Annotated in this window: 67 protein-coding genes; 22 read left to right on the forward strand and 45 right to left on the reverse strand. The window is 59.9% G+C overall.

Annotated elements, in window-relative coordinates; genetic code table 11:
• Positions 1-334: 334 nt before the first annotated feature.
• Both AAAX31_RS04675 and AAAX31_RS04680 read right to left on the reverse strand, forming a co-directional pair.
• Positions 335-1135, reverse strand: coding sequence for an SDR family oxidoreductase (locus tag AAAX31_RS04675; protein ID WP_006235414.1), 801 nt, complete (start codon positions 1133-1135; stop codon positions 335-337).
• Between the two features lie 11 nt (positions 1136-1146).
• On the reverse strand, positions 1147-1338 hold the full coding sequence (locus AAAX31_RS04680) for a hypothetical protein (RefSeq protein WP_349076329.1): 192 nt from the start codon (positions 1336-1338) through the stop codon (positions 1147-1149).
• A gap of 91 nt (positions 1339-1429) precedes the next feature.
• Between AAAX31_RS04680 and AAAX31_RS04685 the strand changes: the two genes are divergently transcribed.
• Entirely contained in the window at positions 1430-3193 is a 1764-nt protein-coding gene (locus AAAX31_RS04685) for a hypothetical protein (RefSeq protein ID WP_343000699.1), read from the forward strand.
• A 388-nt stretch (positions 3194-3581) separates the two neighbouring features.
• Here AAAX31_RS04685 and queA read toward each other — a convergent pair whose 3' ends face one another.
• The 4 genes from queA to AAAX31_RS04705 all read right to left on the reverse strand — a co-directional run bounded on the left by queA (position 3582) and on the right by AAAX31_RS04705 (position 8685).
• The gene (gene queA / locus AAAX31_RS04690; RefSeq protein WP_349076331.1) at positions 3582-4793 is read right to left on the reverse strand and encodes a tRNA preQ1(34) S-adenosylmethionine ribosyltransferase-isomerase QueA; all 1212 of its coding nucleotides are present in this window, start codon (positions 4791-4793) and stop codon (positions 3582-3584) included.
• Positions 4794-4926: 133 nt separating this feature from the next.
• Entirely contained in the window at positions 4927-5937 is a 1011-nt protein-coding gene (gene argF / locus AAAX31_RS04695) for an ornithine carbamoyltransferase (RefSeq protein ID WP_349076332.1), read from the reverse strand.
• A 32-nt stretch (positions 5938-5969) separates the two neighbouring features.
• Positions 5970-7214, reverse strand: a complete 1245-nt coding sequence (locus AAAX31_RS04700; protein ID WP_148332090.1) for an arginine deiminase — start codon at positions 7212-7214, stop codon at positions 5970-5972.
• A gap of 28 nt (positions 7215-7242) precedes the next feature.
• On the reverse strand, positions 7243-8685 hold the full coding sequence (locus tag AAAX31_RS04705) for a YfcC family protein (protein WP_035137320.1): 1443 nt from the start codon (positions 8683-8685) through the stop codon (positions 7243-7245).
• A 253-nt stretch (positions 8686-8938) separates the two neighbouring features.
• Here AAAX31_RS04705 and AAAX31_RS04710 point away from each other — a divergent pair, with 253 nt between their 5' ends.
• Positions 8939-10189, forward strand: coding sequence for an arginine deiminase family protein (locus tag AAAX31_RS04710; RefSeq protein ID WP_349076334.1), 1251 nt, complete (start codon positions 8939-8941; stop codon positions 10187-10189).
• A gap of 2 nt (positions 10190-10191) precedes the next feature.
• Positions 10192-10848, forward strand: coding sequence for an XRE family transcriptional regulator (locus AAAX31_RS04715; RefSeq protein WP_349076335.1), 657 nt, complete (start codon positions 10192-10194; stop codon positions 10846-10848).
• Between the two features lie 61 nt (positions 10849-10909).
• Here AAAX31_RS04715 and AAAX31_RS04720 read toward each other — a convergent pair whose 3' ends face one another.
• Both AAAX31_RS04720 and AAAX31_RS04725 read right to left on the reverse strand, forming a co-directional pair.
• Positions 10910-11485 carry an epoxyqueuosine reductase QueH gene (locus tag AAAX31_RS04720; RefSeq protein WP_349076336.1) on the reverse strand — a complete coding sequence of 192 codons (576 nt, stop codon included), beginning with the start codon at positions 11483-11485 and terminating at the stop codon, positions 10910-10912.
• A 10-nt stretch (positions 11486-11495) separates the two neighbouring features.
• Entirely contained in the window at positions 11496-12062 is a 567-nt protein-coding gene (locus AAAX31_RS04725) for a DUF3267 domain-containing protein (RefSeq protein WP_349076337.1), read from the reverse strand.
• A 132-nt stretch (positions 12063-12194) separates the two neighbouring features.
• Between AAAX31_RS04725 and AAAX31_RS04730 the strand changes: the two genes are divergently transcribed.
• Positions 12195-14345, forward strand: a complete 2151-nt coding sequence (locus AAAX31_RS04730) for a class I tRNA ligase family protein (protein WP_349076339.1) — start codon at positions 12195-12197, stop codon at positions 14343-14345.
• Positions 14346-14493: 148 nt separating this feature from the next.
• Complete coding sequence (locus tag AAAX31_RS04735) at positions 14494-15597, forward strand: RsmB/NOP family class I SAM-dependent RNA methyltransferase (RefSeq protein WP_349076340.1); 1104 nt, start codon at positions 14494-14496, stop codon at positions 15595-15597.
• Between the two features lie 24 nt (positions 15598-15621).
• Here AAAX31_RS04735 and AAAX31_RS04740 read toward each other — a convergent pair whose 3' ends face one another.
• Positions 15622-15792: a hypothetical protein gene (locus AAAX31_RS04740; RefSeq protein ID WP_349076341.1), complete on the reverse strand. Its 171-nt coding sequence runs from the start codon at positions 15790-15792 to the stop codon at positions 15622-15624.
• 191 nt (positions 15793-15983) lie between these two features.
• On the opposite strand from AAAX31_RS04740, the gene AAAX31_RS04745 reads away from it, so the two are divergent.
• Positions 15984-17075: a hypothetical protein gene (locus AAAX31_RS04745; RefSeq protein WP_089572116.1), complete on the forward strand. Its 1092-nt coding sequence runs from the start codon at positions 15984-15986 to the stop codon at positions 17073-17075.
• Between the two features lie 106 nt (positions 17076-17181).
• Here the strand turns inward: AAAX31_RS04745 and AAAX31_RS04750 are convergent, their stop codons facing one another.
• Entirely contained in the window at positions 17182-18072 is an 891-nt protein-coding gene (locus AAAX31_RS04750) for a DegV family protein (RefSeq protein ID WP_349076342.1), read from the reverse strand.
• A 320-nt stretch (positions 18073-18392) separates the two neighbouring features.
• On the opposite strand from AAAX31_RS04750, the gene AAAX31_RS04755 reads away from it, so the two are divergent.
• The 3 genes from AAAX31_RS04755 to AAAX31_RS04765 all read left to right on the forward strand — a co-directional run bounded on the left by AAAX31_RS04755 (position 18393) and on the right by AAAX31_RS04765 (position 21409).
• Entirely contained in the window at positions 18393-20309 is a 1917-nt protein-coding gene (locus tag AAAX31_RS04755; protein WP_349076343.1) for a fructose-1,6-bisphosphatase, read from the forward strand.
• 78 nt (positions 20310-20387) lie between these two features.
• Positions 20388-20783 (forward strand): GtrA family protein, encoded by a 396-nt coding sequence (locus AAAX31_RS04760; protein WP_006235398.1) that lies wholly within the window; start codon positions 20388-20390, stop codon positions 20781-20783.
• 218 nt (positions 20784-21001) lie between these two features.
• Positions 21002-21409 carry a GtrA family protein gene (locus tag AAAX31_RS04765; RefSeq protein WP_055250894.1) on the forward strand — a complete coding sequence of 136 codons (408 nt, stop codon included), beginning with the start codon at positions 21002-21004 and terminating at the stop codon, positions 21407-21409.
• Positions 21410-21567: 158 nt separating this feature from the next.
• On the opposite strand, the gene AAAX31_RS04770 is transcribed toward AAAX31_RS04765, so the two are convergent.
• From AAAX31_RS04770 to AAAX31_RS04800, 7 genes are all read right to left on the reverse strand, one after another.
• Positions 21568-22458: a DUF4430 domain-containing protein gene (locus AAAX31_RS04770; protein ID WP_349076344.1), complete on the reverse strand. Its 891-nt coding sequence runs from the start codon at positions 22456-22458 to the stop codon at positions 21568-21570.
• Positions 22459-22467: 9 nt separating this feature from the next.
• Positions 22468-26235 carry a DUF4430 domain-containing protein gene (locus tag AAAX31_RS04775; protein ID WP_349076345.1) on the reverse strand — a complete coding sequence of 1256 codons (3768 nt, stop codon included), beginning with the start codon at positions 26233-26235 and terminating at the stop codon, positions 22468-22470.
• 431 nt (positions 26236-26666) lie between these two features.
• Positions 26667-28430 carry a lipopolysaccharide core heptose(II) kinase RfaY gene (locus tag AAAX31_RS04780; RefSeq protein WP_349076346.1) on the reverse strand — a complete coding sequence of 588 codons (1764 nt, stop codon included), beginning with the start codon at positions 28428-28430 and terminating at the stop codon, positions 26667-26669.
• An 8-nt stretch (positions 28431-28438) separates the two neighbouring features.
• Complete coding sequence (locus AAAX31_RS04785; RefSeq protein WP_117639744.1) at positions 28439-28855, reverse strand: hypothetical protein; 417 nt, start codon at positions 28853-28855, stop codon at positions 28439-28441.
• A gap of 99 nt (positions 28856-28954) precedes the next feature.
• On the reverse strand, positions 28955-30478 hold the full coding sequence (locus AAAX31_RS04790; protein WP_349076347.1) for a C69 family dipeptidase: 1524 nt from the start codon (positions 30476-30478) through the stop codon (positions 28955-28957).
• A 354-nt stretch (positions 30479-30832) separates the two neighbouring features.
• The gene (locus tag AAAX31_RS04795; protein WP_117776776.1) at positions 30833-31687 is read right to left on the reverse strand and encodes a bifunctional 5,10-methylenetetrahydrofolate dehydrogenase/5,10-methenyltetrahydrofolate cyclohydrolase; all 855 of its coding nucleotides are present in this window, start codon (positions 31685-31687) and stop codon (positions 30833-30835) included.
• 2 nt (positions 31688-31689) lie between these two features.
• Positions 31690-32322, reverse strand: a complete 633-nt coding sequence (locus AAAX31_RS04800) for a cyclodeaminase/cyclohydrolase family protein (protein WP_158551631.1) — start codon at positions 32320-32322, stop codon at positions 31690-31692.
• 377 nt (positions 32323-32699) lie between these two features.
• Between AAAX31_RS04800 and AAAX31_RS04805 the strand changes: the two genes are divergently transcribed.
• The 4 genes from AAAX31_RS04805 (at position 32700) to AAAX31_RS04820 (ending at position 36943) form a co-directional block, all read left to right on the forward strand.
• A complete protein-coding gene (locus AAAX31_RS04805) occupies positions 32700-33302 on the forward strand; it encodes a hypothetical protein (protein WP_118335111.1) in 603 nt (200 codons plus the stop codon).
• A gap of 242 nt (positions 33303-33544) precedes the next feature.
• Positions 33545-34138 carry a hypothetical protein gene (locus AAAX31_RS04810; protein WP_117797829.1) on the forward strand — a complete coding sequence of 198 codons (594 nt, stop codon included), beginning with the start codon at positions 33545-33547 and terminating at the stop codon, positions 34136-34138.
• 305 nt (positions 34139-34443) lie between these two features.
• Positions 34444-35631 (forward strand): phosphatidylinositol-specific phospholipase C domain-containing protein, encoded by a 1188-nt coding sequence (locus tag AAAX31_RS04815; protein ID WP_349076348.1) that lies wholly within the window; start codon positions 34444-34446, stop codon positions 35629-35631.
• Entirely contained in the window at positions 35597-36943 is a 1347-nt protein-coding gene (locus tag AAAX31_RS04820; RefSeq protein WP_349076349.1) for a hypothetical protein, read from the forward strand. Before AAAX31_RS04815 ends, AAAX31_RS04820 begins: the two co-directional genes overlap by 35 nt.
• 92 nt (positions 36944-37035) lie before the next feature.
• Here AAAX31_RS04820 and AAAX31_RS04825 read toward each other — a convergent pair whose 3' ends face one another.
• Positions 37036-37305 carry a hypothetical protein gene (locus AAAX31_RS04825; RefSeq protein WP_349076350.1) on the reverse strand — a complete coding sequence of 90 codons (270 nt, stop codon included), beginning with the start codon at positions 37303-37305 and terminating at the stop codon, positions 37036-37038.
• 134 nt (positions 37306-37439) lie between these two features.
• Between AAAX31_RS04825 and AAAX31_RS04830 the strand changes: the two genes are divergently transcribed.
• The 3 genes from AAAX31_RS04830 (at position 37440) to AAAX31_RS04840 (ending at position 39628) form a co-directional block, all read left to right on the forward strand.
• Positions 37440-38522, forward strand: coding sequence for a PDDEXK nuclease domain-containing protein (locus AAAX31_RS04830; RefSeq protein WP_349076351.1), 1083 nt, complete (start codon positions 37440-37442; stop codon positions 38520-38522).
• Between the two features lie 63 nt (positions 38523-38585).
• On the forward strand, positions 38586-39374 hold the full coding sequence (locus AAAX31_RS04835; RefSeq protein ID WP_349076353.1) for an ADP-ribosylglycohydrolase family protein: 789 nt from the start codon (positions 38586-38588) through the stop codon (positions 39372-39374).
• Positions 39375-39406: 32 nt separating this feature from the next.
• Positions 39407-39628 carry a hypothetical protein gene (locus AAAX31_RS04840; RefSeq protein WP_055250924.1) on the forward strand — a complete coding sequence of 74 codons (222 nt, stop codon included), beginning with the start codon at positions 39407-39409 and terminating at the stop codon, positions 39626-39628.
• A 610-nt stretch (positions 39629-40238) separates the two neighbouring features.
• On the opposite strand, the gene AAAX31_RS04845 is transcribed toward AAAX31_RS04840, so the two are convergent.
• The 3 genes from AAAX31_RS04845 to AAAX31_RS04855 form a co-directional block, all read right to left on the reverse strand.
• Complete coding sequence (locus AAAX31_RS04845) at positions 40239-40532, reverse strand: hypothetical protein (RefSeq protein ID WP_349076355.1); 294 nt, start codon at positions 40530-40532, stop codon at positions 40239-40241.
• Between the two features lie 194 nt (positions 40533-40726).
• Positions 40727-41074: a hypothetical protein gene (locus AAAX31_RS04850; RefSeq protein ID WP_349076357.1), complete on the reverse strand. Its 348-nt coding sequence runs from the start codon at positions 41072-41074 to the stop codon at positions 40727-40729.
• On the reverse strand, positions 41074-42063 hold the full coding sequence (locus AAAX31_RS04855) for a hypothetical protein (RefSeq protein ID WP_349076359.1): 990 nt from the start codon (positions 42061-42063) through the stop codon (positions 41074-41076). Before AAAX31_RS04855 ends, AAAX31_RS04850 begins: the two co-directional genes overlap by 1 nt.
• A 217-nt stretch (positions 42064-42280) precedes the next feature.
• On the opposite strand from AAAX31_RS04855, the gene AAAX31_RS04860 reads away from it, so the two are divergent.
• Entirely contained in the window at positions 42281-43462 is a 1182-nt protein-coding gene (locus AAAX31_RS04860) for a cation diffusion facilitator family transporter (protein WP_349076360.1), read from the forward strand.
• A gap of 12 nt (positions 43463-43474) precedes the next feature.
• On the opposite strand, the gene AAAX31_RS04865 is transcribed toward AAAX31_RS04860, so the two are convergent.
• The 12 genes from AAAX31_RS04865 to AAAX31_RS04920 form a co-directional block, all read right to left on the reverse strand.
• Entirely contained in the window at positions 43475-44464 is a 990-nt protein-coding gene (locus AAAX31_RS04865; RefSeq protein ID WP_089572154.1) for a hypothetical protein, read from the reverse strand.
• 177 nt (positions 44465-44641) lie between these two features.
• Positions 44642-46309, reverse strand: a complete 1668-nt coding sequence (locus tag AAAX31_RS04870) for a formate--tetrahydrofolate ligase (protein ID WP_117778469.1) — start codon at positions 46307-46309, stop codon at positions 44642-44644.
• Between the two features lie 144 nt (positions 46310-46453).
• Positions 46454-47521, reverse strand: a complete 1068-nt coding sequence (ruvB, locus tag AAAX31_RS04875; protein WP_022095140.1) for a Holliday junction branch migration DNA helicase RuvB — start codon at positions 47519-47521, stop codon at positions 46454-46456.
• On the reverse strand, positions 47521-48141 hold the full coding sequence (gene ruvA, locus AAAX31_RS04880) for a Holliday junction branch migration protein RuvA (protein WP_349076361.1): 621 nt from the start codon (positions 48139-48141) through the stop codon (positions 47521-47523). Before ruvA ends, ruvB begins: the two co-directional genes overlap by 1 nt.
• Positions 48141-48662, reverse strand: a complete 522-nt coding sequence (gene ruvC, locus AAAX31_RS04885) for a crossover junction endodeoxyribonuclease RuvC (protein WP_022095142.1) — start codon at positions 48660-48662, stop codon at positions 48141-48143. The genes ruvA and ruvC overlap by 1 nt, the downstream gene beginning before the upstream one ends.
• A 164-nt stretch (positions 48663-48826) precedes the next feature.
• Positions 48827-50812 carry a hypothetical protein gene (locus AAAX31_RS04890; RefSeq protein WP_349076362.1) on the reverse strand — a complete coding sequence of 662 codons (1986 nt, stop codon included), beginning with the start codon at positions 50810-50812 and terminating at the stop codon, positions 48827-48829.
• A 117-nt stretch (positions 50813-50929) separates the two neighbouring features.
• Positions 50930-51292 (reverse strand): desulfoferrodoxin family protein, encoded by a 363-nt coding sequence (locus tag AAAX31_RS04895; protein WP_089572163.1) that lies wholly within the window; start codon positions 51290-51292, stop codon positions 50930-50932.
• A 150-nt stretch (positions 51293-51442) separates the two neighbouring features.
• Positions 51443-54907, reverse strand: a complete 3465-nt coding sequence (locus tag AAAX31_RS04900; protein WP_349076364.1) for an SNF2-related protein — start codon at positions 54905-54907, stop codon at positions 51443-51445.
• 161 nt (positions 54908-55068) lie between these two features.
• Positions 55069-58872, reverse strand: coding sequence for a DNA polymerase III subunit alpha (gene dnaE, locus AAAX31_RS04905; RefSeq protein ID WP_349076365.1), 3804 nt, complete (start codon positions 58870-58872; stop codon positions 55069-55071).
• 176 nt (positions 58873-59048) lie between these two features.
• Positions 59049-62681: a UvrD-helicase domain-containing protein gene (locus tag AAAX31_RS04910; RefSeq protein WP_349076367.1), complete on the reverse strand. Its 3633-nt coding sequence runs from the start codon at positions 62679-62681 to the stop codon at positions 59049-59051.
• 3 nt (positions 62682-62684) lie between these two features.
• On the reverse strand, positions 62685-65783 hold the full coding sequence (locus AAAX31_RS04915) for a PD-(D/E)XK nuclease family protein (protein ID WP_349076369.1): 3099 nt from the start codon (positions 65781-65783) through the stop codon (positions 62685-62687).
• Between the two features lie 186 nt (positions 65784-65969).
• Positions 65970-66269 (reverse strand): YerC/YecD family TrpR-related protein, encoded by a 300-nt coding sequence (locus AAAX31_RS04920; RefSeq protein WP_022094855.1) that lies wholly within the window; start codon positions 66267-66269, stop codon positions 65970-65972.
• A gap of 324 nt (positions 66270-66593) precedes the next feature.
• Between AAAX31_RS04920 and AAAX31_RS04925 the strand changes: the two genes are divergently transcribed.
• Complete coding sequence (locus AAAX31_RS04925) at positions 66594-66959, forward strand: phage holin family protein (RefSeq protein WP_055250947.1); 366 nt, start codon at positions 66594-66596, stop codon at positions 66957-66959.
• 140 nt (positions 66960-67099) lie between these two features.
• On the opposite strand, the gene AAAX31_RS04930 is transcribed toward AAAX31_RS04925, so the two are convergent.
• Positions 67100-67528, reverse strand: a complete 429-nt coding sequence (locus AAAX31_RS04930) for an Rrf2 family transcriptional regulator (protein ID WP_117564502.1) — start codon at positions 67526-67528, stop codon at positions 67100-67102.
• A 253-nt stretch (positions 67529-67781) separates the two neighbouring features.
• Between AAAX31_RS04930 and cysK the strand changes: the two genes are divergently transcribed.
• Together cysK and mnmA are read left to right on the forward strand one after the other, a co-directional pair.
• Entirely contained in the window at positions 67782-68720 is a 939-nt protein-coding gene (gene cysK, locus AAAX31_RS04935; protein ID WP_089572177.1) for a cysteine synthase A, read from the forward strand.
• An 18-nt stretch (positions 68721-68738) separates the two neighbouring features.
• On the forward strand, positions 68739-70001 hold the full coding sequence (gene mnmA / locus AAAX31_RS04940) for a tRNA 2-thiouridine(34) synthase MnmA (protein WP_349076371.1): 1263 nt from the start codon (positions 68739-68741) through the stop codon (positions 69999-70001).
• An 8-nt stretch (positions 70002-70009) separates the two neighbouring features.
• Here the strand turns inward: mnmA and AAAX31_RS04945 are convergent, their stop codons facing one another.
• The 3 genes from AAAX31_RS04945 to fucO form a co-directional block, all read right to left on the reverse strand.
• Positions 70010-71383: a hypothetical protein gene (locus AAAX31_RS04945; RefSeq protein WP_349076373.1), complete on the reverse strand. Its 1374-nt coding sequence runs from the start codon at positions 71381-71383 to the stop codon at positions 70010-70012.
• A gap of 138 nt (positions 71384-71521) precedes the next feature.
• The gene (locus AAAX31_RS04950; protein ID WP_117757905.1) at positions 71522-72541 is read right to left on the reverse strand and encodes a M42 family metallopeptidase; all 1020 of its coding nucleotides are present in this window, start codon (positions 72539-72541) and stop codon (positions 71522-71524) included.
• Positions 72542-72815: 274 nt separating this feature from the next.
• Complete coding sequence (gene fucO, locus AAAX31_RS04955; protein ID WP_118270909.1) at positions 72816-73982, reverse strand: lactaldehyde reductase; 1167 nt, start codon at positions 73980-73982, stop codon at positions 72816-72818.
• A gap of 415 nt (positions 73983-74397) precedes the next feature.
• Here fucO and AAAX31_RS04960 point away from each other — a divergent pair, with 415 nt between their 5' ends.
• Entirely contained in the window at positions 74398-74934 is a 537-nt protein-coding gene (locus tag AAAX31_RS04960; protein ID WP_117818406.1) for a hypothetical protein, read from the forward strand.
• 79 nt (positions 74935-75013) lie between these two features.
• Here the strand turns inward: AAAX31_RS04960 and AAAX31_RS04965 are convergent, their stop codons facing one another.
• Complete coding sequence (locus tag AAAX31_RS04965; RefSeq protein WP_117757907.1) at positions 75014-75733, reverse strand: YoaK family protein; 720 nt, start codon at positions 75731-75733, stop codon at positions 75014-75016.
• Between the two features lie 256 nt (positions 75734-75989).
• Here AAAX31_RS04965 and AAAX31_RS04970 point away from each other — a divergent pair, with 256 nt between their 5' ends.
• Positions 75990-78137, forward strand: coding sequence for a YgiQ family radical SAM protein (locus AAAX31_RS04970; protein WP_349076375.1), 2148 nt, complete (start codon positions 75990-75992; stop codon positions 78135-78137).
• A 138-nt stretch (positions 78138-78275) separates the two neighbouring features.
• Here AAAX31_RS04970 and AAAX31_RS04975 read toward each other — a convergent pair whose 3' ends face one another.
• The 7 genes from AAAX31_RS04975 to AAAX31_RS05005 form a co-directional block, all read right to left on the reverse strand.
• A complete protein-coding gene (locus AAAX31_RS04975) occupies positions 78276-79184 on the reverse strand; it encodes a type II CAAX endopeptidase family protein (protein WP_349076377.1) in 909 nt (302 codons plus the stop codon).
• 83 nt (positions 79185-79267) lie between these two features.
• On the reverse strand, positions 79268-79468 hold the full coding sequence (locus tag AAAX31_RS04980) for a hypothetical protein (RefSeq protein WP_117583961.1): 201 nt from the start codon (positions 79466-79468) through the stop codon (positions 79268-79270).
• Positions 79469-80548: 1080 nt separating this feature from the next.
• Complete coding sequence (locus tag AAAX31_RS04985; RefSeq protein WP_349076379.1) at positions 80549-81931, reverse strand: 6-phospho-alpha-glucosidase; 1383 nt, start codon at positions 81929-81931, stop codon at positions 80549-80551.
• A 3-nt stretch (positions 81932-81934) separates the two neighbouring features.
• Positions 81935-83551: a PTS transporter subunit EIIC gene (locus AAAX31_RS04990; RefSeq protein ID WP_349076381.1), complete on the reverse strand. Its 1617-nt coding sequence runs from the start codon at positions 83549-83551 to the stop codon at positions 81935-81937.
• Positions 83552-83650: 99 nt separating this feature from the next.
• Positions 83651-84505 (reverse strand): PRD domain-containing protein, encoded by an 855-nt coding sequence (locus AAAX31_RS04995; RefSeq protein WP_349076382.1) that lies wholly within the window; start codon positions 84503-84505, stop codon positions 83651-83653.
• Positions 84506-84523: 18 nt separating this feature from the next.
• The gene (locus AAAX31_RS05000) at positions 84524-85036 is read right to left on the reverse strand and encodes a PTS glucose transporter subunit IIA (protein WP_349076383.1); all 513 of its coding nucleotides are present in this window, start codon (positions 85034-85036) and stop codon (positions 84524-84526) included.
• Between the two features lie 349 nt (positions 85037-85385).
• On the reverse strand, positions 85386-87629 hold the full coding sequence (locus AAAX31_RS05005; RefSeq protein ID WP_349076384.1) for a DEAD/DEAH box helicase: 2244 nt from the start codon (positions 87627-87629) through the stop codon (positions 85386-85388).
• Positions 87630-88015: the final 386 nt, after the last annotated feature.

Genomic DNA, 88015 nt, shown 5'->3' on the forward strand with positions numbered 1-88015 from the left:
CCGAAGGCGTCGACGACATGCCGGGGGCGGACCGGGACGGGTTCAACGGCAGGCCCCGCCGACCGATTGCAAGCGGTCGGCGGGGCCATTGTGGCTCTTGACAGCGGATTGGGTCATATGAGCGAAAGCCCGCCAGAGCGAGCAAGGTGCCTTCAGGCAAAATGGCGCCACAGGTTGAGCATAAGTCAGCGAGCGGGCCGCATTTGAGACAAGGTGACGTGAAACGAAAGGGCGCTGACCTTCTGGTCGCGCCCTTGAAGTTGAACGTCAGATTGTCCAAATGCGGCCCGCGCAGCGTCGAGCCGTTACGCGGTTTGGTAAAACCGCGTAACCCCTAAGGCCGCTGGCCCATGCCACCCTCGAGGGTGACGGTCTCGCCGTTCATGTACTTAAAGTCGGGACCGCAGAGCTGAACGACAACGCGGCCGATCTCCTTCTCGACGTCGCCGTAGTGACCCGCCGGCGGCATGTGGACGTTGGCCTTGAACGCCTCGGGATAGGCATCCTGGAAGTTCTCGAGCGCAGCGGTCCAAGCAAGCGGGCACACGATGTTGACGTTGATGCCGTCCTTGCCCCACTCGTTGGCGGCAACGCGGGTCAGGCCGCGGATGCCCTCCTTGGCGGCGGCATAGCTGCACTGGCCATAATTGCCAAACAGGCCGGCGCCCGAAGCGAAGTTGACCACGGAGCCCTTGGTCTCCTTCAGGTGCGGATAGGCCTTCTGCATGTACAGGTAGGTGGCATACAGGCCAGAGTAAATGGCCAGGTTGAACTGATCCATGGTGTGATCGGCGATGGTCACGCCCGAGGCGCTGGCCTGAGCATTGTTGACGACGGCGTCGATGCGGCCGAACTCCTCAATGGCCTTGTCGATGACGTTCTGGACGACGGCCTCGTTGTCCTGACCAGCCGAGACATCGGCCTGAACAGGCAGAACCTTGACGCCGTACTCGGCCTCGAGAGACTCCTTGGCGGCCTCGAGCTTGGCGACGTTGCGGCCGGTGATGACGAGGTTCGCGCCCTCCTTGGCAAATGCGATATCGATGCCGTAGCCGATGGAGCCAGCGGAACCGTCCTTAAGCGTGGCCTTGCCGCCGCCGGTGACGATCACGGTCTTACCAGTGAAAAGTCCCATACAAAGTCCTTTCAAATCGCGACGGGCACGCCCGCCGACTGCGCGCATCCAACTTCACGCGCCAAAAGCTGAAATGCAACTTTAGCTTCTTCAAGTGAAAAATAAAACCCATGGCAGGCGAACGGCACCACGTCGTTCGGCGAAGGGATTGTCAAGTACAAACTGAATAAAGCGATCGAGTTATTGCTATCAGATCGAGCCATCGAACACGTTTTGAAACTTTGCTGCGGCGCGCGGGATGTCGGCGCGAGACTTTATCATAGGGTGACAAACAACGATGAGGAGCACATGCCTATGACAGACGAGCTGGACCCCCAGACTCAACAGCATATTGATGATTCCGCAGACGTCACCGCAGATACTGACGCTGTGACCTGCGATGGTATCGACATCGACGACCCCATCTTGAACGAAAGCGCTACGGCGGAAACCCCCGAAACAGAAAACGCCGATGAGCAAAACGACGATGCGCCCGCTCAGGACGACGCCCCTGTACAGGACGACGCCCCGCAAGCAGCGGGCCCCATCGAGGTGTCTTCGGAAGAAGAGCTCGATGCCGTCATGGACTCCATGATGGATGCTGTCAAAGCGATGAAAAACGCCGTCGCCGATGCCGATATTGATGCCGAGGAAGAGGAGGCCGCCGTGGCGGCCTCGACCTTTGTGCCCGGCGAGACTCCGGTTGCCGACCAGGGCAGCACCATGCCCTCGTTTCTGCAGCTCGAGCACCCCACGATTGGCGCCGATGCGGTCGATCCGCACGCAGCAGGCTTTTCTGTGGTCGAGGGCGGTACCGGCAATATCGCCGCGCCGCAGGTTGCCGATGCGGACGCTGCCGACACCGCTCGCCCGACCGCCCCGCACTCCCCCGCCGCGAGCCGCGATCTGGGGACCGCTGTCTCGAACACTGCGAACGCCGTGGGCACCTTTATCGCCCAGGGCGCCTCGGCCATGCGCGAGATGAACGCCGCGAAAAAGGCACTTGCCGATGCCCGCGCCCACCTGGCCGAACTTGAGCAGCGCATTGCCGATCAGGCCGAGGAACTCGAGACGCGCCAGGATATCGCAGGCCGCTACGACCAGATCGTCGCCGACCAGCGCCAGGCGATCGCCACGGCGCAAAAGACCGCTGCGGCAGCCGAAATCGATCGCGATGTCCATGCTTCCAAAGTAGCAGAGCTCAAGGGTCAGCTCGAACAAATGAAGACAGAGGATGACGCGACTGAGCTCCGCCTGAAGGCCGCGCTCGACGCCGTGGAGGCCCGCGAGGCGAGCTCTCGCGAGACCGGCAACCGCCTCGTTCGACGTCTTGAGGATTCCAAGCGCATCCGCGACAAGGTGAAGGCCGAGCGAGACGCCGGCATTGCGGCCGCACAACAAACCGTCGACGCCACGCGCGCCCAGCTCGAGACGCTGCGCCATGAGTATGCCGAGCTGCAACGCAATCCCTCGGCAAATCCCGCCAACTATACGGTGCGCACCAGCGAGCTCTCGATGCAGATCTCCGACACGGCAGATGCCCTGCGAAAAGCCGAAGAAGATGTCCCGCGCATCACCGCCGACCTTGAGCACTCGCTTGCCGCAGCCGAGCAGGCCGTCGAACAGGCGCAGGCCCCCATCGCCGACGCCAAGCGAGCCCATCAGGCCGTGACGGCAGAGGCCGATGCCGCGCGCGACGAGCTGCAGACCGCAAAAACCGCCGCCGCGACTCGTCAGCGCGAACTGCGCGAGAAGATCACTGCCGAGGACAAGGCACGCCGGGACCAGGAGCAGACCATCGCCAACGCCCAAGCAGATGCCGCACATGCACAGTCGATCATCGAGCAGGCGACCGAGGTACACGACCACCCAGAGATCACTGAGTCGCTTGCAGGATCCTTGGCCCGAGACAAAGCCGAACACGCCGAGACCGAGCGAGAGGTTACCCAGCTCGAAGCCACCGAGGACGCGGTGCGCGAGCGTACCCGCGACTCACGCATCAAATTCACCGGCGCCATCGTCTGCATCGTCGCCGCAATCCTGGTGATCATCCTGGTCTGGCTCTTCGCGAGCAAGTAAACCAGCTGCCAAAAAACGCTCAACGCAGTTGCGGTGAGATAGTTCCTGTTTAGCCCTCAAAAAGCCAATTCAAGAACTATCTCACCGCAACTTATTAGATTGATGCAAGGTAATCTATCCCTCTTGCACCAATCTCTTGACATAAGGAGTGTCCCCAGGTGCCGGCACAAAAGGAACGTCCCCAAGTGCCAAGTGCCCAATGACTACTCAACAACCACGGCAACACCGATGTAATGGCAGAGTCAGCGAGCGGGTCGCATTTGAGACAAGGTGACGTGAAACGAAAGGGCGCTGACCTTCTGGTCGCGCCCTTGAAGTTGAACGTCAGATTGTCCAAATGCGGCCCGCGCAGCGTCGACCGGTTACGGCGTTTGTAAAACGCCGTAACCTACAAGATGAGCATGGCGTCGCCAAAGCTGAAGAAGCGGTAGCGCTCCTCGATGGCGGCAGCGTAGGCATCCATGATCTGGTCGCGGGTGGCAAGCGCGCTCACAAGCATCATGAGTGTAGAGCGAGGCACGTGGAAGTTCGTGATCAACGCGTCGACCACGTGATAGGTCGAGCCGGGCATAAGGTAGAGCTGCGTTGTCGCGTTCTCGCGCACCACGATGTCGCCGCGGCCGAGCGTGTCGGCCCCGTCCTCGCGGCCCTCAAAATAGCGCGCCGTCACAGCCGGATCGGACACCGGCGCGTCCGCGTCAAACGCGCTCTCGAGCGAGCGCACTGCGGTAGTGCCGACGGCGATCACACGATGGCCCTCGGCCTTCGCCTTATGCACAGCGTCGACAACCTCCTGCGACACGTGGTAGCGCTCGGTGTGCATCACGTGCTGTGTAGGGTCGTCCTCCTCCACCAGACGGAAGGTATCGATACCCACCTCGAGCTCGACGGCGGCAAACTTCGCGCCCTTGGCCTCGATAGCGGCCATGAGCTCGGGAGTAAAGTGCAGACCCGCCGTAGGAGCGGCAGCCGAGTGCTCCTCCTTCATGGCGTAGACGGTCTGGTACTTCTCGGGATCGCCCTCGTAATCGGTAATGTAGGGCGGCAGCGGCACGTGGCCGGCAGCGTGGATGGCCTCGTCGAGCGTGCGCGGGTCGCCGGCGGCATTGCAACCGGCCGGCTCAAAGCGCACCAGACGGCCACCGCGGCTATCGGTAACAAAGTCGACGACCTCGGCCGTCAGCACCACGGGCGCGCCCTCGGGCGCATGGGCGCCGCCCGCACGATACTCAATCTGAGCACCGGGCTTCAGGCGCTTACCCGGCTTGACCAGGCACTCCCAGACATGGCCCAGCGGATCCACATCCTCGCGGCGCTTGAGCAGCAGCGTCTCGACCACGCCGCCCGAGCCGGCCTTGCGACCGATCAGGCGGGCCGGCATCACGCGCGTCTTGTTGATGACGAGCACGTCGCCCGGCTCGATATAGTCGATGATGTCGCGGAAGATGCGGTGCTCAACGGTACCGCCGTGCTCCAGCGGCGTTCCCGCCTGGGAGCCCTCGCGATCAACCACCAGCAGGCGGCAGGAGTCGCGCGGCTCGGCAGGAGCTTGGGCAATCAGTTCCTCGGGAAGGTTGTAGTCAAAATCATCGGTACGCATCTTTGCCTCTTTCACAAAGCGCGTCAGTCGAAAAAATCGACTGACGCGCGCATCATTCTCCCCTGTATCCTATCAGCTTGTTGAGAGAAATATAGTATGGAAACAGATTTGCGACTGTTTTCTCAACGCCCCGCTACTTAAGCGTTGCGTACATCACCGCCTTAATCGTATGCATGCGATTCTCCGCTTCTTGGAAAACACGAGACTTATCGGACTCAAAAACCTCGTCCGTGACTTCCATTTCGGTAACTCCAAACTTCTCAGCAATTTCGGCACCAACAGTAGTATTAGTATCGTGGAAGCTCGGAAGGCAGTGGAGGAAAATCGCCTCGGGCTTTGCCATAGACATCACCTCAGCGGTCACACGATACGGCGACATGAGCTTAATGCGGCTTTCCCACAGCTCTGCGGGCTGACCCATGCCAACCCAAACATCCGTGTAAATTACATCGGCATCACGAGCGCCTTCCTCAATATCCTCTGCAATGGTAATCGTCGATCCATGCTCGGCCGCAATACGACTACATTCTGCAAGGAGTTCAGGATCATAGGATGTAGCCCCCTCCGAATTTCCCCCGATTGGGCCGCAAGAACAGTAGTTAATGCCGAGCTTAGCGCAAATGACCATGAGCGAATCAGCGACGTTTCCGGCCGCCTTACCAAAAAATGTAAGTTTCCTGCCCTTAATCTCTCCAAACTCTTCACGCATGGTCAGAATATCGGCAAGCACTTGAGTCGGGTGAAATTCAGTAGTCAGCCCATTCCAAACGGGAACCCCAGCTTTTGCAGCAAGCTCCTCAACCTTCGCCTGTTCAAAGCCGCGGTATTCAATTCCGTCATACATGCGGCCAAGGACGCGAGCCGTGTCCTCAATCGACTCCTTTTTGCCCATCTGAGACGAGCCCGGATCCAAATAAGTTACACCCATGCCAAGGTCAAGTGCACCAACTTCGAAGGCGCAGCGAGTACGCGTGGAAGTCTTCTCAAATAGCAAAACAATATTCTTGCCTTCAAGGTATTTATGCGGAACACCGGCACGCTTCATGCTTTTGAAGTTAGCAGAAAGCTCAAGCAGATACTCAATCTCTTCCGTCGTGTAATCAAGCAGCTTCAGAAAACTGCGCCCAGCGATATTAACACCCATATTCGCCATCTCCCATCACAGTGGATTTGCAACTAAATATCTTCGCGCCAGAAGGGCATGCTCATGCAGCGCGGGCCACCACGACCGCGGGACAGTTCCTCGGAGGGAACGACCAAAAGTTCCAAACCGTTCTTGTAGAGCTCATCATTTGTGACAACATTGCGCTCGTAAACACAGACTTTACCAGGAGCAACGGCAAGAGTGTTCGACCCGTCGTTCCACTGCTCGCGAGATGCCTCAACCATATCGCCGGCACCGCACTCAATAAGCTGCACCTTCTCCACGCCAGTAGCCATTTCAAGAATATGTTCAAGCGTGTCATCAATCTCTTGAACAGCGACCATTCCCTCAGAGTCACCACGAGTCAGACGATAAACACGAAGGGTCTCAAAAATACCGGGATAAACTGTGAACTTATCGAAATCCACCATGGTGCAAACGGTGTCAAGATGCATGTAAGCATAGCCGTTGGGGATTTTAATAGCGTAAACGGTATCGATCTCAGAATTCCCAGATCCCCAGAACAAATTCTTTGCAAGCTCCTCAATCGCAGCCGCCTCAGTTCGCTGGCTAATTCCAATAGCCAAGGTATGAGCGTTAATGTTAAGCACATCACCGCCCTCGATATGCCAGGGATTCTTATGGTCGTACCAAATCGGAGTCCCTGCATAATCGGGATGGTATTTGAAAATCGCTTCGTAGAAGGGCACTTCACGATCTCGCTGTTTCCAATACATATGGTGAAGCAGAACGCCTTTGCCCACGGAAGCAAGAGGATCGCGAGAGAAATATGAACTCGGAAGAGGCTTCAACACCAAATCATCGGGCTTCGCATCCTCATTATCCATCATACTAAGCGTAGTCGAAACGCGAGGCAGCTCAAGGTCACGATAACGATACCCCCCCATAGCCTCAAGTACAAACTGATACGAATCTGAAATAGCGTCGAGCTTTTCACGAACAGCCTGCTCAAGCATAGGATTGACAATCCCGCTCTCAGCCATAAATGTATCGGTAAACTCAGCGCGAGCCGAGGGGCATGCATCCAGCGCTTCAGCAACGAGTTTCTCCATATAGAGAACCTCAACACCTTCGCTCCTCAGAAGATCCGCAAAGGCATCATGCTCCTTTTGAGCCACATCAAGATAGAAACAGTCGTGAATCCAGACATCATCGAACTCTTCTGCCTTTACGTTCACAAGGTCACGACCGGGGCGGTGAAGCACAACTTTCTTGAGCTTACCAATCTCGCTGTGTACATTCAGTCCTTTAGACATTCCTGTTACTCCATTTCAGCCATGAAACCTACAGGGCAATAAGTCCCGAGATTGCTACGAATACGATATTGATGAGCGACACGACCAAGAAGAATTTCCAAACGGTCTTCCACCACTGGCCAAGCTTGATCTTGCACACGCCCAAACCCGCTACAAGAATGGCGCTAGTAGGACAGATCAAAGACATCGTCGCGCTACCCATGGAGAGAGCCCACACGGCGGCCTCGGGATTAAGGCCCATGAGTTCGGTCAAAGGTCCAAAAATGGGAGCGGTCAGTGCTGCAAGGCCAGATGAGCTGGGAACCAGAATCGCCAGGAGGTTCTCAACCGCATAAAGAAGCGTAGTAAAGAGAACCGCCGGGATGCCGCCCAGACCAGTGGCGAGCGCATTGAGGATGGTATCGATGATCATGCCGTCAGAGGCAATGACAAGGATGCCACGCGCAAGTCCAACGACAATTGCCGAGAAAGCAAAGTCAGCGATACCCGCAACAAATTCCTGAGCGATGACGTCCTGACTAAAGCCCGCAATAACACCAGCCAACAGGCCCATGGCCAAAAAGACCGCAGAAATCTCGTTCATATACCAGCCCTGGGTCACAAGTCCCCAGATGATAAGGCACATACCAGCGATAAATACCGCAAGCACGCCTTTTTGACGACCCGTAAATTCCGCGTCAAGGGCAGATTCATCGGCAGCGAACTCGACTTTCTTGGCGATATCATCCTCAAATGTGATCGATGACTCAGGGTTCTTCTTTACCCTTCGTGCATAGAGGACAACCCAAGTAATTGCAACGGCAGTCAAAACAACCCAGGCAATCATACGCAGCCACAGCTGGGGGTTGCCCTGAATACCAAGAATACCTTGCGCAATGAGAACATTAAACGGATTAATCGTTGAGGCGATGTAACCCGTGCGCGCTCCAACGAACACGACCATGAACGCCGTCATCGAGTCGAAGCCCATAGCCATCATAATTGGCATGAAGATCGCAAAGAACGGGAGAGTTTCTTCCGCCATGCCAAAGCTCGTTCCGCCCAATGCAAAGAGAACCATCGCAATAGGAATAATTAGAATGTCTTTGTTCTTAAAGCGGCGAACGACACGACCCATTCCGCTCGTGATAGCGCCCGTTTTAGTAATAACCTGAAACGAACCGCCCACAATCAAGATGAATGCAACGACCTCAATTGCCTCTTGTATACCGCGCGTTGGAGCCTGAAGAACATCGAAGACGCCTTGTCTGAGATCTACTTCATCCCCGGTTTCCTCGTCAATATATGTCTTTTCACTCTGCTCATACGTACCTGCGACAGTGACTTCACGACCGTTCACCTCCTGACGCTGATAGGACCCAGAGGGAACAATCCACGTGAGAACAGCGAAGATGACCATAAGTGCAAAGATGATCGCATATACGTGCGGGACCTTGAACTGCTTGATGCCTTTCGAACTTTCCGCTGCCATATCTCCTCCTTCATTCCTTTTCCCATCTATCCAGCTGGCACCATAAATGTATGAGGTTGCTCAGCGGTGGTCGGCCAACCATCGCCATCGTGTCGCTTTTCACCTATGAACGGCAGCTAAAGTGACGTTATTAATCAATCTGATATTTAAAATTGATGTTATTTATCAATTACATACGTCTTTTAACTTTTCCGCAACACAACAAGGAACCTGCCTTAGCCTTATATAAAAACCAGCAGGACAGGAGACAGACATGCAAGGCGTACACATAACAAATGAAATCGGTCATTTAAAAGCCGTACTTGTCCATCGACCAGGAACTGAAACACAAAACTACCCTGATGCCGACTTCAGCCAAGTTTTCTCCCTGCGAAAATGGAGCGGTCGTTTTGACCTCGACAAAGCAATATATGAGCACGATTCCATGGTTCAATTGCTTGAGAAGCATGGCGTAGAAACCATTGAAATTAGGGACCTTCTCGAAGACTCACTTGAAACTGAGCCCCAATCACTTAAATGTTTTATTGATGACTACCTCCGTTGCAGTGGGGCAACAGGCAGAGAGTTCCTCGAGACAATAACCCAGCTGTTTGAGAACGCTAAGAACACCCAGGAATTGGTGAATATAGTACTTAACGGCATTCGCTTTGGAGACACTGAGCTATGTTCAAACCAGTCGGAAACACTACGGACGCTCGTGCACGAGCAATTTGACCCCGCCTCGCTCTTGGTCAATCCCCTCAACACGCTTTTTTTCACTCGTGATCCTGCTGTGGTAGTCGGAGACGGCATCATCCTAAATCATATGTATTGGCCTGAGCGTGATCGTGAGGTCGCCTTATACCGGCAGATATTCACCCACCACAAGATCATGGGAGAAACCCCGGTATGTGATTTGAACAGGAGTAGTTACCATATCGAAGGCGGAGACATTCTTGTTATCAGTGCTAAGACATTATTAGTTGGAATCTCTGACCGAACTGAACCCGCCGCCGTCGAGTCACTTGCCAAAGAGCTCCTGACCTCAAATAAATTCCAGACTACCGAGCTAATTGCGATTCGAGTCCCCTCTGACGGGCTGCGTATCCACCTCGATACGTTCATAAGTAGAATTGATCACGACGCGTTCCTCATCGATCGTGAGATATGCAATGCCGTTGATGCATACAGCATTCAACTAAAACGATCCGGAAAGGGCCTTACGATCACTCCTATCGATCGCACGATTCCGGAAATACTCTCTGCAGCCTGTTGCGAACCAATAAAAGTAATTGACTGCGGAGGCGGGAATCAAACCGCCTACGAAAGAGAGCGCCGGAACAACGCAACGTCTATCCTTGCGCTCTCGCCAGGAAAACTATGCGTATATGAAGAAAACGTTTGGACCAACGAAGCGCTTGAGAAAGCAGGAATGGAATTATTCCCGTTATCCATTGACGAGCTCACCAAAGGCTATGGTGGCACAAACTGTCTATGCCTCCCTCTGTGGCGAGAGGATCTATAGCCATGGGCTTCGGGGCAAATATTCGTAAACTCCGCACCATGGAGCATCTTGGTCAGGCGCAACTTGCAGAGATGTTGGGGGTATCTAAAGAGACCGTTTGTCGTTGGGAAAAAAGTCGGTATGCCCCCCGTGAGCGCCATATTGAAAAGTTACAAGCGCTCTTCGGTTGCACCCGCGATGAACTTGTTGGCGAGGAAAACGGTTTGGCCGTAAAGCTCGCAAATAAAAGAATCGTCACCGACGAAGACCCTGCTATCCACGAAATGGAGGGCGCATTTCCCGTCATCGATATCGAATCGCAAAAGCGCCGCATCACGCACAGCCAACAAAATGCTTGCGCGCCTGTAGACGTAGCCAAGCGTCACCCACATAGCGCTTTCGTTAAAATCAAAGGTGACGAAATGTCCCGCATTTACCCTCCCGGCAGCTTACTACTTGTCGATACCACCGCAAAGCCTTGGAACGGCTGTGCTGTATTGGCGCTCGCAGACGGTAAAACACCGGTAATTAGGCGATTTGCAGAAGGAAACGACATGATTGTGCTGTCGTCCCATTCATATGCAACAGCAAGTCCGGATCTGATGTTTAACAAACGGAGGATTAGAATCATAGGAGTCGTCGTTTGGTATCAAGCGAGCCACGATCACACGCTTAATTAAATCGACTTTCCCAAAAACGACCGTACCGCACAGACAGCTCAAAGCCCCAGCCCAAAATGAACTACTTTTTGGACGCTTTGCGCTCGTCGCGGATGCGGGCGCGGTCCATGGCCGCCTCGGCAGCCGAGAAGCGGCAACCACAGTAGTTCTGCCGATACATGCCCAGCTCGCGCGAACGGCGTGTCGCCTCGGGGTAATACGGACGAAAATCGCGAATCACCGGAGTGAGACCGCGGGCGGCAGCCAGACGCTCCAACACATCATTGCAGGTTTCGAACAACTGATACGGCGAGACGGCGAGCGTCGTGCCCACAAACTCAAACCCGCGCTCCTGGGCCACGCGGCACGCCTCGGCCAAGCGCAGGGCATAGCACGCGCGACAGCGACGAGGCCGATCGGCACCCAGCGGCGCCACGCCGGTCTCCCAGCGATCGCGGTTCTCCCCTGCCTCGATGAGCTCGATGTCGCCATCGGCACACCACCGGCGCAGCTCGTCCAAGCGGCGCTGCCATTCATCGCGCGGTTGAATATTAGGGTTGGTCCAGCAAATCGTGGGCTCAAACCCCTCCTCGCGCAGCAGACGAACCGGCTCAAGCGAGCATGGTGCACAGCACGCATGCAGCAACAACGACTTCATCGACATCTCCTCACCCAAAAAAGCGCACGCCAAAGGACGTATCCTCGCAGGCGACAATGCGGCGGTCGCGCAAAATGGTCCGCACGTAATACCAATCGCCCACACAACCCGACAAATGCAAGCCGGCCGCCAGGTAGCACAGCAGCGGATAGCCCGAGAACGCAAATCCCAGGGCAAACGCCGCCGTCGCAACAACCGTCGGCGCCAGGCAAACCGCCATGTACCGCCGGCGCGAATACACAACGCTTTCGGCGCAGGCATAGATCATCGCCGTCTCGCGATTCGCCCCAAAGGTCACCTTCGCGCCCGCAGGCGCCAGCAGCTTAAAAAACACACCGTGCACCAGCTCGTGCACGGCAAATGAAGCCGCCGAAACCGCAGTCAAGCCGACCATCCAGCCCAAGACGGCCATCCAGCCGCCCGCGTCAGCCACATCCAGGTCCGCGGGTCCGCCCAGCAGCATAAACACCGGCACCAGGCACACGGCAAACACCACAAGCACGGCCATCCCCCACACAAAGCAAGCGTGCAGAAAATCCTCGTCTTCAAACGCATGTATGTTGGAAATCTCATTCATAGCATCTTAGGATAGCGCCCCTGCCACGTACCCGTCCGCATGTGCGATAATGTCGAACGATATGCACGAATTGACCACCGCACCGCCGAGCCCCACGCCCGGCTGCGCTCTCACCATATGCGAAGGAGTCCCATGGCATCCAAATACTCCATGAACGACCGTCCCAGCTGGCCTCGCCGCGCCATCGTTACCGCCGGCGAGCCCTACGGCAACAAGGGCCTTCACTTTGGCCACGTCGGCGGCGTCTTTGTCCCGGCCGACTTCTTCGCCCGCTTCCTGCGCGACCGTCTGGGCCGCGAGAACGTCATCTTCACCTCGGGCACTGACTGCTACGGCTCGCCCATCATGGAGAGCTACCGCAAGCTCAAGGAGAACGAGGGCTACGACAAGTCCATTAGCGAGTATGTCGAGTCCAATCACTCCCGCCAGGCCGCGACCCTCAACAACTACAACATCAGCTGCGACATCTACGGCGGCTCGGGCCTTGAGCCGGCGACCCAGATTCACAACGAGGTGACCGCCGAGATTATCGAGCGCCTGCACGAGCAGGGCACCATCTCCAAGCGCTCCACGCTGCAGTTCTACGACGCCAAGGCCGGCACGTTCCTCAACGGCCGCCAGGTGATCGGCCGCTGCCCCATCCAGGGCTGCAAGTCCGAGAAAGCCTACGCCGACGAGTGCGACCTGGGTCACCAGTTTGAGCCCGAGGAGCTCATCGCGCCCAAGAGCCAGCTCACCGGCGAGGTGCCCGAGCTGCGCCCGGTCGACAACCTCTACTTTGACCTGCCGGCCTACCTCGACTTTATGAAAACCTATACCGCCAAGCTCGCCCAGAACCCGCAGGTTCGCTCCGTGGTCTCCAAGACCATGGAGGAGTGGCTGCTGCCGGCTCAGCTCTACATCCAGAACAAGTTCCGCGAGGCCTTCGATGCCGTCGAGGATCAGCTTCCCGAGCACACCGTCCTGGAGCCCGAGGGCAACAAGAGCAGCTTTACCGTCACCTTCCCCAGCTGGAAGGAGCGCGACGATGCCCACGCGGTGCTCGCCAACGGCGGCGTGCGCTTCCGCAGCGGCAAGGCGCTCGTACCCTTCCGCATCACCGGCAACATCGACTGGGGCGTTCCGGTGCCCGAGGTCGATGGCGTCTCCGACGTCACCTGCTGGTGCTGGCCCGAGAGCCTGTGGGCTCCCATCAGCTATACGCGCACCGTGCTCGCACGCGATGCCAAGGCCGCCGGCGTGACCGAGGGCGTCGCCGCCCAGGATGCCGCCCTCATGGGCGAGCCCGCCGCCGATTCCACGCAGGTCCCCGCGCCCACCTACCAGCACAGCTCGCTCGACTGGCGCGACTGGTGGTGCTCGGATGACGCACAGATCTACCAGTTCATTGGCCAGGACAACATCTACTTCTATTGCATCGCGCAGACCGCCATGTGGGAGGCCCTGGGTTGGAACCTCACGCAGAGCACCGTCAGCGCCTGCTACCACCTGCTCTACATGGGCAAAAAGGCAAGCTCGTCCTCGCAGACGCCTCCCCCGCCGGCAGACGACCTGCTCAACCACTACACCTGCGAGCAGATGCGCGCGCACTGGCTGTCGCTCGGCCTGTCCGAGAAGCCGGTGAGCTTTAGCCCCAAGGCATACGACACCCGCGTGACCAGCAAGGACAAGGACGGCAACGAGGTGCACGCCTGCGACGACAAGCGCGTCATCGATCCGGCCCTTAAGGAAAGCGCCCTTTTGACCGGCGTCTTCAACCGCCTGGCCCGCAGCTGCTTCTACGGCGTCGCCGTCAAGGAGGGCGACGAGAGCCCCTATCGCAACGGTTGCATCCCCGCCGGCGCCGCCTCGGCCACCGTGGTGGAGGCCGCCGAGCAGGCCGCCCTCGCGTTTGAGCAGGCCATGTACAAGTTCGAGACGCACCGCGCGCTCGCTGTGTGCGACGACTACCTGCGCGCCGCCAACAAGCGCTGGAGCGACGCCTCCAAGGCTGCCAACAAGCTTGAGGGCGAGCAAGCCAATACCGCGATGACGCAGGCCCTCGTCGACGCCTTCACCGAGCTGCGCGTGGCGACCGTGCTCATGCACGGCATCGTGCCGGCCGGCTGCGAGCTCATCTGCGAGTACTTCGACGTTGACCCGGTCGCCTTCTTTAGCTGGGACAACATCTTTGCCTCCACGGACGAGTTCGTGGAGAGCCTGGGCGAGAAGCCCGGCGAGCACCGCGTGAAGCCGCTGCCCCCGCGCTTCGACTTCTTCAGCAAGCACGAGAGCCAGTACTAGGCAACCGCAACGCGCCCGGGAATGATTATTCTGGGACGGGGATTAAAAAATCATTCCCGGGCGCCGCAAAGTAGTCTTTCTGGGACGGGGATTAAATGATTTTTTAATCCCCGTCCCAGAATAATCAATTAGGTGGAAGGAAAGACGGATGTCCAAGCCGCGTCGTCGTAAGCAGAAAAAGCAGGTTAAGCCCGAGCTCAAGCTTAGGCAGTTTGCTGCCACCGAGCTTTCCGACCAGCTTGCCGCCCAACACTCCGCCGCCGACCTGCCGCGCTTTATGGTAGACACGGTCGCCGGCACCTATGCGCCCGCCGATGCCGAGCTCATGATCGAGGGCTTCGGCGCCGCGGCCACACGCCCGGTCACGCTGCGCGCCAACACGCTCAAGGCGACCGCCGAGGACATCGCTGCGGCGCTCGGTGCCGCCGGCATCGCCCACAACCCCGTCGCCTGGTACCCAGACGCCTTTATCCTGCCCGAGGCCCAGGTTTCCGATCTGTGGGATCTCGACATCTACCGCGACGGCAAGATCTACTTGCAAAGTCTGTCGTCCATGATGCCGCCTTTGGTATTAGGCGCTCAGGCCGGCGAGGACATCTTGGACATGTGCGCAGCCCCCGGCGGCAAGACGACGCAGATCGCCGCCCTCACCCAGGGCCAGGCACACCTCACGGCCTGCGAGATGAGCATTCCCCGCGCCGAAAAGCTTGAGTCCAACCTCCACCGCCAAGGTGCCAAAAACGTGCCCGTCATGCGCATCGACGCACGCGAGCTCGACGAGTTCTTCCGCTTTGACCGCATCCTGCTCGACGCTCCCTGCACCGGCACGGGCACCGTCATCAGTGGCAACGAGAAAAGCCTGCGCGGCCTCACCGAGCAGTTGCTGAGCAAGTGTGCCCGCTCGCAGCGAGCACTTCTGGACCGCGCCATGGGTGCCCTCAAACCGGGCGGCACGCTCGTCTATTCGACCTGTTCGATTTTGCCGCAGGAAAACGAGGACGCCCTGCAAGAGGCCCTCGACAAGCATATGGACTGCGAGCTCATCCCCCTCGACGGCACGCCAAGCGAAAGTGAAGCACGACGCACCCAGGAAGCTGGTGAGGAGCCGCGCATCGAGTCCAACGCTCTGACCGAAGCCATTGCCGCCGGTCAGGTATCGGCCATCGCCAACGGCCTGCCCGGCACGCTCACCATTCCGCCTAGCCGCGACTTTGAGGGCTTCTACATTGCCCTGATCCGAAAACGCAGCTAGCGCACGGATCCAAAACTCAACAAGTTATCTCCGTGCGCGTTTGCCCTGCTGGTCGCGATGCTGTTTAAGCATCGTGCGCTCCTTGCGTTCGGCCCTTTTGCCCTTAATGGCCGTGACCACAAAGTAGATGACCGCGGCGACAACGATTGCGCCCACACACAGGCCAATCGAGCCAAACATTGCTGTCAATTCCATACCGCGTCACCTCTCTTTTAAACGGGACTTTCAAGATAGCACCTCGATCCCCGCCACCACAGCTCCTTCACGTTCGCCGGCCCTTCGGTCTAACGGATGGCGCAGCGGGGAAAAATCAACTCGTCAAACGATTTAGCATTCGCTATTCCGGCTGCATCGCGCCGGCCGTCATCACATAGAATCGAGCCTCCATGGATACCCTCAACGATCTAAATGAGCGCGTCGACGCCTTCGTCGGCACCAGCTCCTTCGACACGCCTGCCGCGGCAAACGACCAAGCTCCCATTGATGTGCCCGCCGAGGTACACGAGGACATCGTCGCCTCGGTCGATTTCTCCGAGGTCGAGCTCGCAGACGAGTTCACCGAGCCCCAGGTAGCCGTGACCCCCAACGGACTGCTCCCCATGGAGCCCCTGCCCATCGACGGACGTCTGCGCAAGGCTGCCCTTCGCATGCCCGACGAGATCGAGGAGGCCAGCGGCTTCACGCTCTTCGGCCGCCGCATCAAGTCGCTCATCTACACCACCGACGTGGCTGTCATCCGCAACTCCAATGCCGATGCTGTCTTTGCCGTTTACCCCTTCACGCCGCAGCCGGCCATTACGCAGGCACTGTTGACCGTCGCCGAGTGCCCGGTCTTTGTAGGTGTGGGCGGTGGCACCACCACCGGCAAGCGCTCCGTGCAGATGGCAGCCGTCTCCGAGATGCAGGGCGCGGCGGGCTGCGTGGTCAACTCCCCCGCCACTGCCGAGATGGTCGAGCACATCACCAACATCGCCGACATCCCCGTCATCGCCACGGTCGTACGTTGCGACGATGATGCGCATGCCAAAGTGCGCGCCGGAGCCAAGATTCTCAACATCGCCGCCGGCAAAAACACACCCCAGGTCCTGCGTGAACTGCGCGAGCACTATCCCAACCTGCCGCTCATCGCGCCGGGCGGCAAGACGCCCGAGAGCATCCGTGAGACCATCGCCGCCGGCGCCAACGCCATCATCTGGACGCCGCCTTCGGCCCAGCAGCTACAGACCGACATGATGCAGCGTTATCGCAAGATGAAGGAAGACGCCACACCTGTCATCTCGCGCGACGATGTGCCCATTATCGACCAGGTCGCCGCCGCCGAGGTCAGCCAGGTCGAGAACATGAATCCCGACGTGCCGATTCCCGACGAAGTCATCGAGCGCGTCGCTTCGATCCACGAGCGCGTCGAGGAGCATCGCGCCAACCGCGGCCTCAAGCCGTCACTGCACGGCTTCTTCTTCCGCGGAAAGAAACGCTAGCCGCAACAGCAAGGCCCGCCCCACAAACAACGGGACGGGCCTTGCTGTTATCGAATGTCAGGAGGGACAGGCGCAGCGGTTAAAACTGTCAGCCAGCCCACGAACGTTAATCCACGCGCTTGTCGCCCATAAAGAAGAGCGCCACCGTACCAGGTCCGGTATGCGAGCCAATCAGAGTACCGATGTCATTGATCTCAATCTTGCCTTTAAGCTGCGGAACCTGTTCCTCAATCAGTGCCGCGACCGCCTCAGCATCCTCGCGGCACGCCGACTGCGACATGATGCACTTACCCGAATAATCTGCACCGTCCTGTACGTGTGCCATCATGGTCTTAGCCATCTCGGAAATCGCGCGCTTCTTAGTGCGAATCTTCTCACGTGGCGACAGCTTACCTTCGCAATCGACCGTCATAAGCGGGCAAATCTTAAGCGCCGTGCCGATGATCGCGCTCGCGGCCGAAATGCGACCGCCGCGCAGGTAGCTCGACAGATCGGTCGAGAAGAACCAGTGGTGCAGGTTGAGCTTGTGCTCCTCGATCCAGGCAGCCGTCTCGTCGAGTGAAGCCCCGCTATCGCGCACATCGGCGGCATATTCCAACAACAGGCCAAAGCCCGAAGACGCCGCCAGCGAATCGATGACACGCACCTTGCCGCCCTGGGGATAGCGATCCGCGAGCATCTGCGCCGCAACGCAGGCCGATCCATACGTGCCCGAAATACCCGACGACAACGCCAGGTGCAGCACGTCTTTACCCTCGGCAATAAACGGCTCCCAAAACTCCTCGTACTCACCCACGCTCACCTGAGACGTCTTGGGCATGGCGCCTGCGGCAATCTGGGCAAAAAACTCGTCCGGCGTAATCGACTGATACAGATCGTCCGTATAGACAACATCGTCGATCTCGTAATGAAAACACACGACAGGGATATTGCGCGATTCAAAGAACTCCCGAGTTCGATCGGCGGCGGATTCACAGGTCAGGACAAAATCACTCATATGAGGCTCCTTACTCATTGCTGCGCAAATTATCGCACAGTGAGCCTACATACGGTACATATGTCCACTATTTACCAAATCGAACCAAAAATAGCGAACATCTTTACCACCATCGTTTCCACCGACCCCACGCATAAATATCTGAGAAAACACCCTCTATCGTCTCCACTTAACCGCCATATCTACCTCCACTAAATCGATTTACCAAACCGTTCGGCTAACAATTCGGCCGCCCATCCCCAATCGAAACAAAAGCGGCGCATACTGATAAACGTTTGACGCTGTTTATCAGTTTTACCAGCCCTATCGGAAGGTGTTTCATGGTCGCATTCGATCGCAATCCGCAAGACTTCAAGTATCTGCGCCTGCTGTCGAGACAGTTTCCCGCCGAGCAATCCGCGTTTACCGAGATCATCAACCTCTCGGCCATCCTCAACCTGCCCAAAGGCACTGAGCATTTTATGAGCGACGTGCATGGCGAGTACGAAGCCTTTATGCACATCCTCAACAACTGCTCGGGCGTCGTGCGCGAGCATGTCGACGAAATCTTTGGCGAAACGCTCTCCTTTGACGAGAAGGGCGAGCTGTGCACGCTCATCTACTACCCGCGCGAGAAGATCGAGCTGGTCCGCAGCCAGCGCGAGGACTCGCCCACCTGGTACAAGACGATGCTTGACCAGCTCATCATGGTCGCCCGCTCGCTTTCGAGCCGCTATACGCGCTCCAAGGTGCGTAAGGCCATCCCACGCGATTACGCCTACATCATCGACGAGCTGCTACACACGCATCCGGACGAGAACAACTATCGCGTGCGCTATCACGAGCGCATCGTGGAGTCCATTCTGGAGACCGCCAGCGCCGACGACTTTATCGAGTCGCTTGCCTCGCTCATCAAGCGCCTGGCCGTCGACCACCTGCACCTGGTGGGCGACATCTTCGACCGCGGCGGCGGCGCGGCCAAGATTATGGACCGCCTGCTCACCTACCATTCACTCGATATCCAGTGGGGCAACCACGACCTGCTGTGGATGGGCGCTGCGGCCGGTGAGCCCGCCTGCATCGCCACGGTGCTGCGCAACAACCTACGCTACGACAACTACGAGATCCTGGAGAACGACTACGGCATCTCGCTGCGTGAGCTTGTCGCCTTTGCCGATGCCACCTACACCGCCGGTGAGTCCATCACCCCGCTGATCAAGGCCATCAACGTGCTGCTCTTTAAGCTCGAGGGTCAGATTATCCAGCGCCACCCCGAGTTCGATATGACCGACCGCCTGTTACTCGACAAGATCGAACACGACACCGGCACGGTCACGCTCGCCGACGGCAGCGTGTGGCCGCTCACGACCAACGATTTCCCCACCGTCGACCCGGCGAACCCCTATACGCTCACGTCTCAGGAGCAGCACATCATCGACAAGCTCGTGTCCGAGTTTGTCACCGCCGATCACCTGCATCGCCATATCGATTTCCTCTATTCCCACGGCTCGATGTACAAGGTTGCCAACGGCAACCTGCTGTTCCATGGCTGCGTGCCACTCAACGAAGACGGCACCTTTAGCAGCATGAACTGCCTGGGCACCTGGCACACTGGCCGCGATTATCTCGATTTTTGCGACTACATCGCCCGCCGCGCCTGGCGTGTGGGCGACCGCGACGCTCTCGACTGGATGTGGTACCTGTGGATTGGCTTTAACTCACCCGCCAGCGGACGCCTGGTGCGTACCTTTGAGCGCGCCTATATCGCCGATAAGAGCACCTGGGTCGAGCCGATGGACCCGTACTTTACGCTTACCAAGTCGCCCTCGGTCTGCGACGACATCATGCGCGAGTTTGGCGTCGCGCCCATGGCATGTTCACCGACCGGCCACATCATCAACGGCCACACGCCCGTTAAAACCACCAAGGGTGAGCAGCCCATCCGCGCCGAGGGCAAGCTGCTGGTCATCGATGGCGGCTTCTGCCGCGCTTACCATCCCAAGACGGGTATCGCCGGCTATACGCTCATCTCGAGCTCGCGCGGCTGCCGCCTCAAGTCGCACCGGGCCTTTACGACGGTTGCCGAGGCACTCACACGCAACGTGGACATCGAGAGCGAGACCAACCGTTTTGACCAAGCAGACCGTCGCCGCATGGTGAGCGACACCGATTCCGGTGCCAAGATCCGCGGCCAGATCCAAGACCTGCGTCAGCTGCTCGATGCATATAGAAACGGTGCTATCGAGGAGCGCGCCTAGCACCACCCGTGGGGATTGGCTAAACTTGCTGAGTTTGTCATCCCCGCGGCGCCCCGGCGCCACCATAAGGCAGGTACCATGCAAAAGCTCCTTGCGCAGATCATGAAGTTTGGCGTCGTCGGCGTCATTGCCACGGTCATCGACTTTGGCATTATGAATCTGCTCCACTACGGTCTGGGCCTCAACATCCTAATCGCCAACACCAGCGGCTTCATCATCTCACTCATCTTTAACTACCTCGCCAGCATGAAGTACGTGTTTGCACACAAGGAGGGCATGAGCCGCCGCCGCGAGTTCATTATCTTTGTCGTGCTGTCCGTGATCGGCCTGGCACTCAACGACGGTATCGTGTTGACACTCAACGCCGGCCTGGGACTCGAGGCCAATATCGCCAAGATCTGCGCCACCGCGCTTGTCATGGTCTACAACTTTGTGACCCGAAAGATCTTCCTGGAAGGCGACGAGACCAAGTAACTCGCAACCTTACAGCCTTACGATGCCCACGGACAATGCGCGCTCAGCACAGTATCGCCCGTGGGCATCGTTCGTTTACGGGCAAATTTTCAACGTTTGCGGATTACCTCTTGAAAATTTGGCGAGTTCGTATAGTTCTTGGCAAAGACCTTACGTTTCCCTTGCAAAAGCTCTAAAGTATCCTCTGTTCGATTCATCAACGCATTGGATGTGATTACGTGCGTAAGGCACTGGCACAACCTCATACCAAGCAGTTCCTCAAGTTCGCTGTCGTAGGTCTTATCTCCTTTGGCATCGACTGGGGCATGCTTATTGCGCTCGTCGAGCTGTTCCACCTCGACTTTTTGATGAGCACGACGGTCTCGTTTACCACGTCCGTCGTGGTTAACTACTGGCTCAGCATGAAGTACGTGTTCGACCATCGCGAGGGCATGAGCCGCAAGCGCGAGTTCACGATCTTCACCATCCTGTCGGTGATTGGTCTGGGTCTCAACGACCTGTACATGTTTGTGGGCGTCACGTTTTTGAGCATCGGCTACCAGGCCATGAAGGCCATCGCAACGTTCCTCGTCACCTGGTACAACTACTTCAGCCGCCGCTTCTTCCTCGAGGGTGCACGGTCGTAGTCGATCACTATTTGCTTGAATGTATAACCGGTTGGAATTCCCATTCCAACCGGTTTTTTGTTTGCCGAGAGACCCGGCGGCCCAGTCCCATTCGCATGAAAAACGGGCGGCCCGGATGTTTGTCCGGACCGCCCGTCTGGCGCGCTATGTCGAGGCCTCTAGCCTGTCACGTAATACCAAACCACGTTGTCGCCGTTGGAGAGAACGTAGTTGCTGCACGCCGTCATGGGCGATGTGCCGTTGACGGAGTACATCCAGCCGCTCGTGCCGCCGTGCTGTTTCTCGGCCAAACCGCCAATCGCGGAAACGTACGTGCCGTACGACGAGCCATGCGCGTTGACAGAAAGGCCCAGCGCACACAGGGCATCGTAGACGGTAGCGCCTTCGTTAAAGGTAAAGGTGCCACCAGAGGACACAGGATTGCCCACAGCGCTCGATGTGACCGAAACCGTTACCGTTACGTAGTTGGACTCCTGCGAGCCGCCCTGTCCGCCCGAGGGAGCGCTTCCGCCATTAGAGGATGAGGCTCCATCGAACGACTGACCGCCGCCCGAAGAAGCACCGCCAGACACATTGGAAGTATCGCCGGCTCCCGTATTTTGGGCAGCGGATTTATCGCCAGACTTCTTGCCGTCCTGGTCCTCGGACTTCTTGCTATCCGAGCTTTTATCCGATTCCTTGTTTGAAGACCCGGAATCGTCCTTGGACTTGGACTCATCTTTTGCGTCATTCGATGACTTGGAATCCTTGGAACTGGCCTCGCCCGAAGTCGTAGTCGAGCCAGACGCCTTGGTGTCCTTGGTGACGATGCTCTCCCCCGTCACGGTCTGAATGATCCAGTCGATGGACCAGGCGCCGCTCTCGGAAGGATGGACGAAACCCAGCGAGACGACGATCAGAATGGTGCACGCGGCAGTCAGAACGCCAAGGAGCGCCTTCCGACGAGGGGCGGACGCCGCCGAAGCGGCGCCCTGTTGCTTTGCATCGTCGAACTGAATGAACGAGGAATCTGGTTGCTTGGGGTCAGCGTCCTTGGATTTATTGGACACAGCCCTCACCTACCGACGTTTGGTGAACACGAACACGCCGACGATGGCGAGACCGATAACGCCGGCGGCAACGCCAACAATGGCGAGCGGGTTGGTGCCAGTCTCCTGCTCGGAAGCACTAGAGGACTTCTTAGCAGTGGTCGTGGAAGCAGCACCCGTATCGGACTTGGAATCGGACTTCTTGTCGGACTTGCTGTCCTTCTTGTCAGACTTCTTCTCGTCCTTCTTATCGGACTTATCGGAGCCCTTCTTGTCGGACTTGTTGTCCTTGGTCTCGGTCTTGGTCGACACCGTCGTCTTGGTCGTCGGCTTATGACCCGGGGCGATAGCGCCGCCCTTCGAGCCGGAGCCAGAACCCGCGCCAGCGCCAGTGCCGGAACCAGTACCGGTACCAGAACCGCCGCCGCCATTCGAACCAGCGCCGCCATTACCGCCAGGGTTAACGGCATTCTTGGTCCACTTGGCATACAGCGTCAGATCGGCCGTCACCGGCGTGCTAAAGTCATACGCCTGCACGCAAGCCTCATCGGTATACCAACCGCCGAAAGTGTAGCCATCGCGCGTCGGATCGGCCGGCTTGACCAGCTTGCCATCGGCCGTAGCAACAAACTTAGTGTCGCAAGCAGACCCGCCGTTGGAGTTAAAGGCAACCGTCCAAGACTCGACAGCTCCAAGTTTAAACAGCGTGCCCGAATCATTAATGTAGTAGAGATTGCCAGAAGCATCGGCAATGACCGGAGAGTCACAGTACTGGTAATGGCCAGCCGCATCATAAATCTGCGTCGCCTCTGCATCGCCGAGCGTATAGCGATACACGCCACCACCAGCAGAGTAGTTGACGTAATCCTTGCTATCCGCGCTGTTAACGGTGAAGTACACATAGGTCTTGCCGCCCTGAACACTCACCAGCGGAGTAGCAGCAATACCGTTGAGGCCAGCCGGCAGCGCCTTGCCGTCGGCAGCAGCGACCATCGTGGTCTTACCCGTCTTCAGGTTATAGAGAACCAGAGCAGAGCCCGTAGCCGTCTGTCCGCCGACAATCAGATTGTCACCAGACACCGCAGGGGCGCTCAGATTATTCGTAAGGCCCAGATCAACCGTCTTCTGTTCACTCAGCACGCCCTTCGCCGAAAGCGAAATCACGTGGAGCTTTCCGTCGTGCGTCATCTGATAGAAGGTCGAACCATTGGACGGATCGGCAATGCAATCGGCATTTGCGACAGCGCCGAGCTTCACGGTCGAAACGACATCGCCCGTCGTCTTATCAATGCACTTAAGCGTGCCCGCGCTCGTAGGAACAATGGTGTACTTATCCGTCAGCGCAGCGCCAGTCCAATAATAGCCCTCGGAAGGGTCAATGTTCTGCCAAGAGACTTCGCCCGTGGCAATCTTGATACGCTTCAGGGAGCCGTTGCCGTAGGTCGCGTTGTAGTTCTCGTCATACGAAATATCGACCGTGCCTACATAGACGTACTCGCCGTCCGAAACGACGGTGCAGGAGCTCTGCGTCAAGTCCGTCAAACCAGGCGTCAGCCACTTGCAGATCAGCTTGTCTGCAGTAATCGCCTGGACCGCACCGCCGTTGAGCGGAACGATGATAAGGCCGTTGGTATAAATCGGACGAGAGGTGTAGCTCACCTTGGAGGCAAGCGGCGCAGAGGCAACCTTTTTGCCCGTGGACGAATCGATCTTAATGAGCTCGTTCTCGGTCGCGATGTACACAAAACCGTTAGCAATGACAGGCTCGCTGCAGTTGGCATACTGCTGGCCAGACTCGGCCTTCCAATCGAAGGCCCACTTAAGACCGGCGGCCTGCGCAGGCGTCTTGGCATCCGTTATGGTCGAACCGTTGCCACTGTTGCCGTAGCCGGCCCACTCGGCATCCCAATCAGGAGTCGTCGCACTCGGGTCCACGACAATCTTGTCGGGATCGGGCATGGCCGAATCGTCGGTGGTATAGGCAAGCGTAACCTTATCGCCGCTCTTGAGCGTAATCTGATTGGCGCAGAGTAAGGAGGGCTCTCCATTGATATACAAGTGCCAATATTTATTGGTCGCAGCATCCCAGCCATACGGCTTGTGATCGAACGGCGAAGTAATGGAATTGAGGAACCAGTACTCACCACTCTGGGAGCCGTTGTACGTAACGCCCTTCGCCTTCAGAACCGTCTCAATAAGGTCCTGGGCCGTAGAGCCTTCGGGCAGGGAAACATTGCTTGCCGAGCCCCAGCGAGTATTGTTGCCGTTGACATCGGGACCGATAACATCAACGGATCCAAGAACCTGACCGGGGAGGGCATCGGCGTCAGCACCATACATAAAGGTGACGGCGTCACCCTCCTGGAGCTCGTAGTTGCCGGCCCCGACCTGGGCGAACTTGCCATTTACATAGAACTGCCAATAACTTTTGGTCGCAGGATCATACTCATAGATCTTACCGTCAAGCGGCGAGGTAATGCCGCTGAGGTACCAACCCCAAGGCTCTTCTCTAGCATCGAGAGTAAGACCAGTCTGTTCAAGGAGATCCTTAGCAGTGGAGCCTGCCCTGAGGCTCATCTGACCCGTCGAAGCCCAAACCTGCTGCTTGCCGTCCTTGTCCTTGCCAAGCACCTGAACGGAAGCACGGACGGAATCAGAGGGCAACTGGTCGCCCCAGCCACCGTAGAACCACGTAACGGTATCGCCGGCATGAATGGTGACATTGTCCGCCGTGTAGTCGCTCGACTTGCCGTTGATGAACAGCTGCCAAGAGGTCGAATAATCGAGCGGCGTACCCAGCTCAACGCCGTTGTACTTAAGGCTCAGAATGAAGGAGCCTGCAGCAACGGCGTCGATGCCATTCGCCTCGAGCGCGACCTTCGTAAGGTCAAGTGCGCTCGAGCCGGACGTCACCACATACTGCGCGTTATCGACCCAAGTCTGAGTCTTGCCCTGGGCATCGCGACCAATGACGGTCACATTTGCGGCAACCTGGTCCTTAACGACAGGGGACGAGCTACCAGCCGTATAGGCAAACTCAATCTTCTGCCCCTGGGTGAGCTTGACGCTGCTCGCGCCAACCGAGGAAGACGCACCATCAACAAAGAGCTGCCAGAAGGCACCAGTTGTCGCGTCGTAGGCAAGCGTGCGGCTATCTGTCGGGGACGTAATGCTCTTGAGGTAGAACCCGTATGCCGTGTTTGCATCGTAGTCTGCCTTGAAGCCCGTCTTCTGCTGCAGCTTAACGAAGGCGTCCGCAGCCGTCGCGCCCTCGTCGAGCTTGAGTTGCGTAGGTGCCACCCAGGTCTGAGCCTTGCCGTCGGCATCGGTGCCGATAATCGAGAACGAGACCTCGACTTGCTTCTTGGCGACATCGCCGGTTTCTGTCGGGTTCTCTGTCTGGACGGCAGTCGCGGCGGCAGATCCTGCTTGGCCAGCGAATGTCGTCGAAGACTGCTCGCTCGCGGTAGGGTTCTCCCCCGTCACCGAGCCTTCGTCGCCAGTTGCTGCCCCTGTTGTGGCGGCACTGGCTGCAGGCGCGCTCCCGGAATCCGAAACCTCGGCCTTGCCCTGGTCGGCAGCACCGTCCGCAGCCCCCGTGCCCTCACTCGGTGTCGCAGCCTGAGCCACAGCCCCGGCAATGCCCTCGGCGCCCTCGGCCCACAGCTGAGCCGGTGTGGTGCCAAAGGCCATCGCGAAGGCCAGGAATGCCACCAGGCAGCGCTTGGCTACACCGCGTGCAATCGCGCCACGGCGATGCAACGAGGCGCGCTCGCGCTCGTCCTCAAACATATCCATTTGTCCCCCATTGTCTATACTCGGAGCGTTGCCTTGAGGCTGCCCCGCGTCATCGCGCATGTTGCGCTCGAGTTCCCCCATCGGGGTCCCCCTTCCCTCCAGAGCCCTATGCACACCGGCGGCATACGCCGCAGCCGCATGCAAGATGGGAGGCGATCCGACTTAACCTTAACGACTCGGGCACGTCGTCCGATCTGCGACGCGAACATCCCGAGCCAAGAGGAATTACGGTTACTGGTACAGCCGGGGACTTGCACCCCAATTCTCCCAAACGCGCAGGTAAACCGCGCATTCATGCGTCTCCGCACCACCATCTAGGCCATCGATTATTACCGTCAAAATGGTATCACGCAAAAGGGCCTCGCACGCAGGCGAAGCCCAAGGTAAAAGCTATTGTTTGCGATAGGAAAATGCGGTGACGGTCGCGGCCTCTAGTGCTTGCCGCCGTGACTGTTGAGCCAGATATTGCGGCCCAGCATAAGCGCCAGCACCAGTGCGCTGACGTAGCCCATAAAGCCAATGACCGGGATACCAAACACAACCGGCTCGATGCGCGCGTAGTACACCACCGACGAACCGATAAACAGGCCAGCAATCACAATTGCCATCGACATGCGGTCGATAATTCCGCCCAGCTGTCGCAGCGCCTTATCGCTGCTCATGATCTGCGTGTTCACCTTAAGCTGGCCGCGTGTGAGCATACGCGAAGCCAAGCCCAGATACTCGGCCGCCTCGAGCGAGCCTTTTGCCGCGCGATAGCTGCTCGCGGCAAGATCGCATCCCATATCACGCACGCGCGCATAGGTGCTCTTCTCGTTTTTGATATGCGTCTGGATTATCTGGATCATGTTGACGTTGGGCATATACTCAGTCAGCAGGCCCTCGAGCGTCACCATGCCGCGGGCGAACATCGTTACCACGCTCGGCAGCTCAACGTCGTTTTTGCGCGCCAGGTTTAACAGCGAGGTCAAAAACTCGCCGATATCCAGATCCTTCAGGTCAAGGCCCGCAAAGTCAGCCACGATAAAGTCAAGATCGGACAAAAAGGCCGAATGATCGAGCTCAGCCGAGTCGCCACGCGTCACGGCGAAGCGCATGAGCGAATCCTTGAGCTTGGGCACGTCACCCTCGGCCACGGCGAAAATCATGTCCTTGACGATACCGCGATCGTGACTCGACATGCGTCCGACCATGCCCAAGTCGATAAAGTAAACGATGCCGTCCTTGAGAATAATGTTTCCCGCATGCGGGTCGGCATGGAAAAAGCCGTCATCGAGCACCTGCGTCGAGTAGTCCTCGACGATTGCGGCACCGATCTTTTCCAAGTCATAGCCCTCGGCCACCAAGCGTTCAGGATCGGCGATCGAAATGCCGTCGACGTAGTCCATAACCACCACGTGCTCGGTGCACAGGTCCAGATAGGATTTAGGGCACGTCACGCCATGAACACTCTTATGGAACTCGTAGAAGTCGTTGAGGTTTTTGGCCTCGGCCAAAAAGTTGGTCTCCTCGCGAAACGAGGCCCACAGCTCCTCGACGACGGCGTGTAAGTCAACAAACTGGTCGGTGTTGACGAACTTGGAAACGATACGCACCACCGAGCGGATGATATCGATGTCCTGTGCCATAACCTGCTGCGCACCGGGGCGCTGCACCTTGACGGCCACGTCCTCGCCCGTCACCAGACGAGCGCGGTGCACCTGCGCGAGCGATGCGCTACCAAGCGGATTGGGGTCGATCGCATCGAACATCTCCCCCAGGCGCAGGCCGTATTCTTCTTCCAGACAACTGAGTACGACCTCGTACGGCACCGGCTCCACGTCGGAGCGCAGACGACGCAGCTCGTCGCAAAAGCGTTGCGGCAGAATCTCGGACCGGTTGGCCAGAATCTGCCCCATCTTGACGAACATGGGGCCGAGTTCCTCGAGCAGGCGGCGCAAACGAACCGGCGTGAGGTTATCCCACACGCGGTACTTTTTGACCAGGCGAACAATCTGTCCGATGCGCTCGCGGCGACCCGCCGGCGTGAGCTGGTATTCCTCGTCCGGCGCCATCGCGTCGGGCTCCTCGGGGACCATATCGACAGCGCGCGGCTTCTTGCGAGCGCCCGAGACGACGGCATCGACCTCATCGACAACCGCCGCCTCGTCACCCAAGGGATCTAGATTGTTGTAATCGGTGGTGGAATCTGCCATCTGCGCTGCTACTCGGCCTCTTCGGTATCCTTCGCATCGTCGGGCTCAACGGACTCGACGGGCACCGAGGTCACGTTGTCCTCGACCGAATCGACGATGTCGCGCACATGGGCCAGGAAGGCCGTGCGCTCGGGGGCTGTCATGACGCGGACGCGAGCCAGAATGAGCTCGTCGAGCACGCGCTGGGCCGCGGTCTCGCCCTGCATGCCCAAGCGCTCGGTCAGATCGGAGATGGTACCGCCGGCCTGTTCGAACATGTCGGACACACTGCGGGCGATACCGGGGGCGCCTGCGTCCTTGCGCACCTGCTCGCCCTTGGTGTTAAGGTCGTCGAGAACCTTCTTGCTGCCCTCGACGGCAACGGCGGCGGCGCCGAAGCCCACGTTGATGGCGCCGTTAACAAGCTGATCGAGTTTCATAACCATGGTTGTCTCCAATCACAAACAACTGCATTGGCGTTCTTGTACCCAAGATTGAGTGAAAGCGACAAAGCGTTTAAGCGCTATTCGATCGACGGGAAATCCCTATCTCACGTTGTCGTTCATCGCGAAAGAGTTCTTCATGGCGCAGCTCGTGGTGTAGAGCACCTTGCCCAACAGGGCATCGGTCTCCACGCGAACACGCTCGGCAAAGGCCTCGCTGGCGCGTGTAAGCTCGGAAGGCACCTCGGCCTCGGGCAGAGCGGCTACGGCAGCGTCGACGTCATGAATCTGCTTGTGGCCCATGCCGCCGACCTTCTCCTGATAATCCTCGACTGCGCGGCCGCACTCATGGAAGCGGACGTCGGCCAGCGCGCCGATCAGGCGGTTGGCCCAGTAGAAGTTTTCGGACGTCACGCGAGCCTGCGTGTCGGCAAAGTACTCGGGCATGGTCTCGACGTTGGCGTACAGCGGAACCAGCGCGTTAAACGAGTTGGAGCCAAAGGCCATCCACTGCACGGCGCGGTAGGCCGGATGCGCATAGGGGCGCAGCTGCAGCACAGCGAGCTGGCTGTTGCGGTTGATGCCGATGGGGCGATAGGCGCCACGCGTGGCGGGCGTGCCCTTGCTGCCGTAGCAGTCGTACTCCGTGCCCTGGTAGTGGCTCGAGAGTACGTACTTGATGTCCTCGATGGTCACCTTGCGCTCGGGCACGCGGCTCCAGGGAATATCGTCGCTCTCGGGCGTGTAGTCGGCCTCGGGACCGTCCCACACATCGCTGGGGTTAAGGCAGCGCTGCATATACCAAGCGCGCGGCGTGTTGTAGACGTGGTCGCTGTCGCTGTGCGAGCCAAAGGCCTCGCGCGGGTTGAAGACCGCGGCCGGACCGTCGCCCTCGACGCCCAGCGTCAGGTCCAGATGCCACTCGGCCATCCAAGCGCGCAGGTCGGCGGAGCACATGTGATCGGCCTGGGCGCCCTCGGCGTCATCCAGGTCAAAGCTGTCGATACCCAGCTGGTTGGGCATGGTCACATAGGCGTCGTCAGGCACGCGCTTGGCGATCCAGTGGTGACCGCCGATGGTCTCGAGCCACCAGATCTCGTCCACGTCGCTAAAGGCGATGCCGTTGTTCTCGTAGGTGCCATAACGCTCGAGCAGGTCACCCAGAATGCGTACGCCGTCGCGGGCGGATTTGGCATATGGCAGCACCAGGGTCACCATGTCCTCCTCGCCCAGACCGCCGGGCTGCGCCGGAACATAGCCGTCCTCGTCCTCGTTGCCCTTGGCGGGCACGTAGTCGACGAGCGGGTCGGCGCCGCGAACGCGCTCGTTGGTGGTGAGCGTCTCGGTTGCGGACATGCCCACATTGAGCTCGTTGAAACCGGCCTCGGCCCAGATGCCGTGGCCCGGGACAACATCGGGGACGCTCGTGTAGCGCATGGGGTTATCGGGCAGTTCAACGGTCAGGTGACTCAGGACGCTCGTATAGACGCGCGGCTGCTCGTCGGGATGCACCACACGCATACGCTTGGGCTCAAACACCCCGTTGGACGAATCCTCGTTGCGGGCGACCAACGTCGACCCGTCGTAGCTCGCGTTCTTACCAACCAAAATCGTTGTGCACGGCATGCGCATCCTCCTTGAGCGAAGAAATCAAACGATAACAGTGTATCGCTTCGGCGCAGAAAGGGCGAAACCACGGCGCTGGCAACCCCTGTGGTCAAAAAATGCCAAATATGAGTACTGTCACCAATTTAGTAACAGCAATTTTGCTACGTATGGGTGTCGAAAGTCTACATTTGTTCAAAAATTAGATGATGTAATTCCTCATAGGTCCAATAAAATAGGCTCTCTATCGATAATAAATATCGTTAGAGAGCCTATTTGGCCTAAAATATATGTGACTATCTTGGCAACAGTACTCATATTTGGCATTTTCTGTCCACGGGGTATAGAGCTAACCCCTCAAACAGCCCAAAACGCCTATTTCGATGCGCGCTCGGCCGCCTCGATCACGTGTTTGGCGAGGATCGCCGTCGTCACAGCGCCCACGCCGCCCGGCACGGGCGTGATGGCGTTAACGACCGGCTCCGCAGCATCAGAATCGACGTCACCCACCAGCTTGCCAGCGGCCTCGTCCCAATTAATGCCAACATCGATGATCGTCTGGCCCTCGCGAACCGCATCCACGCCAATCGTACGCGCGCGTCCAACGGCGGCAACCACAATGTCGGCAGCACGGCACTCGGCAGCAAGGTCGCGCGTATGCGTATGGCACGTTGTCACGGTCGAATTGCGCGCCGTAAGCATGGCGGCAACAGGACGCCCGATCACCAGCGAGCGCCCGACCACCGCGACCTTGGCCCCATCCAGCTCAACGCCGTAATGATCCAGCAAAGCAAGCACGGCTTCGGCTGTGCAGGGGGCAAAACCCTCGCCGCGCCCCGAAAGCGTGGTGAGCAGCGAAGCCGGCGTCATGGAGTCAACGTCCTTGGCAGGATCGAGTGCCGCGGCAACCGCGTCCTCGTCAAGGCCGGCGGGCAGCGGGCGGAACATCAGGCAGCCATGAACAGACGAATCGGTATTGATGTCCTCGATGGCCGCCAACAGCTCGTCCCGCGAAACATCGGCGGGAAGCAAAACGCGGCGAGCTTCAATGCCAACCTTCTCGCAGCGCCTGAGCGCACCGCGCTCGTAGGATAGGTCGTCCTCGCGTTCACCCACACGCACGATAGCCAACGTCGGAACAACGCCGCGCTCGCGCAAAGCCACGCAGCGAGCAGCAAGTTCCTCAGTCAACGCGCGGGCGACGGGAGCGCCCTTCAGCAGTTCAGCCATGGCTATCCTCTCTTCCTTGCAGCGTCGGCGGCGCGGCGCGCCAGCGCATCGGCGCGCGGCAACCACGTGTCCAGCAGCTCATCGCACGCGGTCTCGAGCTCCTCGGCGCGCGCCCGGTCCTTCATAGACGTGGTGTTGGCAAAGAGCGTCAAGCTCGCGCCCTGCATAGCGGAACGGCAGAACACGGCGCCGCACGCCACATCGGACAGCAGCTGACGCGAACCCTTGTCGGCCATGTCCTCGAGCAGCGCCAGCGCACGCCCGCAGGCATCCATAATGCGATACGGCGGCATAGCGGCCACATGCAGCGCATCCTGAATCGCGGTCGCTCGAGCCGGATCGTCACGCGGAATACCGTACGCCGCGGACACCTGCCCATAGGCACGAACGTCCTCGGCAACCAACTCGACAAGCTCCTGGGCCAGCTCATCAGCATGGGCAAACGCACGCGTCAGGTCATCCGCACGATCAGCAAGCGCGGGATTGGTCGCACCGTAGCGGGCAACCATTCCGCACAGCGAGGCGCCCAGCGCGCCCACAAAGGCGCTCGCGCTGCCACCGCCGGGAACCGGCTCGCGCGCGGCCAGCGCCTCGGCAAACCCGCGGCAGGTCTTGTCCATCATCTCTTGGCTCATGCACATGCACCTTCAAGTCATATACATCGGTCGGGTGGCAACCGCCGACCGACCGCATCGATCACGTAATGGTGCTAAGTCTAGCCCATAAGCACATGGGCGTCAGCGCACCTGGCCATCGCGGATTTCTATGGCACACGATAGGCGGCAGCGACACAAACATGGGACACATGGCCCACCTTTCGAGACTCCCGGGCAGCACAAGCTGGGGCATATCTATAAGTAAGGAACCCGTTGGGGCACGGCCGGGCAACGGCCACAAGCAATGAACGGAGGCATAAGCCGCACAGCACACAGAGACATCCGCCGCCAGCGCAATCAGTACCCCAACAGCATGCGGCGCCGTGATGTCATCGGCAGACAAGGAGGACGCCACCATGAAGAAAAAGACCCTATCGATTCTTTCCCTTTGCATCGCCCTCTTTGCCGCATTTGCCCTTGTCGGCTGCGGCGGGAGCGCATCGGGCGGAAGCGGCAGCACCGCCAAGAGCGAGAGCAAGGAAAAGGCCCCCGTCGCCAAGAAGACCGACTTTATCTGGTTTAAGGTCGAGATGCCCGAGGGCGTCGGCGTAAGCGACTCCGCCGGCAAGAATGCCGACAGGGTCCAGCTCACCTTCCCCGAGAACGAGAACACCACAGTCGACCGTTTCATCCCCGTTTGGCAAGAGAAGATGACGGCCGAAGAGTCCTTTGCAGAGCAGGCCGAAAGGCACACTGGAACGTTCCAGTGGGAGGATGGCGACCCCGTCGAGTATAACGGCAGGACGTGGCTCGTCGGAACATACGAGGACAACAGCGGCATCTCAACCATGCTTTTTACCGACGTTGAGCCGGGAAGCGTCTACGTCCTCATCTCGAACTTCGACCAGCACAAGAAAGAAGCCGAGACGCTCCTCAACTCCATCGAGTTCCCCGACGACATGAAGAAAGCAGTTGACGAGGCACGCGAAGTCGAGATTTCGAGCATCGAGATCAAGTAACGGGACACCCGCACGTGCCTATGCGCACCCGCGTACACGCGCCCCATTAAAACAACGGGCACCCAACCCCGGGGAGGGCCGACAGCATCGGCCCTCCCCTCTTTTGCGTCCGAGCATATTGCCACTTAACGGCGCAAATCCGGCCCTCAGAATGGGACACATGGCCCACCCTAGCGAGCCGCCCACGCGTACAGTAAAGGCAGGTAATCCATGGGCGGTTACAGATCGAGGAGGACACGACCATGAAAAAGAAGGCCTTTGCGATTCTCACCCTCTGCATGAGTCTTTTTGCCGCAGTTGCCCTGGTGGGTTGCGGTGGAAGCGGTGGCGCTGCCGGCAGTGGCGGTGGCGGCGGAGCAGAAAAGCCAGCCGTGGACATGAGGACCGACTTCATTTGGTTTAAGGTCGAGGTGCCCGAGGGCGTCGAAATCACGGACGTCGCAGGCGACACCGCCGATAGGGCCCAGTTTAAGTTCACCGAGAGCGAGCACGCCAGCGATCGCTTCATCCCTGTCTTCGACTCCGACAAGAACGCCGACGAGCTGTTCGACTACGAGGCCAAATGGAAGGCCAACTTTGAGTGGACCGAGAATGACCCCGTCAAGTACAACGGCAAGACTTGGCGCAACGCTTCCTATACACACTCGGGCGGCGTGACGACTGAGTACTTCACCGAAGCAGGCGGCGGCAGCGTCTACGTGAGCATCGACAATGTCGAGGAGCACAAGGACGCCGTCAAGACCATGATGAAGTCTCTGGAATTTGCCGACGACATCGCCGAGGCCAAGACCGAGGCCATGGACGTCAAGCTCGACGATATCGAGATCAAGCGCTAAGCGACTGGCGAGCGCAACGGGAAACACGGTCGCAGTGCAAACAAGCGACGGTACCCCAGCGCTTCGTACCCAGGGAGGGCCGGTAAACCGACCCTCCCTTTCTTATGCCGGTAGCCGACGAACGCGAGGATGCCGGACGCCGGAACCGCCCCAAATGTGGCAACAGTACGAAAACGATAAACACCCCAACACGTCCGCCCACCGATTTATTGCGCCGCGCAGACAATTAAACCAGCATCTTTAAACATCTGGGCAGTATAGTGACCAAAACTATCGCATAACCGCACCCCGCGAATGGAGGAGTCATGGCCGAACATCATGCCATCAGTCGCCGAGCGTTTACGCTGGGCTTAGGTCTTGCGGCGCTGTCGCCGCTTGCAAGCCTGCCAGAAACCGCGGCACCGGGCATTCCCCTGCGAGCGGCATTTGCAGACGACACGCCCAAACCGGCGGAGCACCTCGGTAATTTCGTCATTCGCCTTCGCCCCGCGGGCTATTTTCGCACCGCGAGCGTCAACCAAGACGGCAACGTTCGCGGCAACGTCTGCCACCTGTTTAACGACGGCACGTCCAGCAAGCTCATCCTTGAGAACGTAACGACCAAGAATGACGATACAAACTGGTATGCTATCCGCACCTTGCTCAATTTCGAAGAGCATAAAAAGACGGGCTACAGCATTTGGTCGGTCGACGACGACTCTGACAAAGATGGAAAGGTCATCCACGTATGGGGCGGCGAGTATGACAACAAGCCCAGCCGCGCTTTTGCGTTCGAGCGTCAATCAAACGGAACCTATATCATCCGAGACCGCACGGTCGAGAAAGAAACCGAGAAAAAAGACATTAAGTACCTGGCAATAGAATCGAACGGCGAAGACCAGGACAACAATAAGATCTGCCATAAGAGTAAGAGCATTCCGTGGGAGCTCGAACTCATCGGTTACGACATGAAAAAGAACGATGTCACGGTTAGCAGCCTCGACTGGATCACGTACAGCAGCTACGTCGATGGGCCATGTTGGATGAAATACGTCGACGACAACAAGTTCCTCGACGAGCTGAGCATCCCGGGTACGCACGATTCGGGCACCTGCAGCGTGGACAACGACACTGAGCCCCAATCCTCGCAAGTAAAATGCCAGCAGGATTACATTCCCACGCAGTTGCTCGAAGGCATTCGCTATTTTGATATCCGGCTCGGAAAGGGCGACGACCCCGGTATCGACCACGGGGATTACTACCTGCTCAAAAAAGACGCGTACTTTATGCATCTTTCCGATGTCATAGGCTACTTCAAAACGTTTTTGAACGAAAACCCGACAGAAGCGCTCATCATGCTTGTATCACGAGGCAACGACGAGGCTACCGACGAAAGTGTTACGACGGCTTTCGCCAAGGTTTTGGACGACAACCCCCAAACTGTTCTATACGTCGAGCCGAATCCCCACGCTACACGAGGTGCGCGGAAAGATCGTTCTGCTGCGTCGATTTAGGCTCGCCGGCAACAGTGTAAGCGGCCACACGTGGGGCCTCGACCTTACCGAATGGGATGACAAGATCAAGGCTCACTCCGACAGCGCCACTATGTGTCTCGTCCAAGACGCGCGGGGCTTTGAAGCCGCGGGGGAAACAGGCGACAAAGAGCCCTATTGCACCAAGGTATACGCCCAGGACAAGTACAAACTCACGGGAACCGACAAGCTCAGCTGGGTCGATAATGCGCTGAAGGAAACGACCGGGCGCACGCGCAACGAGGTAGATGTCGAGGACGATAACGGGGCCAAGGAGCAAGTCCTGGAGCGCTGCTGGTCTATCAACTACACCAGCTGCACGGGCTTGTCGCACGGAGGCAATCCTTTTACCTCGGCACGAGTAGTCAACGAGCATCTGTATAAGAGCCCGTACATCAACCCCAGCGGCACCGAGGATACAAAGTCAGATTACCTCAAGCACATTGGCATCATCGCATCCGACTTTGTTGATGCGGCGCTGGCCCGGAGCATCTACCAGCGCAATTACGATACGGAGCACAAGCAGACGGCTTCGTACTATCTCCCGTACTATCTCCCGACCCGCATGCGCATGACGTACGGCGACTCGCTGAGCGATGCCTCATTCCAGGATGGCAAGACCGTTGGCGAGGGTCATTTCCGCCTTGCTGACAGCAGCAACGCGCTCAACGCGACAGCTTCGGGCCATGCGTTTGCCATTGAATACGTGGATGTCGACGCCCTGGGCAACGAGACCGTTACGGGGCTGCAGGGCTCTGTGCCCATCGATATCGATCCACGCGCGCTGACGCCCCATTTTGAGGGACTCGAAGGCCTTAAGGCCGGCGAAGACGTGCGCGCCAAGATTGCGGCATCACTCGAGGGCAAGCTCGAAACCGATGCCTGCACGGCCCAGCTCGAGTTTGTGCACGACGCGGACGGCGCTCCGGGCACGGCAATGGCCGAGGGCGAAACATTTGCCGCAGGAACGTACTGGGTGCGCGTGAACGGTCTCTTGGGCGACGCGGCGCAGAACTACACGCTCGCCAGCGACGGAGCCGCAAGCTTTACCGTAGCGGCCTCGGGCAGTGCGGGCGGCAACGGCAGCGGCACGGGTTCCAACGCAGGCAGCGCCGACAAGAACGGCAAGGGCAACAAGAGAGACCAGGGCAAGAGCTCGGGCGGAAAGCTCGCCAACACGGGCGACGGTTCTGGCGTTGCCGCCGGGCTCGCTGCCGCCGCCGTAGCGACGACGGTCGCCGGCGCAGCAATGCTTGCCAGTGACCGCGACAATACCGAGGACGTTAACGAATAGGCAAGCCAGTTTTTTGGGCGCATCAACTCAATCGGGGCGCAGAATACCGTTCTGCGCCCCGATTTTTACCTTGGACCGAACGCCGTTATCGGCTACATCACCATGCTCAGCGCGTTCACAAATTCCTGGGCCTTCGCACGGCTACTCAGGCTAAAGACGCAAGCGGTCAACAGCCTGTTACGCAGAAAAACATCACGGCCTTTGATTCTATTGACGCCCGTGATGTCCTTAAGATAGACAATCTCGGTGTGCTTGCCGCCGAAAGTGCCCTTCCTGAGCACCTCGATACGGTTGGGGTAGATCTTGACGTCTTTAAATCTACCCGAGCCCTTGTCCTGAAACAGCAAGGTGTTGTTGTCCATGCATGTCACTCCCATGGGGTTCGTGAAAACTGTCTCTATTGCCAAATTTTAGTCACCGCAAGGCCCCCATGCGAAGTTGCCAGACAGCGCAGCGATTCGTGTCCGTACGAGTCTTTAAACTAAATGCAATAAAGATGCGTCCTCAAGAGGAAAGTCGGGCGATATTGATGAGTGAACTGGCAAACCGCGGGGAATCGGCAATCGTGCCAGAAGTTTTTTACAAGCAGGTTTCCTCGATTCTCAACGCCGCTCGCGACAAGGCCTATACCGCCGTTAACTTTGCGATGGTTGAGGCATATTGGGAGATCGGCAAGAGTATTGTTGATGAACAGGGCGGAGAGGAGCGCGCCAAGTATGGCGATGCACTGATCGACGAACTTGCCGTTAGATTGACTAAGGATTTTGGCAGAGGCTTCAACGCCAGAAGCTTAAGATACATGCGTCAGTTTTATCTTGCGTTCCCAATTCGGAACGCGCTGCGTTCCGAATTGAATTGGACACATTACCGCAGGTTATCGCGTATAACCGACCCTGATGCTCGAACATGGTACATGAACGAATGTGCCGATTCTCGCTGGAGCACGCGTCAGCTCGAGCGCCAGATCAACACCATGTTCCGCGAGCGCCTGCTTGCCAGCAAGGACAAGGAGGCCGTCACCCAGGAAATCCAAAAGAGCGCCCCGGCTCGTCGCCCCGAGGATATCATCCGCGACCCATATGTACTGGAGTTTTTAGGTTTCTCGGACGATACTGCGTTTCGCGAGAGCGATCTAGAGCAGGCGCTCATCACGCATCTTCAGAAGTTCCTGCTGGAGCTTGGCCGTGGTTTCGCTTTCGAGGCGCGCCAAAGGCGCATCACCTTTGATGGGCGCCATTTCTATATTGACCTTGTGTTTTACAACTATCTGATGCGCTGCTTCGTGCTCATCGACCTTAAGACGGACGATCTTACGCACCAGGACCTGGGCCAGATGCAAATGTATGTGAACTACTACACGCGCGAGCTCATGAACGAAGGCGACAATCCGCCCATAGGCATCGTGCTCTGCGCGGACAAAAGCGATTCGATCGTCGAGTACACGCTGCCCGAAGACAACGACCAAGTGTTTGCCGCCAAATACCTGCCGTATCTTCCAAGCAAGGAAGAGCTGGCGCGCGAGCTGAGTGCCGAGTACCGCGCCATCAACGAAGCGACTAATGGCGAAGCGCAAGGGTAGCGGCACGTTGCGACCGATACCCCCGACGGCGCTCCACATCACCCGGGATAAGAGGAGCTTTCCATGACAGACAGACCGAAAACAACACTGCGCGACTGCATCTATGGGCTTGCCGTCGGTGACGCGCTGGGCGTTCCCTACGAGTTCAGGCCCCGCGGTACGTTCGAATGCACGGACATGATCGGCTACGGCACGCATGGGCAACCCGCCGGCACCTGGAGCGACGACACATCTATGACGCTTGCTACCTGCGACTCGATTAGGGAGCTCGGGCACATCGACACCGCGGACATGCGCGACAAGTTCGTAAGCTGGATTGCCCGTGGCGAGTATACGATCGACGGCGTTTTCGATTACGGCGGTACGACCGCCCGCGCCCCGCGCACCGGCAAAGGAGGCTCCGGCGAGCGCGACAACGGCAACGGATCGCTCATGCGCATCGCTCCCCTGGCGTTCACCGATGCGACAGACGAAGAGGTCAGCAAGGTCTCCGCGATTACGCACGCCCACAGAACGTCGACCGACGCATGCATCATATTTGTCGAGCTGATGAGGGATGTGATGAACGACGTGCTCCCCTCGTGGGCGCTCCATCTGAAAGGCGTGCCTGAGCAGGAGATCAGGTCGGGTGGCTTCGTGCGCGACACGCTTAAGGCAGCCACCTGGTGTTTCGTCAACACTAACAGCTACGAAGATTGCGTGCTTGCCGCCGTCAACCTAGGCGACGACACCGCCACCACCGCAGCCGTCGCCGGCGCCCTCGCCGGCACGGCATACGGTCTCAAAGCCATCCCACAGGAGTGGATCGACACTCTGCGCGGCAAAGAGCTGATTGAGAGCTGCCTGTTTTAAGGCGCCATTCAAGAAATAAGGCAGGAGGCATCATGGAGAGGAAGATCGCAAATATAGACGAGTTCCAAGTGGACGAAAACGGGATTCCGCTATTTCCAGTAGGACTGAAGGAGGAAGCCAGCCTCTATGTCCTCCCCGACGGGCGTTACCTCCCCTGCGGGGTCTACAGGACCGCGGACGGCGGTTCGATCATTTATGAGCCATCCGAACTAAGCTTCTTCGGGCAGATGCTTGCTCAATTCAAAGAGAACTAGAGGCTTGATTGCCCGTTAGATCGACACTGCTCCAAGCCATGGGGCGGGTAGGATGTCTCCCGCCGCGGCCTGTGAGGTAGAATTACGACTGCCGCGGAATCCGCCTGCGGGCAACGCTCCGATCTCCGATTGGGGTGAAGCCTATGAACTTGTTTCTTGAAATCCTGCGCCTCTCGATGTATGTAACCGGCATCGTCCGGAACCTCTACTCGATCTGGCGGGAATATAAGCAGTAACGGATAGCGAAGGGAGTCATGCAAAGGGCCGGTCGCACCCGGCCCTTTAGACGATAGTACCTGCGTTGCCCGCGCTTCCAAAGTTGACCGACTGAGGAGCGGGTTCCGCGGCACATCCTGATTTTACCCAGTGGCAAGGCTCTTTTACAGCCGTTCCACCGTTTATTTACATCCGCCAATCAAGACGAGGCTACTACGCACCTTTATTACACACGATGTTTTCAGCCTGGTATAAACAAGTTCAATAATAGAATGCAAATCCAACCATCGTGTCTGATTACGAAAGGATTTTTGCCTTTTCTGCAGCAAACTCTTCCTCGGTAAGTACTCCACTCTCACGCAGTGCTGCAAGCCTCTCAAGCCTTGCAACTACATCAACCACTATCCGCCAGCGTCTCAATAGTCTGTGAAACCTGCGGATACCGCTCGAGCTCCTTCGATAGGGCATCGACTATCTTGGCAATATTCTTTGCATTTTTGCCCCCGTTTAATACGTTTGCCCTGACCTTAGATGACGACTTGACAGTAACGCCAGATCCGCCTTCAACTGGAACAACCGAAATACTGATATTTTCGCCCCAAGACCAAAGGCTCATACCAATCTCGGCTGCAACTGTTCTTGTTGTGGGCGATGCACTATCAACTTTTACTTTAGGCAGCTTTTCCATAGCTGCCTTCAAGGCATTAAACGTGTCGTCAGGAGAATACGGTACCTGAAGCTGAAGCTACTGATCCGCAAAACCCATAATCTGGCCTCCGCTTCTTACAAGATTAAGGCTATCGGCAATGGTAGCACGTTCCCAGCAGTCTTAAGTTCGTCTCATGACCTTGCGATGCAGCCCGACGCCCCGGCACCACTCCCCTACTTACCAAAAATCGCAGCGAACAATCCCTTGCGTTTGGGCTTTTCTTCTCGGTAGGAACCCTCAGCTGCCGCTGCAACCTGGCGCGGTTGCTCGCCACCTCCACGGCGCACGATCTGGTATAGGAAGGGCGATTTAACGTATTTGACCTCGATGGGCGTGGCATGCACGGTACTTTCGCCGGACAGATGCAGACTCGGGTTGAGCGGTGCCACCACATGCGTCTCGCGCTTGTCGCTAAACACCACCGCTGCCGCGCGGCTCGTCTGGCCGTTTACGGCAATGCGCACCTGCTCGCCATCGCGGCTGTCCGTCGCCGGACGATCGACAAAGTACACCGGCACCATCACCAGGCCGTCCTTATGCTTGCGGGCCTTGCGCGCCCAAGTGCGGATGCTCTTTTTATTGAGCCCCAGCACCGCCTCGGCATCGTTGCCGGCAATGTCGAGCGCCAACTTATCAATGACCACCTGGTCCTTGGTAGACGCATCGACGGAGACAACGCGAAAGTCACCTTCCTGCATGGCCGGGTCAAACGGCCCAACCTTGGCAAAGTCCCACGGCTCCAAAATGCCCATAAGGCGAACATCCAGATAGTTGCCCGCGGATACGCCCAGTCGAGCACCTCGTAGTACACCAGGGTTTCCTTGCTCAGGCCCTTGCCCGGGAAGCTCGCCATCATACGCAGGTCCGCCAGCGCCATGGGGAAATAGAAGAGCATCATGTCGTTTTGGATCGCGTCTTCCACGTCGTGCCCGGCAAAGGCATCCGGGTACTGGCGCACCAGCTGCAGCGCGTTGGCACGTGCCTGCTGCGGCGAAATTTCGCAGGGAATACCCTGCTCCGGCACATACTCCGCACCCACGCCCATGGTCAGACGTTTGCTAAACGTACCGGGCTTGAGCAGGTCGGCAATGCCGATCTTGTTGCCGCAGGACGGGCACTCAAACACACGCTGCGTTGACTCGCCCTCAAAGGACGCTCCGCAGAAGGGGCAGGGAATGTTCACGTGCGTCGCTTCTTGGAACTCCTGCGCCGTGCCGCGGTCCTCCCACAGCAGATGCTCCAGGACCGACTGATTGCGCCAGTGCGAATTGAAGAAATACCAGTCCGGGTCCTCCGGGCGCTCGAGTTGCGACACATGCGTGAGCTTGAGCAGTCCATCCACTACCGTCAACGGCGTATGGCGAATGCCCAAAGCGCTCTTGGGCTCTCCGGCGTCCGCCTGCCACGGAATGACCGCACCGCAATAAGCGCACTCAAAGCTGCGCTTAGCTTGGTGCGAGTACATAGGGCCGCCGCAGTTTTGACATTTAATGGCAAACATCTCGTCCATGGAAACGTCCTCCTTTGCACAAAGCTGTCGACATTAAGTATGTCGAGCAAACAGGCACATGCCCATACCCATGTGGCCCAAAATGGACCACCCAGGCAGACGAGAAGGCTCGCTCGTTAGCACCGGCAGACTATTGCTGCATTTTCTGAGCATCGGTGCACGGCGCCCCCGCGCGAGCTACACTATCCCCTTAAGCATGATTGTGAGGACGACCGCTATGCTATTTGTAAATCGGCTGGTACATACGCTTGTTCCCGGCAGCGAGAGCGAGCCGGTCGATGCATCTTGCCGCACCAACGCGGGCTTTTCCGCAAGCCTCGTCTGCATTGGCCTCAACATCACCCTGTGCCTGGCCAAGGGCATCGCGGGCCTGCTCGCCGGCTCCGTCTCCCTCATCGCCGACGCTTTCAACAACCTCTCCGATGCCTCGAGCAACATCGTAAGCCTGCTCGGGTTCCGCCTTGCCAGCCGCCCGGCAGACGAAGGCCACCCCTATGGCCACGGCCGCTACGAGTACCTAGCCGGTCTGTTCGTCGCCGTCCTGGTTTGCGCCGTCGGCATCAACCTGATCCTCGAGTCGGTCACTAAGATCATCAAGCCTTCCCCCACTGCATATTCGGTGCTCTCCTTAGCCGCCCTCGTCTTGTCCATGCTCGTTAAGCTCTGGATGGCCGCGTTCAACCGCACGTTGGGCGACCGCATCGACTCGGAGACGCTCATCGCCACAGCACAGGACTCCAAAAACGACGTCATCACCTCGGGCTCGGTCCTGGTGGCGGCGCTTATTTCGCAGACGACCGGCTTTGACCTCGATGGCTGGGCAGGCCTGGGTGTGGGCATCTTCATCTGCATCAGCGGCCTGGGCCTGGTGCGCGACGCCATCAGCCCGCTGTTAGGACAAGCGCCCGACCCCAAGCTCGTCCAGGAAATCCGCGACAGGATTATGTCGTACCCCCAGGTCTTGGGCACACACGACCTCATGGTGCACGACTACGGCCCCGGTCGTCAGTTTGCCAGCGCCCACGTGGAGATGCCCGGCGAGGGCGACGCATTTGAGCACCACGAGATCCTGGACACCATCGAGCACGACATCAAGCGCCAGATGGGCATTGGCATCACGCTGCACTGCGACCCCATCGCGACAACCGGCGATGATTTGCGCGGCTGGGTCAAGCGCGGCGTTATGCAGATCGACCCCGCGCTCTCCATCCACGACCTGCACGAGCACGACGGGTTCGTTTCGTTTGACCTGGTGCGCCCCGACGGCTTTGACATATCCGACGAGGAGCTGCTGGAGCTCGTCACGCGCATCGTGCACGAGCGCCGACCCAATGCCTCATGCGTCGTTACGTTTGACTCGGGCTTTAGCTCGCCCGACCGTCCGGCTGAACAGCTGTAGCCCGCTTAACAGCTAGTTTCCCTGCGCGCCCGAGATGCCGTTTTGCAGTGCATTCCAGGCACCCGTCGCCATGTCGCCCAAGTTCTGCGCGGTGTCGCCCAGGTTTTGTGCCGTATCGCCCAGCTCTTGCGCCTTGTCTCCCAACTCCTGTGCCTTGTTGCTCAAGTCCTCCAGCGTATTGGAACTCGAGCTGTCGGTACCGCTTTGGCCGTCGGGCGAGTTGCCCGAGCTATTCTTGTGCGTGAGTTGAATTTCGAGGTTGCCGCTGTCGTTATAGTAAGCAGAAGTAACGACCCAGTTGGCATCGATGACGGGCGTTGAGCCATCATCAGTCAGGACCACGGCATTCGAAAGATTGGCGCCGCGCGACTTGAGAAGTTTCTTGGCGTTGGACCAGTACTGCCCCGGGATATCGCTCAGATCGACGGTGCTAGACGAGGCGGACTCGGTTTGCTCGGCAGCGGTATCAGCCGTTGAACTCCCTCGCTTGTTGAGCATGCCCGACACAATGGCAAACACAACCGACAGCGCAAAGAAGATCGCCAGCACGATGAGGATCTTCTTGATCACGCTCGACGAACGCGACGGCTTCTTCTCCTCGTCCTCGCCATATTGCGGAATCGACTTGGGGTACTCGCGATACGGCTCGCGCGACTCGTAGCGAGACTGCGCCGTGCGAGGCATATACGTCGTCTGCTGAGGCTGCGGAATGGGATTTTGCGGCAGGTCATCATAGGGATTCGGCGTCGAGGCGGCATAAGAATCCTGCGGCGCGTAATCAAACGGGTCCGGAGCTGCGTTGCCATAGGGGCCTTGCGAAGATACGGCATAAGAATCCCGCGCTGTGTCGCCATAGCCCATAACCCGGGTTGGCTCGGCAGAAGGCTGCGTCGCGGCGGGGTCGGTATAACCGGGGTTGGGAACAACGCGGGTCGCATCGGCGCTATCGCCAGCCTGCGCGGAACCGTAGCCGCCCATCACGGTTGTCTTGTCCTGATCCATGCAACGATTCCTTTCCGTCGCCCGTAAGCATCAAGTTATCCATGCATTCTACCCGCGCAAAAGCCCGTGACGGACAGAGCCCGTCCATATCTACAAGACAAGCGCGGCTAGAAAACAAAAGCCCCGCCGGGCCTTGGTAGGCGCGACGGGGCGGGCAAGCAGCTATGGGCAACAAGCTTAGAACAGGCCGGTGATGTTGCCGTCGTTGTCGACGTCGATGTTCTCAGCCGCGGGGACCTTGGGCAGGCCCGGCATGGTCAGAACACTGCCGGTCAGTGCGACCACAAAGTGGGCACCGGCGGAAACCTTGAGCTCACGCACCGTGATGCGGAAGTTCTCGGGAGCGCCCAGGGCCTTGGCGTTGTCGCTAAAGCTGTACTGCGTCTTGGCCACGCACACCGGCAGGTTGCCAAAGCCGTTCTCGCGCAGCTCGGCGAGCTGGCGCTTGGCGGCCGGCGTAAAGTCAACGCCATCGGCGCGGTAGACCTTGGTGGCAATGGCCTCAAGAGCGTCGGCGACATCGGCGCCGTCCTCATAGGCAAACTTGAGCTCGCTCGGCTGCTCAATCAGACGCATGACCTCATCGGCAAGCTCGAGCGCGCCCTCGCCGCCCTTGGCCCAGACCTCGGAAAGCTTAACGTTGACGCCGAGCTTCTGGCACTCGGACTCGATGAGAGCAAGCTCGGCCTCGGTGTCCGTCGGGAAACGGTTGATGGCGACCACGCAGGGCAGACCATAAACGTTCTGGATGTTGTCGACATGACGCAGCAGGTTGGGCATGCCAGCCTTGAGTGCCTCGAGGTTCTCCTCATTGAGGTCGGCCTTGGCGACGCCACCGTTGTACTTCAGCGCACGAGCGGTCGCGACGACCACGACGGCGCTGGGACGAACGCCCGTCATGCGGCACTTAATGTCGAGGAACTTCTCGGCACCCAGATCGGCACCGAAGCCGGCCTCGGTAATGGCGACATCGCCAAAGCGCATCGCCATACGCGTAGCCATGATGGAGTTGCAGCCGTGGGCAATGTTGGCGAAGGGACCGCCGTGGACAAACGCGGGCGTGCCCTCGAGCGTTTGCACCAGGTTGGGCTTGAGCGCGTCCTTAAGCAACGCGGCCATGGCACCCTGGGCCTTAAGGTCGCGGGCACGGACGGGCTCGCCGGCAAAGCTGTAGCCGACGACGATCTCACCCAAGCGTTCCTTGAGGTCGCTGATGCTCGTAGACAGGCACAGGATTGCCATGACCTCGGAGGCGACGGTGATATCGAAGCCGTCCTCGCGCGGCACGCCCTGGGCCTTACCGCCAATGCCGTCGATAACGTGGCGCAGCTGACGGTCGTTCATATCGACGACGCGCTTCCAAGTGATGCGCTTAACGTCAATACCGAGCTGATTGCCCTGCTGGATGTGGTTGTCGAGCATGGCTGCCAGCAGGTTGTTGGCAGCACCGATAGCATGAAAGTCGCCGGTAAAGTGCAGGTTGATATCCTCCATGGGGATCACCTGAGCCCAGCCGCCACCGGCAGCACCGCCCTTAACGCCAAAGACAGGGCCGAGCGAAGGCTCGCGCAGGGCCACGGCGCTCTTGACGCCGCGGCGACGCAGGCCATCGGCCAGACCGATGGTCGTGGTGGTCTTGCCCTCGCCCGCAGGCGTTGGGTTGATAGCGGTCACGAGGACGAGCTTGGCCTGGTGATCAGTCGGCTCGTTGAGCAGTGAATAGTCGACCTTAGCCTTGTCGAAGCCGTACGGAATCAGGTGCTTTACGTCGACGCCGGCGTTCTTAGCCACCTCGGTAATGGGCAGCGGCGTGACGGAACGTGCGATTTCGATGTCAGTAGGCATGGGCGGTCCTTTCGTTACCGAATGAGAAAAAGACCAATTCAGCATAGCACGGGCGCGCAATAGTAAAACGCCCATAACCGATGAACGGCGATATGTTTACCCGATGCCCAGCGATAGCCCAACAGCCCGCCAAAACAAAGCGCCTTAAACGGTAGGTTCAATCCCCAGGTGCTCAAAGGTGCGAAGGGTTGCCTGACGGCCCTGCGGCGTACGAATCATCAACCCGCACTGCAGCAAATAGGGCTCATAGACATCCTCGAGCGTGCCCGGGTCCTCGCCCACCGCGCTGGCAAGGGTCGTAAGTCCCACGGCACGACCGGAGAACGTCTTGGCGAGCGTCTCCAAAATGCGAATATCCATCCAGTCCAGACCGAGCTCGTCGATCTCGAAGAACTCGAGTGCCTGACGGCAGATATCGAGCTCAATGGGACCGTTGCCGCGCACCTGCGCATAGTCGCGCACGCGCTTGAGCAAGCGGTTAGCCAAGCGCGGCGTGCCACGCGAGCGCGAGCCAATCTCGAGCGCGCTCGGATGGTCAATCGTCACGCCCAGGATAGTCGCCGAGCGCGTCACAATCTGGGCGAGCTCCTCAACGGTGTAGTAATCCAGGCGATACGAAATGCCAAAGCGGTCGCGCAGCGGGCCGGTCAACATGCCCGAGCGAGTCGTTGCCGCCACCAGCGTAAACTTGGGGATATCCAGGCGAATCGAACGTGCCGCCGGACCTTTCCCGATCACGATATCGAGCGCAAAGTCCTCCATCGCGGGGTACAGGACCTCCTCGACCGAACGGTTGAGACGGTGGATCTCGTCGATAAACAGCACGTCACCCGGCTGCAGGTTGGTAAGGATAGCCGCCAGGTCGCCGGTGCGCGCGATGGCCGGACCACTCGTCGTCTTGATCTGAGCGCCCAGCTCGTTGGCGATAACGGTGGCCAGCGTGGTCTTGCCCAGGCCCGGAGGGCCCGAGAAAATCACGTGGTCGAGCGTCTCGCCACGGCTCTGCGCCGCTTCGATCAACACGCGCAGGCTCTGCTTGATGTGCTCCTGGCCACAGTAATCGTCCAGGCGCTGGGGGCGCAAAGTGCGGTCGACATCGAGGTCCTCGGCCGTCAGCTCCGAGCCCACCATGCGCTCGCCGTGCGCCATGGATGCCGCCGGCGAGTTGCCGGGCGTCGCCCACAGGTCCTGAGAGTCATCGGCTTCCCACATCACGCATCCATTCCGAGTCGCTTAAGCGCCGCGCCGAGCAGATCCTCGACACGCATATTCTGCCCATCATACCCGCTCAGGGCAACATCGGTCTCCTGCGGACTAAAGCCCATGGAAACGAGTGCCGCGCGGGCGTCATCGATGGCCGAAGGAGCGGCGGCGGGAACCGGCATCGCAACCTGGCCGGGAATCACGTCGACCGGCACAAAGCCCTTGTCCTTGGCAAAGGTACTCTTGAGTTCCAGGATCAGGCGCTGAGCTGTCTTTTTGCCTACACCGGGTACCTTGGCCATGCCCTTGTCGTCCTCGGCCATCACCAGGGAATACAGCTGTCCCACGGTATAGGTGGAAAGCACGGCGAGCGCCAAGCGCGGGCCAACGCCCGAGACGGACACGAGCCGGTCGAACATCGTGCGCTCATCCTTTGAGGAAAAACCGAAAAGTGTCATGGCATCCTCGCGCACCTGCATACGCGTGTAGAGGCGGACCTCGCCGCCGGGCGTCGGCAACGTGGCCGCAGTGCTGCCCGAGATGCCGAGCTCAAAGCCAACGCCCGACACATCGACGACAGCAGAGCTCATCGTGGCCTCGACAAGCGTTCCGTGGAGCTGGGAAATCATCAGTATCCGGTTCCTCTCTGTTGATAGAACTCGCCACCGGTGAGGGCGCGGGTGCGGCTGAGGTTTACATGGCAGATGGCGCAGGCCAGGGCATCGGCGGCATGGTCGGGATGCGGGTCGTGGTCGAGCTGCGTGAGCGTGCGTACCATGTAGGCGACCTGCCGCTTGTCCGCGGCGCCGGTGCCCACCACAGCCTGTTTGATCTGCATGGGCGTGTACTCGCCAATCTCGAGCGCACACTCCGAAAGCGCCACAAGCGCAGCGCCGCGGGCATGTGCCGTGGGGATGGCCGAACGAACGTTGGCGCCAAAGTAGATGCTCTCGACAGCAGCCGTGTCGGGTCGATAACGCTCGACGACATCCTTAAGGTCATGGGCGATATGCGACAGGCGCACCGCGAGCGGACTTCCGGCACTGGTCTCGATGCAGCCATAGGCACGGCAGCGGACCTCGCCACGCCGCTCCTCGATAATCCCCCAACCCGTATGAGCCAAACCGGGGTCGATACCCAAAATGACCAAGCCAACCTCCCCTCGCCACAAGTACGGCGCAAGACAAGACCTCGCGCACTATTCACGAACGTCTGTTCTAGAATAACACAACGGGGGCAAAGTGCTTAAAGCAAGATAGATTCGGCAGAAGCAATGTGTGTAAGAGAATCTCTCCCGCAATGTTTCCGTCTGCCCTAGTTCTGGCTAAAGAACGGGAACTGCCTCGGATCCACCGGCGGATGCGGCATCGGGCCACCCTGGGGACTACCTTGCGAGCTGCCCTGACCGCCCATCATCTTATCGATGACGTCCTGAACCTCGCCCTCGAACTTTTTCATACCCTCATGCAGACGACGCTGGCCATCCTCAGAGCGCAGCTCCTCCATCTGCTCGGGCGAAATACCCAGTAGCTCGCCCAGCACGCCCATCATCTCGTTTCGCACGCGCTCGCTCGTATCCTCGTCGGCAAAGCGGCGCACCTCGGCGCGTGCCAGCGAATCGACCGTCATGCGCTCCTTGCCGCTCAGCCCCAGGTCGGACCACGCGAGCATGTACGGCCAGGCGCGCTCAACAAACGAACGTGCCGAGACGATCGGCGCCGTCGGCAGCATGCGGCGGGCGGCCTCACCCTGGCGCACAAGCATCAGCAGCAGCGAGCAAGCCTCGGGCTTGCCGGCGGCCATTGGGATGTCGTCGAAGGGTCGGTTGCGGTCCACGTGCGCCTCGAGCGTGCCATCGACCTCGCCCGGCTCGAGCCCACCGAGCAGCTGCGCCGCGCGATCGAGCATGTCGACCGGGCCGTCGAGCGTCGAGAGCGCCCGCGCCAGCACGCGCTCCATGCAATCTTCCACCGCGTTGAGCGTCACGAGCTCTTGGGGCACCACGGCAGACGTGCGGTTGCGCATTCGCGCCACAAACTCGAGGGTCGACAGGTACACATCGCCAAAGGGCGCGTAATCGCCCTGGTAGCCACCGCAAAGCGCCGGCGCCGCCAGCGCGTACTCGGTTTTGGACAGCGGGCTCAGCGCCATCGCACCCAGCTCGAGCGCCGTGTCCTCCAGCATGAGGCCCAGCGTGCGCGAGCGCAGACGCTCGGCATCGCCCGCCGACACGTCGCGATCGAGCACACGCGCCGCATCCGGTGCATCGCGCTCGACGGTGCGAATGTGCAAACGCTCGGCGATGGCGCGGACGGCGGCACAGCGGGCAGCCTCGGCCTCTTCCTGCGCCGGCGTAAAGATACGGTTGCGCCCCAGCACCAGGCCAATCACATTGCGCGGGCCCAGAGCGTCGACGGCCAGCGCCGCCAGCAGGGACGACGGCAAGTCGCCCTCGAGTGCCACCACGGCGCGCGACGCACCGTGGGCCCGGGCGTTGTCGCGCACGGCAAGCACCAGCGCCTGCCACAGCCACTCCTCGGAACGGAACTCGGGCAGTTCGTGATCTTCCAGGGCATCGAGCATCACGCCGCGCTGAATCTCCTGAACCAGCAGGCTCTCCTCAAAACACGGCGCCTGGGCCACCACGCGACCGCAGTCGTCGAGCACAAACGAACCGCCGGTATACACCGACTCGTCATAGGCACCGACCGGCGCCATGCAGGCAAACCACACGCTGCGCTTGGATGCGATCTTGCGGTAGGCGCCGCTGCGAACGGCGGCAATGGCAGTAGTCTCGCGGTCGGTCATGTCAAACGCGTTGAATTGGAAATACGCAATGAGGTCAACACCGGTCGGCAACATCTCGAGTTCGCGGTCCAAGTCAAAAATCACGGCAATGCGTACGCCGTCCACGTCGAACACCGGCGGCGCCCAACGCGTGTCGTTGTTCTCGCCACGCTGCAGGGCAATGCTCGAACGCGCCGGCACCACATGACCGTCCTTGAGCATCATGTAGTCGAGTAGCGGCTGGCCCTCAAACGAAACCGCCGCGGGCACGATGCAGATCATGTCAAGCTCCTGGATGCGCTCGGCGACACCAGTCAAGCCGGCAAGCATGTCGTGCTCAAAGTCGGCAGCGCCCACCAGGCCACCGGGCATGGCGCCCATAAAGAGCGGAGCCGGAACGCACAGCACGCGCGCCCCGCGCTCGTGGGCCAGACGAGCCTGGTCCTCGATGCGGCCGCAAATGCCCTCAATATCACCCAGGCGCATATCGATCTGTGCAAGCGCGAGCTTCATGGCTCAGCCCTTTCCGTCGTAAACCATCGTTGTCGTAGTAAAAGCGCCGGCCGCATAATGCAGTCGGCGCTCGCATGTGCATATGCTAGCTATGATACCCCGAGCGGGGGCGCGCTCCTAGAACGTCGCGGACCACAGCCCGTGCAGGTTGCAGTAGGCATAGACGGTACCGGTCTTGGAACCGCCGGCAAAAAACGTCGCGGGCTTCATGCCGGGCTCAAGGTAATGGACCTCTAAGCGGCCCTCGGCCTCAAGGGCGATCCACTCAATATAGTGCTCGGGCAGGCTGGGGTGCTCGACCGAGCCAACGCGTGCGCGAATCACGTGACCGTCGCGCTCGGTCTCGACAACAGGCACGTGCTTCTCGTGCGCCGCGTCCTCAGTGTTTGCGGTCAGTTCCGTGCAACCGGCAGGGGTTGCAACGTCGTTGCCAAGGGCGGCAATGAGCTTACCGTCGGGGTCCTTAAAGAATTTCGCCATGATGTTCTCCTTTGCTGACGTGCCAATGTTCTTGATGGTTCTTATGCCCAAAGGCAGACAAACCATCCACGGCATTGCAAATGAACACATAACGGGCGGGGACGATGGGGCAGCGTGCGCTATCCACCCTGGCGGCCCCACCCGAGCGGGTTAGCGCCCGTCGCCGCCCAGCAGCGCCAGAACATCTTCGCGGGTAAACAGCGCCGACGAGATGCCGTCGCCGCCGAGCACGCTGTTGACCAGGTCGCGCTTGGACTCCTGCATCTGCATAATGCGCTCCTCGATCGTGTCCTTGGCGATGAGCTTGTACACGGTCACGGTATGTTGCTGGCCAATACGGTGCGCGCGGTCGGTCGCCTGGTCCTGCGCTGCCACGTTCCACCACGGGTCGTAGTGGATGACCACGTCGGCCGCCGTCAGGTTAAGGCCCACGCCGCCCGCCTTGAGCGAAATCAAAAAGACCGGAACCTCGCCCGCTTGGAACTGCGCGACCATCTTGGTGCGGCTCTCCTTAGACGAAGCGCCCGTGAGCTTAAGGAAGGCGATGTCCTCCTTGGCCAAGCGCTTACCGATGATATCGAGCATACCCGTAAACTGGCTGAACAACAGGATGCGATGCCCGCCGTCGAGTGCGCCGTGCACGAGCTCCATACACGTATCGAGCTTGGCGCTCCCCGCCTTGTAATCCTCGTAGTGTAGACGCGGGTCGCAGCAGATCTGGCGCAGCTTGGTGAGCTCGGCGAGCACCTTGAGTTTGTCCTTCTTAAACTCCCCAGCCTCGCGGTGCTGCACCTGCTGGGCGATGCGGTCCTGGTTTGCCAGGTAAAGCTTGCGCTGCTCGCCGGTGAGCTGAGCCATGACAGTGTCCTCGATCTTCTCGGGCAGGTCGGCCACCACGTCTTCCTTTACGCGGCGCAGCACAAACGGCGACACGAGCGCCTGCAGGCGAGCGGCACTGTCGCCCTCGGCGTGCTCGACCGGGCTTTCGAAGCGCTTGGCAAATGATTCGCGCGTGCCAAGCAGGCCCGGCATCAAAAAGTCGAAGATGCTCCAGAGCTCGGATAGGCGATTTTCGATGGGCGTGCCCGTCAGGGCAAAGCGCACGCCAGCCGGCAGGCGTTTTGCGGCGCGCGCCACCTGGGTGAGCGGGTTTTTAATGTACTGGGCCTCGTCGAGCACCACGCGGGCAAAATCCTGCCCGACGTACTCGTCGATATCGCGGCGCATAAGGTCATACGACGTCACGGCCACGTTATGCTCGGCCACGCCGGCAATTTGCACGCGACGCTGAGCCTTGGCGCCCACGATGGCGCACGCATCAAGCGAGGGGGCAAAGCGCTCCAACTCGGCAGTCCAGTTGTACACGAGCGACGCGGGGCATACCACGAGTGTTGGTTTGGTGTCCCCCGCCTCCACGCGCGCCAGAATGTGCGCGATCATCTGCAGCGTTTTGCCCAGACCCATGTCGTCGGCCAAGATGCCGCCAAGGCCCAGGTGTTCGAGCGAGCCGAGCCACTGGTAGCCGTCGACCTGGTAGCCGCGCATCGTTGCCTTGAGCGATGCCGGCACCGTAAAGTCCATCTTGCCGAGCGTGTCCAGGCGCTCGACGGTACGGCGGAACGCCGCGTCGCGATCGGCCTCGAGCGCGGGCGTGCGCGCGAGCATGCTATCGACGAACAGGGTGCTCGACGCGGGAAGCGACACGCCGTCGAGCAGGTCAACGGCATCGACACCCAGGTCCTCGGCGAGGCCAAACGCGGCTCGGGCGCCCTCGTCCAGGCGAATGATGTCGCCGGACGTAAGGCGCGCAAACGTTTGATGACGCTTGTACGAATCGAGATAGACGGCAAGGTCCGCGGCCGAAAGGCCGCTCGCGCCCAGCTCGACGTCGAGCAGGTTGCTCTTGACGGTTGCACGCACCGAAAGCTTGGGCGCGGGGCGCACCGAAATCTGGCGCAGGCGGTCGCTGAGCATGACCTCACCCAGCTCGGACAGGGCAGACAGACCCTCGGTCAGCAGGCAGAACAAGCGGGCGTCATCGCGTTCCTCAAACGCCAGGCCGCCCTCGTAGAAATCGAAGTACAGGGCCGCCGTGTCCATAACGCGAAACTCTGCCACCTCGTCGCGAGGCGGCACGCCCGGGCGCTGCTCTTCGAAGGGGCTGCCCGGAGCGCCCAGGCTAAAGAGATCTGCCGACCAGTCGCCGTAGGTAACCGTAACTTTGCAGGTCACGAGCCCATCGTCGACGCCGATCGCCATGGCAAAGCTCGGCTCGGGCGCCACGGTATCGAGCGCAGCGGGCGCGGTAAGGTCGGTGTAGTCGCGCAAAATGGGCAGCGCCATACGACAGAACTCCCCCACCTGGCCGGCAGCGATATGGACCGGCGTGCGACAGGGCAGCAAGCGCGATAGAAACGGCGCCGCATGCTGGGCAAACGCTACATCGGTACGGCGCGCACGGCGGGTGTCAACCAGATAGGCAACGTCGCCCGAAACAAAGCAGTATGCATCGGCCGGCAGGCGCAAATCGTAGCTGCCACCAGCCGCCGGCGCGATTTTGGCGGCAAGGAGCGGTGGGTGCTTGGACGGCGCCTCGTCCTCCCCTTCCGGAGGCATCTCGACCGCCACGTCATAGGTGCGATGCGTCGTCGTCCCCCGCGACCAAGCGGGCTCAAAGGAGATGGTCTGGCCGCGCAGCAGGTCCAGCACATATACGATGCTATGCTCGGACAGCGGCAACTGACGCTCGGCGACAAAACCGCTGCGGGCAAAGTCGTACGACGCCGAACGCGAGCTTGTGATGTCATCGAGATAGGCAACTGTCGTCACAACAAGGTTGAGCAGCTTTGTCGACACGTCTTCGAAGGCTTCGGGTGTATGGACAAACGTGAGCTTCTTGCCGTACGAGAACGTGCCGCCTCGGACATAGGCGTCGGCCATGCCGTCGATATCCTTAACCACGTAGGACACCGAACCGCAGCGAATGCGAAACTCGAGCGCCCAACTAAAGCGGTCGGCGAACAGCGGATTGTAGTACGGCACCAACGAGGGCTCCAACGCCGCTTTGGGGGCGTCGGGATCAACGGCACCGGCAAGCTTGCGGCGCATGCTCGCCAGCTCATCCATGCGTGCGTCCGAAAGATCGGAGAGCGCCGCCATGAGGCTCGGGCTCGTGGGGACGGGCGCTGGGAAGGGAAAGTTGGGGTTGACGGCCGGCGCTTTGGGCGCGGTGCGCGCGGGCTGTTTCGACTGCGCCGTAAACGCGCGGACCGGCGTGCGCAAACCTTCGACGGGCTCGGCGCCGCTGGCATCCAAATACGCCAGAGCCGTGGCAATAGCGTGCTTGCACATACCGGGGTAACGATAGGCAGCGGGGCAATCGCAGTCGTAGTCGATCACCTCGTGCTCGTCCATGTCGAGCGCCACGCGCGTCTTGTACAGGTCGCCGCGCGAGCCGCGCACCGAGCCCTCAACCGTCACGTTTTTGGAGAAGCGCGAGCCGCTGTCCTCAATCGACAGCACGGCGCCGTTGAGCATGAGCGAGCGCCCCTTCATAAAGGTGCCGCTCAGCGCCGCCTCTTTCCGAAGCGCCTGCACAAACGTCCCCTGTGCCATCACTTCCTCCAATCCACACAGGGTAGCTAATTTGGGACGGGGCTATTTTAGCTACCCCCATATGTCGGTTGAGACGCATTCCGACCCCGACTCATTCGCCGTCAGTCAAAGGGTAGCTAAAATAGCCCCGTCCCAAATTAGCTACCCCAGCAAAGGCACCCCTAGATCACCGTCACTCTGCCTTGGTTACCCACGATGGCCTTGGCCTCGGCCAGCAGCGGAATCGAGCGCGCGTTGACCTTGGCAGGTACCTCGGCGCGCAGCACGCGCCCGTCCACCTGCTCGATAAAGATCTCCACGCGGTCGCCGCCCGGGTTGGTGGTGAGCACCGTGGCCAGGCGCGCCATGTTGCCCTGGCTAAAGCGGCTGTTGGGCACCATGACCTCAAAGACCTTGGGCTTGTTTTTCTCCTCGCTAAGCTCCAGCGGCACAATCTCCTGCGCGATGATCTGGTCGCCGCGGTCCGAGCGCTCGAGCTTGCCCTTAATGCGCACAAACGCATCGGACAGCTGTGCACCGGTCTCGGGATCGACCTCGCCGTACAGGCACCCCTCGGCCTCCTTGTAGGTCTTGGGGAACACCACGACCGTGGCCTCGCCTTCCATGTCCTCGAGCTGCACGATACCCATGGGATCGCCGTTTTTGGTCACGCGCTTGGACACGCTCGAGACCATACCGGCCCACCACAGCGCCTTGCCCTCGGGAATCTCCTGGTTGATGGTACCGCCCGTGGGGTTTTGCACCTCGTAGCCGGTGTCGATCTGCGAGAACGAGAAGTCGCGCGCTTTGCTAAGTGCATACTCAAACGGGCGCAGCGGGTGGTCCGAGACATAGATGCCCAGAACCTCCTTCTCCTGGCTCAGCTTAAGGTGGCGGTCCCACTCCTGGCCATCCGGATCGGGCACGCTCACCTCAAAGCCCGAGCCCTCAACGTCGCCAAACATGTCGAAGAACGACGTCTGACCGCTTGCACGATCCTTTTGGCGCTTTACCGCGGCATCGATGATGTTCTCGGGGTTGTTCTTATCCACAAAGTGCATCATCTGGCGACGCGGATACCCCGTGGAGTCGAAGGCGCCTGCCTTGATCAGCGATTCGATCACGCGGCGGTTTGCCTGGCTGGAGTCCACGCGCTCGACAAAGTCGTGCAGTGTCTTAAACGGGCCGCCCGCCTCGCGCTCGGCGATAATCGCCTGCGCCACGCCGGTGCCCACGCCGCGGATGCCAGCCAGACCAAAGCGCACGCCCTCCTTGGTAGCCGTGAACTCGGTACCGGACTCGTTGACATCTGGCGAAAGCACGGGGATGCCGTCGTGACGGCATGCCGAGACGTAGTGCACGATCTTGTCGGTCTTGCCCGTGTAGGACGTCAGAACGGCCGCCATGTACTCGTGCGGATAGTGCGCCTTGAGCCACGCCGTCTGCATAACCAGGATGGCGTAGCCGGCGGAGTGCGACTTGTTGAAGGCGTAGGACGCGAACTCGAGAACATCGTCCCAAATCTTCTGGGCGACCTCGCGCGTGTAGTTGTTCTTGATTGCGCCGTTCATCCAGTGGTCGTAGGTGGTCTCGTCCGAGCCATCCTCCCAGTGGAGCACCGTCGAGGTGAGCAGCTTGATCTTCTTCTTAGCCACGGGCTTACGGATACGCGAGTCCGATTCGCCCTTGGAGAAGCCGCACATCTCGACGGAGATGAGCATAACCTGCTCCTGATAGACCATGGTGCCGTAGGTTTCGCCCAGGATGTCGTCCAGGCGGTCGTCGTAGGAGACCGCCGGCTCTTTGCCGTTCATACGGTTGATGTAGGACGATACCATGCCGGCGCCCAACGGGCCCGGGCGGTACAGGGCGATCAATGCTACGACGTGCTTGTACTCGGTGGGCTTCATGTTTTTGATCGTGGCCGTCATGCCGGCGGACTCGACCTGGAAGACGCCGGCGGTGTGACCGGAGCCCATGAGCTTAAAGATCTCGGGGTCGTCAAAGGGGATCTCTTCCTCTTTGATGTCGATGCCAAAGTTCTTTTTAATGTTGGCCTTGGCCTTGGAGATAACCGTCAGCGTGCGCAGGCCCAAGAAGTCCATCTTGAGCAGGCCCATGTCGGCAACGGTATGGCCCTCGTACTGGGTAATCTCGACGCCGCCTTTGGTGTCGAGCTTGGTGGGCACGTGCTCGTTGACGGGGTCGCGGCAGATCAGAACGGCGCACGCGTGCACACCCTCGCCACGGGTAAGGCCCTCGATCGAGAGCGCCGTGTCGATGATACGGCGGGCGTCGTCGTCCTTTTTATAGGCCTCGGCAAAATCGGGGTTAAACAAATCCTCTTTGCCGGGCTGCTTGTCGAGTACCTGCTTGAGCTTGACCTTGGGGTCGCTCGAGACCATCTTGGACAGGCGCTGACCCATATAGACCGGGTAGTCCAGAACGCGTGCGGCGTCGTTGATGGCCTGCTTGGCCTTGATGGTCGAGTAGGTGATGACGTGGGTAACCTTCTCGGGGCCGTAGAGCTGGCGAACGTGCTCCACGACCTCGAGGCGCCGCTCATCGTCGAAGTCCATATCGATATCGGGCATCTCGGTACGCTGCGGGGACAGGAACCTCTCGAACATCAGGCCGTTCTCGAGCGGGTCGAACGCGGTGATGTTCATGGCGTAGGCGACGATAGCGCCGGCGGCCGAGCCACGGCCGGGGCCGACGCCGATGCCGTTGTCCTTGGCCCATTGCACGTACTCGGCAACGATCAAAAAGTAAGCGGCAAAGCCCTTGTCGCAAATGACTTTATATTCGTACTCAAAGCGCTCTTTGATGTTGACGCCGCCGATCTCGCGCGTGGCCCAATCGTCGCCGTAGTGCTGGCGCAGGCCCTTCTCGCACTCGCGGCGGAACTGGCTCTCGTGCGTCTCGCCGGGATCGAGCAGCGGGAAGCGCGGCAGGATGATGGAGTCCCAGTCCAGCTCAACGTAGCACTTGTCGGCGATCTCGAGCGTGTTGTCGCAGGCCTCGGGGCAATACGGGAACATCGCCCGCATCTCCTCCTCGGTCTTCATGTAAAACTCCGAGCCGGTCATGCGCATGCGGTTGGGGTCGTCGACCTTGGCGTTCATGCCAATGCACATGATGACGTCCTGCACGGGCGCGTCCTCGCGGCGCAGGTAGTGGAAGTCGTTGGTGGCGATGACCTTGACACCCACCTGTTTGGCAATGTCGATGAGCGTGCGGTCCATCTGCTCGTCGGTCAGGCCGTTGTCGGTGGTGATGCCGTGTTCCTGGATCTCGATGTAAAAGTCGCCGGGGTCGAAGGTGTCGCGGAAGGTCTCGGCCCACTTGATGGCGCCTTCCATGTCACCGCGGTCGATGTACTTGGGAATGATGCCCGCGATGCAGGCGCTGGTGCAGATCATGCCCTTGGCGTGGCGGCGCAGGTTGTCGAGCGTCACGCGTGGCTTGTAGTAAAAGCCCTGCACAGCGGCCTCGGAGACCGTCTGCATCAGGTTGACGTAGCCCTCCTGGTCCTTGGCCAGAAGAATCATGTGGTAAAGCTCGGGCTTATGGTCGCGGGCGAGCGTCTCGTCCGGCGTAAAGTAGACCTCACAGCCAAAGATGGGCTTAATGACCAGGGGCGGCTTGAGCTCGTCGATATTGCCCTTCTCGTCCCACATGGCCATGTCTTTGACGTACTGGGCATGCTCGCGCGGGTTTGCCTCGGGATCGGGCTCCACCAGCTCGTCGCGGCGGTCCTTTTCCAAGAAGGCCTTGTCGTGGCTCCACGTTTTGTACTCGGGCGTGTTGTGGTTGACGGCGTCGCAGGCCAGCGCCAAGTCGGGCACGCCATACATGTAGCCGTGGTCGGTAATGGCGACGGCGGGCATGCCCAGCTCTACGGCACGGTTGACCATATCCTGGATACGGGTTGCGCCGTCGAGCATGGAGAAGACAGTGTGGTTGTGCAGATGGACGAATGCCATGTGATGAGCTCCGATGCGGGTTCGTGTTCTGACTGAACGATTTTACCGCACGGCGTGGACAGCACCCGAACCTAGCCAAACCCACACGGCTCCTCTTGCAGTTGCGGTGAAATGCGGACTGTTTGGCGGCTTTTTTGGCCAAAACAGTCCGTATTCCACCGCAAGTTATCTGAGGGCTAGAGATTGTAGGTGACTACTTGAGGTTCGGCGGGTTCGACGAAGATGGTTGGATCAGGCTGCTCCACGCGGACGAACTTGACGGTCACGGCCTCAAAGCCCGCCTTGTGCAACACGTCGGCGTAGACGCGCGCCTGCAGGGCGTGCTTCTCGAGCAGCTGTTCCGGCGTCTCATCCGACGTGCCACCCGTCTTGTAATCAATGACCAGCGCGCGCGACGGATCGGCCGGGTCGGTTGCCAAAGCATCGATGGCGCCTTCGGCATATGCACCGTAGCGGGCGATGTCCTCGTCCTCGCAGCCCAGCGAGAAGAACGGCACCTCGGCGCGAACGCACGGCCACGCGAACAGCTCGGCACGAACCGACGACTTGAGCCAGCGCTCCAGAGCGACATCGAAGCGCTCGCGCTGTTCTGGCGTCAGGTGCCACAGGCGAGCCAGGGCGTCGGCACGCTCAGCGGGCAGCGCATCGGCACCCATCTCGATGAGCCACTGGCAGGCGGCGTGGAAGGCCGAACCCAAGGCCAGAGGATTGCCGGCGGGCTCGACAGCAGCCGCGTCTGCATCGGTCATTTCCGAGCCATCCGACTCCGCATCATCGCCGGCCTCGTCCATGGGCACGCGTGCCTCGGCGGCACGGTCCTCGGACTCGGCATGCAGCGCCGCGGCAATTGACGAGTAGCTGTACGAATCGCGCTCCGGATACGGGCAGGTGCCCATGCGCACGCCCACCGCCTGGGGATACACAAGCTCAAACGAATCGGGCTCGGGGTCGGCAGGACCGGGAACGGCGGCGCGAGCATCTACATCGGCACCCTCCGCCTCCGCATCGCCGCGGACAAGCCTGCCCTCGGCATCCAGTGAAGCGTTGGCCTCAAACGCCTGCTCGCCAAAGGAAAAGTCCGCGAGCGAAATGAGCTCGTAGTCGCCCGGCTGGGAGTTGTCGAACACCAGGCGGTCGGCATCGAGCTGCGGCATGTCCAGAGCGTCGGTCGGCAAAATACGGCGCAGCACGTCGTAGGTCAGATCGGTCTCAACGTCGAAGGTCGGCGCCGCCACCTTGCCACGGCTCACGCCGGCATCCATCGCCAAGATCACCAGCTCGCGCGCACGCGTCATGGCGACGTAGAGCAAGCGGGCCCGTTCCTCGAGCGAAAGCTGCAGGTCGTCGTTGCGCAGGCGGGCAAATGCCTCGGCGGGAGAGCCCGTCGCGCAGACATCCTCCATGAGCTCCGGAGAAAGCCACAGTGACGTGCCCTTGCCCTTAAACGCGTGCTCAAACTGTTTTTTAACGTCGTCGCCCTTTACGAACGTGCCGTCCGCGAGTTTAACGCCGTCAAAGCGTGCCGGTAGCGCCACAACCTGAGCACCGCCATCGACGCGACCCATCTGTGCCGCACCGGACGATTTGCGCACGCCAAAACACTCGGCAACCGCCACGACCGGATACTCCAGGCCCTTGGATGCGTGCACCGTCATGATGCGTACCGCGCCGTCGCCCTCCTCGTTGAGGGCACCCGGGGCTTCCTTGCCCGCCAGGAAGCGATCGAAGGCAAGCGCGATGGAGCGCGGCGAGTTACCGAACTCGGCCTCCGCCTCGGCCACGGCGTCGAGCGCCTTGAGCACGTTGGCAGCAATGGCCTTGCCCTCGGGGCCGCGCTGCGCCAGACGCACAAACCAGCCCGAAGCGTTGACCACGTCGCGCGCGATCGCCGCGAACGAATCGCGGCCCACGCGACGAAGCGCATACCGCAGCACCTCGCGGGCGCGCGTCACCAGTGGCAAGCCCTGCAAGCCGGGCACATCGGAATCGCTCATGATGCCAGCATCGATGTTGCGGCGCGACGTCTCCCCCGTCTGCTCGTCCAGCTTGGTCGCCAGCGCCAGGAATTCCTGAGCGCCGAGCGCAAACATCGGTGAGGCCAGCAGCGGCATAAGACCCTGCGCCGTATCGGCCGGGTTAGCAAGCGCGCACACCAGGGCACGCACCGTCTGCACCTCGGCTGCCTGGGCAAAGACCGAACCGCCTGCGATCACGCAGTCGAGTCCCTGGTCGCGGAAGGCCTGGGCGTAGACGTCGGCATTGGTCATGCGCCCCAGCAGCAGCACCATACTGCCCTGGGGCTGGCCCGCTTTAACGAGCGCTTGGAACCGCTCCGCAATCGCACGAGCTTTCGCCTGCGTTCGCTCCTGCGTGCTGCCGCCGGCAACGAGCAGCGCCTGGCGGCGCGAAGCCTTTGCCTTGAGCTTATCCTCGCGATCGTCACTCGGCTCAAGATCCAAGAACCCCTGCATCAAACCACCGGTATCGCCGTCAAAGACGCGTGCCACGTAACGCAGCACCTCGTCGTGGCTGCGAAAGTTGCGCACGAGCTTGACGAGCTCGCCAGCAGGGGCGTCGGATGCGACGGAGGTCTCGGGCGCAGCAGAGGAACCCACCTTGCGCTCCTGGCGACGGAATACCTCGACCTCGGCGCCACGGAAGCGGTAGATCGACTGCTGCGCATCGCCTACGGTGCACAGCGCGCGCTCCCCCGCGCCCGTCAGGTAACGGATCAAATCGACCTGCATCTGGTCGGTATCCTGGAACTCATCGATCATGACCATCTTAAAGCGGCCCTCATAGGCAGCTCGAATAGCCGGGTAGTCGCGCAGCGCCTCGTACGCCATGCGCAGCAGGTCATTGTTATCGAGCGCGGACTGGTCGGCCTTGAGCGCACGGTACTCCGCCTCTACGGCACGGGCAAGCCCCACCAGTGCATCGAGCGCGGGACCGCCGCAAGCAAGCACAATATTGATAAACGCATCGGCTGCCTCGGCCTTGAGTAGCTCCACCTGCTCCTTAGGAAACGCCTTGCTCGCCCGAGGCATGCTGCACGACATCATGAGTCGCGCCACATCCTCCATGGTCTTGCCGCTCGCCTCAAACGCGTCGATGGCGTCGAGTGCCACCTGCGCTTTCTCGGTCGTGGCCTTGCTCGCGCCCAGCGCCGCACGATAGGCATCGGCAAGCGCCGAGGTGTCGGCCTGGCCACGCGCAACGCGCACATCGTCCATGCCACCCGGCAGCTGGCTCGATAGCTCCAGCAGGTCGCGCACCAGGCCTTTGATGGTGGTACCGGCGCCAAACGGCCCGCCCTCGCCCGCCATGGGATACCAAGCGTAGAGGGCCTTAAGCGAGGCGGCGAGCTCAGGCGCGGCATCGGGCGCCGTCGCGCGCCCCAGCACATGCTCGACAGCCTGATCCATAAGCTCATCGGTATCGGTGAGCACCGTGAATTCGGGATCGATGCCCAGCTCCAGCGCGTGCGCGCGCAGGATACGCGAGCACATACCGTGAATGGTCGAGATCCACGCATCGTCGACGGTCAGGGCTTCCTCGTCCATGCCCTCGTCGATGAGCGCGCGGCGTACGCGGTCGCGAATCTCTGCCGCGGCGTCCTTGGTAAAGGTGATGGCGAGCACCTGGTCAAGATGCTCGACGAACGGACCGGATTCGGGCGAAAGCGCGTAGACGATGCGGCGCGTGAGGGTAAAGGTCTTGCCCGAACCGGCGCCCGCCGAAACAAACAGCGGACGGTCGAGCGTCTTGACGATCTGCAGCTGTTGCGGCATCAAGGTCGAAAGATCCATGGTCTACACGTCCCTCCTTACAAACGTTCCTTCGTGGTTATACGAGCAGCGCGCATGCGCGGCCTGAGCCGACGTCGGGTCGACGGCGGCAACGTTGCCCGCCTCGAGCTCGTGCAGGCGCTCGGCGATGCCGGCCTCCACGCGATCGAGCAGGGCATCGAAGTCCATGCTGCCACCCTCGCCGGGGAAACCTTTCTTAAGGCCCGGGATGCGACCGTCGCCGCGCTCTTCCTCGAGCAGCTCGGCGCTCGCGGCACCGCGCAACGCCGACTTGCCGCCCTTGGTCGAAAAGTAGAGCGCCGCGCGGGTGTCCAAATCCAGCGCCCGGCGCATGGCCTGGGCGTAGATGAGCGTTTGGGTATGTGACGGCAACCAGCGCGGATCGTCGATGGGCGCCATGCCCGATTCCTCGTCGCGCACCGTAGGGTCGGCGAGCTTAAACTCCTCAACGCCCGTGCGATGTTTGTAGTCGATCACCACGGCACGATTCTCGGCGTCCACGTCCACGCGGTCGATGCGCCCGCCAAGCGGCCAACCGGCATACTCGACCTTGAGCTCATTGAAGGCGAACTCCAGGTAACGCGGGGCAAAGGGGGCAAGCGCCTCGGACTCGTAGGCTAGCACGCCCTCCAACTGCGGCAAGATCTCGGCAACCTGGCGCTCCTCCACCGCAGAGAGCGGCACCAGCGGGCCCTCCGTGCCTCGCTTGCCGGCGTGCTCGGTCAACGTCTCGTCAAAGACCTCGCGCAGCAGCTCCTGTGCGCGCGGCAGATTCTCGGGCGTCACGCGCTCCATGCCCTCTTGGGGCAGACGGGCATGCAGATGCTCCAGCACGTCGTGGACAAAGTTGCCCTTTTCCATGTTGCCAAAGCCCGCGTCGATCGACTGGGGCTTCACGCGGTACGAGACGAACCAGCATAGCGGGCAGGTCGAATAGGCCTCGATCTGCGAGGCGGACGTCAGACGCGGCACGAGCGGCGCGTCCTCACCCTCGCCATCGCGACGGCGCAGGACCAAATACGGCACGGCCTCGGCACTCAGATGCTGAGGGGCTTCACAGGTCACGCGCTCGCGCTTGAGGCCTTCACCTGCCGCGGGATCAAAGTCGGCGATGATATCGCCCTCGCCCACGCGCATGGGCTTGGCAGCGCCAGCGGCCTCGGCATGTGCCCACAGCTCGGTCCATACGGCTGCCGGGTAGCACTCGCGTGCCTGGCGATCGTGCGTCACACGGGCGAGCGCGACCGGACCGCTCGCCGCCTGCATCGCACGGCCAAAGCGCACGCGCAGCAGGGCAGCGGGCTCCAAAGACACGCCGTCGCGGCGCAGCTCGGCTGTCAACGTGGCAAGCGGGCCCTCTTCGTGCGAAAGCGGATAGCCGTCCAGGTCGACATCGGCAAACAGCACGGCATCGTAGCTGCCAGGGCGAAGAACCGACGCATCGGCAAGCGACGCGAAGCGCACTTGTGCTCGTGGTGTGCGATCGACCTCATAGGTCTCGTAATCGTAGGCGGTACTGCGCTTGTCCACCTTGGTTCGAACGCCGTCGAGAACCGGCACGGTCGCGGCCTGCGACACGTCGAGCGCGCGAGCATCGTTCATAAGGATGTCGATGGCATGGCGCAGCAAAGCCGTCTCTGCCTGGCGACGGGCCTGGCCGTCAAGGCCGCCTAGAGCGCGATCGGGCAACGCCTCGGCAACGGCAAGCATGGCCTTAAGCGCCGTCACGGGCTTGTCACGCCACAGCGCCTGGAACACGTCCGAGACCACACACGGTACGTTCTTAAACCAGTTATCGTCGCTCGTCGCCTTGCGCGCGCCCCTCACCTGGCCCTGAACGCTCTGCAGCAGGCTCTTGACGCCCGCGGTAGTCTTGCTGCGCGAGAGACGCATATTCTTATCGAAGGTACGGGCATTGACGGCATCAGCGCCCGAAAGCGGACTGTAGATCCAGTCGGTAAGCTCCGGCGCGGGCCACCACTCAGTCTTGGAAGCGGTGCCCTCGTCGGCGGCTTTCATACGCTCGATCAGGTTGGCGAGCGCCGTAAACTGCCTGCCCGCGATGGACTGGGAAAACGCCGTGAACTCAGTCGTCTCGGCCGCAATGTGACGCGCCGCCAAACGAGCAGCGAGTTCGCCGAACAGCTGGGGCGCCCGGGCGGAAACCACGAGCACGCGCGCGGGGTCGGCGTTCGTCGCGGCGCCGTCGCGCGACACGGACTCCTCACATGCCGCGACCAGGTTCTCGAGAGCATCCACATAAGCGCGGGCGCGGGCATGGGGGCCGGCCACCTCTATAAAAAAAGGCTGAGCAACAGGCGCAGAAGCGGTCTCGGACGCGCCGGCGTCCTCCCCCAACGGGGCGGCCTCAAACAGCACACCGCGGGCATCAAAGGCGGCAGCCAGGTCCTCGCGCATCGCCGCCTGCTCGCAAGCGAGCAGCACGACAACCTCTCCCCCGCTGCTCGCCACGGCCGACAACAGCTCGAGCAGGCTATGCGTAAACGACGTGACCCCACGCACGCAGACGGTGCGGGTGCACGCCGGAAGGTTGTCTGTCAGCACCTCGGCCATAAGGTCAGCCGCCTCGCAGGGCTCAACCATGTCTCGACGATCCAAGCCACTCGCATAGGCGCTCAACAGCTCGAACACGCGGGCCTCGGCGTCGCTTTTGGGCTCGGGCCGAGCGGCGGCATCGCGACGGCGTTCGTCGCCCGTCCCCACCACGCCCGGCAACACGTCGCGGGCCATACGCGCAAGCATGCGTACCGTGCCTTGGCTGCGCGAGAGCGGCTGCAGAGCAGCGTCGTCGCGGCGGTCGATCATGTCCGAGAACAGCATCTGGCGCTGAAGGTTATCCACAAAGCTGCGGCCATCGCCCATAAGCTCCCACAGCGAGCGGAGCCACGATGTGGGCGTCTTGTAGTCGATGCCCAGCGAAGCCCCGGCTTCTGCCGCATCATGGCGGCACAGGTCGAGCTCGGCAAATGTTGGCGCCAACAGAACAGCGCGCCCGTGGCGGGCAACCAGGTCGGCCAGCAGCGCCGCCTCGGCATCGCTCAAATCCGTGCCGGCATTAGTGGTATAGATTCGAACAGGCATGGTCCTCCACTCAAACTGTTCGCAATATTCAACACATCTATCCTACCCGCCCGCACGGACAACCTGCCCCCAATGCACCAGATCCCCTCGATGATCCGTTTTCCTCCGTCCCCAAGGGATCAATTTCGACACATAAAAACCGCCCCCGAAGGGGCGGCTCCGGCTGATTCGTTTGTTGCCGCTGGCCTACTCGCCATCCTCCAGTTTGATGAGGATCTTGCGATAGCCGCCGTACTCGCCGTTGAGTGCCTTTGAAACGCGGCTCACCGTAGTGGACGAAGCGCCGGTGCGGGCCTGAACCTCAACATAAGGCTCGCCCTCATCCAGATAACGCGCAACCTGCAGACGCTGCGATAGATCGCAGATCTCGCGCGGCGTGCAGATATCGGTCAAAAACGCTTGGATATCCTTCTCGTCATCCAAAAGACTAAATGCGTGGACCAGCTGCTTGACATCAGGCTTGTCAAACATGTTCTCGATATTCATCGATCACCGCCAAACCCGCCAAAAGGCATCGAAGTTGATACTGACATCGGGCATCGTTCGCCCGTTCTATGCAATAGGGCAACGCGTGTGGCTTTTGCCCGTAGCAGTTTAGCACACCACCAAACTAAAGCGACAAAACTCTCTGCCAGCGGCGCATTTTCTAGGACGAACGCCGTTTTGAAACCGAATGCGCACGTAAGCTCCACGAATATCTGAGACAATGGGCGGCCGAACAAGGCGGCACACCCGAGCGGCCGTCCAAGCTGCCGCAGCAAACCGCTTCACGCGACACCGACGCACCCTGCGCAAGAAAGGATTCACACCATGCGCTTTATGCTTAACTGGCTCTTTACCTCGATCGCCATCGCGATTGCCACGTTCCTCGTTCCCGGCATCCAGCCCTTCGGTTTTGCCGAGGCCTGGGTCTGTTTCGCCTTCGTGGGACTGTTCCTGAACATCGTCGATTCGCTCGTCAAGCCGTTCCTGACGGTCATCTCGCTGCCGCTCACGATCATTACGCTGGGTATTTTTCAGCTCGTAGTCAACAGCTTTATGCTCGAGCTGGCCAGCTATCTGTCGGTCAATCTGCTGGGCGCGGGTATCTCCATCGCCAGCTTTGGATCGGCCTTTATGGGCAGCATCCTGGTGTCCATCATGCGCAGCATCCTCGACAGCATCGCCGAGGGCTAAAACGGCCATTCCGGCCGCGCCCGTCTCAACAGCCCAAAACGAAGGCCGCCCATCGCAAAAATGGGCGGCCTTCTTATTTGCCAAGTCTCAAAGGGCGAGAGAATCTGCCATTTCCACCCCGTCCCCAAATGGCAGGTGGGCTAGATCACGTAGTCGTAGCCTTCGTTGGGAGCGACAAGTTGATCGAGCGTCACACCGTCGAGGTAGTCGTTGATAAGCTTGTCCAGGTTCTTCCACACGTCGAGCGTGGGGCACTCGTCAGAGCGCGAACAACCCTTGCAGTCGCCATCCAGGCAGGCGACCGGCGCCAGGCTGCCCTCGGTCAGGCGCAAGATCTCGCCCACCGTGTACTGCTCGGGCGGGCGCGTGAGCACATAGCCGCCGCCCTTGCCGCGCATGCCCGAGAGCATGTTGGCGCGCACGAGCGTAGCCAGAATATTCTCGAGGTACTTCTCCGAAATACCCTGACGCGCCGCAATCTCTTTAAGCGGGATGCGGCCTGTCGCCTGGTGCTCGGCCAGGTCGACCATAACGCGCAGGGCATATCTGCCCTTTGTGGAAACCAACATATATATAGCTGCCTTTCGGTCTTTTAATTCGTAGAAATTCTAGCCGAAAAATTGGTTTTGAAAATACCTATTCCCGTCAAGATGGTTAATCGACTCGCAATAATCTTCTATTTCCTATTGCGTTACTAGGCTTTACTGTCTACTATGCTTGCCAACAGCAAAACGAACAACCTATAAGGTTTGTGGGTTTAGCTGCTAGACACACCGTAAAACCACACGGTATCCAGTCATTTGAACACTTTGGAGGTTCATCATGAGCAAGGTTTACACGTCCATCGATCAGCTTATCGGCCACACCCCGCTCCTGGAGCTCACCCACTTTGAGGCCGATGAGGACCTCAAGGCCCGCGTGCTCGTCAAGCTGGAATACTTCAACCCCGCCGGATCCGTTAAAGACCGCGTCGCCAAGAACATGATTGACGAGGCCGAGAAGGCAGGCAAGCTCGTGCGTGGCGGCGACTACACCATCATCGAGCCCACGAGCGGCAACACCGGCGTCGGCATCGCCTCGGTGGCGGCCGCCCGCGGCTACAAGGTGATCATCACCATGCCCGAGACCATGTCCGTCGAGCGCCGCAAGCTGATGCAGGCATACGGTGCGCAGCTCGTGCTCACCGACGGCTCCAAAGGCATGAAGGGCGCTATCGCCAAGGCCGAAGAGTTGCAGAAGGAGACCCCCAACAGCATCATCGCCGGCCAGTTTGTAAACCCCGCCAACCCCGCCATTCACAAGGCCACGACCGGCCCCGAGATCTGGGACGACACCGACGGCAAGGTCGACATCTTCGTCGCCGGCGTCGGCACCGGCGGCACCGTGACCGGCGTGGGCGAGTTCCTCAAGGAGCAAAACCCCGAGATTCAGGTCGTCGCCGTCGAGCCCGCCACCTCCCCGGTGCTCTCTAAGGGCCAGGCCGGCCCGCACAAGATCCAGGGTATCGGTGCCGGCTTTGTGCCCGACGTCCTCGACACCCAGGTCTACGACGAGATCATTCCCGTCGAGAACGACGACGCCTTTGCCACCGGTCGCGCCGTGGGCCACAAGGAGGGCGTGCTCGTGGGCATTTCGTCCGGTGCCGCCGTGTGGGCCGCGCTGCAGCTGGCCAAGCGCCCCGAAAACGAGGGTAAGACCATCGTGGCCCTGCTTGCCGACACCGGCGAGCGCTACCTGTCCACGGCGCTCTTCCAGGACTAAGGGCCCGTCGCCCGTAGGTTGAGCCCAGGACGAACCGGTCTCCTCTCTCCCGGCAGCCTGAGCCCATCCCATCAGGGCGCCCCACGAGACGTCCGAACTTGTTACAATGTCTGCGGCGCGGAACCAGCCTCCCGCGCCGCTTTTCTTTTTTGGCCACATGCCACCAAGGAGAACCTCCCCATGCACAACAAGCGCGTGCTCGTCGCCATGAGCGGCGGCGTCGATTCCAGCGTGACCGCGTACCTGCTCAAAAGCCAGGGCTACGAATGCGTCGGCGCCACCATGCGCCTCACCTGTCCCGCGCCCGATCACGTCACGGGTATGAGCAAGGTCGACCGCGACATCGCCGATGCAAAGGCCGTCGCCGAGCGCCTGGGGATACCCCATCATGTGCTCGACCTGCAGCAGACCTTCGACCGCAACGTGATCGAGCGCTTTGTGAACGCCTACCAGGAAGGACTGACACCCAATCCGTGCATTATCTGCAACCGCCACATTAAGTTTGGCGCGCTGCTCGATGCGGCGCTGGACATGGGCTGCGACTACATCGCAACGGGACATTACGCCAAAACAAGCCAGGCGGCAGACGGCACCTGGCAGTTATATCGCGGCGAAGATCCCAAAAAGGACCAGAGTTACTTTTTGTATTCGCTTACGCAGGAACGCCTGGCGCACACGATCTTTCCGCTGGCAGGCTTGGACAAGGAGCACGATGTGCGCCGCATTGCCGCCGAACAGGGCTTTGCCAACGCCAAGAAGGCCGAAAGCGAGGACATCTGCTTTATCGCGGACGGCGACTATGCGGGCTATATCGAGCGCCGCTGCGGACATCCCGCTACACCGGGCGATATCGTATGGCGCGACGGCAGCGTGGTCGGACGCCACAACGGCGCACTGCGTTATACCATCGGCCAGCGCAAGGGCCTGGGCGTCGCGATGGCGCATCCCGTGTATGTGACGGGCGTCGATGCCGCCGACAACACCGTGCATCTGGGCGAGGCCGAGGACCTGACGGCCACGGCGCTCACGGCCAACGACTGGATCTGGAGCGCCCCCGCCGACCGCATGGAAGCGGAGCTCACGTCCGGCGGCATTCACGTGGGCGCCAAGTACCGCTACCGTCAAAAGGACCAGGCAGCAGCCCTTACACGTGGCGCCGACGGACAAATGTTGCTAACTTTTGACGAGCCGCAACGAGCCATCGCCCCCGGTCAGGCCGTTGTAGTCTATCGCGGCGACGTCGTCTTGGGCGGCGGCACCGTGACCGGCGCACTTAAGTAGCCGCGGGTTTATCGCTGCACGTGTCGAAGTACCTCAACAGCGGCACTAACCTCGATTACGCGACGCTCGAGGCCGCGGCGAATGGCCTCGAGCCGGCCCTCCGCCGTGGCCCATTCGCTCTGCGAAAGAATCTCGATCGCCTCATCAACAAATCCGTTGAGCCGCGATGAATCGGACCAATCGAGCGAGTCCGCAAGCGCCAGCTGGACGGAAGGGTCGGGCCCAAACGGCTTAGCGGAAAACCCAAACTCCCCAGCTACGAGCGCAGCGGTTGGCACGTTATACCACAGGCAGTTGCCGCTATCGAACAGCGGAGCAGGCCTTACCTCCAGGGTATCGACGTTGCGGATGATGCCGAAGTTTCGCCAATGGCGATCACTGTTGGCCAAAAGGGCATCGCAGACAATCATCTGCGACATGGACCTTCTCACAACGGCCTCATCAGCTCCATGCTTGCCGAGATAGCAACAGTAACGATCGTATGTCGAGTTTCCCCGCTGGCCACCAAGGGCATTCTTAACGTAAACAGCCGGAACGTATTCCTCGCGGCCGTCAAGAAAATCCTCGCACAGGCACACGGAGCCATCGAACATGCGCTCAAGCGTGTAAGGAACAAACTCCCCCTCCGACAGCAAGCGACGATGCAGAGCCGTTGCAACCGCCTCGTTAAAGGGACGCTGATCGTCCATCCCGCACCCTTTAGCCAAGACGCGAATGCCGTTTCGGATCATCCACGATTTAGGGAGCTCGCCCTCGGACGTGTTATCCGGATTTTTAAGACCGATGCCCTCCAGCCAACCCGAACGCCCCTCGGGCGCCGATCGCTCAAAATCATTCTCGAAGTAATTGAGGTTTCGCCATTCGAGCCCGTCGCATTCTGCCGGCCGCAGCCAATAGCAATCCGAAAGCGATAGGCCCAGGCACTGAACCGGCGCCTCAACGCCGTTGACAATTCCCAGCTCGCGGTAGCGCGAGATAAGCCCGGGGCGAACATCGGGCACCGACCGATGCCCCCACCACGCGTTGAGCTCCCGCTTATTCACCGCAGGAGAAGAGCTCGAGCATGTGCCAAACGGCATTCGTTGCGCATCGAGGACCTCGGCGATTTCGAAGGGAAACTCGCGCGTCGGATCAAATGAGACATGAGCGACCTCATGGTCGGCCGACATCAGCGTAAACTTGCGTCCAACATCGGCCGCAGGACGGCGTCCTCGCTTGCGGACCTTTTGGTAGGCAATCGCAGAATTGTACTCGACCATCTTCCGGCCGCCCACAATATCGCACACAAGCGTCCCCGATGCGGCAAGTTGAGATATGCGGGCTTTCGTAACGCCCAACAGGCGGGCAGCATCACCCATAGACAAGTACTCAGACGTGTCCATACACCGCATCACCTCGTTAAGTAATTTACACGTTTAGTTAATAGATTACAGACATCATAATACTAAACAACCCAAAGTGAAAAAAGGCCCGAGAAATCGGGCCTTAGCGATTGGTCAGCCGAGTCGCAAGCTGCTCCCCTAGCGCTGAACGTAGGCGCGAACCAGCTCGTAGGTATTGCGCACGCCGTCGATGTGGCTGCGCTCGTAGTTGTGGCTCGCGTACACGCCGGGGCCGATCAGACCATGGCGAATGTCGTAGCCGGCCGAGAGCGTGGCCTCGACGTCGGAACCGTAATGCGGGTACACATCGATGGCGTAATCGAGCTTAAGCTCGCGCGCGATATTGGACAGCGTGGTCACCAGATCGTAGTTGTAGGGGCCACCCGAATCCTTGGCGCAAATCGAAACCATGCGCTCGGTGCAGCCCAGGTCGTCGCCCACGCAGCCCATGTCCACGCTGATCATCTCGCGCGTGTCGGCCGGCACAAAGGCACCGCCGTGACCGACCTCCTCGTACACGGTAAAGAGCAGCGACACCTTGCGCGAGAGCGTCACCTCGCCAGCGGCGACGGCACGCGCCAAGCCCAGCAGAATCGACGCCGACAGCTTGTCGTCAAGGAAGCGACTCTTAATGTAGCCGCTCTCCGTCACCATGGTGCGCGGATCCATAGCGATGATGTCGCCAGTCTGAATACCCAGCTCGAGCACATCGTCCTTGCTGTCAACGTTCTCGTCGAGCAGGATCTCCATGTTCTTCTCGATGGCCTTGACCGGCTCATCGGCCACATGCGCCGAAGGCTCGGTATTGAGGACCACGCCTGTGTAGACCTTGCCGCCACGCGTGTAGACGGTGCAGTTCTCACCATCGGCCGTGGACCACTGGTGCCCACCGAGCGTCGTCGGACGCAGGCGGCCATTGTCCTTAATGGATCGCACCATGGCGCCAAGCGTGTCGACATGGCTCGCCAACACGAGCGGCTCACCCTCGCCGCCGAGCTCAACCAGCACATTGCCCTTATTGGAGCGCTCGGGCTCAAAGCCCATATCGCGCAGGGTTTCCATCAGATAATCAGTCGCCGCACGAGTAAAGCCCGTAGGCGAGGCAATAGAAGTCAGCGCCTTAAGCTGGTCAGTAATAAAACCAAGCGTAGAATCCATTTGGGACACCATCCACAACTCCAAAGTCAACATCCCGTAATCAGTAAAAGCCCCAACAACGATACCATCACGCACAAATATTTACCCAGCGAGATGACCCATCGAGCTCTTCCGAACAGCGCCCGCCACGACAACGAGCCGGCGGGCCCCGCCCGTTAGCCCCAGAATCTTTCCGCAGGACAGAAGGAGGCCCCGCCGCACGTAGTGCGCAGCGGGGCCTCCGACATGTCCGAGGACGATTCTGGGGCTAACGGGCGGGGCCCGCCGAACCAGGTTAGGCAGCCGGGCAGATCTTCTTGAAGAGCTCGATGACGTCGTCGAGCGTCGCCTCGCGCGGGTTGCCCGGGAAGCAGGCGTCAGCCATGGCGTCCTTGGCCAGGACCTCGATCTCGTCGGCCTTCATGGCCTCGCAGACATGCGGGATGTTCACGTCGGCGGAGAGCTGCTTGACGGCGGCGATGGCGGCGTCGGCAGCCTCGTCGGTGCTCATGCCCGTGATGTCAACACCCATGGCAACGGCAACCTTGGCCAGGCGCTCAGCGCAAACCGGCTTGTTGAACTCCATGGCGATCGGCAGCAGCATGGCGCAAGCGACGCCGTGCGGGGTGTCGTAGTGAGCGGACAGGGTGTGAGCCATGGCGTGGTCGATGCCCAGGCCAACGTTGGAGAAGCCCATGCCGGCGACATACTGACCAAGAGCCATGCCCTCACGGCCGGAGCCGGGCTGGCCGGACTTGGCCTCGGCGACGGAGTCGCGCAGGTTCTCGCTGATCAGCTTGATAGCCTCAAAGTGGAACATGTCGGAGAGCTCCCAGGCGCCCTTGGTGGTGTAGCCCTCGATGGCGTGGGTCAGAGCGTCCATGCCAGTGGAAGCGGTAAGGCCGGCGGGCATGGAGGCCATCATGTCAGGGTCGACGACGGCGACCTCGGGGGCGTCGTTGGTGTCGACGCACACGAACTTGCGGACCTTCTCGGGGTCGGTGATGACGTAGTTGATGGTCACCTCGGCAGCGGTACCGGCGGTCGTCGGCACGGCGATGGTGAATACGGCGTGATTCTTAGTGGGAGCAACGCCCTCGAGGCTGCGGACATCGGCGAACTCGGGGTTGTTGATGATGATGCCGATAGCCTTGGCGGTATCCATGGAGGAGCCACCACCAATGGTCACGATAGCGTCAGCCTCGGCGGCCTTGAAGGCCTCAACGCCGTCCTTGACGTTCTGGATAGTGGGGTTGGGCTTGATCTCGGAGTAGAGGCTCCAAGCGATGCCGGCGGCGTCGAGCTCGTCGGTCACCTTAGCGGTAACGCCAAACTTGACCAGATCGGGGTCGGAACAGACGAAGATCTTCTTGTAGCCGCGACGCTGGAGCTCGCCGGGGATCTCCTTGATGGCGCCGGAACCATGATAAGAGATGGTGTTGAGAACGAAACGATTAGCCATTGATAGCCTCTCATCGTGTGCGGGGCACCCATTACGCCCCGCGCTACAAGTTCCATCCTAACGCTTTTGAAACAAAAAACGCGTGAGAACGTCAAAAGTGTTAAAGCGTTTCAACATAATAACGGAGCCCCAGTCCTTCCCTCCCGACAGCAGCGAAGGCTAGATTATAGGAGCAATCGCCCAAAGAATACGACCAACTCAGTCTATAAATTGTTTCTGTTTTAGCAATATATGTTTAACAATACGTTTATAAAAGGATACTTTATAGTAAATAAAATGCATGCAGCAAATAGCGTCATTCATTTTGTTAGAAATTGCCCATGCGGTTATTGCAGCTGCATGTACCGCAACGTACAGCGCAATTCTCCGCACGAAGTAGAAGACGGTTCCAATTCGATCGAGGCGATGACGCGTAATGGCTACTGGTCCTAAATCGAGCAAGACGGCTACAAACGAATATCGAATCTCAATTGAAGGTAATCCTTATCCGCATACTCTGGCTCTCATCAACCCAGCGGGAGACAACCTCAACATCAAAAGACATGGGTTCACGGGTCCACTAGGACAGCTATCGAGTCTTAAATATACCGTTTATGACGATGCGAATGAAAAACTCTTCACTGTCGTCGACGGTGGCTTTAGCAACATGCCCAGGGTTGCGCTCATCATCGAACACAAGGAAGTTGCGGTGTTCGATTATGGTCTAAACAGGCTTGAGATGAAGTGCGTAACGAACATACCGAATTACGCAATAAAAGGTAACTTCCTATTTGGAGATTACGATATATTCAGCCAACAGGAAGTGAAGCTATCTTCAGTTATCGTCCTTCAATGTGAAAAACAATCGTGCTTTAGCATACAGGTTTTGGATAAAGCCGAATTAGCCGCCGCAATTGGAATACCTACAGCCATTGCCCTTCTTAGGGCTCGGATTGAAGAGCATCTCGAATAAATCGCAAAAAGCAGTTCGTAACAACATTCAGGAGCTAGATAGTTTTTCTGGCTCCTGAATGTTGTTACGAACATGCACCTTAGCGCTTAAGACTCGTGGTCTGCCAGTCAGCTACGATGCGGGCCCATTTCCTGTGCAAGTCGCGTTCGCGATCGATAAACATGATGGCAAACGCGATAAACAGCAGCATGCTCGCCACCGCAATGGCGTGCAGCCCCATGCGCTCGATGCACCAGTTGCCCAGCACGGCGCCAAACACAAAGGTGAAGATCACGCCAAAGTACAGCAGGCCGTTTTCCAAAAAGCCGCGCTTGTGGGTGATGATGTAATCGTCCACGTTTTGCAGTGCGTTGCGCAAGTTGCCGATGCACATGGTCGTAGCGATGCCGTGACCGTGGATCTTGCGGAAGCTCTCGACCTGCATGCCGCAGGCAAACGAGGTGAGGCAGTTGGCGAGCAGGTTGAAATTGCCGCCCGGGATAAAGCTCACGCCCAGCAAGATGACGGCTTCAAAGAACACCGTCACTTGGCGCCAGTGAATCACGCTGCCAAACCGTTCGTGTACCAGGTCGGCAAGCATAATGCCCACGGCAAACGACACCACAGGGAAGAAGTAGCGCCCCGCAAGTGCCCAATTGCCCTCCGAGATGCTCACGCCCACCAGCAGTATGTTGCCCGTCTGCGCGTTAGCAAAAACATGATCGCGCCCAATGTACGAATAAACGTCCATAAAGCCACCGGCGAGCGCCAAGATGATGCCCAGCTCGATGGACTCCGATATCTGCTTGGCACGTTGCATCGTCGTGCATCCTCCTTGTTGACGACCCTCTCGTGCGTTGGCGGAAACATAGCCGCCGTTCATACTGTAACCCATTGACAACATGGCATGCGCGCGAGACGGGCTCCCCAACGCGCAGATACACAGTCTGGAAACAAACGGCGGGCGCGGCGCCACACCCGACGCCCGACGCCTCGTGTACTCCACCAGTCTTTTTAGCTCCGTCCCAAAAAGACTGGTTACAATTACGTGCAGCATACAGACACCGGGAGGGATCGTGGCAAAAAAGCCTCAGCACGCTCAGAACAGCCAACGCGGACAGCAGGGCAAACAGGGCCAGCAGCAAAAGCTCGGCGGCAAGGCGCAGGCCACGGTCGCCCGCGCCAAGCATTCCCAAGCGACGCCCACCCGCCCCTGGCGCCCGGGCCGCGATAAGTTCCTCCCCGTCAGCCGCGCCGATATGGACGCGCGCGGTTGGGACCAGTGCGACTTCGTCTATATCTGTGGCGACGCCTACGTGGACCACCCCAGCTTTGGTATGGCCATCGTCAGCCGCGTACTCGACGCGCACGGCTACAAAGTGGGCATCATCTGCCAGCCCGACTGGACCGACCCCGCCAGCATCACGGTGCTCGGCGAGCCGCGCCTGGGCTTTCTCGTCAGTGCCGGCAACATGGACTCCATGGTCAACCACTATTCGGTGACCAAGCACCGCCGCCACACCGACGCCTATACCCCCGGTGGCAAGGAGGGGCACCGCCCCAATCGTGCCGTCACGGTCTACGGCAACCTCATCCGCCAGACGTTCAAGGACGCCCCCATCATCATCGGCGGCATCGAGGCGAGTCTGCGCCGCCTGGCCCACTACGACTACTGGCAGGATAAGCTCAAGCGCTCGGTGCTGCTCGATTCGGGCGCCGACATCCTCATCTACGGCATGGGCGAGCACGCGATCGTCGAGATCGCCGATGCGCTCGACGCGGGCCTGCCCATCGATCAGATCACCTATATCAACGGCACCGTCTACCGCACCAGCTCGCTCGACGAGGTCTACGACTACGACCTGCTGCCCAGCTGGGACGACCTTGCCGCCGACAAGCTCAACTATGCGCGCAGCTTTAATGTGCAGCAGCAGAACATGGATCCCATCACCGGACACCGCCTGGTAGAGCCCTACCCCAACGGCGTCTATGTGGTGCAGAACCCGCCGTCGGCGACGTTAACGACCGATGAGATGGACGAGGTGGCCGAGCTCCCCTACGCGCGCGATTGGCATCCCGACTACGACGCGGCAGGCGGCGTGCCGGCCTTTGCAGAGATCAAGTTTTCCATTAGCTCCAACCGCGGCTGTTTTGGCGAGTGCTCGTTTTGCGCCCTCACCTTCCACCAGGGCCGCGTGTTGCAGATGCGCAGCCACGACTCGATCATACGCGAGGCCGAGCTGCTCACGCGCGATCCCGAGTTTAAGGGCTATATCAACGACGTGGGCGGACCGACGGCAAACTTTAGCCGCCCTGCCTGCGACAAACAGCTCAAGCACGGCGTGTGCAAGAACAAGCGCTGTCTGTGGCCGAGTGTGTGCAAGAACATGGTGGTCGACGAGAGCGGCTACACGCAGCTGCTGCGCGATCTGCGCCAGCTGCCGGGCGTCAAGAAGGTCTTCGTCCGCAGCGGCATCCGCTTTGACTACACCATGGCCGACGCCTCGGACGAGTTTTTGCGCGAGCTGCTGGAGCATCACGTCTCGGGCCAGCTGCGTGTAGCACCCGAGCACGTAAGCGACGCGGTGCTCTCCGTGATGGGCAAGCCGAGCCGCGCCGTCTACGACGCGTTCTGCCGTAAATTTGAACGCCTGAACCGCGAATACGGACTTAAACAGTATGTGGTGCCGTACCTGATCTCGAGCCACCCCGGCTCAACGATGAAGGAAGCTGTGGACCTTGCCGAGGCCGTACGCGACATGGGCTACATGCCCGAACAGGTGCAGGACTTCTACCCCACCCCGTCCACCATGTCGACCTGCATGTACTACACCGGCGTGGACCCACGCACCATGCAGCCGATCTACGTGGCACGCGACCCGCACGAGAAGGCCATGCAGCGTGCGCTCATCCAATACCGCAAGCCCGAGAACTACAAGCTCGTACGCGAGGCACTGGAAAAGGCCGGCCGCCGCGATCTGATTGGCTACACCAAGCATTGCCTGATTCGCCCCGTGCCGCCACGCCCGGGCGAGACATCTGCTGGCGGGGGGCATGGCACCGGCAAGAAGGGCGGCAAGGCCCACGGCGGCGCTGGCGGTGCCGGCAAGGGGCCCAAAGGCAGCAAGGGGCACGGCGGCATGTCGCGTGCGCAGAACACTGCCGGTCGCAATCGCGCGGCCCAGGGACGGCAGGGCGCCAACGGAGGCGGACGCCGCAATTAGCACGACGCTGAGCCAGCGAGTCGCTTCATCGGCCCACGCGTGATTTCCCTAGGGGAAACACGCTTACGCCGCCTCTTGTTGTGATTTCCCTAAGGGAAACACGCCCAGGCACACCTAGCCGTGTTTTCCCTAAGGGAATCACGCTTGCTGGCGGGGACAATCTGTCTGACACGCTTGTTTGAGCGAGCGCATCGCCTCTATCAGCATAAAGCCGGCGATGGCAACCGTGACCACCACGTCGAGCGGCGTGTTCACAAACCACAGCAGGCCCATGAGGTACGACCCGGCGTTAAAGGCAAAATGCAGCAGAATCGTATAGCGGAGCTTTCCAGTCGTCACGAGCACCCAGCCAAAAATAAGGCCGGCAGCGCCCGCATAGCAGCCCTGCACCCAGTTCATGTGCATAAAGCCGAAGACCGCCGCCTGCAGCACGATTGCCGCGGCGACGCCCCAGGTACTCGGGGCCGCCCAGGGCACTATGGTGCTGTCTTGCGCGTTCGCGCGACGCCGGCGCTTCCAAAGTGGGCGGCACTGCGGATTAAACGCTCGGAGCGAAAACTCAAAAATAATGCCGCGTACCAGCAGCTCTTCGCAAAATGGGGCGCCGAGCACCGTAGTCAGTACGGCGAGATAGCTGGTGTCGCCCATGCCTGTTTCCTCGACAAGCTCGCTGTAGTCGGCCGCAGCATCGGGCAACAGCGACAGCACGGCATCGGTCACGTAGCCAACGACCACCTGCAGGGCCAGGCCAATCACGATAACGCAGGCGATGCGCTTCCACGCCCCACGCGCTCCCCCGCCGAGCGGATGCTCGCTTTGCCGGCGTGCCATAAATGAACGCGGCCAAAGATAACGCCACCACAGCAGCGCCATCAAAAACGATGCCGTCTGCGCGACGGCCTGAAGCAATTGAATATCGAGGTCATCGATCGAAAAACCCATGAACACCGATGCGACGCCAAGGGCGGAGAACAAAACGACGCTCAGGGCAATATCGGCAGCGACGACGCCAAAACAGGCAAGCGCCCAAATCATCGCATTGAGCATGCCAACCTCCTCAAAACCGTTCCCTAGTTCTACCACAACTCGGCAGAGAGCTGATCCCATGGGGATGGAGGAAAACGGATCACTTATTGATGAGAATCGGGCGCAGTGCCAAAGGCCCCGTTGGGCGAAATGTCGAACGGAAAGGTGCCGCAGCGATTAAACGCGGCGATAAACATGCGGATGGCGTTGGACGGCGTGGTGCCCACGAGCTGGGTTGCCGCCGCGAAGGCCGCCTTTTCCTCGGGCAAGACCTTCGCGACAACCGGGGTCATGTGTTCTGCCATGGCGCTTCCTTTTTGAAACGACGGTAGTGCGGATAGATGCGGGCCACGCGGCCGGGCGACGGGCTGTGAAGGCAACCCGATTGGCCCGCATCCGGAGTTTGTTTCTGCGGCGTTGGTATTACTTGGTATTCCTAAGTATTACCCCGCAGATAGAATACCACACCCGACCCCATGGGAACGGAGGAAAACGGATCATTTTGTTGCTGAGTTAGTATTTAGAGCGTGATGATATCCGAGATATCGAGAGCCTGAACATCGGCGACATCGTGCGTGGCAAGCAATAGCATACGGCCGTCGAGCGCCGGCGCCCACGGCGCCCGGTCGACCACGGCAAGCGCAAGCTCCGCTGCAACCCCGCCGCCACAAGGCCGCCAGCACGCCCATAACCGCCCTCACCTTTTGATTCGCTTACGACGTGGAAGGGGCGCGACGAACGTCGGCGCATGGCGCGCCCAATCTGGGTATCCGTCGCATGGTGTCCTATGTCCTGCATAATTTTACTTGCAACATGCATAAAAAGACGGGGGCACCCCTCCCCGTCCCAACGTACCCCCGCTTGGACCGTGCAAAAACCGGAGTTTTCAGCATCGCGGCCCCCGCCGGCGGCGCCGCGAATCGTGAATGCCGCGCGATCGGCGTCGTTTTGGGGCACGGCGCGACGCGAAACGCGCGCTATCGCAGCGGCGGACCCCGTCCGCCAGCCCAAGTTGCCCGTCGGGGGATCCCGCGAGATCGAATAGACGCTTCCGGCGCGTATGCAGCCACCCCGGCTTGCTGAAAACTCCCGAAAATGCACGGCGCGCCCCGGGGGACCCGTGCGTGCCGTTAAAAACACGCTCGCATCCAAAAGTATGCGAACGTGGGAGCCAGATGGCGGCAAGGACGCCAAGCAGTGGGACGGAATCCCGGACGTGTCCACCCGGGCACTTCAGTCACCGCGCGTCAGCAGAAAACCTCATGCCCTGCGCCGATGTCGGATAGCCCATCCCCCATATCAACCCTTTGCGCAAAACGGCAATGCCCCGTCCACGCAAATACGTGAACGGGGCATTGCCGTTTTGCACCAGCGGCCTTCTAGCTCTAGCTAAGCTCGGGCCAGTAACCCTTGTTGGCCTCGATCATGTCGTCGAGAACCTCCTTGGCGACCTTCATCGAAGGCACGGTCTTGTTCAGCGTAAAGGCCTTGAGCGCCTTCTCGTAAGAACCCTCGATCGTAGCCTCGACCACGAGCTTCTCGGAGTTCAGCTGCTGCATCATGAGGCCCTGCTGGAACAGAGGAATGTTGTCGCGGCTGATGACCTCGGGGCCATTCTTGCCAATGTAGGCAGGCAGCTCGACCATAGCGTCGTAGGGCATGTTGGGGATAGCGCCCTTGTTCTCGCAAATGACCAGGAAGCGCTGCTTGGTGTCGTTCTTCAGAGCGATAGCCAGATCGGCAATCCAGTCGCCGTGGCTGCCCGCATAGAACGTGCTCTCGTCGATCTCGCCCGTCTTCTCGTAGTGGTCGATGCCGTCGAAGAGGTTCTTCTCACGCGTCTCCTCAACCTCGTTAGCACGGGTGCGCTCGGGGTTGGAATGCTCGACGAACTCCTTCTGCTGCAGGTAGTAGTTCAGATACGTGTTGGGCAGGTACTCCGGGAAGCACTCCATGATCTCGTACTCGCCCTTCCAGACGTAGTACCAGCTGCCCTTGGTGTGGCGGTTCTGCTCGGGGTGCTCGTCAGTGGCCTCCTCGGGCTTCTTTGCCATGAGCGAGCCCATGCCCTTGAGGTAGGAGTCGGGCAGCAGAATCTCATGCTCCTTGATGTACTCGCGCAGCTGCGGGAGCACCTCCTCGCCCTTGTGGCGAATCGAGGTGAACCAACCAAAGTGGTTGAGGCCAAAGTAATCGTACTCGACATCCTTCTTGTCGATATCGAGTGCGGCGCAAACCACGTCGATGATCGCGATCGGCATGTCGCAGATGTTGATGATGCGAGCGTTGGGACGCAGCACGCGGCAGCCCTCGGACACGATGGCAGCAGGGTTGGAGTAGTTGAGAATCCAGTAGTCCTTCTTGGCGTACTTCTCAACGTCATCGATCAGCTCGACCATGGGGAAGATGGTGCGCATGCCGTAGGCAAGGCCGCCGCAGCCGCAGGTCTCCTGACCCACGCAACCGTGGCGCAGCGGAATCTTCTCGTCCTGCTCGCGCATGGCATAGCCGCCCACGCGCATCTGGGCAAACACGAAGCTCGCGTCGGTAAAAGCCGTCTTCTTGTCGGTGGTCACCGTAAGCTTGATGTCCAGGCCAAGGTCCTCGTGCAAAATCCAGTCCACGAGCACGCCGATCTTGCGCTGGCGCTCCTCGTTGATGTCGTACAGACGAATCTCGTCAACGTCGAGCTCGTCCTTGCGCAGGGCAATGGACTTGACGATGCCGGGGGTAAAGGTGGATCCGCCACCACACAGAGTAATGATCATTGTTTACTGCTCCTTCTCAATTGCGTTTTCGACCTTGTCGCGCATCTCGGCGACCTTCATGCCAAAGATGATCTGGATATTGTTGCCGTTGCGGTTGATGCCGCTGTTGGGCACGTGGTTGATGAGGTTCTCATCGATGAGGTCCGGGTTCTTAACGTTCACGCGAAGACGCGTAAAGCAGTTCTCGAGCTCCTCGATGTTGTCCTTGCCGCCAAGACCTGCGACCAGGTCGGCAATACCTGCATCGACGCCCTCTGCGGGAGCTGCGGCAACAGCGCCCTGCTTCACCGCGACAGACGCGGCGGCCTCGCCCTCGGCAACGGACTCGGCGAGCTCGGACTCCTCCTCGCGGCCAGGCGTGTGGAGGTTGAGCTTCTTAATAAGGAAGGTGAAGAGGAAGAAGTACAGAGCGGCGTTGACGACTCCAAGCACCAGCATCATCGGCCAGTTGGTCTTGTCGACACCGAGGACCAGGTTGGAAACCACGATGTTGATGATACCGCCTGCAGTCGAAGCGGGCACGGAGAGGACCTTGAGCAGAACCAGGAAGATGCCGGAAAGAACCGAGTGAACGACAAAGAGCACGGGAGCGGCAAAGACAAAGAGGAAGTCCATGGGCTCGGTGACACAGGAGAGCACGGCGGTGATGATCAGCGGGATGATAACGGCCTTGGTCTTATCCTTGTTCCCCTTGTAAGCGGTGAAGATAAAGGCGAGACCGATACCGATGTAGGGCCACAGGTTGTTGAAGGTGTAGCTGTTGAAATACGTGCTATCGGAGAAGGGCTGGCCCGTCATTGCCAGCTCGGCAACACGGATGGGATAGGCGCCGGCGATAACCTGATCACCCAGCGTCAGGGTGCCACCCACATCGGAGAACTGGAACGGGGTGTAGATGAGGTGGTGCAGACCGGTGGGAACGAGCAGCTTGTTGAGCATGCCGTAGATAAACAGACCGATGTTGCCCGACTCCTTAATGATGCCGGCAACGGAGGAGATGGCACCCTGAACCGGAGGCCAAACGATGCAGAAGCCAGCGCCCATAATCCAGGAAATGATGATCATGATCAGGAACGGAAAGCGAACGCCCGAGAACATCGAAAGGGCAATGGGGAACTGCTTGTTCGAGTACTTGTTGAACACAGCACCGGTGATGCAGCCCAGGATGATGCCGCCAAACACGCCGGTATCGAGCACCTGGATGCCCATAACGGTGGCCTGGCCGGTTCCGGTAAGGCCGAGCATGCCGCTCGCTTCGGCAAGAGAGCCGGTGGCGTTGAGCACGATGTTATTGGCCTGCAGGAACAGGAAGAACGACATCAGGGCGATCAGCGAAGCATGGCCCTTGTTCTTCTTTGCCATGGCGCCGGCGATGCCCACGCAGAACAGAATCGAGAGGTTGTTGATGATAAACATCAGCGACTGATAGACAACGGCGCCCACAAGCTGGAACGGACCGGAGCCCAGCACAGGAATCACGGCGCAGATGGTCTTGTTGGTCAGAATAATGCCCACGATGAGCAGAATGCCGGCAACCGAGAGATACATCATCGGCTGAACGATTGACTTCGCGAACACCTCCAACGGCGCTTTGAAATTGAACTTCTTTTTTGCGGTCATAGCGGTACTCCCCTTCCTTTTCCGCAAATTAAGACAGATGTGCCCTGGGCAAGACCGTGAGCCTTGCCTTATATCAATCGATGTGTGGGCACGTTATGCCTAGAGACCAGGTTCTCCAAGCAGGTTAACAATGTGATATGCGAGATAACTCTTCTCGGCATCGGTAACGACAACGTTATAGGTAGACGCTAAGTGGTCGGCAATTGACTCCGCACACGAGAACGCCCTCGGATACGCCGTTTCATCGATACGGAACAGCGCGTCGCCATTGACCTGCCCCGCCGCGGGATCGAGCGCTCGCTGCGCAAAAAACTGCAGATGGCGAACGAAACGCTCGTACGGCAACGAGGTGACGTCAAGGGTCGTGGCATAGTGCTCGGAAACAATCGCGAGCACGTCGCGAACAAGCTGGACCGAAACAATCAGACGGTCAGAGCGCTGCGGCATAGTGGCGTTGACGATATGCAGCGTAATAAAACCCTGCTCTTCTTCGCTCATCTGGATGCCCATATACTCCTTGACAATCTGCAGCGCACGGCCAGCTAGCGCGTACTCCTTGCGATAGAACTGCTGTATCTCGAGCAGCAGCGGGTTCTCGCAGGGAACGCCTTTGCGCTCGCGCTCCAAAGCAAGGCTGATATGGTCTGCGAGAGCGATGAGGATCTTGTCATTGATATCGACATTGAGCTCTCGACGAAGCATCTGAACGATGTCCTCGGAAATCACGAGGTTGACGGTGGGGATGGACTCTAGAAGATGTGCCAAGCGGTCAATCGTACACGAATCCTGAGAAGTTCCCTCCTGCAACGCGTAGGTCTTTTCGACCGATGCCTCGTCGATGGCATCGCCGGCATGACGGCCAAAGCAGAGGCCTCGACCGATGACGATGAGCTCGGAGCCATCGTCCGAAGTGACCATTGCGACGTTGTTGTTAAAAACTCGCTTGATAACCACGGTACCCACCACAAGAATTTACTCGGAAAGCCAGATGACAGGCTCTTTAACAGCAACAGGGCCGGAAGCATGCTCTCGAAGAGTCGAACTCTCCGAACGCTCGCACACGATAATGAAGACCGTGGGATCGAAGCCGGCGGCGCGGACCGCGTCGAAATCGACCTCGACGAGGGGCTGGCCCGCGTCGACATGGTCACCCTGGGCAACAAGCGCATGGAAGCCCTTGCCCTCAAGCTTAACAGTGTCGATTCCGATATGCAGCATCACCTGAGCAGAGCTGTCGTCGGACATGATGCCCAGCGCGTGCTCAGTCGGAAACAGCGCCGCGACGGTGCCGGAAACAGGAGCGCACACCGTTCCCTCTTGGGGAACCACGGCAACACCATCGCCCACGGCACGGCTGTTAAAAGCGGGGTCATTGGTTTTTTCTAGATGAACAAGCTCGCCGGAAACGGGAGCGAGGATTTCAAACTCAGAGGTTGCAGTCTTCTGCTCATCCGAGCCCCCCATAAGGCGAGAAAAGAAACCCATGGTGGCATGTCCCTTCATAAATATAGCCCAACCAAAATCACACGAATGCGTCCATAGAGGCACACCCGTTCAAAGACTTTGGTTAGGCCCACGTCCGAGGGACTCGGTAACCTTCCGCATTTCTTTTTACGGGAGTTATTGTAGGTAACAGCAAAGCCAGAATAATCATTATGACCGGTGAACGGTATTTTTTTCTCCGATAAACGGTATCTATGCGGCACTTAGGGACGATCCTTTTCTGCCGGCACCTAGGGACACTCCTTGCTCTGACCCCTTTGCACCAAAAAGGGCCCCAAGCGTAGTTGCTCGGGGCCCTTGGTTCGCCTCGCCCTAGCGGGCGACGCGTATGCTACTTGCGCTTGCCGCCGCCGTCGCCGGGACGACGGGAGCTGCCACCGCGCTTGCCGCCACGGCTGTTGCCATAGCTGCCACGGTTATCGCGACCGCCGGCACGACCGCCGCGGGAGCCGGCCTGGTTGCCGCCACGCCCGCCGTGATAGCCGCCACGGCGCTCCTCGCGGGTGTCGTCGTAGTTGCGCCAGTCATCGCGACGATCGCGGCTGGCACGCGGGTCGCGACGATCGCGCGACTCATTCGAACGATCGGCGCCGCTGCGGCCACCTTTGCCACGAGCGCCCTCGCGACGCTCGCCACCGCGGCCGCCCTCGCGGCCTCCGCGCTCGTCAAAGCGCTTGCCGCCGCGGGTACCACGCTCGTCACGCGAGCCACGGCCTTCGCCGCCACGACGCTCATCACGCCCGCCGCGCTCGCCATCGCGACCGGAACGACGACGGTCGCCCGCACCGCGTTTGCCGCCACGCGATCCACGACCCTCGTCCTCGCGCTCGACACGGCGACGACCGCCGCGGTCCTCGTCCTCACGGCGACGGCGGTGTGCCTCGCCCTGGAACTGCTTGGCACGACGCTCGGCGCGGTTGCCGCGCGGGGCCTGCTCAACGGCACCAGCACTGACGCGCTCCTCGGCAGCCACCTCGCGGGCCACGCTCTCCACAGCCTCGTCCACGCGAGCCTGAACGCCCTCGCGCACGCGGGTCTTGCCGCCACGCTTGGGACGGCTCGGACGCTCGCCGTCGCCGCGACCACGGTTGGAACGACCGGCCACATCGCCGTAATCGTCGCCGTTGCGCTTGCCGTCGCGACGCGCCTGCTCAAGCTTCTTCTTGCTCTTGGACTTGCCGCGCTTGGTCTTCTTCTTCACCTTAAAGGCCGCAGGGTCGCGCTCGGGGTCAACCGCGGGCGGATTGGGACCCACATGCAGGTCGCCGGCCTCGTAGATGTCGGCCGTCTTGTCCATGAGCTTCTCGATCTCGTAGAACTCATCGACATCCTGCTCGGTCACAAACGTAATGGCCCAGCCCAGCTCGCCGGCGCGGCCCGTACGGCCAATGCGGTGGATGTAGTCGGTCGGCTCGGCCGGCACGTCAAAGTTCACGACGTAGCGCACGTCGCTAATGTCGATGCCGCGGGCGAGAACATCGGTCGCCACCAGTACGTCGACGGTGCCGTCGCGGAAGGCCGAAAGTGCGCGCTCGCGCTGAGCCTGGCTGCGGTTGCCGTGGATCGCGGCGGCCTTGATGCCCTTACGCTCCAGACGACGGCAGCAGCTGTCGGCGCGGTGCTTGGTGCGCATAAAGACGATAGTGCGCTCCGGGCCCTCCTTCTTGAGGAACTCGGGCAGCAGGTTGTTCTTGGCCTCGATGGACACCGGGAACACAAACTGATCGACGGTGTCGGCAGTCGACGTGGCGGGCGCAATCTCCACGCGTGCCGGGTCGCTCACCAGGTCGGTGATCTCGCCCACGGCCTCCTCGTCGAGGGTCGCCGAGAACAGCAGCGTCTGACGCTCGGCCGGCGTCTCGCGCACAATGCGGCGGACGGCGGGCAAAAAGCCCATGTCGAGCATGCGGTCGGCCTCGTCGAGCACCAGCACCTTGACCTCGTCCAGGTGGCAGGCACCCTGCTCGATCAGATCGACCAGACGGCCCGGCGTGGCGACCAGGATGTCGCAGCCGTACTTGAGCGCCGCGGTCTGGGGCTTGTAGCTCACGCCGCCCACGACGGTCACGGCGACATGACCGGTGACGTCGGCGATTTTGCTCGCGACCTCGTCGATTTGCTGGGCAAGCTCACGCGTGGGGGTGATGACGAGCATCACAGGGCCACGGCCGTTGCCCTCGGGCTTTTTAGCACCGCGACGACGGTTGCGACCGCCGCGCCCACGCACGGGTTTGGGCGGAGCGATGTGTTCCAGGTTGTTCATGGTCGGCAGCAAAAAGGCGGCCGTCTTGCCGGTGCCGGTCTGAGCGGCGGCAAGCAGGTCGCGGCCCTCGAGCACCACGGGGATGGAGCCAGCCTGGACAGGCGTGGGTGCCGTGTAGCCTAGGTTCTCGATGGCACGAAGCATCTCGTCCGAAAGTCCCAGCTCGTCAAAGGCGGGCAGGTTCTCGGTCGCGGACTCGACGGTCTCGGCGGCGCTGGCCTCGTCGGCAGCATCGAAGGCAGCCTGGGTCATGGTCTCGCGGATCTCGTCCAGAATCTCGGCGTCCGTGACGTCGGATACAGAATTACGCATATGTTGTTGTTCCTTATCTGCACGCGCAATGGGCGCGGCATGAGGCCGCGCGGGCGTGCTTGGTAGTGCGCTAATACATACAAAACAGGTGCGCACAGAGAGGACGTTGCTCAGCACGCTGGCGATCGCTTTGGCAGCCTTTCACGCGCCGTCCAGACGCAGCGGCCCTAAGCGATGGAGCAGATTCGCCGCCGGTTAGTATACCCTCGGTTCGCATGACCCCACGTAAACCACAGATGACGGGGCGGATGGAGCGGGCCTGCCTTGATTCTCATTTTCATTGCAACAGCCTCAGGACTCAGCGCAACGCGTTGCGCTGAGTCCTGAGGCGCGAATCCGGGTAGGCAACCCCAGAGGGGCCGGAATCCCCCGGCCCGCGATGGAGG

Origin of the sequence: Collinsella sp. CLA-ER-H5, from assembly GCF_040092375.1 — a bacterium.
In the GTDB taxonomy this organism is placed as follows: domain Bacteria; phylum Actinomycetota; class Coriobacteriia; order Coriobacteriales; family Coriobacteriaceae; genus Collinsella.

Excerpts from the sequence above, each read along its gene's own strand:
- AAAX31_RS04675 (WP_006235414.1), bottom strand. The coding sequence starts at position 1,135 with ATGGGACTTTTCACTGGTAAGACCGTGATCGTCACCGGCGGCGGCAAG.
- AAAX31_RS04680 (WP_349076329.1), bottom strand. The coding sequence starts at position 1,338 with ATGGCTCGATCTGATAGCAATAACTCGATCGCTTTATTCAGTTTGTAC.
- AAAX31_RS04685 (WP_343000699.1), top strand. The coding sequence starts at position 1,430 with ATGACAGACGAGCTGGACCCCCAGACTCAACAGCATATTGATGATTCC.
- queA (WP_349076331.1), bottom strand. The coding sequence starts at position 4,793 with ATGCGTACCGATGATTTTGACTACAACCTTCCCGAGGAACTGATTGCC.
- argF (WP_349076332.1), bottom strand. The coding sequence starts at position 5,937 with ATGGGTGTTAATATCGCTGGGCGCAGTTTTCTGAAGCTGCTTGATTAC.
- AAAX31_RS04700 (WP_148332090.1), bottom strand. The coding sequence starts at position 7,214 with ATGTCTAAAGGACTGAATGTACACAGCGAGATTGGTAAGCTCAAGAAA.
- AAAX31_RS04705 (WP_035137320.1), bottom strand. The coding sequence starts at position 8,685 with ATGGCAGCGGAAAGTTCGAAAGGCATCAAGCAGTTCAAGGTCCCGCAC.
- AAAX31_RS04710 (WP_349076334.1), top strand. The coding sequence starts at position 8,939 with ATGCAAGGCGTACACATAACAAATGAAATCGGTCATTTAAAAGCCGTA.
- AAAX31_RS04715 (WP_349076335.1), top strand. The coding sequence starts at position 10,192 with ATGGGCTTCGGGGCAAATATTCGTAAACTCCGCACCATGGAGCATCTT.
- AAAX31_RS04720 (WP_349076336.1), bottom strand. The coding sequence starts at position 11,485 with ATGAAGTCGTTGTTGCTGCATGCGTGCTGTGCACCATGCTCGCTTGAG.
- AAAX31_RS04725 (WP_349076337.1), bottom strand. The coding sequence starts at position 12,062 with ATGAATGAGATTTCCAACATACATGCGTTTGAAGACGAGGATTTTCTG.
- AAAX31_RS04730 (WP_349076339.1), top strand. The coding sequence starts at position 12,195 with ATGGCATCCAAATACTCCATGAACGACCGTCCCAGCTGGCCTCGCCGC.
- AAAX31_RS04735 (WP_349076340.1), top strand. The coding sequence starts at position 14,494 with ATGTCCAAGCCGCGTCGTCGTAAGCAGAAAAAGCAGGTTAAGCCCGAG.
- AAAX31_RS04740 (WP_349076341.1), bottom strand. The coding sequence starts at position 15,792 with ATGGAATTGACAGCAATGTTTGGCTCGATTGGCCTGTGTGTGGGCGCA.
- AAAX31_RS04745 (WP_089572116.1), top strand. The coding sequence starts at position 15,984 with ATGGATACCCTCAACGATCTAAATGAGCGCGTCGACGCCTTCGTCGGC.
- AAAX31_RS04750 (WP_349076342.1), bottom strand. The coding sequence starts at position 18,072 with ATGAGTGATTTTGTCCTGACCTGTGAATCCGCCGCCGATCGAACTCGG.
- AAAX31_RS04755 (WP_349076343.1), top strand. The coding sequence starts at position 18,393 with ATGGTCGCATTCGATCGCAATCCGCAAGACTTCAAGTATCTGCGCCTG.
- AAAX31_RS04760 (WP_006235398.1), top strand. The coding sequence starts at position 20,388 with ATGCAAAAGCTCCTTGCGCAGATCATGAAGTTTGGCGTCGTCGGCGTC.
- AAAX31_RS04775 (WP_349076345.1), bottom strand. The coding sequence starts at position 26,235 with ATGGATATGTTTGAGGACGAGCGCGAGCGCGCCTCGTTGCATCGCCGT.
- AAAX31_RS04780 (WP_349076346.1), bottom strand. The coding sequence starts at position 28,430 with ATGGCAGATTCCACCACCGATTACAACAATCTAGATCCCTTGGGTGAC.
- AAAX31_RS04785 (WP_117639744.1), bottom strand. The coding sequence starts at position 28,855 with ATGGTTATGAAACTCGATCAGCTTGTTAACGGCGCCATCAACGTGGGC.
- AAAX31_RS04790 (WP_349076347.1), bottom strand. The coding sequence starts at position 30,478 with ATGCCGTGCACAACGATTTTGGTTGGTAAGAACGCGAGCTACGACGGG.
- AAAX31_RS04795 (WP_117776776.1), bottom strand. The coding sequence starts at position 31,687 with ATGGCTGAACTGCTGAAGGGCGCTCCCGTCGCCCGCGCGTTGACTGAG.
- AAAX31_RS04800 (WP_158551631.1), bottom strand. The coding sequence starts at position 32,322 with ATGAGCCAAGAGATGATGGACAAGACCTGCCGCGGGTTTGCCGAGGCG.
- AAAX31_RS04805 (WP_118335111.1), top strand. The coding sequence starts at position 32,700 with ATGAAGAAAAAGACCCTATCGATTCTTTCCCTTTGCATCGCCCTCTTT.
- AAAX31_RS04810 (WP_117797829.1), top strand. The coding sequence starts at position 33,545 with ATGAAAAAGAAGGCCTTTGCGATTCTCACCCTCTGCATGAGTCTTTTT.
- AAAX31_RS04815 (WP_349076348.1), top strand. The coding sequence starts at position 34,444 with ATGGCCGAACATCATGCCATCAGTCGCCGAGCGTTTACGCTGGGCTTA.
- AAAX31_RS04825 (WP_349076350.1), bottom strand. The coding sequence starts at position 37,305 with ATGGACAACAACACCTTGCTGTTTCAGGACAAGGGCTCGGGTAGATTT.
- AAAX31_RS04830 (WP_349076351.1), top strand. The coding sequence starts at position 37,440 with ATGCGTCCTCAAGAGGAAAGTCGGGCGATATTGATGAGTGAACTGGCA.
- AAAX31_RS04835 (WP_349076353.1), top strand. The coding sequence starts at position 38,586 with ATGACAGACAGACCGAAAACAACACTGCGCGACTGCATCTATGGGCTT.
- AAAX31_RS04840 (WP_055250924.1), top strand. The coding sequence starts at position 39,407 with ATGGAGAGGAAGATCGCAAATATAGACGAGTTCCAAGTGGACGAAAAC.
- AAAX31_RS04845 (WP_349076355.1), bottom strand. The coding sequence starts at position 40,532 with ATGGAAAAGCTGCCTAAAGTAAAAGTTGATAGTGCATCGCCCACAACA.
- AAAX31_RS04850 (WP_349076357.1), bottom strand. The coding sequence starts at position 41,074 with ATGGTGCCGGTGTACTTTGTCGATCGTCCGGCGACGGACAGCCGCGAT.
- AAAX31_RS04855 (WP_349076359.1), bottom strand. The coding sequence starts at position 42,063 with ATGGACGAGATGTTTGCCATTAAATGTCAAAACTGCGGCGGCCCTATG.
- AAAX31_RS04860 (WP_349076360.1), top strand. The coding sequence starts at position 42,281 with ATGCTATTTGTAAATCGGCTGGTACATACGCTTGTTCCCGGCAGCGAG.
- AAAX31_RS04865 (WP_089572154.1), bottom strand. The coding sequence starts at position 44,464 with ATGGATCAGGACAAGACAACCGTGATGGGCGGCTACGGTTCCGCGCAG.
- AAAX31_RS04870 (WP_117778469.1), bottom strand. The coding sequence starts at position 46,309 with ATGCCTACTGACATCGAAATCGCACGTTCCGTCACGCCGCTGCCCATT.
- ruvB (WP_022095140.1), bottom strand. The coding sequence starts at position 47,521 with ATGTGGGAAGCCGATGACTCTCAGGACCTGTGGGCGACGCCCGGCAAC.
- ruvA (WP_349076361.1), bottom strand. The coding sequence starts at position 48,141 with ATGATTTCCCAGCTCCACGGAACGCTTGTCGAGGCCACGATGAGCTCT.
- AAAX31_RS04890 (WP_349076362.1), bottom strand. The coding sequence starts at position 50,812 with ATGAAGCTCGCGCTTGCACAGATCGATATGCGCCTGGGTGATATTGAG.
- AAAX31_RS04895 (WP_089572163.1), bottom strand. The coding sequence starts at position 51,292 with ATGGCGAAATTCTTTAAGGACCCCGACGGTAAGCTCATTGCCGCCCTT.
- AAAX31_RS04900 (WP_349076364.1), bottom strand. The coding sequence starts at position 54,907 with ATGGCACAGGGGACGTTTGTGCAGGCGCTTCGGAAAGAGGCGGCGCTG.
- dnaE (WP_349076365.1), bottom strand. The coding sequence starts at position 58,872 with ATGGCATTCGTCCATCTGCACAACCACACTGTCTTCTCCATGCTCGAC.
- AAAX31_RS04910 (WP_349076367.1), bottom strand. The coding sequence starts at position 62,681 with ATGGATCTTTCGACCTTGATGCCGCAACAGCTGCAGATCGTCAAGACG.
- AAAX31_RS04915 (WP_349076369.1), bottom strand. The coding sequence starts at position 65,783 with ATGCCTGTTCGAATCTATACCACTAATGCCGGCACGGATTTGAGCGAT.
- AAAX31_RS04920 (WP_022094855.1), bottom strand. The coding sequence starts at position 66,269 with ATGAATATCGAGAACATGTTTGACAAGCCTGATGTCAAGCAGCTGGTC.
- AAAX31_RS04925 (WP_055250947.1), top strand. The coding sequence starts at position 66,594 with ATGCGCTTTATGCTTAACTGGCTCTTTACCTCGATCGCCATCGCGATT.
- AAAX31_RS04930 (WP_117564502.1), bottom strand. The coding sequence starts at position 67,528 with ATGTTGGTTTCCACAAAGGGCAGATATGCCCTGCGCGTTATGGTCGAC.
- cysK (WP_089572177.1), top strand. The coding sequence starts at position 67,782 with ATGAGCAAGGTTTACACGTCCATCGATCAGCTTATCGGCCACACCCCG.
- AAAX31_RS04945 (WP_349076373.1), bottom strand. The coding sequence starts at position 71,383 with ATGGACACGTCTGAGTACTTGTCTATGGGTGATGCTGCCCGCCTGTTG.
- AAAX31_RS04950 (WP_117757905.1), bottom strand. The coding sequence starts at position 72,541 with ATGGATTCTACGCTTGGTTTTATTACTGACCAGCTTAAGGCGCTGACT.
- fucO (WP_118270909.1), bottom strand. The coding sequence starts at position 73,982 with ATGGCTAATCGTTTCGTTCTCAACACCATCTCTTATCATGGTTCCGGC.
- AAAX31_RS04960 (WP_117818406.1), top strand. The coding sequence starts at position 74,398 with ATGGCTACTGGTCCTAAATCGAGCAAGACGGCTACAAACGAATATCGA.
- AAAX31_RS04965 (WP_117757907.1), bottom strand. The coding sequence starts at position 75,733 with ATGCAACGTGCCAAGCAGATATCGGAGTCCATCGAGCTGGGCATCATC.
- AAAX31_RS04975 (WP_349076377.1), bottom strand. The coding sequence starts at position 79,184 with ATGCTCAATGCGATGATTTGGGCGCTTGCCTGTTTTGGCGTCGTCGCT.
- AAAX31_RS04980 (WP_117583961.1), bottom strand. The coding sequence starts at position 79,468 with ATGGCAGAACACATGACCCCGGTTGTCGCGAAGGTCTTGCCCGAGGAA.
- AAAX31_RS04985 (WP_349076379.1), bottom strand. The coding sequence starts at position 81,931 with ATGATCATTACTCTGTGTGGTGGCGGATCCACCTTTACCCCCGGCATC.
- AAAX31_RS04990 (WP_349076381.1), bottom strand. The coding sequence starts at position 83,551 with ATGACCGCAAAAAAGAAGTTCAATTTCAAAGCGCCGTTGGAGGTGTTC.
- AAAX31_RS05000 (WP_349076383.1), bottom strand. The coding sequence starts at position 85,036 with ATGGGTTTCTTTTCTCGCCTTATGGGGGGCTCGGATGAGCAGAAGACT.
- AAAX31_RS05005 (WP_349076384.1), bottom strand. The coding sequence starts at position 87,629 with ATGCGTAATTCTGTATCCGACGTCACGGACGCCGAGATTCTGGACGAG.